Source organism: Pseudomonas sp. HP_08 (genome assembly GCF_055284095.1).
The window spans coordinates 1-114,178 of the sequence record NZ_JBTOQC010000016.1; the positions used below are offsets into that span (position 1 = coordinate 1).

A 114,178-nucleotide genomic window follows, 5' to 3' on the forward strand; every position below is an offset into this window, starting at 1 on the left:
TGGACCATACCGCTGACCTCGGCCTGGTACTCCTTGCCGGCCATCAACTGCAGGATTTCCAGGGTGTCTTTGGGGTCCATGATCTTGCCGGTGATGCGGGTACCCATGTTGGCAATCAAGGTCCAGACCTTGTCGCCGGCGGCGGATTTAAGCCGCTGGGCCTCCTGGCCGGCGAGGAACAGACAAATGCCCAAAGAACGGACTTGAGTAGCCAGCTCACCGAGCTTTTCGGTGTAGATCGCCCCGACCTCATCAAGAAACCACATGAATGGAAACCGATCTTTGTACTTGCGGATGACCATGATGTCTTCAGGTCTGCCTTCAAGCTTTTCGCCCAGATCCTGGCTCAGGATCATGGCTGTCTGTGAAACGTAAAGCCGTCCCAGGGTCGTGGCTTCGCTGGATGACAGCTCCAAGGCCGGAATTAACACCATCAGGATACGATCGTTATGCACGACATCCTTTAGGTCGATATCGCCGGCGTCACGGGCAAACACATGCCCGTAAGTGTCGTTGAACAAGGCCAGCATGCGGGTGAACTGGCCGGTCAGGTAGGCATGCTGATTCCATGCTTCTGCGCCCCATTGATCAGGTGTATCCACCTTGTCCAGATCGAAGCCGGCCAGGTTGCTGAGGTAGTTCTCCAGTGGCAGGCGTACTTCTTCATGCCACTCCTCTTCCACAGTCTGGATATAGAGCTTGGCCATCGCGCGCAGCGGTAGGTGCGACTGGATGGTGCGCTGGGACATGACCTTGCCTTCGCGCCGGGTTTTGTACACCAGGGTGGGTATCAGGGCCAGGATCATGCCCCGGGCTTTTTCCTGCCAACCACCGTCGTTGCCGACAGCCGGTAACATAGAGTCCATCAGGTTGATGATGTAGGTTTCTTCGGCAATGCCGAAGGCATTGATGGTGTTGGTCTGCGGACGGGTCTTGTTGTCCTCGAGCAGTTCCTGAGCGCGGGAACGGCCACCGGTAATGAAGTTCATGTGCCGGATGTCGTCCTCACGCCCATAGAAGCGCGCCAGGGAAGCAATGGCCGAGGCCACATCGTTCTGCGCTTTCGCGTCGGAATAAATCAGGCCCTTGCCGAAACTCAGCTGGCCCAGCACGTAACCCAGCAGGGCCTCGGTCTTACCCGCACCGGTGGTGCCGAACATGATGATATGCCGGGTCATGTCATCCATCGACATCCACAATTCGCGACCTGCATCCTTGCCGCGCAGGTAGCCCATGTACAAGATGCCGGCGGCCTTATCCATGGCAATGCGCATGACGGCAATGGGCAAAAATCCCCAGAGTTTGCCGGGCACCTGGCGTTGCGTGGATGGATCGAGCACGCCCATGTCCATGGGCATACGCATGGGCATCTGCCAGGTGTTCCACAACAACGATGGTGCCCAGATCGCTACAAGGGGCAGGCTGAGCCAGAGTGATATTGGGTAAATCCACCCGCCCAACATTGCAAACGCGAGGCCCAAAGCCAGGCTGCCTGGCCCCATAAACCAGTCGGTCAACAATGAATGGTTTACGCGCCGATTCACCCGCGCGCGGTCGACCGCATGACTATTGGCGCGCATCGATCACCTCCGCGCTCTGCATGAAGGTGTGCAGCAGTGCTGGATCCTGCAGCACGGACTGGGGCACGTAGCTGCCATCGTCGGCAATGACCCAGGGCGTACCGGGAATGCGGTAGGTCTGGTAAGCCACTTCGTTGACGCCCAGGGCCTGGCGGGCCACTTCGCAGTCGTCGGGTTTTTCATCTTGCTTCGCAGCGTCCTTGGCGACAGGCTTTGCCTTGCCCAGGTTCATGACGTCGCCGGTCTTGTCGAACAGTGCATCCCAGGCAGCTTTACGTCGCTCAGGAGGCAGGCACAGCACAGGCGCAACCGAAGCAATGGACTTTTCCTTACCGATCACGGCCACCGGGAACACCACGACGTTGTACTCGCCGGCAGCGGCATTCAATGCCGGTTCCAGGCGTTGGCAGTTCGGGCACTCGGGATCGGCGAACACGTACAAGGTGCGAGCGTGGCCACTGGAATACTGCACGGTGAACAATTGCCGATCGGCAGCCTGACGAAGTTTGTCAGGCAGGCCTGCGCGGATCGATGCCGGCAATGGCCAGCCATCCAGTGCGGCTTGAGGTTGAGCCTCAGCAGCCACTGGAACAGGTGGGACAGTTGGAGCGATAGGGTCCGCTAGTGGCTGCGCCTCGATCGGAGCAACCGGTAATTGGGTCTGCCGTTTTGATGCAGGTGAAAAACTCAGTGCCGGTGCAGCAATTGGCTGCTGTGTGGAGTGGCCCGGAGCGCTGAAAAAGACGCCCAAGAAGGCCAGGCTCATACCGGCTAAGACCATGAGAGCGTGTGTTGCCAGAGTTGTCTGGCGTCTAACAGACTTGAGTCGCTGGTCTTCAGCCAGAGCCGCCGAAATATGGGTCAGCAGTTGTCCAGGGTCCGTGCCATCTGGCGCACGGATGATCATTTCAGAGCCATAGCCGCGGCTGTAGTTGACGCAATGCCCCTGCAGTAGCAGCGAATAGGGCTTCTGGGTGCGGGCCACGCAAAGCGTACGGCAGATGCCGTCAGCAACGTGGGTAACGGTCAGCACATTGTCTTGAACAAGCGCAGTAAAAGGCGATGGGGAGGTCATGAGAGTCCTTATGCGCGACACGCGCGCACGGCTTCGCCGCAACCGGGTTAGCAGTCGCGCCTTAAATGGAGAAAGGATTTACTGTTCGGCAGGCAGCGGCTCAGCGCTGTAAATAGCGTCCATCACCCGCATACGAGGACGTGCTACGTCAGCAGTTTCGGCAGGGGTTGCTTCATGTGCGTGAACCAGGCCGATGCTTTCCAGCTCGGCTTGCAACCCGTCGACGGCTTTGTTGACCATCAGCACATCACACGGCAAACCCAGCTTGCGGGCATGGCTCTCGGCGCGTGCGTGAGCCAGAACGCCGGCACCTTCAACGAAGACTTTCTGGGTATCTGCCGAATGCAGCGCGTACCACAAGGTACGATCAACCCCCTTGAGCCAGCGAAAACGTGCTGAAGGCAGGCGCAGATCCTGGCCGTAGAGCCCGGCAAGCGCGGTACGTTTGGTTTGATGCGTGGTGAGCAGTTCCTTGAAACCCGGAGCCGCCGTTACACGGGCGAATCCCTTGTCGGCCAGCGAGTACAGCGGCAGAAAACCCGGATTGCTACGTAGCAAGCCTTTGACGGCACAGGAGCGGTTCAAATCATCGAGCAGCTTGGTCGCAGCCTTGCGATCGTTGAGAAATACCTGCAGGCCGAAGACTGTCAGCAAGGCTTTTTCATGCGATGACCAGCTATCTTTATAGCTATGCGCTGAGCCGATCTGGGCTTCGAAGGCCGCTTGTGCCGCCTGGCGATTGAGGACCTTGCGTGTGATCAGGCCGTGCTGTTCGGCAAATTCCTCCGGTTTTACAGCCCAGGCATTGAGGGCCGATGTGTCGTCCTTCAGACCATTGGCGCCGTAGGCCGCAACGATATGAATCACCGAAGGCGCAAAGCTACTCACCAGCTTGGGCAAGGTTTTGGCATTGACCAGGCGCTTGCTGCGAAACGGTAGCATCGGGTGCTGGGCGAGGCTGAACAGGCTCATCAGCACGATCGGGCCGAGAAACAGAAACAGGATGCCTGAGGTTTGATTCATGACGCTTAGCCAGATGTCGAAGGTCGCGGTTTCAGCGGTCTGAGACAGTTTGACCAGCAGATTGGCCTTGCTCGCAACCCAGGGGTGCAGGGGGCCAAAGTCGATCATGATCCAGAGCCAGTACAGGATCCAGCTGGTCCAGAACACGAAGATATCGAAGAACAGCACACACAGGATCAGAATGCCGGCCAGGGCCAGCAGCAATTGCGCCTGATCGCCGTCCATGGAGCCGGCAGGTTGTCGATTTTGCATAGGAGTTTTCCACACAAAAGCACACCGGCTTAGAGGGCCGGTGTGCGGGGGATTGAATCAGCGGAGGTCAGCGCTGGCCGGGGGTGGCCAGTGAGGGCTCAATCCGGGACGGATCAAGCCAGCTTGGAGATATGAACCTTGTTATCGCGCTCGAGCTGCTCGACACGATTTTTAACGTAATCCGAGAAACGCTGTGAATGCTCGTAGCGCTTGTACTCCATAGCCCCCAGCGTGTCGTACCAACGTTGAGCCCAAGGCGTACCGAACTCAATGCGAGGCAGTTCAGGAAATTTCGTGTACAGCCGCAGAATATTTCCTTCCAGCTCGCGCTGTGTCCAATCCCCCAGGTTCATGCCAATGACGTCCATCTGACCCGGACGAATTCGATGAATGTAGAGGACTGTGCCGTTTTTGATATCGATGCCTAGGTATTTGCAATCACCTTCGTGGTACATCTCGTGAGTGCTCTCAGGCGAGAAATATTCAGGCGACCGTAAGCTGTTCACCACCCGTTTAAGGAATCTCGATTTCTTGAATACTCTAAAGAAAAATATTCCAACGGGGATTATGACGCATAACCAGATTATAACTGTACCCTCGAATACACCATCATCTTGACGATATTCTGCCGGAGGCATTGAAAGCACCATTAACGTGCCCACTATAAGCAAGAAAGGTAGCGCTAACAGAATATAAGCCAATTGCAACAAGAAGAAAAACTGCTCTTTGCCGGTTCTAATCCTTCGGAAACTCATGACAACCCCCTGTTGGCGACCAATACCATTTGACCCCGCTATCAGGGATCGCTCAGATTCTATATTAATACACACCTCCAGAAGTCATCAATGCCGCTTATCGTTTATTTGATAACTATTTAACTCCATCACCTTCGGAACCTGCCTTGGAAGTTGAGTTTAATTTTACACCTGGAGCCCGGCCTGCCCCAGTTCCAGCAGCGCCGAACATATTTTGTACATTATCAACCATTCCGCCCATAAGGTTAGCTCCATCACGACCGCCCAGGAACGATATGACGTAATCGGCCAGTGTGGCTTGCAGACCGAAAATACGAGTCACACAGAAGGTTGCGATTCGAGCGTAGATCATCAGCCAACCAATCATCTTGAACAGGCCAACGATCGAGTCAGCGTTGGCACTCGCCAAGGCTGAAGCGAAAAGAATATTCAGCAGCGTACCGCCTGCGATTACGGACACTGAAGCAAAGAAGAACCCCAGCACCATGAGCGATGGCCTGAGCATCATGTCGATCATGAAAATATACCCGTAGGCACTACGACTGCCTTTATCCTCTTCAGCCCCCAAGTGAGTAGCCCCCCACATTGATCCCGCCGCAGTACTCACAAGCACACTCACAATCCAGTTAAAAACTCCAATCATGGAGGTCAGAAATGGAACTGCTGGCAGATAAACAGCTAGTGTGAATCCAATGGCCATAAGAGCAAACATGACAAAGTAGAAAAGCGGGGCAATAGCACTCATCACGTCCTTGACCACTGCCCCTGTATCCATAAAGAATATTTTTGAAGCCCATCCTACGGGTGAATTACTAGCTGCCGAGGCGACACCCCATGTACCAGCATAAGCCGTCATCGCAAGTTCTGTTGCTACTAAGGTATAGTCTCCTACCTCCTGCATCTTAATCAATGGGTTTACTTGATTATTGAAGCTTGAAGTAGAACCTAGATTCCAGGTGGCAATACGATTAGTTAATGCCTCCATTGGCGCTCTAAAAAACTTTAGTACGGATGCCTTGAGGTCTGAAACTGATGCGGCCTCAGCGTCATCCTTCGCAGTCTGCGTCCCTAATGGTGGAGTATAAGTACTGTTCTGGAGCTGTGAGCGATAGGCTGCAAATACCTGATTATAAAGGTCACCTGTTCCGGTCTCACCGAGTTGGGTTTTGCCCGAAACCACTGGGGTTGCCTTGGCTACCGCATCCGTCTTGCTATTAGCCGTCGCAAACGTGTGGTACCAGCTGCCTAGAGCGACCCAGCCATAGCTCTTGATCTGGGTCGAAAGGTCACTTTGCAACGTGCTTTTGTAGTTGAGCTGATTGATCGCCTGATTGACCGTCTGCTCATAGGCTGCAGCGGCATTCTGAATCTGTGTTTCAACATCCTGGAAAGTACCAGTGTCCTTATCTCGCTTGGTCAGAAAGGTATCGACAAACTGGCTGGCTGCCCGGTCAAGTGTGGTTTGCATCGTGTCCAGGGACCGTCGTTGAGCGCTGACAACGCTGGCCGTGTTCACCTTGCTGTCAAAAATCGGTATCCACGTGCTGATGCGTGGTGTTTCCGGAATCTTGGCAGACCCACATATCGCGCTGCCGTTGCTGGTGACGTATTGGCCGTTACTGCCGCGCGTTTGCATCAAAGCTGTCCGGGCCACTCCATCGACGTACAGAGAGCGCAGCTCTGAATTGGTGGCGTATTTGCACAGGTTCATTTCAAAGATGCCCTGCGCGGCAGAGCGGGTCGAGGGCGCTGTGGGCTGGACCACCATGGTGTAGCCGCTGTTCATCATGTCGACTGCCTGGTTGGTCAGCAGGTTGGCACTGCCGATTCCCATGATCGAGGTGGCCCACAGCATTATCAGCTGGGACATGGACCAGCCCGAAGCTGTCGGCACAATCATCATGAAGCCAAAAAAGGTCATGATCGGGTGCATGAATGTACGCCCAGGGCCAAAGACCTGTCCCTCGTGGCCTGCTTTAACAAAGCTCTTGACGGTGATGGTCAGGAACCAGGCTACTGCCACGGTGGCCAGGATGCCGTTAAGGATGGCAAACAGCGAACCGATCAAGGTCCTCTGTGACGGCTTGAACGGATTGAGCACCACGTCGCCGAAGATCATCACCAGCGCCTGGCGAGAAAGGTCGGTGTTCTTTTGGGCAGCGGCACTGATGGTTTGATAGTTGACGGTGTTAGCCAGCGTTGGCAGAGAAAAAATCATCAGCAACAGGCCAACCCACCAAAAGCGTTTGATGAATTTCATTGCGGTCATCCAGATGAGGGGTGTAGGCAGGTTTTGAAGAGAGGTAGAACCGAGCAAAAATTTTAGAATGGTGACTTTATCGTCACCACTTGTAACCATAATCTGTTCTCTGCTTTGTAGTGGGCGAACGTACCCCCTTCATCAACGCTGACGCGCTGATTGATGAGCTGCCACAACCTGTAGTTGGTCTTGAGAACCTTGATCAGACTGACGGAGCAAACCGTGATGAGAACAAACAGTGTGACGATCGCGCGGTGCATAGGCGTTTGCGGTAAGTCGAACCCTGCCACTGCCAGCAATCCAACTAACGTCAACGAAAGCCCCCCAGTCAGCATCATGACCGACCAACTTAGATACCGGCTGCGCCGATAGCCCTGTACGAGCTGCACGACGGATTGGCCAGAACATTCAACCGCCTGCGCCCAGGTCAGTGACTCCTGTGTTTTCTTAGACTTGCGCAAACGCTCACGCAGATCACTCAGTCGGCCCAAGGTAGGTTTAACGCCGCCATAGAGCACCTTCAGGTCTGAGAGAGGATTGAAGAAGTCCAGACCGACTCGGCCTGCCCGTTGCAACGGTGTAGCCCGGCTTGGGACAACGACTTCTTGTGGTGTATCTGTTTTCGATTCAGTGGTCATTGCGCACTCACCCCCGCACTCATTTTCCCGGACAGCTCCTGCAGCTGCGGCACGTACTTGCTGTCAGCGGCCAGGGCCAGCGCCTGGCCCGCGATGACGTTGGCCTGGCGCTGCTCGTTCTTGATGCTCAGTTGCAGCCAGTTGCCCAGGCTCTGCACGCGCACCACCTCGCGCAGCAGGTTGTCGCCGCTCATCTGCTGCAGATCGGTCTCGTACGCGGTATTGGCATAGCGGCGTCCGACTTCGAAGGACTCGAACTCACGCTCACTCATCTGCCCGGTACGCTGCGCTTCGCGGCTGGCCGTCGCACTGAAGTACTGCGAGGCTGAAGGACTGCGCAGGGTTTCGGTCAGGGCCGCTTGCGTGGCCGGGTTAGCCTGGCTTGCCGCGATCATGTCCAGTTGCGGTTGGCTGGCCGCACTCTGGATGCCTTTGTACTGGGTCATCAGGCCTTGGTACTCACGGCCCGTGGCACTCTGAATCTCGCCCTTGCCGGGCACACGTCCGCCGTCATGCCGCGCCGTGTTCTTCATGTAGGCCATGGCGGCATCGACCTGGTCCTGGTTGAACGTCAGGTCAGGCGCCTTGCCGACGGCACCGGCACCGTCGATCAGCGAGCGCATTTCGATGTCGCCGCCGGGCAGGCTGGAGACCGAAGGACACAGATCGGTACCGCCATACTGTTTGGCTTCTTCGGCTGTGCAGTAGGCTGCGTGCATGGCCGCGCTGCGGTAGCCACCTTGACGCGGGGCAACGGGCTGCGAAGCCACTGTGGCCCTGACCACGGTATTGCTGACGCCTTGGCCGCCCGAGAGGCGCGAGGCACCGGCGCGACTGGTCTTGGCCACAGCGGTGGCCACCCCGGAGGCTGATTCGCTGCAAATGCTGTCCGGCACCGTGTAAGTGTCCCGTGCCCGCTCCAGACGCTCGGTCTGCCGTCCAAAAATATCGGCTTCGCGTTGTGCCCGCCCAATCTCATTGGCGGCGGTCACCTGCTTGTCGCTGGCTTGCACGATCGCCGTGCCGATCTGCATTTCGGTACTCAGGATCTCGGCCAGCGTGGCTTGCATCCGGGTCATTGCCGGCACCACCGAGACGGTAATGGGCAGGCTGGACATCACGGCGACCGGCATGACAGATGACAGGGCGCATGGGCTCGCTAACGCGATGGCCACGGCCACCGCGATTCGATGTTGATTCATGAGTTCTTCCTTAAATGTTGTAGCCGCGCTGAGCGATCAGCTCATTGGCCAGCGTGCGGGTGACGTTGGAGGCGTTGGTTTCCTGGGCCTGTCGCTGCCGCAGTTCGATCAGTTTCTCGGCAGTGCCTTGAGGGAACTTGCTGGCCAGCATGGCCCGCGCCGTTCTGCCTCCCACTTCGTCATACAAGATGCGTCGCAGCGCACTGTTCATCGCCGTTGAGTTCAGGGACCACAGTTCAAGCGGCCCCATCGCATTTTTGAGTACGCGAGCGAGTACGCCGTCGCCCTTGACTCGGAAGACCCCGAGAAAAGGCACACCACTGCCGTCCTGAGCAGGTCCTGAGCCCTTGCTCTGAAAGGTGCGGATCGTCACTTTCGGCACTTTGAAGTGTTCAATCAGCAGCTTTTCATCCTGCGGATCGACCTCCATCATGAACAGCGAGTTGGCCGAGCGCAGAATGGCTTCGGGAAAATCGCGTACGTACTGCGAGGACAACACGGTACGGACACCGAACTTGCGTTGTTCGCGATCCTGGGTTTCCAGCATTGGAAAAATGAACGGCACCTTGGCGGCGTTGTGCAGCTCGTCGTAGACCTTGGTTTTCACCTCCTGGTCCAGCTGCTCGAGGCGCTCATGATGCAGCGGGTGATACAGCGTCGATACGGCCTGAAACAGCTCGTCGCGGTATTGCGGCAACACAAAATCGCCTCCAGCCACATGGCCGGCAAACATGAACATGATCCCGGTCTTGAGGTGTCCGGCGTTACTGTCGTCGCCCATGACGTTGTTCAGGTCGATGGCAATCACGCGCGTGTTCGGGCTGATCACAAACCGGGTACGCCCGGCGAGCATGCGGTACTCGGAGCAGGCATCGGTCATGCAGCGGTGCAGATAGCCCAGTAGCGAATCGCTACTTCCATCACGCTGCACGTCGCCAAACGTCGACTGGATATTTGGGTGGTTCAGGAAACTGGTCATGTCGGCCAGCTCCGGCACCGCCTGGAACTGGGCTTGCTGGGCTTCACGCACATACCCTTCGGCAAACAGCAGGTCGCGCACTTCGTACCAGGTAGCATTGGTCCACCAGTGCGCCGGATAGCGCTCACGCAGGCCGCTGCTGGCCAATGCTCGATCTGCCTCCGCTACCAAGCCTTCCACGTAGGCGCGCGGGCTGGTCTCAGCGTTCGCAGTAAAAGCCATGGTGATGGCCCGGTCCAGGATCTGCCGGGTGTCCTTGGCGTTTGGCGGGTTCCCCGTGGTCGGGTCGATGCACATCGCGGTGAGGGTACTCATGATCCAGTTGCGCTCGGGCGCAATGGGGTACTGGGCGCCTAACTGGATATCGAACAGGTTGCGACAGTGCGAGCTATCGTTCTGCAGCACGATGCCGATCGCTTCATCTTTACGGTGTTCGGGTAACGAGTCGCGCAGCAAGGCAATCTGGCCCTGCATCGAAAAGCCTTTATCGACACCGGCAATGAATGGCAGCTTCTGCTGGGCACTGGTGATCTGCACATTGCCCAGCTTGTTAAGCAACACCGACTTGCCCAGACCTGGCGAGCCACAAATGATGTTGGTCAGCTTGTTCTGCTTGGTGGTGGCCAGGCCCACCGGGTACAGCTTGCCGTCCAGGGTCGGGAACAGCGCGTTGCCGTCCTCCTGCCAGGCCGAGGCCGGGCGGGTCAGCGGCAACAGGTTTAACGCGGCGGACAACGGTGGATACAACAGGTGCAGGCCGCTGCCCTTGCTGGAGGCCACCAGCGTGGCTGCCCAGGCCCGTACCGGATCACCAAAGGTCTGGGTCACCCCGCAAATTCCCCAGGCCTCGAAAGCCTGTTTGATCAGCGTCAGGTTACGCGTGACAGCCTCCGGCGTCGTACCCCAGGTGGAGGCCATGATCGTCATCACGCACACCGGCTCTTCTTTCTCCACCAGGGTCAGGGCCTCGATCGAGGACCAGACCGGACGCAGCGGCGGTACGAAGGCCATAAAATCGAGAATGTTCTTCTTGGTACTCAACGCACGCATGCCACCCGGCATCACATCCATGCGCACCCGCCAGGGCACGCTGCGCGGGATCAGCTCCTTGAGTCTGGCAAACGTGGCCGGGGCCTGGGGGCCCAGTTCGACAGAGAGCGAGCCATGCCACATACCGTTGATGCACAGCTTGTTGCCCTGGGTCTGCACATCCTGGTTGAGCAACTGAAAGTTGAGCCAGGGAGCCAGAAATGGTGTGTGATCCTCGCCCTTGCGCACGCCATGCGGGATGATCGGATCGTCCGGTAGCAGCGGCTGCCAGGTCGCAGGGGTTCCTAACCGGTCAACTTGCTCACGCAGGGCACGGCCTGCCGCATGGGCATCGAGGCGTTCAAGCATGACGCCCTGACCGTTATCGCCCATGGCGTCCTGCACCAGGGACAGAAAGCTGTCGTGACGTATTTTTAGACCGGCCATCTCAGCCAGCACCGGGTTTTGCCCAAAACGCGCATCCGGGCTCTTGGCAACCAGGTCGTTGAGACGCTTGTTCTCGTCGACCAGCTCGCTTGCGGACAGAGCATTGCGACCGGTGTAGCACACCAGGTAACAGCGCTCTCGCGATACCCAGGGCGCCAATTTGGCACGCGTCTCGTCCAGAATCTCCTTCATGTCGATGCCGGTGCGCTCAATCGAGCGATACTGCGGGGCGAGCAGGGCATCGACCTCTTCAATGCCGCGATCCGGATCCGACTCGAAGACCAGGCTGACCTTGTGGCCATGCCGGCGATACGTGGCCGTCAGCTGATTGGTCATCCGTTCAAGCCGGCCCTGCCAGCTATAGGGCTGGTCCTTGGCAGCCTGCTCGTCGGTGTCGCAGAAACTGCCCGCCACGGCGTAGACGGTGCAGTAGTCACCGGCGTCGGTGACCATGATGTACGGTGCCGTCAGGTGCGGATGACGGACCCGGTCATCTTCGGTCAGGCGGATTACGGTCTGCAGGTCGCAGTAGTCGGGTAGATCGCGGGACACGGCGAAACGCGACGCGGTGGTGATCAGGTTTTCAATCCAGCGTACAAGGCTCGACATGGATTTCACTCCAGGTATGGACCGGCTTTGTTATGGGCGGTCAGCGGGAAGATCGTCAGCGACTTGCTCAGTCATAGGCTCGACGTACAAATCACTGCGGGTGTAAGTGGCCCAGCTGTAAGAGGCCAGCGCGGACTCGACGGTTTTTCCTGCAGGCAGCAACAAGGCAAGGTCGGTAAACATGTCCGCCGGCAACATCAGCACGCAGCCCGCCAGGCGCTGCTGCAACTGGCTGCGCTTGACAGGCGGCAGGCGTTTCAAGGCCTGGGCAAACTCGCCGGCACGCGCGGTGCCCCAGTTCACTTCCACCTCGCGGGCATGCCGATCCATCCAGTTCCAGATGCGTTCGCCTTCTGCCTTTTGTTCTTCGGTACCGCCCAGGATGGCCAGCAAGGCACGGCGCTGCAGGTGGATGGCGTTTTCCAGAGCCAGGCCGGGCAGATAGGCCAACTGGCCATGCGCTGCGGTTGGACTGTCCAGATGGCCGGTGAGGTAGCACAGGGTGCAAACCGCATGGGGTTCATCCATCCCGGTACGCGCGCCCTGCCACAGCTTGGTGGTGTGCAGGCCGCAGCAGGCACATTCGTTTCCAGACACCGAAATGGGAACCGGCGAGTCGGTTTCCCCGCTGATATCCAGAGCCAGAGGTGTTAGCGGCGCCTGGTCAGGACGGGCCTTCATTTTCCGCACAGCCACCATGGCCATTTCGATATTTTCTACGTTTTGCAGCAGTGCACTGGCTGGTTGAGGTGCGCCCTGATAGTGAATGCCATCCGCTGATTCGGCATTGGGTGGCTCATCGGCGTAAAAGCCTTGGGTTTCTTCGTCTTCGTACGACGACAAGGCCTGAGCATCATCCTGGTAGGAATAAGCCGCGAAGCCTTCGAACTCATATTGCTCGTCATAAGCTCTGTCGTGTTCATGTTCGTTTTCGCGCTCAAGCACGATTGCATCTCTTTCCATCTTCAAACCCTCCCAGCCAGGGGGTGACCTGGGCCACCCCTGGCCGTCCTGGTTAACCGACGTTAATAGGGGTCAGGCCGATCTGCGCTTGCGAGCGTTTGATGATCTCCGGTACCGCAATCAGCATGACGCCGAACGCGATCGCACCGGCGATGTGGCTAACCTTGATCTGCGGGTTGTCTTTCTTGTTTTTGGCGGCGATGAGGCCGCCGATGACAAACACCACCCCGACGAACTGGGCGATGGTCAGGAACGATTTCAGCCCCGACTTACTGCCCACGGCAGCGGCGTTGGCCATGCCGGCGATGTCGACGCCGGCCAAGGCGGTGACCGGCGACACCGCCGCCATGACGGTGAGGCTCTTGAGGCAGCGAGCCGCCAGTTTTTCTTTGAGCAGGGTGACGCGCACGCAAGCGGACAGCAGCATGTTGTTTGGCATGGCCAGATTTCCTTGATTTACGATTTGAGTTGAGAGGTACAGCAAGTGAGGGGTGCAGCAGAAACAGAGGGCCGCACTGAGGCGCCGGGCTCAGAGGCCCAGGGTTTTCTTCAATGCATCGAGCAGGTACGGGTTACAGACACACACCACACCGAGGATGAACTTGATCGTGCCTTTTGAAACATCTTCACCGGCTGAGAGACCGGTGTGGCCGTCCTTGAGCGAGCGTCTCCAGCTGAGCAGGCCTTGCAAGGCAAACATCACCCCCAGCATGCGCACCAGGGTCAACATGGCGTTGGCCGCATCGGCCGCCACGCCAAAGGTACCCACGTCCACATAGCTGATGGCATTGAACGTCGCACCTTTCCAGCCCAGTTGCCGGGCACCGGCCTGAATCATCTGATCCAGGCCGGCCAGGCCACCGCACAGCAGCAGCCAGGCAATCACCTTGCCGCTGCCTTGGTCCTGGCCAGGGGCCTTTTTCATACTGGCGTGTTGCGACAGGTAGATCACCGCTCCCACCACGGCAAACAGCGCGCCCAGGGAAAACATCAGCTGGACGAACGCGCCCAACAATCCGTTGGCTAGGGAGACCAGAATCTGAATCGCGTCTTTTGAGCCATTCATCGATCACCTCATTCAGATATGCAGACACTCATTCGAGTGATCCGGCACTGGTACGCACCCGTCGGGCCTTGGCATCGATGCCGGTCACGGTGACCGGCCCCAGGGTGTCTCCCACCTGCACCGCCCAGGTCTTGTCCTGCCAGGTGACCCAGGCCATGCCGTTCTGGATGGCACTGACCCGCATACCGGCCAACGGTGAAGGGGTATCTGCAGCTTTGCCGGGGCGGGATTGGGCTATCCGGTTAGCCGGTCGCGCGGCAGGTCGAGCCGATTGCAGCGCGTTGTGCGCCTGAAGTTCGCTGATCTGCTGCTTGAGTGCGGCCTGCGATTCCGTCAGCGATTTCACCGTGGCAGCCAGCTTGGTAATGGCGTCCCGGTTGGCCTCGGCATAGGTGCGAACACCAGTGACCATCGTGACCACCTGATCCTGGATCTGCGTTGCATGGGGATCGGATCGAGGCATCGACATCACCGGCTGATCGGCCACCATGTCCTGCTCGGCAAAGGCCAGCCGATTCGTCGACGGCGAGCTTTCCGGCGCAAACAGATACCAGCCAACGCCGATCAGAACCACCGCGTACAAGGCCAGCCAGGGCGCTGATTGCCCCAGCAAAAGCGGCTTGGTCAGCCATTCGCTGGCCGGGCTGGATGATCGGCGAGAGGCCGGAGGGACGATCGGTTCAGACTCTGCCTGGGGGCTGAATTCACTCATTGATTGCGCTCCAGAAGCTGTTGTTGGGCCTGAATCTGTGAGCGGGCCGTGGCCCGCCATTGTTCAGCGGTTGTTGGGTTAGCAGGGGCATTCGTTGAGCTGATAGCGCTGGTCGAGGCTTGAAGGGGAATGGAGGCCTTGACGGTGCCATTACCCTCACCCGGTGCGATGGCATCGCCCGAATACACCCCGCGCATGAACTGGATAGCGACGACCTGGCCCTTGGTCACCGTGACCTGGGTCGCCGGCACACGCGCGGCGTCTTCGGTCAGGACCTTGGCTGCCTGGCTGGCCGCTCCACCGGCCATGGATCCCAGCACCGCCGTGCCGTCCGGAAGTCCGGGCCGTACGACCTCCGTGGTGAATCCATTGCTGATCACCTCGGTATTGGCCTGCGAGTACAGCTCACCGACGTTACCGATCCCGTTCAGCAGGGCAGGCAGCACGATGCGCGACATGTAGCGGTGGTTCACATCGCTCGCCACGTTGGCCAGCAGGGTGTCCTCCTGCAGGGCGTAGGCATCGACCCGGTAGTTGACGCCCTTGTAGGCCATCTCGGTGAAGTGGATAACGACCCCCTCGCCGGTCAACTTCGCGCCGTCTGCGGCCTTGAGCACCATGCCGGCGTGCTTACCGGTGTTGATCCGGGCCAGCACCGGCGTGCTGCTGTTGTCCGAATCAATGCCGATATCGATCTCGCCCGGTCCTCGCCAGTACGGCGCGATGACCTCCACAGGCACGACCGATTTGTCAGTAACGGACCCATCGATGCCTGATGCGTTGCCAGCGTTATTTGCTGCCGTTGTCGCGTTAAGCTGACCACCGTTTAGGCTTTCACTCCAGGCCTGGTAACTATCCCCCGACTCACCCAGCAAACGAGCTGTCTGCAAACCCGTAGCCTCCAGAGCGCGCTGGTCTTCCAGGCGCTTGAGAAAATTGCCCAGGGCCTCCAGCTTGCGCTCATCCAGTGGCGTGCCATTGCTGGCCTGAGTCTGTTTTCGCGCTTCCTGCTCAGGATCCGGCACAGGGGGTGGCTCCTGACGGGGCTGGATAACGATGGGCTCCTGAGCCATCGGCATACTGGCGATGAAGCTTGCGTTCTGCTCCTGGGCCTGTTGCACGCCATTGCGGTTGTACTGCTCCAAAAGCCCCCGATACGCCGGAGTTTCTTCGGTACCCGACTCAAGTGTCCCGGCCACCCGCTCCAGACTGATATTGGACTCGGCAGCCGGAGGTTGTACGTACCAACCCCAGAGCGCATAGCCACCAATGACTACACCGGCCACCAGGGCTACACCGATCCACAGCGTGAGTTTGGTAGCCCGGCCTGCATCTTCTTCAATCGCCATAGTTACTCCAGTGCCACAGTGAGGGCCGAAGTGCGTCCCATGACCGAGAAAGAGACATAAGGCGTGACCGGCAGCTTCCACAGGTGAGTGCCATCGGCGGACGACAGGGTGGCTTCGAACTCATCACGAATGTCGGCACGCGAACGGATATACAGGTCATCGCCCAGTTGCCAAACGGTGGTATCCGGCACGGCGCCCGAGGTCTTGAGCCGCCGCGCCTCTTTAGGCGGGATACCGTCCAAAAATGCCTGCAGCGTGCTGTCATGCAGGCCAATGCGCGACTGCGGTGCCGCCCCGGCAATAGCCTGCGGGCCACGTCGCGGCACCCGCAGATCCAGGCGACTGTCCACCGCCCAGGTCTTGGCGGTGCTGTCCGGCTCGCCGCTGGTGACGTTGAGCACGAGCGGCACCGACAGGCCTTCGAGGTACACCGTGACATTGCCACTTACGTAGGGCCGCGAAGCATGCACGACCATCACCGGGCTATTGGGCAACCAATAGGCCGTGAAGGAAGCGTTGCCCACGACCGGTGCAGCCCCCAGCTTCCAGGGGGCTCCGGTGCTGTCGATGAAGCTGATCGAACTGGGGTAGTTCACCGCCGTACGAACCAGCGGCAAGCTGGCACCGGGGGCCAGGTCCACGGTCAGGGCGGAGATTTTCGGTACCACCGCGACCTGCGGCGCGATCATGGCCTGATCGATCTCGGTCATTCTGCCGCGTAGCTGCCGCACTTCCTCGGGAGTCAGTGGGGAGACGCTGTCCTGGGCCGCGTTGTAAAGGTCAGAGGACGGCGGCGGCAGGGGATCGTTACCCGAAGGTGGCGGCAACGATTGGGCAGAGTTGCCTTGTGTCGTGCTCCCCTGACCTGCAGCTTGACCTGCAGAGCCTGAAGCACCTGATGCCGGCGGTGTTGTGGAGGCACCTGTCGGTGCTGCCGGCGCCGCTGTCGACAGCCAGCTCAGTGGGCCTTGCTCAGACGCCGGTGCGCTGTCAGGCGTGTCTGCCGCCCAGGCATAGCTACCCGTCACAAGCCATGCGGCCAGTGCGATTGAGGTTTTCATATGGGTGATCCTTTGATGTGCGATAGACCGCAGGCCTGCGGTTCAAGCCTTAGTTGGCATTGCTGCTGATCACTTGCGTGACTTCCAGACCCTTGCTCTTGACCTGAACGTCGGTGCGCTGAATACGCAGGGTGAAGATGAAGTTTTGTGCGGGGCTACCGGTCTGCTGGCCATCGAGCCTCAGCGTCACCGGATACTGGTATTCCCAGGTGAACACATCACCCAGTAGGCCCTTGCTGCGAATGACGCCGGGGCCGATCTCGCTCGACAGGTTCATGCGTCGGTCTGTTACAGAGGCCAATACGTTGGAGGTGGTCAGCGCCTTGTAATAGTCCTGATAGCCCACATCCGAGTAGCGCTCGCTCAGCCGCGTGGTCTGGTCTTTGTAATGCACAAAGTCCAGCGTGAAGCTCTCGCGGATGGTGTCGGCCCCGAACGCCGAAACATCGCGATCACTGAACGCTGGCTTGTCGGTGGCCTGAATAGGCACGACCCGCCCGTTTTCTGTCGCGAAGTATTTGATCGGGGGGAAAGCGACCTGCCAGCCCAAAAAGCCGATTAGCACCAAGGCCAGCACCAGTGCCGTCGCCACCCAGATCAGCGCTTTGAGGCAGCGATGAGCAAACTCGGCGCCCAGTTCACGCTGTCGTTGTGCGGTGATCGCGTGCACATAGGCACGATCGAGTTGCTCAATGGATTGATCAGCTGTGTTTATGTCTTCTTTTGGGATCTCCATCGTTCATCCCCTCAAGGAAACTGAGCCTGTTGCCAGGGATCCATGCTGCTGGGGATATGGCTGTTGATCTTGTCCACGGCGGCCTGACAGATCTTTTCCGACACCTGCGTCATGATGCTTTGCAGGCTCGGAAAGGACGGCAGGCTGATGCTGGTGGTCTGGATACGCGACAGGCAGCCTTGCAGCTGATCGGAGACAGTGCGCTCGCGCTCAGCCCAGGCTTCATCGGCGCGCTTGGCCTGGTCGTAGCCGGCCTGACTGCCCGCCTGGGCAGCCTGACCGGCACGGCAGGTGGCCGCGTTGGCAATGGCCGGCAGGCAGCAGGTCACCGTCAGCAACGCAATACACGTGCTTTTCTTCAACATAGGATTTTCCTCGTGTCAGACTCTACGCAGGGCGCATTTCGTTGGGTTTGGCCGACGGTGCCGCTGCCGGCGCCGGTGACTTTGGGAGTGCGTTGTCATCCTTGTAGCGCTCGTTGAAGCCCAGGCGGTTGTGCAAGGCCGGTGGCAATTGCGCGGGGAAGTCCAGTTTGGCAATACGTGTGGCTGCATCACCCTCGAGCTTGAAGGCCACATGGTCGCGCTGGACCGGTTGCCCGCCGGAGCGGTTAATGCCGTTGCCGGTACCAATAGGGATCAGACCGTGCTCAGTGACCGTGTTGAACACCATCGCCGGTGATCCCTGCTGCGCGGGCAGACTGACCAGCACATGCTGGTAACGATCTTCCTGACGCACGACACCCTGCAAATACGGGCCGTCCCCGCGAAACAGCGCCATGTCCAGATGCCCGTCCTGCGACCAACTGCTCATGACCAGCTTGCCGGCGTTTTCGGCGTCGACCTGCGGACGCGGCGCTGAGAGTTCGTCACCCGTCTTGGCACTGCCCTGGCCATTTGGCGTCATCCAGAACAGTCCGTCCCTGGGCAAGACAGGCGCCTCGATCGGCACCTGGAGCTGAGCCATCACCGAGTTCTGGATCATGGCAAAGCGCGAAGCATCGTAAGCGCCCAGCTTGACGCCTTCGTCCGTGCCTGTGCGAACGGTGGGGCCGTTAACCAATGCCAGCGACCATTGATTGCGATGAGCCGTTTTTTCTTCGAAGCGAACCGTGATCCCATTTTCTTTTACAGGAGCATTCACCACGACCGATTGTTGTCCCAGCCACTGCAGGGTGCACATCTTGCCTGGCTGAATGCGTGTTTCACGGATCAATCCGGCCAGCTCCCTCCCCCAGAACGTTTGCGTGCCGGCCTTGGTCCGCAGCTTGATATGGATGCTTTCAGCATTGTCGGCCTGGAAACGGAACGGTGCCGGACCGCAACTGATGACCTTGCCGGTGATGCCCTCTTTGGCCGCCTGGTACGACTGGTGGACGGCCGGGTCGAGCAACGGTGCAGGCCTGGCAGGTTGTGCCTGCGGTGCGGTCGGAGCAGGTGCATCTGGGTTTTTTCGCTCCGTCGAAGCTGCAGGTTGAGCGGCCACCGATTGCGTTGCCTGCGCCTGAGCAACGGGCGCCAGTGACTCGTTGGTCCGACTTGCTTTCTCGATCGGCACCGTGCTAGCTACCGGCTTGGGTTCGTATGGCGGCGGTGTGACGCCATGCACCGCCTCTGGCACTGCAGGTTTAACATCCAGACGTTCGCGGGCTTGGTCCAGCATCATCTGTTGCACCGGGTTTTTCATGGTGACGTTGATCTGGTGTCGCGCAATCAGATCGATGGCTTTGGCCTTGAACGCATCGCTGCCGGTCAGCTCGATCTGCCCCCGATAGAACTGGGCAGCCGTGAGCAACGCGGCCATGACCTTTTCGTCACTCTGGCCAGCACCGGGCACCATCTCCAGGCGTGATCCACGGTCATGAAACGCCGGTTCCGCATCGAGCTTGTACAGGACCGTGTCGCCTTGTGGCTCGCGGGTAATGCGGGCCAGCAGTGCATCCTTGTCGATATCGCCGGTTGGCTTTGCGACATCCGGCGTGTCCTTGCCGATGGGTGCGCCGACATGGATCGTGTCAGCGACAGCCTGTGCCGGCACTTCGTTTTCCTGGGCTGAACGGCGCGGCAATTCCGGCAGTTCAGGCACTTCTGCCGAAAAATCCCTGGCTACAGGTGTCGTGGGCTTAGGCACAGACGGCGCAACCATGACTTCAGCCGGCTCGACAGTGGCTTCAGGAACGTCACGCAACGGTACGGTAACTGTCGGCCCGGTAGCTGTAGCTTCCGGTGTTTTCTCAGGCACAACCTGCACATCAGGCAGCGCGGGTGTCACAACGGTGTCAGGAAATGGCGGTGGTACATCTGCCCCTAATGGCAGCGGTGCACCTGGCGAACCGGGCAGTGGTGGTTGAGGACTTGTCGCCGCATCAGGATACGGCGGTGGTACGTCCGACCCCAGAGACGGCTGCGCACCAGGTGAGCCTGGCAGCGGCGGTTGCAGACTGACCTGCGCATTAGGCATCGGCGGTGGCACATCCGGGCCCAGAGACGGCTGCGCACCAGGTGAGCCTGGCAGCGGTGATTGCAGACTGACCTGCGCAGTGGGCATCGGCGGTGGCACATCTGGCCCCAGAGACGGCTGCGCACCGGGTGAGCCTGGTAGCGGTGCCTGACTGGTTGTCTGCTGCGGAGCCACAATACCCAACGCTTCAGCCAGTTTCGCATCGCCGTTGCGCATGTCGTCTGTGTGCAGGCCACGACTCAGCAGGTTTTGCTGGATGGCCTGGATCTGTGCCGGCTCTGCCCCGGCGATGGCTTGCAGCACATCCGCTTGCGAAACCTGGCCAAGCTTGGGCGACTGGTAGAACGGCTCCTGTTTATCAAAGATCGATGCCGCCATGCCACGGCTGGAGACACCATTGTCATCGCGCAGCACGTAGGGCTCGCTCGCCAGTTCAGCCAGGATCTCGTGCTTGCGCATGACCTGGTGCAGCTCGCTGTTAATCAGCTGCCCAGCGAATGCAGCAATGGCTGGATTTTTACTCTGGGTGATATCGGACAGGCCTTCGGTGCGTGACACACGGAAATAGGTGTTCAGCTTGTCGCCATCGGTGGAGTCGTGCCGGCCCACAACAATCGCGGCCTTTTCGGCTTCCGAGACAGGCAGTGCGTTCTTGAACGTTTCCAGCGCTGCAAATGAGGCCCAGCCATCGAAACCGATCTTGCTCCCATGGCGCACGCCCATGGCTTTGTTGATGGTCGGTGCATTTAGGCTGTTCAGCGCGAGTGTTTTGGACACTTCGGCGCCGGCGGCCGCGCCGTTTTCAGCGCCTCGAAGATAAGTGAGGGTTTCCAGGGCACCCAGCCCTGGATTGTTCATTTCCGTGCCGGTCAGCAGTTGCTCAGCCTGGGAGCGGTTCTGCTCGGTGATAGCCGTTGCCACCAGCCAGCCACCGTCGACGGGCCGGGCAAACTCGTTTTCATTGAGCTTGCCTGCCAGGTCGAGCTGGACCACGACGGCATCGGGCAGAGTCACGGGCTTATCCGGCGCAAAAAATGCGGTGTCGGACGTCAGCAGCGATTCAGGCGCGCCATTTGCCTCGACGGCACTGTTAAGGCGTCCATAGATTGTGAATTCACGGCCTTCGAATTTACCGTAGGCATGGTCGCTCACCGGGTCCTGCAAGGTGAAATGCACCGATGCACGGGTCGTAACGTCTTGCGGCTTGCGGCCTTCAACCTGTGAGTAATCAGGCTTCTGATCAAAGCCGCCGGCATTGTGAAAGGCGCTGTTGATATCGACACTGCCGTCAGCATTGACGGTGGGCATCCGCGGTGTTGCGTGTACAAGAACCAGTTCGGAATAGTTGACGCCGGCGAGGTGGATCTCTGCCGGTGCACTCTGCGGTACCGCGTTGGCAGAATCGGCAATTGCCACAGGTGACGCAGCGGGAGTCGGCTCAGACGGTTTATCCCAGTCACGACGTGCATCTGTATCGATCTGCTGTAGCTTCGCTACAAACGCCTGTGATTGCTGTTGTGAGTCAAAGTCGGCAACCCAGGCAAAGCGTGCGTCGTGATCTTGAGCATAAACAGAAAAAATCTCAGGCTTTCGGTCGCCTGCAGGCTCCAACACCCCTTCCTGGACAACGTAGTGTCTTGTTTCTGTTTGTCCCGTCCACAGAACAGGCACCTCGAACTGAGGTTTGGCACCTTCAGTGCCGTCCACCAAGGGTCCCAGCCCTTCGGAAAGCAACCGCCTCAACTCCTGCTGTGCCTGGGGCAAGAGCTCAGGCTCAAAACCTGCAGCTCGGGCGGTCCTCAGTACGTGTGCAGCGGCAGACTCAGGAGTGATTGGCGACTGAACGTTATAGGGCTCTACCTCTGGAGCCGGCCCTGCCGGTACATCACCCTTGTACGGCTCAACCTCTGGAGCCGGTTCTGCCGGTACATCGCCCTTGTACGGTTCAACCTCTGGAGCCGGTCCTTTCGGAGCGTCGTCCTTGAACGGCTCAAACTGCGCCGTGGTCACCGGCACTACCTGGCCTGCCTGGTCGGTCACCCGGTTCTGATCGGCGCTGAGGGCTGCGTCTGGGGTTTCGCGCGTAGTGTTGTCTTGCATGGAAGGCACCTCGTCATGCCGATAAATCAGCGACGCGGTCTGTTCGCGCACGGCGTCCAGGCCTCGGGACTGATGAAGGTCGTTGAAGTCGGTAAAGCCGCGAGCGATCTCGTCGGCGTTGAAAGCGGGGTAAAGGACGTGCCCGCCAACTTGCTTGGCGGCCTGGGTGGCCATGACCAACCCTTTGTTTTCTTGCTTGGCGTGGTCGAAATCGGCCATGAACAGGTGCCGACTGCCGGGGTAGTGCTCGTTCAGCACCTTGGCCACAGCAACCATGTTTCCGGCATCGATGGTCATCACCACCGGCAGGTCGGTGGCCAGGTTCAGGCTGCGCGCGGTGGCATAGCCTTCGGCGTACAAGATCGGTTGCGCGGGGTTGAGCGGCCCTCCCACCACGAGGAAGTGCTCGTGTTTGGGGGCATCCTTGAACAGGTACTTGTCGCCGGTTTCGGGGATGTACTGCAGGGTTTTGAACAATCCCTGGGCATTAAAAAACGGCACCACCAGGGCGCCGTTTCGTGTTTGACGAAGGTCGTGCGTAGGGGGGATTCCCTTACGCACCAGGTAGGGATGCGCGGGGTCGGCTCCGGGTAATTTGTCGTACAGCCGTTTGGCCGCTTGCGTGTTCTGCTCATGCAAAGCGGCACGCTCACGAGCCGAGTCTTCCTGGGATTGCCTGGCTCCGGCACGGATGTGCAATGAGTTCAGCGGATCGGAATCACCGCCTGTGGCCACCCACTTGATGACGTCCCTGGCCGAATTGGCCCGGTGGTAATTGATCATCCAGCCCGCAGCGCGACCATCCAGAAAGCCACAGTACGCACCGCTTTTATTGCCAGGCTTGCCATCGACCGTCGACACCCGCTGCTTGGTGCCGTCCATGATCGGCATGCCCTTGATAACAAGGCCTGCCTCGGTCAGGGCATCAAGGAACTGGCCGTGCGGATCGCCTCCGCCTGCCCGGCGGCTGCGGTCAGGAAACCACTCAGTGACGCGATTGAGGTCGCAGCCAGGCTGCGCAAACCACAGCCTGGCCTCCTGATCGTAAGCAACAGCAGGGCGACCATCAGGTAGTGATCCAGCGCTCTGGCGCACTTTTTCGCGATCTTCGTGCGGCACAGCCAGCCAGACCGGGAATTGTGAGGTTTTCGGGGGGTTATCCTGCTTGAACTGTGCAGAATCAGAAGCGGGGAAGGTGTGTTGCCAACGTGTACGGTCGTGCAGCCCCTCGGCCACCATGGCCGTGACGTTGGCCAGATCCTGGGCCGTCATTGGCCGTGTGCGTGAAAGGCAAGCTTCATCAAAGGAGCGAATCCCGTGGCTGATGATTGCCCTGTTCTTCGGCTCAATGGCTTCACAGGCAAACGCAAAGACTTCTTCAGCTTTACGCAGATCGGTGAGTGCAGGATAAAGCCGATCCACATCTGCCCATAAAGGCGCTAGCGTAGGTTCGGCGTGGGAGGTGATGAGTGCTTCTAGGACCGCGAGTTTTTCTCGTGGGTTGAACGTATTAATTCCAAAGTGCCCGAGGACTTCGTGTCTAAGAGTTCTTCTAAACTCTTCGTCCGTTTCGCAATTGGCAATGGCAAAATCGGCCCGCCCGGATTGCGCACGATACGAACCGTAAATTCTTCCTTCTCGTTCAACTGTGGCTTGTCTTCCATAAATCTCTTCCTGGGTTTCGTAAAGGTTGAAATTGATCGTAGAAGCTTGCGGATAGGTCCGGCAAAACTCGACGATCAGTTCTTCGGCTCTATCAAATGACAATGCCATGTTTTAGTCCTTCTCGGTGAAGCGTCGGTACCACCACGGACGACCGGACAGCTTGTTGCCCCGCACCAGGTACACCAGGCGGGCCATCAGGACCTTGAGCGTCCAGCCAAAATGCGAAAGCACGCGAAACGCGATGATCACGGCGGTCACCACGTACACGGTGTTGAAGGCGGGAAATCGAAACCAGAGCATGTACAGCAGGAACAGCGGCGCCGGGACGCCGTAGATGTGCAGCAGTCGTGACGCGTTGCGCCAGTAGCCGGCCTCAAGGTCGGCCTTCTTTATCGTGTCCATGCGAAACACTCACTGAAAAGTCGCCAGGCACAGCCATACCGTCGCCTTGGGGCAACAGTCGGTGTCAGCGCAGTTTTCGGAAAAGGTAGGGGGTCAGGCGTGGTTACAGAGTTGCGGGAAATGCCTGGAGAACGAGGTATTGCCTTGGCCGATCATCAACCGGACAGCGCTTTCAATGTCCCTTTGCACAAAGCATGAAGCACAGCAGTACATGTCCCAGACCTGATCAGCCGTGCTGCTACTGACCAGCTCCACAATGTCCAGAAAAGCCTTTTGATCGAGCTTGCTGCAATTTCGGTAGGTAGCGTACACGGGTATTCCTCCTTGGAATCGAGTGAGCCTAGCGGTCTATGGGTGCTCAAACTCATGCACCTGATGGCTGGTCATGGCCTCTTTCAGCTCTTTTCGTTCAATCTTTCCATGCTGATAAAGCGCCCAGGCCTGGTCGGCAATACGCCGTTTCTCGATGCGAATGATGCCGTCGATATGCTGACCCCATTGGGTGTACGGCATGTCGCCCAGCTTGGCGCGCAGAGGATCATCAAAGACGATGTACTCACGTACTGCCTGGCGTTTGCCGTCGGCGGTGCGCAGCAGCTTCTGCACCACGATGTACTGCAGCACGCCCAGAAGATCGCGGGCCGTGGCCTCGCGCATCTCTGAAGGCACCATGGTCAGGCAACGCGGAATCGCTTCACCCGGTGAGTGGATGTGCATAGTGGTCAGGTTGAAGTGGCCCAACTGGCCGGCCAGCACACCGGCCTGGAAAGTCTCAAAATCGCGCATCTCACCGATGCCGATGATGGACGGTGCACGACGCAGGTCAGCGCGGATGCCCTCGGCGTACCCTCCCACATCACGTCCGATTTGCAGTTGGGTTGGGGGCAGGATGTCGTCGGGCTGGCCCAGCACATACTCGATCGGATCTTCCAGCGTGGTGATCTTGCGGTCCGGATCGGTGTTGAGGCAGTAGCGGTAGGCTGCAGCGGCCAGGGTGCTTTTGCCGGAGCCGGTGATACCACCCAAGATGCCCAAGCCATTGGGCGGTAACAGCGCATCGAACAGATCCGCCTCAATGCCCATCTGCATCAGGTCAGGAATCAACGACGGGATGATCCGCATCGTCAGGGCCAGGGTGGTGTCCATGCGTCCCGCTGTGGCCTGCACGAAGTTGCAGCGAAAGCGCAACCGCTCGCCACGCTCCAGCCCATAGCGTCGATACATGTCGCCATCCAGCTGCAAGGCACGGTCGACCGGGCGACCACCCCGTACGGTGGCCCGGATCTCCGGGTTGAAGATCTCGTCGATCACCTTGGACAGCGTGTCGTCGGCCAGGGCGAAGCCGCTGGCCCGGCGCTTACGCCCGTAGTGGTCGACCACCAGGTGGTTGCCGCCCTGGACATGAATGTCGCTGATGTTTTGCCGCGCACACCAGACGAAAAAGTCGCGCATTGAGTTGGCAGTGACACCACCCTCAAAGGGATACGGGGTGAACGTTGCCGCTTCGCTTTTTGCTTCCAATTCACTCATGGCTTGTCCTTCCTGATCACAGGTTTCCATTGGGTCTTGTCCGGCACAAAGCCTGCGTTTTCCTTGATCGTGCGCACCCGATCCCCGGTCATCAGCTTCTGCCGGTCGCCGGTGACCGTCTGTTGCTGATCGCTGACCACTGGCAACGTGATGAAGCCCTGTCTCAGCAGCTGCGAGTACAGCAACATGCCCCGGTAGTCGCGGTTCAGGCGGTTGAAGTTGGCTTCCAGGATATGGTCGGCACTCTCGCGGCCCTCGGCCCAGCCTTTCTTGATCGAGGCTTGCCATAACGCTTTCTGCACACTGTTTTCCGGCATCACCGATGACTCGGGTCCATCGGGCCTGGTCGTCGACAGTCCGGCCAGCAACCAGGTGCGCCAGGAGGGTGGGTTACTGACGAAGCGTTCCGGCACCACGATTTCGTACACCTGGTGTGAGGTGCGAATCTGGTTGGGTGTGATATGAGCCACGTCGATGGCCTCATCGATCACCGGCGGCAACCAGCCCTGCTTGCTGATCAGGGTCTTGAAGTCATAGAGGATCTCCAGCCGCCCAAAGCGTGCATCGAGCGTCTGCCGCAGTTCCCAGGCCCGTTCGGCCTTGCCGCCGCGAAAGCCCAGGGTATGGCCGGCTTCCTCGAGCAACTGGCGACGGGTGTCGGACACTTGCGAAGCATCCGGCTTGTCAGGGTTGAGGTAACTGTCCATGCCCGCCGGCGCATCCGGTGTGCGGTTTGTCTGCATCTGGGCACAGCCCATCAGGCCCTGCAGCAGGGCCAGAATCAGCAGCGATCGTTTCATGGTCGCTCCGGTAGCTGCGCCGGCATGAAAGCCAGCATCAACTGGCTGGGCATCTGCTGCAGGTCAGCCCGCCAGGCGATCTGCATGCGGATCATCTGCAACAGGTTCTGGTAGGTAACACCGCGCACATGGATGTTGACCGGCAGTGGCAAACGCACACCGGTCCAGTTGAAACGGGCTCCGCGCTGCACGGCCAGGTGTGACAGCAGCTCCACGGCATCGCCGGACCAGTTGACCGACACCTGGTCGGTGTTGGCCTGGATCAGGTCTGCCGGCAAGGGCGAGACGGTGTTGAGTGCGCCCTCCTGCCATAGCACCTGTTGCTGAGCAACCAGGCGCACGAGAACAGGATCAGGGGTCGCCGGTTTCTGCGCCTGACAGCCAGCCAGCAGCAAAGCCACCGCAGGGGCAGTGAAAAGAAGATGTTTCATTGGAAAGTCTCCCTACATCCCTGTCAGGACGCAGTCGTTAGCGGATGGCCAGGTTGGCTGGGGGTGGGCTTTGAGTCTTGAGCCGGTTGTACAAGGCACGAACACTTTGGGCGTACCGTAAGCGCTTGGCTTCCTGCGCTGCCGAGGGTTTGAAGCCGGCGTTGTAGGAGCCCAGGCAGCGCCAGGTGTTGCCGCATACCCGTAAGTGTTGGGCCAGTACCCAGGCACCGGCCTGAACGTTGAAACAGGCGTTCTTGAGCAAATCGTCGGGTTGGTTGATCAGCCCCATCCTGACCAGGCGATTGGCATTGACGGTGTTGATCTGCATGACGCCGTAATCGGTGCTGAGCAGCTTGCCTTGGCGGTCATAATTCTTGTTTGTCGCACCTTGGCGCAGTCCGCTTTCCTGAATGCCGATGGCTTGCAGCAGGAGCGGGTCGACCTTATAGCGTTGTCCAGCTTCTTTGAAGCAAAAGGCTTGAGCTGAAAGCGGCATTAACAGGAGCAGGTAGAGCCATAGCATTCTCATGGTTATCTCCCTGACTCATGGCGCGGCACGCGCTTGTTTCAGCACACGATCGACATAGCCGTTGCGTACCCCGCGTTGAAAATCGCCCGTGTTATAGGCCGACAGAGCAGCCGTTAGCGCACCTTGCTCGCTGTAGTAGGTCTTGCGTGCCTGGACGTAATTACGCGTGAGCACGATGCCGCCGGCATACACATTGGTGCAGGGATCGAAGACCTGTTCGACGGTGAGGCCCAGGCGCACCATGGTTTTGGAGTTGATCTGCATCAGCCCCATGTCGATGCTGGCCCCGGCCTCGATCAGGCGGCGTGCTTCGCTAACCGCTGCCTGGTAGCTGTCGGCCTTTTTGAAACGGTGGTTGCCGTTAACGCCAATCGCCCAGGGGTTGCCGCCAGACTCATGTTTCATGATCGCCATCATGGTGTTGCCGGAAACAAACGGTGCACACACAAGGACCAGCGACAAAAGGTCCATCAGCGTGGCTCCGGCACAATTACAAACCGGTCGGTCGCCATATTGGTCAGCCGGCAGAACTCGGTCAGGTCATCAGCGGAAATGGCACACGACAGCAAGTAGCCCTGCCAGGCATCGCAGCCCAGTGCTTGCAGGCTGTTCATCTGCTCATGGGTTTCCACGCCTTCAGCCAGAGTGCTCAGGTTGAACTCACGCGCGATGCCCAGGATGGCCCGCACAATCCGGCCATCGAATTCGCTGGCCGTGGTGCCGATGAACGATCGGTCAATCTTCAGCGTGTCGACCGGGAAGTTCTTCAGATAATTGAGCGACGACCAGCCGGTGCCGAAGTCATCCAGGGCCACCCGCACGCCCAGGTCGCGCAACGCATGCAGAATGCGCGCGGCCTTGTCGGTATCCGACACTAGGAAGCTTTCGGTCAGTTCCAGCTCCAGCAGCGAGGCTGGAAAGTCGTACTGGGCAAGTACTTCGTTGACCCGTTCGGGCAGCGCATCGACGAATTGGCGACCGGACAGATTCACTGCGACCCGAAGGTCCAGGCCCATGTCCTTCCAGCGCCGGCCTTGCTGCACCGCTTCGCGCAATACCCAGTCGCCGATGGGGGTAATCAGATTGGTTTCTTCGGCCACCTGAATGAACGACGACGGCGGTACCAAGCCTTTGGACGGGTGTTCCCAGCGGATCAACGCTTCAACGGCGACGATGCGATTGGAGCGAGCACAAAACTGTGGCTGATAGTGCAGGACGAAGTGACCTTCGTTCAGGGCCACCTTCAACTCGGCTTCCAACTGGGCACGCGCTTCAGCCTTGGCGTTCATCTGCGCATCGAAGAACCGCAACGTGTTGCGGCCATCGCCCTTGCTGCTGTACATGGCCATATCGGCGTTGTGCAGCAGCTCGTCAACCGTAGTGCCGTCTGTGGGCCAGGCCGCGACACCGACGCTGGCACTGATCTGGAAGATGCTTTCACCCACCATGATGGGCCGGGCACAAGCGTCCAAAATCCGCTCGGCCACGATCACCGTTTCCTGGGCGTCACGCAGGTTGCAGACCAGTACGACAAATTCGTCGCCGCCCAGGCGGGCCACCGTGTCGCTCTCGCGTACACAGCTGCGCAGGCGCTGGGCAATCTCGACCAGTACGGCATCGCCGGTAGCATGACCGAAGGTGTCATTGATGCGCTTGAACCGGTCCAGATCGATGAACAGCACGCCCAGGTAGGCTTGATCGAGACGACTGACTGTGTGAATAGCCTGGTGCATGCGATCGCGCAGCAGTTCGCGATTGGGCAGATCGGTCAGCGGATCGAACAAGGCCACATGCCAGGGACCGGGAACGCCATTGAGCGCATCGTCCAGTCCCTGGATCAGGTAGGCAATGCCATCGGTGATCAGGGACCGTCGAACCAGCGCACGCTTGTGTGCCTGTTCGCGGGTTTTGAAGGCAAATTCATCGGTACCGTCTTGCGCGGCGCCGGCGGTATTGAAGGTCTTGAACCGCAGCCGCTGTTCTTCATCGGCCAAAAGATCCTGGACGCTAAGGTCGCTCCAATCGGTCAGGGAAAAGAAGTCCGCTGCAGCGAGGTTGGCATAAGTGATGTTGGCCTGATCAGACTGCACAAACAGCACGGCAGCCGGAAGCTTGGAGAGTAACTCTCGGTACATGGAAGACCTCGATAAGGAAGGAGAGCGGCTGGCAACGGTCAATGACCAAAGGAGGGCTTAGCGGGAACAGGCGATATCAAGAATGGTGTCGAGCCGCGAGTAATAAGGGTGTTCCTTGTTGTACCCAAGGCCATATTCATTGATCAAGCCGAACTGGTAGCCATAAACCCGTGTGCAGTAGCGCACCGCACAGGTCACCTGGTAGGTGAACGTGTCGTACTGCGGAGGACTGGCCGGGTCACCGACAACACACTCGCGATTGACGGCGCCGATCGTTGTCTTGTCGAAACGGTACGTGCGCAGCCGAGCCCAGCGTCGGCTCTGGCAAGTCAATGCCAGACCACCGCTATCCAGAGCCATGGTCCGTGGATCGCAAGAAGCGCCTTCAATCGCAACGCCATCAAGCTGCAAGAATTCACCCGATTTCAGCCGATCCTTCGAGGTGACGGTTTCTCCGGATACTGCACTTGAGGCAGTCATGTTCACGGCATCGACGTCGTTGGCATTGGCGATGTTGTGCCTGGCACCTGAGGTGTCCTGCATGTTGAGCGTGCCGGTCATGGGCAAGCTGCCGTCGCGGCGCAGAAATTCGAAGAAGCCCTGGCTGTCGTAGCCATCGGTCATGGCCACCAGACCCGCCACACCGCTGGGGTTGGTGGTCAACACCGTGCCGCCATTGGCCACAAACACATTAGGGTTGCCGCCCATGGCGGATGGCAGCGCGACGCCGGCATTACCTGGACTGGCGGCATTGGCCGCGATTGTGGCCCGTCGCACGTCAGGGGTGGTGCTGTCGGGAACCCGTAACGGCGCTGAGGTGATGACACTGAAAAGCAGACTGCAGCTGGGCACGCTGCAACCGCTTTGTGTGTTGACCTGCATGACCACGCTGTAATCGATCGACTGCCCGTTGTAGATCACCGGGTTGGTCGCGCTCGTAGCCAAAAAACCCAAGCCATTGAGGTCGATCAAGGTGGGACTGAGTGCACGTTGCGCAGCCAGCGTATAGCCGTTGCGCGATATGGGTTGGTTGAGCTGGATCTGGGTGAAAAAGGTCGTGGCATAGGTCTTCACCGCATCGCTGACCTTGGCCAGTCGCTCCCCGACCATTTTGGCCTTGTCGTCGCGGTTCTGATCGAGCGTGGTTCGCCAGTAGTGGTTACCGGCGTAGGCCATGGCCAGCGATCCGATGATGACGGCCACGGCCAGTTGAGGGAGTAGAAAACCTTTTTGCACGCGTTTGGGTGGCAAACGCGCGCAGAGCAATGGTTGCGTCATAGAGCAATCCTGGAAATTGAAAGAGAGGCAAAGCGAAGGATCAAGAAGCGATCAGGCAGGCTTGTAGAGCGGGTCAGCACCGATGAAAACGTCTTCAGGCGCGTCCGGCCACTCGCGGCGGATCGCATCGAAATCACCTTCGTTCCAAAGTTGCAGGAACTGCAGGCCATCCTCATCGTTAAGGGCGAACTGGATAGCCGCCACAGCCGCATCAGGACTCGACTCGTCAGCGGCGACCATCCTCCAGGGCTTGTCCAACCGCGAGAGCACATAGGCCACTGCCTCACAGGGCGTACCGCCAAAGGCATTCACTCGATCTTCTTGCAAGCGGTCGAATGCAAATGCATAGAAGTCAGCGCCGTGCCCCGGCGGTTCACCAGTTGGACTGACTGAAATTCGCTCGTTTGCCAGTGCCAAGTGCAGCTCAGCTGGTAAAAAGTAGGGTTTCGGTGATGTATTCATACGTATTTCTCTGGGTCGTGTTCGTAGGGATCACGCTTGTCACAGATGACTGAATTGGACCCGGTCCACATGCTGATTGAGCGCGGCGTACTCGCCTCGACCGATGTGCGCGATACATGTGTTTTCACGCGGCAGGGCCGACACGACCAGACGGCCATTGGCGTCGAATCGTTGATGAATGGCCAGTTGCAGGCTGGTGGCCAGCAACTCGTTGGCATTCGCCTCACCGGCGGCGCGGGCCAAGGCAGCCAGGCGTTCAAGCCCGGCTGGAATGGTCTTGGCATGCACGGTGGCCAGTACCAGGTGCCCGTCGCTGGCCAGGCGAAACAGCTGAGCCGCCGCGTGGCTGCTCAGCACTTCACCAAAGCCCAGCATCGAGGCGTCCTTGGCCGGGAAGCACCTCAAGGCGGCATGAATGGCCTGGTCGAAACCGCCCAGTTCAGCCACATCGAGCTGCTCGCAGTACCCACTGCCGTGTGCGCCTTCCAGTGGATCCTCGGGAGGATCCTCAAGGGTCAGCGCATAACCGCCGAACAGCCGCAGTCGCGCGGCCACGGTGGCTGAAAACGTCACGGTTTTACCGGCGCCGGTCAGACCGAAGATCAGAATCAATCCCCCGCTTTCGCGCATCCGGGCACCCAGCAACAACGCCTTGACCCACTGCGGTAAGCCCAGTGCATCCAGGTCCGGGCAGTGGTCGCGCAATTGACGCAAGGCATAGCGGCCCTCGCGCATGCGTTGCACACGCCAGGGACTGCCATCACTCAGCAGGAGCTTCTTATGCTGCGGCTGTTCCTTGATTGCGCTGACCAGCTGTTGCACCAGGTCCTGATGCTCGGGCTGGGCAGGCAATTGACCGGGAAACAGGATCGTGGGACCGCGACCATCGGTAGACAGGTGAACGTCGGTGATCAGGGGCATGCTCATGGCCGGCCCCTCTTCGTCAGGCACGTCCGAACGTGAAGGTGATGATGTTGGTCTGGGTACTGCTGCACTGGGTACCGACGGCGGTCAGGTCCATGAAGTTGACGCCCGATTTGACCGCCGTGCCGTTGACGGTGGCGGCCAGGTACTGGTCAGCGGTGAAGGTGTTGGCAATCTTGATGCACTCACGGGTCGGCACGTTGTTCAGGGTGCCGACGACGCGGGTGTTGGTGGCCGCGGTGGCAAAGGTCAGGGTGCCCCACTGGGTAATCAGGTTGCCGGTGGGTACGTTATTGGTCACCTCGGTAAAGCCGCTGCCCACCCAACCGTTTTGCGCAACCTGCGCGGTGGTCAGGCCCGTATAAGAGGTCTTGTTCTGATAGGCCGTCTGAATGGCCGGGATGGCCACGTTGAGTTCGTTGATGATCTTGTTGGCCCGGATACCGGCCAGGACGCCCGGCAGGATCAGAGCCGCCAACCCGGCCAGCAGGCTGGCCAGCAGGATCACGATGGCGAACTCCGACAATGAGAAGCCTCGCTGCTTGTTGTTTTTGGTCTTTTTGAAGCCCAGCAGTACGCCGCTCGAAGTAATGACTTGAGTGTTTTGCATGACAGTTTCCTTGAGGTACGACAAAGATCCGGCCAGATGGCCAGGGGATGGGTGTTGCGAGGGGTGATGCTTAATGGGTGGTATGTTCTGCCCTAAAGACATAGGTGCAGAACACACATGGGGAACGCCAGGAAGGCGTACAAGTCGTTCTGTAGAAGGATTAAGCGTGTGTTTTCAGGCAGCCAAGCCGCTCGAGAATCGGTATGACTTTCATCTTTTGAATGATGCTCAAACGTGAATTGTCTTGATAGCCGGTGAGCAACCGGACCAAAAACCGTATTTCCCAGCGACTCAAGCTACCGCGATGTTTGTTTAACGCTTCTGCCACAGCCAAGGCAATTTCAGGCTCTTTGATAAGCATATTTTTATCTCGAAACACGGTACCTGCCGATATAGATCATCGAGTCGCCAAGACGTTTAACGGATGTTTTGAATATACGTTTCCAGCGCTTGGCTGAATTCGAAGTTGGCCCAGACGATCAGGCCGATCATGGCAGCCACCAGGATCATGGCCATGAAGCCGCCGATCGCTGCACGGCGATTGGCGGCCTGAATCTGCTTGTCACCGTGGTCGAAGGCCAGGGTGCGCAGTGCTTTGGTGAAGTCGGTGCGCTCGGCGTAGTCCTCGATCCGGTCCATCAGTTGGATTGGAAACAGCCCCGTATCCAGGGCTCGCGCCGGCTGGTCTGGCGTTCGTCCCAACTGCCTGAGCATCAGGCTAAGATGCCAGCTCAGCCAGGGAGAGGCGAACTGGCGCATGCGCTCCAGTGCCTCTTTGGGACCGTGGTTGTTGGACTGCAGCAGGATGGCGAAGGCGACCAGAAATGTATTGGCCTCCCGCTCCCGATAACCGCTCCAGGGCAAGATTGGTACCTTATCGGCCCAGGCGCGAATCCTGCCGCGCCAGTGACTGCGGCTCCACATCACCAGCCATACGAAGATGCCCAAACCAACGCACAGCACGACTCCACCGTTAACCAGCAGGGTCGAGAAGGCATAGAGCTGCTGACTCACCACCGGCCACTTGTCCAGCGGCAGTGTTTGCAGGTTTTGCGGACCAATGACCAAGGCATAGGCCAGAAAAAAGCCCATCAGCGTGCTAAGCGCGATCACTGGCGAAATGAGCGACATGAAGTAGGCGCTCTTGACCTTGCTGGACAGGCGAATAGCCTGCCCCAGGTAGTCCATAGCCTCGCTCAGTCGCCCATCATCTTCCGCGGCTGTCAGCACCATGACCTCGTAGTCCGGCACCGTGTGCTGCAGTGCCCTGGCAAAGGTCATCCGGCGCATCTTGCGCAGCCAGTGCTCATACAGCGGCGCCCAGCCTGAGTTACGTTGCCGGGCCCGCGACGCCATCTTGTTCAGCCGGTCTGCGTCAGCAGCACCATCACGCAGTGCCGAGGCAAAATCCTCATAGAACTCCTGCCGGCTGGCATCGAAGGTGTTGAACAGCCATTTGTAGAACTTGAAACCCAGGTTCATTGCGAGCTCTCCACCAGTTCATAGCTTTCCAGGGGTTCAAACTCGCGTTCCAGGTCACGCGGATCGATCAAGCCTTGCGAGACCTTGTACAGGGCATGCTCGTAAGCGGTCTTGCCGGTCATATCGGGCTCGTCGTAACCAGCACGGCGGCTTTTACGCCAGTAATCCTCGGCCTTTTCATCCAGGCCTTCAGCGATGTACTGGCGAATCACCTTGTCCGGCGTGACGATCTCGGCCACCACCGTCGAGCCGATAACCCCTCGATGCCGGCAGTGAGAGCAACCGTCTTCGCTCGAACAACGCACCCTGTCGATATAGATAGCGAATTTGGCCTGCAACAGGCTCAGCTTGGGCTCAGGCAACACGTCTGTGGCCGGCACAGAGCAATGCGGACACACGATCGGCAGCAATCGCTGAAACGCAACGGCAGAGATGAACTGTCGATCGGCCAGGACATGTCGATCCAGGCCCAGGCGATTCAGACGCAGCAGCGCGCCAAAGGCTGATGAGGTGTGCAGCGTGGTGTAGAGCTTGTGCCCAGTGAGTACGAAGTCGCCGACGATGGAAGCAGTTGCCCGGTCGCGGGTTTCACCCACCAGGACTTCGTCCGGGTCAGCGCGCAAGATGTCGCGCAGCGTGCCGAGCAACGCACCGTTGCTGTCTTCTTCTTCCTCATGGTCACTGCGCTGAATGGAGATTTGCGACACCATGAAGATCTTGTATTCCACCGGGTCTTCGACCGAGTACCTCTTGCGATAGCGCCGGTTGGGGTCGAATTCCATGGCAGCCTTGACCGTAGTGGACTTGCCACTGCCAGTGGGGCCGGTGATCGCGATAAGGCCAATAGACCGTGCCGCACTCAGTTCCAGCTGCTGGATCTGAGAAGGGGCATAGCCCAGTTCTTCAAAAGTCTTGCTGGGCAGGCCTGCGGTTTCAACGACCAGCACCCGGATGATCACGTCCCAGCCATCGTTGAGCCGGATGTACTTGTAACGCAGCTTGTAGTGTGTGCCGTTAACGGTGGTGCGCACCATGCAGCTCAGCGATTTGCTCTCCAGGGAGAACGTCCCGAGGCTGCGGGTACGTGAGTCGGCCATCTGCGTATAGAGGTAGCCGGCGATCTGCTCGCAGGTGGCAACGTCATAGTTGCGATACGGATACATGCGGCTATGAATCCGAAACAGGGCCATGCCGCTGCCTTCACGGCAGCACAGATGGATATCGGTAGCCTGATCGTTCACCGCATCGCGTATCAGTTCTTCAACAACGGGCCGGGCATCGCTGGCCTTGGCATCGCCACCCTCGCGATTGATCGCCCGATTGATCTCAGCGATCAACCCGACATCGGCTAAACGCTCCAGAACCAGGGTGTAACCGGCATCGAGCACCCGGTTACGCAGCTCCACATGCAGCCGCTGGCCCAGGGCATTTTCCGAAACCAGCAACATGGCTTCACGGTTGCCCCGGTCGACCACGGCCACCAGTGACAGATCGTTGCCGGCCACGCCCTGGGCCTGACTCAGGATTGAGCGGAAGGACGGCAGATCTGCGCGGCTCTTGATGCGGCCCTCTCGACGAATCGAGGCCACCATTTTGGAGAGCTGCTGTGCAGCATCTTCCTGGGCAGGCGGCTTTCTCCAGCGGTTGAGGTTGAAGAAACTAGAATTCGAACGCGTATGTGTGGACATGGCAACTCCGGGGCTAACGCATCGATGCAGGACTCACTGCAGGGTTGATCGCAGGAGTGATCGGCATGATCGGTTGATTTGAAACCGGGGTTGGCAAGGCATTGGACGTCATCGCCTGTCCACCTTGGCTACCCTGCCCACCCATCCAATCGAGCATGATGGTTTTGCGCTGCACCACCTGACGGCCTTCAGTGCGAACCAACTGGATCTGGTATTGCTGGATGCTTTCCAGCTTCCAGCCGTCGACCTTTGAAATGAACGGCTCCTGCATCGATACCGGCACGCGCAGGCCTTTATAGTTGATCTCGGCCACTTCCTTGCCGGCCAGGCCCCAGATGGCCTCCACCACAGGCTCCTGCTCATTGATGTCCTGCTTCGAACCTGGCAACGGGTTGGCATTGACTGCAGTAGCCGCCGTGCCGTGGCTCTCGTTCTGGCGGATGCGCATGTCCATTTCCGAGTCCAGCAGCTGCGCCTGCTTGGCCAGCAGCCGGCCAAAGGTGTCGGTCGAATGGTCAATCGCGACAGGCGTATCCAGTTCAAGGCTCTCCTGGGCGACTGCAGCTAACGGAAACAACAGCAGCAGTAGCGCTACTTTAGGGATTTGCATACACAGCTCCTTGAAAAGAGATTTATGGGTTGGCATACACAGCCCCTTTCAATTCAAAAGTCAGGGGGTCATCGAGCTTGAAGGACACGCTGGACACGCCACTGGTGGCCGGCAGGCGCATTGCCAGGTTCTCGAGCAGCACGGCAGAACCGGTGGCATCAAAACTGCCAGTCATGGGGATCCAGTCTTCTTCGGGTAGCGGCATGGCGACGTTACCGGCTACCCGCGCCCAGGACGTGGGCAGCGTGATCGTCAGTCCGAGCATCTTTGAAACCTGGGCCAGATTGCCCAGCGTCTGACTGACCGTGTCGCGTGTCGCCAGTCCGTCCAACGTGCGTGGAGGACTTTCGGGCAGCGGTACTTCGATGGGTTGCGTGACCGTTTCGATATCGCTGCCAAACACCGGCGCCGGCCACTCTGCAGGCTTAGCCGCCAGGTACCCGGCCCAGGTCGCAAAAGCCTGCGCCTGATAGGTCAGCGTGCAGCCCGATCCTGCGCACTCAAGGCCAGTCAGCTTCCAGCCGGCCAGGGAACGCTTCAGGTCCTGCGTGGCGTCCAGGTAGGCCGGAATCGACAGCCGTGCCGGCACCGTGGCGTTGAGCGCCGTCTCTACGGCGGTGGCCAGCTCCTGTTTGCGCTGGGCCACCGCACGTTCGCGGATCAGTGACGCATCGCGCCGTGCTGTTTCTTCTACCCCCTGCTGGTACAGGTAGTAACCCGCGCCGCCGGCGATCAGCACGGTACAAAGCAGGATCGGCACTACCGGTACCGAGGTATGGCGACTGAATGCCGCCTTGGCCATGTCCCGCTTGGAGATCGAGTGACTGAGGATCTCCAGCGAAAAAGGCCGCATGTCTAATGGATGGGGGACTGCTGCCGTCAGCCGCTCCTGCTGATCGGTGTAGATCGGAAGTTTGGACGGATCCTGAAAAGCACTGAGCAGATCCTTAAGCAGCAGCATCACTTCACCGATGGAGCCCACCAGGTCAGCGCGCTTGATCGGCACATGGTCCTGAACCGCAAACAGCCAGAACCGGCCTTCGTCGACCTCGATCAAGGTCAGGTACAGGTCCTCGGCGATGGCCGCACGAATCAAGGCGGCTGCGGCCACCGGGCGTTTCTTGCTCTGACCGCGCGCAATGAACGCCACGCTGTCATCGGCCTGGCCGTTGCCTGCCCAAACAAACTGCCAGGCCGCATCCACGCCTCGACCCAGTTGCCGGATTTCCTCGCGCTTGCCGTCCATGCCCGGCAGGGTCAACCAGTCCAGGCCCATCACTGCAGTGCCAAGACCCGGAATCTGTACCTGATTGAGCATCAGTTCACTCCTTCCACAATCTGTGGGGTCAGCAGCACCAGAACTGCCCGGCGCGAAGTCGAGGTGGCGACACCGCCGCCCAGCAATGGGGTCAACTTGCCGTCGAACGACTTGTCGGTGGCCTGTTGCTGGGTGTTTTCCATGCCGGCCAAAACCGCCGTTTCACCGTTCACGATGGAGGTGTAGATCTGGTACTGGTTGGCCGTGGATTGCGGGTACTGCAGGGTCACGCCGTTGTTGTCGAACGTGCGTGTCTCCCCGCGCATCGAGGCATCCATCGAGAAATTGACGATGACCGAGCCATTGGGCTGGATCGACGAGCGCATGTTGAGGAACGTGCCGGTGGTGAGTTGCCCAGGCTCAACGCCTGGCACCACGGTGGAACCGCTGTTGTTATTGCTCGAAGCAGCCGAGGACCGGGCGGGATAGATGAAGTTTTCAGTGTTCGCTACCGACAGAGGCCGGTTATTCATCATCGAGTACGTTTCATCCTTGCGGATATTGACCTTGCCCACCGTGGCCAGCGCTTGCAGGAAAGTGCTGGTGGTCGAGGTGTCGCCGTTGCGAATAACGCCCAGCTGGCCAAATCCGGATGAGCCACCCGGCAAGCCTGCGGGAGAGAAGAACCGCACATTCCACTTGGCCGCAGCATCGTTGATCAGCCAGGACCAGTTCACGCCCATGTCGTTATTAGTCGTAGAGGTCAAGTCGACGATCTGCATGCGCATGCGCACCTGGCGACCGACCGACTTGTTTTCCGCGTTGATCAGTTCTTCTACCTGCTCCTGGACTTCGCGGGTGTCCGTGACGGTCACGACACCCGAGGCAGAAATGGACAGCTTGCCCACGCCGTTAGGGGTCAATGCGCCTTCAATGGCTGTTTTGAGGCTGGCCACCACATCGATCGATGCAGCCATCTTGGCCGACACATCTGCCGAGGACTCGACGCTGCCGGCCTGGGTGGTACCGCTACTGCTGCCCCCGCCGCCGCTCTCGCTACCGCCAGAGGATGAGGTCTTGGCAATGGTGCTGGTGACTTCGTTGGTGTCAGTGATCGTTGCAATCTGGTAGGTCCGGGTGACCAGCCGCGAAATCAGCACCACGCCATCTTTGTAGTCCCAACCCACGCCGTATTTGCCCGATATCTGATCGAGCAGCTCACTGAGCGTGCCGCCAAACGGGCTGGCCTGATCCAGGAAGAAAGTGCGGGGGGTGACGTAACCAGTGCTGGCATAACCCGTATTCATGCCATCCATGCCGGTCAGCGATGACAGGCTGGGCACTGACTCCCCGATCGGGCCACTCATGGGTACGTTCATGGCCATCGGTACAGCGCTTGGCATGGCAGAGCCGCCGCCGGAAGACCCCATGCGCTGGGCCGAAAACACATCAATGGGCACCAGGGCATCGGGGCTGACGCGCACTGTCAGGCTGGTGATCTTGCTGATCCGGTCAGCAATCACTGTCAGGGTCGGCTTGTCAGGGAAGCTGAAACGGATGGGGTGGCTGAATACCGCCGGCAGCTCGGCATCTCGCGAGACCTTGACTGTCTTGGCGCCTAGCCACACACCGTCAAACTCACGCACCGAAGCGCCGCGCAACTGATCCTCCAGGCGCAACTGGCTCAGGCTGTCCTGTACTTTCTTGTTGCCATCGACCGAGTCACTGCGAATACCGTCACGCTCGGTCACCGTGCCGCACCCGGCCAATGCCAGTGCAACGGCCACGACAATGCTTCGTTTCAAGTACGAAGTCATGGGGTTCACTCCAGGGGATAGGGGGGTGTTACTGGGCGCGGCGACCGGATTCGGTAACGCGCAGGACCTTGTTGCCGGCATAGAGCATGCCGTTGAGGTTGACGTCAGCCGCCGAGAGCGACTGGAACAGGCGTTTCACTGCGGTGCGGAAGTCGCCTTCGAAGCTTGCCGTAACATTGATCGGCACATCCACCGAAGCCTCCCACACCAGTTGCCAGCCGGCTTTGACCGCCCATTTGTTAAGGGCCCGGCGCAGCGTGGCATCGGAGGCGGCTATCACCCACTGCTCTGGGACTGGCTTGGGCGGCGGCGTCACCTTGGCGACGACAATTGGCGGCACCGGTGTCACCGGCATGGCTTTGCCTGGCTGCAGCGGCACGGCATTGGCGCCGAAAGCGGAGGCCGTTACCGCTGTCACCGGCTTACGCCTGGCGGCATTAGCCACGATCTTGGCAGCAGGCATGACCGATACGACTACCGGCTTGGCTTCAACAACCTTGGGCGCAGGGGTAGCTGCAGGTAAAGCGGCTGCGGTTGCAGGTACAGCAACAGCCGTTGGACCAGCACCAGGCACTTTTGCTGGTAGCGGCGCAACGGCTGTAGCGGGTGCAGCTGCCGGTGGTGTACTGGTTTGATGCAAGCGCAACTGAGCCTGGCTGAGCGTGGAGGCGCTGAACGCAATCTGCTCATCGATCCATAGGTCGGCAGGCACCTGCGCAGGGGGTGGGGCTGTTTTACAGCCTGAAATGAGTGCAATCGCTGCAGTAAGCAGCAGGGGATTTCGCATAGGTGCCTCTCAGCAATGCCGATATGAAAGTCATGAACAGGGAGTCAGGTAGAAAGCAGTTTTGGAAACGCACAACGGCGAGCCAGGCAGCTCAGCAACTCAAAAAGCACCAGAGGTTTCACTGCTCAGAATAAGGAGGTGAGTTTTCATTGATGCAGAAAGCAGCGCTCAGCAGTGGGTAGTGCTGGATAGAGGTAGAATGCCTGGCCAAATTCCTTGTGAGCACTCAATCGTTTCGAGCCGCACCCGCTACAGTCTGAACCCAGTTTTGACGTGCCAGTTCGCCATAGTGATCGACCAGGTGCTGGACAAATTGTGAGGGTGTTATCTGGACGCGTGTCTCGTTACTCACGTCGATTGCAAGCTGCATGATGTGGGTAAAGCGCTCTGCGTTGACGTAGACGCTTGTCGTAGTCTTTGGAGCGGGCTTGTTGTCGGATGCTTCCATCGGTTTCTCCTGAAAAATGCGCTATTTGGTTTGGTGTACATGTTGAGCCGCCGCTTTGTGTGGCGGTCTTCGGTTGATTTACTTATGCCGCCTCAAGGAAGCGGCATAAGTGAGCCGTCCGGTTTGTGTAACCTATGGGCTTGGCCGTGGTGAACCACTATGCGTAGTGTTGCGCTCATAAATCAGGTGTGGAGAGACTTGTCGATGGACAAGAAAAATCTTGAGGTGCTTCAGCAATTGAAGAACCAGATTCAGGAGAGAACCGAAAAGGAAGATGCCAAAGCCGCAGTCATTGGCCAGCGCAATCTGCTTCAAGGTACGACGGAGAGGGATTTGCAGGCCGGCGCCCAGTCGATAGCCAAAGGGACGCACGAAAAACATTTCGATCAGAACACTGCTCGAACTAGACCGAGTTCTCCTTGGCCTGCTGATGAGATTTTTCGAGGTGACGTAGAGAGCGGTCGGTCGGAAACGGTTTTGGAGCGAACTGATCCCTCGAGCGCTTTAACCAAGAGGACATCTGGAGCTAACGGCAGTAGGTGTATATTCCGGGGTGTTTCGGTGAGCGATGGCCAGTACGAAGCCCTGAAGGACTCCTTAGCACATCAGATATATAGCGACGATTTCGAAGGCCTGACCAAGAAATTCGGTGCGATCACCTTTTATCTTTCTCAAAGAAATGATGATTTTGAGGCTATCGACGTTTACAAAAAAATTGCCCAGATGCTGATCCTGGGCAAGTCAAACGGACATATGCCGGGACTCGAGGATGAACATAAGGTCGCAGAAATCAGGGCTGATGTCGCAAGAGTGACGAAAGCTGCACAACCAGTCCGAAAAGCGGCGGACAAAAACGTCCCAGCCTGGAGCAAGCGCTATTGCCAATGGTGCCATGCTGAATTTGTTATTCATCGAGACTGGGTCAAGCCACCGACAAGGTGTAAAAACTGCCGGGATAGCTTTCATCACACCAATGCTCCCAAAAAACACAAAAGCGGAAAAACGGTCTATAGCCAAAATGTGATCTACAGCGGCGGTTCACCGGGACTCGGCAAGCGGCCCTAGGAAGCGAATAAACTCGATGTGGACGCTTGTCACCTCACCACTTGGCCATTCGATAACAGCCGCAGGCCACATTAAAACGGTGCCATCTTCGATACAGCTGTCTGTCGAAAAGGCATGAAACGTGGCCTCGCCTCGATCGACCTTGGCCGGTTCGTCAGTTCCAGTATCTGCCCATCTCAACACCATGACCTTTCTCACATCCATATCTCCGCATGCTTTCCCAGGTTCAGTTTGCTTGAGCCGCGTCAGGTAAACACCCAGCCCCGCAACTGGCGGTAGGCTGGGTTTCTTGCATCAGCAATGTCAGTCGTAGCGCTACACCGTCGATGGCTTCACGCTTTGGCTTGTACGGCCTGGAGCTTCCCTGTTCGCGATACCTATCTCGACGTCGGCATGGCGGTCATGGGGTCGTATTGCTTATGCGATTACAAGCTACAGCTCAGACGGCCCATTGGTTTAGGCAGCTTGATCGCCAACACCGGCTTGTAGACCGGGCTTACCTCCCTCTCAAAAGAGCTTCCCTCAGCACCCTCTCAAAAAGTTGCTCAGGCGAAGCAGACGGTAGGCACTGGGCCGTACCGTCGCTTGAACTCCGACCGCGACCCTGTCCGCCAGAAAACTTGTTTGGGGCTTTACGCTGCGCACCCTGGGTCAGTTGCCAACCCTCTGAGTCATTAGGGCTGACTCATCGCTGCCATAACCACGGCCGGTGTCTATCCGGCAGTACCAGCAGCAGGGAAACGCATCATGGCTTACTGCCATATTTGCAACTGATGAACGACAAAATAAAGCCGGAGCAAAAAAAAGTAAACCACCTGTACAATTTTATTTCACATCTATGCCTTCCAGACGCTAGCAGCGACTGAAAAAATGTCGATTTAGGCATGACGGCATGGAAGATCTGCGCACCTTCATAGGGCAACGCATCCGTGAGGCGAGAAGGGCACTCGATATCACTCAGCTTGAGTTAGCAAACAAGCTAATGTGCGAGCCGCCATTAGTGAGTAGGTACGAGCGTGGTACTACAATGCCCACAATTGAACAACTGCTTAAAATATCAGCTGCTCTAGGTGTAATGCCTAGCGATTTAATACCTGCGCCTGAAAACCCTGAAACTATAAAAGCCAGATATTTTAGAGAAGTTATAAAATCAAAAATCTCAAGTATTTCCGACCCTAAATCCTTAGAGAACATAATATTATTTATTGACGAAAACTATAACCTGTAAAGGCTTACTTTAAAATTTTTTCTCATATCGCAAGAAAGATCGAATATTTTTTGCCCTATCTAAGCATATTTTATTAAATTCGGCAGCATTGAAGTCACCGTTCAAATCGCATCTGCTATGCGCGTATGCATACATCTCAATTATTTTTGTTAAATTCATCAACTCATCTAATAATTTTTGATGCTCGCTGGCTAAGCAAGGCTGAAGCTCTTCGTTCAGATCTTCCATACTCGTTCCATCCGTACCGACACGTGGATCTACTGTCAAAAGCTGCGATGACCTACCGGCAAAAGCACTGTACATAATCACAGCCCTGCGTTCAACCTGGCATTGGATCGCATTTGTAACGGTTGACGAATGGCAATGTGATGACGGCATCGTACGAACCAGTACGCCGGATGCGTAGTGCAATTCAGGTGCCAGTAGGGCCGCAGCAATGACAAGCCACAGCGACCGTCATGGTTTGAGATACCAGCCAAGCTGAACCGCGGCTTAGATCGAGCCAGATCCTTCATGGATCTGAGACAAGGGAATGCGCAAGGCTAACCGTCAAAAATGCCCAGGTAACCACGTTGAACCGGATGAGTTGGCTTTGAATAGCCATACGGATTGAGCTGAAAGGTCAACGACTATGAAACGGGTCCCGACTTGTAGCGGGTGAATCGTTCCGAAAGCTGGCTCGTGATCCAGCATTCTGTCCTGAGAGCACACCAAACGCTAAACCGGGTGGTGTTGGGATACCAGCTGCTCAACTGAAAAGCGTACTAAAAATCTGGCTCTTACGTACATCAGTAAACACGGTGACAGACGTGCACACGGGTACGCCACACTGTCAGGAAAACCTAATAGCAGTGGTCGTACCAGTGCATTCCACTTTTTAATCGACTCGAACGAAAACCTGCTTTGCCATCTCATTTCCGCCGACCGTCTCAAGGCGCTTGCCGCCATCAAGAACACGGACATTTATTAGCGCAGCGCCACTCTTGTCACGGGCAACGACGATATCATCCTTACGCTCCCATTCGTCGACCTTGATCTTGTTACCGTTGGCTTCGATGTAATCGCTGGAAAACTTCACTGTCTGCTTACCAGCTTCGAAGCCCATGACCTTAGTGCTGGCCTCGTAAGTTCCATCCAGCCCGTCGTTACCACAGCCTGCCAATACAAAAAAAGGCAGGGTGGCGAGGATCAGTTTGAGTTGACGCATGTGATTTTCCTTATCAGTTGAATGCGTTGAATAGCTGCATAATCTACGAGCTAACCAGCCAGATAGACAACCAATACCTCACCCCGCCTCATTTTTTCGATACTGCGTCATAAAATTGGGACTCTGCGGTTCAAAGCATGTATTTCCAGAATGACCTGGCAAGCCTCACCGACAGGCTCAAAATACAGCGCGCTGATGACGACTTGCCGCCTCAGCTACCCTCATCGACTCAATTGAGTAAACCGACTCGGGCACGAGTAACAAGCGCTGCAGCCCGATAGGCTCACCAGTTTCCTTGCAGTACCCATAGTCACCGAGGCGAATCAGCTCTATGGCATGCAATGCCTGGTTGAGTGTGACCTTGTCACGCTCGATCATTTGCAGTGCAAAGGAGCGCTGTTCCTCATCCGACGCAAAATCTGCCTCGTCTGCATGCCGCTCAACTTCACAACCTAACTGATTGCTGGTGAGACGATTTCGCAGATCCTCTACTTTGGTTTGCAGACGCGCTTTGAAGAAACCCAGCTGCGTAGCACACATGTAGTCGTCTTCGGACTGGGCTAGGAGATCGGCATCGGTGAGCATGTGTTGCACCTCATAAGGGTGGGTTGAGCTTTCAAGGACCAGACGCTTTCGGACTCAAAACTACTGCCATCAGTTCAACACCCATATAGGTTGGGCGTATCAGGGACGAGGAAACGAGTTCCGATTCGGAGCAGGCTGAACTATTCCAAGATCTGGCTCATGGGGCCGGGTTCTGTGAACCGATTCCTGGGCAGGCTGCAAACGCTCCATCTGCTGACGCTGCATGAAGTCAGTAGGTGCGTAGCGGTTGTTGACGTAGGTATCGTTGAACATATTGAGAGTAAGCATCGTATTTTTCGTGAACGCTTGGTCACCGCGTACCTCGATTCGGTCGTGACTTTTCAGTGACGCCAAGGCTACAGCCATATCGAAGTTTTTGCGGTTATCGTAGTCAGCATAATAGGGAGCTATGTGTACCCTTTCCCCTTCATCAATCACACCGACCACGCCGTCACGAATGTACTCAGCGACGCCACTGCGACGAAGCTGTGTGGTGTGCGTTGATCGGTCGAGAATGGGCGAGTCATCCGCCTTGCCACATAAGATGATGCGATCAGGTGCTTTGGCATCTGCACGCTTCTGTCGCTTTTCTCTGTAGGCAAAACCGCGCAGCTGACTGATGGCCGCAACATCACCACGCACGGCACAATACTCGACCCATTGACGATAAGGCAGCGGCCTGGCCAGTCCCTTGTCGACCAGCATTTGTCGCTCGGCTCGCACCCGGAGACGCAGCTCGGCCAAAGCCTTCATCTGATCAAACTCGGCTGCCCGATACATGAGCTTGCGCAGCAAAGGTTTCTTGTACCTCTTACGCACATCGGCTTTGACGGCGCGGTAATGATCCAGCAATTGGCGACGCCGGTTAGGCACATCCAGGTCCGGTTTTTTCCAGGCACCACGATACCGCTCATAGCGCTGCTTGAGCTCTAGACGCGCATCGGCCCTTTCTTGCCGGCGCTCAAACCGTACATCCTTGTCGCGCAGCTCAAAAGCCGGTTGATAGAACGAAGCAATGGTCATGGTCTCGTCGTCAAAGTCGATTGTTTGGAACGATGGCGGGCCTTGGTAACGACCTATGTATGGCTCAAGTCGAGCCTTGGTCAGTGTCGGGTGTACCGAAGATGCCTTGACCACAGGACCGTCAGGACGGATGAAGTCATAGATGACCAAACCCCCACCCTGCTCGCGCAAACCGAGACCACGATTGTGCAAGAGACGGTGCGCACTTTCCCACGACAGCTGCCCTTGTTGCATGGCGTTTGAGAGGCGATCCCGCACCTGCTCCACGGCGTAGTGGTAGAGACTTTCAGTGTTCGAATAAACCTGCAAAGGCACCGTGCCTTGCGGCGCACTCCCGAAGCGAAATGGTGCACGAACCAGTTGATCATTGGCGCCCCACTCCCAACTGCCATTGTCCTGGATGAAGCCATGTTTGCGCTCCAGGACTCGGCAGCTTTTCTGCAGCACGTCGTGATCTTTCCAGATTTCAGCAGCCCGGTAATCAATCGGACTGATACGGTTAACCGCTACGTGACAATGCGTGTTGTCGGTGTCCTGGTGGATGGCAGTCACGTACTGGTGATCCTGCATGCCAAGCTGTCGAATGCAGAAATTGGCGCAATCGAAAATCTGAGCATCGGTGGGAACTTCGTTCTCACGCCAGGACAAGATGAAGTGATAAACCGGGTCTTCGCAGCGTGTGTTTTGCGCAGCCACCATGTTCATTTCTGCCGCTGCAGTTTCCAGGGAAAAGCAGTTCGTTTCACAAGAGACACCTCCACTCAACACACGCTGACGACCATCTGCTGAGGTGTGCGTGACGACCACAATACGCTCGGAACCATCAGTACGATCAACGTAGTTAACCAGGCGTTCGAACTGTGCCTTCTTCGACTTGGAAGCGGCACGTCGTGGCTCGTCAGTCAAAACCTCATCATCTTTGGGCTTCTCTGCACGATCGCTGATGTAGCTCACCAGCCTCCCAAAGCTGGAGCCTTTATCGCCACGTTTTGGAGGAGTGATTGCGTTCATGGCTAAGCCGCTTTACTGCACATGCGATTGAGAAAGATCGATAGCGTTGACTGCTTTCTTGATGGCCACGAGGACATCAGAAAATTGCTGGCTAAGCTCGGTCGTCATGCCGTCCTGCATCTGATTAAACAGGTGTTTCTGCAGACCTCCAAGCTGCAAAAGCTCCCCCATCAGCTTCTTGTCTGTGGGTGTTTTGATCTTGCGATTCAGAGCCGTGCTGCGCATCAAATCTGACAGAGAAAGCTCGGCGGCCTTGGCTTTAGCTTGCAGGATCGATTTTTCATCGAGTGTGCAACGCACCTTGATCCACTGATCCCTCTGACGTGATTCGCTTTTCGACATAACTCAAACTCTCACTCAAACGATAACGCTACACGGGGTGTCGGGGCGTAGCCCTGATCCGGTGGATGGGGTCACTGCCCGCGTGCGGGCGGTGGCCACATCCTCTATCCGGTCAATTCTTTGATTCGGCTTTACAGGCTCTAAATAGCAGATTACTTTGAGGCTGGCAAGGACAGGTCATCAGGATGGGCGGATAATCGAAGGGGTTGATGCTAAATTGGCAGATGCCTGAGGCGAAAGGAGGCGTATTTCATGAGAAAAGGCAGGACCTGCAACCAGGAAGACGTGAGGAAGGCCATGGATCACATCGACAACCTTCCCAGCCAGAAGGCTGCAAGGTTCGATGCGGAAGGGGTTGATGCCAGCGACTCGGAATCGCCAAACCAGGCAATGCACGAGGATGAATTCACGCTGACCGAGATTAAGCGTTTCCTGGATTCGCACGGGTTTAACACGACGATTGACGAGTTGCGCCGGCTACGAAGGCTTACAGTTCACCTGGATGGAAATAGTGATCCAGAATCCTGATACCTCATCCATGTCGACACGATCCGCAAACCTGAATGCGTAAGTGAAAGACTAGGATAGGCGTCGGACAACACCGAAAAGGCCCACCAATGGGTAGCCGGACCTCCCGATCTGAGCGCTGGCAGAATGTCGACTTGCGCTGTGCTTGATGCGTTGGTAAAGCGAATGTGTGGCCTTGAGATCCGCACCACCACAGATCAGCGATGTTGCACAGGCGTACGATGCCGATAAAGTCGCGTTTACGTCATCAGCGACTTGATTTAGTGCCCTCATAACCGTTTAGATGGCCAGGCAACATCATTCTGAAACTCTACGGACCTGAATAATGGCCAAGCAAAAAATTTACACGCAAGCCGAACTAGACAGCGCCAAGCAAGTGTTGGCTGAATTGCCGGATCTGAGCCGCAACAAAATCGGCCAGGCTGAAGCCCTGGAACAGCTCAAGGATCAGATTATTGTCCTGTCCAGTCAGAAGGGCTACAGCGTGCCGGAGATTCGTGAGGCGCTGGATTCGGTCGGTGTAAAAACCACTGCCAAAACAATTTCCGATCTGCTGGCCGTGCGCAAGCGTACGCCGGCCAAGGCTAAAAGCACGTCGGAGTGAGGTGGGATTGGGCGCCGGTTCATGGCGCGAAAGCGGAGAGCCCCGTGCGAGGGGCTTTCCGTTTGTAATGCGAATGTTCAAGCATTCGGGCCGAGTATCAAGCCATGTTCCGGCTCGATTTCAGGGCCTGGGCCAGGACCCAAAGTGCACGATTCAATTTCACATCCTGGTCAATGCCATTGACGCCACGTGTGGTCGTGCGCCGGCCTTGTTTGTTGCGGCCGGCCAGACCGCCCTTGATGGTGTTTTCCTGAATGCGGTTGAACGTGGTCCACAGATCGCTGCTGCGATCTTCGTGGCGGCGCGGCATCAGCAACTGTGAGGCGCTGACCGGGGCCGGACCTTCTGCCGGATCGTAACGATAAGCCAGCGCGGCCATGGCGAAGGCTTCTTGCTCGTCGACGTGCAACGTCTGATGCTTCATGTCAGCGGTGGTATGGTCGATCTGCTCGAAATGCTTCAGCACTTCATAGGCACCTTCGATCACATCGTGAATCACATCGCCGCGTCCACTGTGGCGCACTTTCTGATCGGCGGCCAGGTCGCCCAGGACCAGACCGTTCGCGCACACGAAGCGGAATTTTCCGCCCATCATTTGATAGCTGCTGCTGCCGTCATGGCTATTGAGCAACACGACTTCGTTGGCTTCCTTGTCCAGGATCTGGCTCACATGGCGCAGGCGCAGCATGTGCTTGGTGTGCTCGCGCTTGTCTTCGTTGCGCACACGGGTCTGACACGCCATGAACGGCTCGAAACCCTCAGCGCGCAGCGCATCAATCACCTGCACCGTCGGAATGTACAGGTAGCGCTCTGAACGGCTGTCGTGCGCTTCTTCGGCAAAGATCGAAGGCACTACACGGGCGATCTGATCGTTGCTCAGTGCTACGTCACTACGGATCATGCAAGGGTTACGGAAGTTGCTGGAAAGGCGCATGGAAACTCTCCTGGTCATCGTGCCCGTTCAACGGGGCTGAACGGTTGGGTTAGCGTGAAGTGGTAGCGCTGAACTGGATCTCCAGGCGCTGCAAATACCAGGGAGAAAAATGGCCGTTGCAACCACCGCCTCTGACGCGCTTCTCTGGCTGTTGCTCTGCTTTTTGCTTCATCTCGTTTCACCTCAATGCTGGCTTGGCGGAGTGCCTTGCGCCGTGGCGCTGAGGTCGATCGGGCGCACAGGCGCCTGACAAGGGCGCGATGCGAGGCCGCAGCTAAGGGAGCGAAGCGAGTCTGAACGGGGGAGTGTCGCGGGCGTAGCCGTACCCTTGTCAGGTGCCGCGCTCGAGCTACCGTCAAGCGCAGGCGAAAGGCTCGCCGCCAAGCCTGAAGGTGACACGGGAAGTCGCAGCAGCGACGGCAAGCGGAGCGCGCAGGCCGAAGGCCGGAGGCGTTAAAGCCGGCTTGCCGGCGTGGATTGAAGCCCGAAGGGCCGAGACAAGTCGGCTTCATGACTTGGCTCGGTGCGAAGCACGAAAGCCTGGCCCGTAGCGCAGCGAAGGGAACGCCCGGTGGTGAAGTTCAGCCGATCATCGGCACCTGGTCGACATCGGGCACGTCGGCCCCTTCGCCCGCCTCATGCGCCGCTCTGAGCGTGGCTGCAAGGTCCACCACTTGTTTCGCGTGCGCCGGTGGTAACCATGCTTCAACCTTTACCCAACTGCCAGGCAAACCCTGCATGCGCGCACGTATACGCGCCATAAGCCTGTGCACAACCTGCCTGGCCAATCCAGTGTCAGCGGCAGCCTCGGCCACGCTGGCTCCCATGACCAGGACAAGCCTGGCGGCGTGGATTGAACGGTCTGAAAAGGCACGGCGCCGATGCTGGCTGGCCAGCATCACAATCACGAGCTCGAACTCGGCTGGGGTCATCAAGCCGCAACTGGGGACCGGACTGATCAGGCGAACCAGCTGTGCGACCTGGGCCGGCGTGTAGCGTTCGTTGATGTGTTTGGCGTGCGCGACCAAGTCGTCGCTGGGGAAAGTCATGGCGGAATCTCGGAGCGTTAAATCAGAGACTATCTAAATTGACACCAGTTGTAACCTATTAATCTGTCATTTTTGGATAGATCCCAGAATGACATCGGTACTTGGCACTGTATAATTATTACTGATAGTAAAACGCTAGTTATAGACCGATGCACCACTCCAGTCTGTTGCCGGCTCAGGCGACATCAAGCTCAAGAAGAAGTAACTCTCAATGAAGAATGTCCCAGAACGAACCGAGCTGTTGCAGCAGATCAACAAGCTGCTCATGGCAGTGGATTCGATGCAAACCTGCCTAGATGCACCCGAGGCCACGAACACCGATGGCAGCTTCGACATTGCCCGCACCAACTTGCGTATCGTGGCCAACGAGGCCGCACAGGTTGTCGAACGTCTGCAAAGCGCTCATGAGCAACGTCAACGGTCTCGCCAAAAGGTGACGCTGGCCACGTCGTTGCTGGCCGGCGCAGAAGCGTCGGAATGGCAGGCCAACAAATTCAAGGCGAATGGTGATGAGGCTGGAGCACGCAAGGCCAGCGAAAATGCCATTACTCTGCGCAAGATGGCATCAGAAGCGGCTGTTACTGAACGCCGGCAAAGCATCCACCTTGTACCGAGCATTAATTAAGCCGCGTCTCCGGTCTCCAAGGTATCGCTAGTGAACACCGTTATGACTTTAGGGCAGTCCAACGGAAAACATTCCGTCATGCTGCGTGGACAACGCGAGTAATCAACGGGATGTTGTCCTTGTGCTCGGCCTGCCACAGGTCATAGGCCGACTGGCGACCCAGCCACATACGGGCCTTGCCCAAGCCAGCAAGCTCCAAACGCACCGCCATGTCGGCACTGATCGGTGCCCGGCAATGAATCACATTGGAAAGCAGCACTCGCGAATAGCCCAGGTGCTTGGCCAGGGCCGTAACACTCATCTTGATTTCGGGCAGCACGTCTTCGCGCAACGCCTCACCAGGATGTGGAGGATTAAACATCGTCATTTGAACTCTCCTATCAGTGGTAGTCGAGGTAGTCGACCAGTTCAACATCATTCCCAATAAAGCGAAAAATCACTCGCCAGTTACCAGAGACGCTGACTGACCAAAACCCGGCCAGTTCGCCCTTGAGTGGATGCAGACGCATACCAGGCTCGTCCATGTCATCCGGCATGGCCGCTATGTCGAGAGCGGACAATACACGGCGTAGGCGGGCAACGTGATCAGCCCGAACGCCTTTAGCGTTGCCGGTCTGGTGCAGGGCTTTTAAGCCTTTATGTCGGAAGGTCTTGATCATAGAGCGATTGTAAAGCATCGCTTTACACAACACAAATGTTATATGCAAAGCGTTGCTTTACAATCGATCCGAGTAAGGAGCCGGGTAGAGGCTTACGCCACCCGCAAGCACGTCAAAGGCATAATTTTCGGCTATCGAAATAAATGCGAAAAAAACCGTGACTTTGGCGGGCTTGATAGCGCAGCTACTTTTCCTATCAGTTAGCGACGCTGGCTGTCCGCCCATTCGCTCACTAGTGTTGGGGCTGATGCCAAATTGACCCAGTTGCCGGTGCAATGCTGACCCAGCATCAATCGGTAAATATCTAGTGCTGATGATGGTTTACAAGATAGGGGCCTGGGTCAGTGCGATTCCGGTAACTGGGTCAATCCTGAGCCAGCGGCAACAGCCAGCTTTTACTATGCAAAGTGGTCCAGCTTATTTTTGAACCAGGCTTTAGCCTCCCCCAAATTGCCGCAGTCAACTGCAGCGATAACTTGAGCCAAGCCACCAACCGCCTTTCGAGGCGACAATTCACCAGCCGCGACTGCCGCGAGGACTTCTTTAAGCATTTCGTCCATGTCGCGGTGATCGGCGTTACTGAGCATTGGTTTACGTTCGGTGTTCATTTCTCGTCTCCTGGCAAATGAATCATGGGTTTCGCCAACTCTAGTTCCGTTTAACGGAACAGTCAACGTTTTCTGAACGCCCGCTTTCCGTAAGACCTCCCCCCAAGACTGGATACGGAAAACACCGCCGATTTTTACGACATCTACCCCGAACTCCTCACAAAGAGTCTGCGCATACTCGTCAATTTTGCTTTTGCTCAACCCCGTCAGTGCAGCCACCGACGTAGCCGTCGGTGTTTCGAGCTTGTCGATAGCTGCAAGTGTTATGAGCAGACGCCCTGCATGCCCTTTCGGGTACTGAGGCACCCCGTGCGCATTAACCTTAACGAGCTCATCATCAGCGCTCATCAAATGATTCTCCGAACAATGTCGCCAAGCCGGACAGGATCGCCCGCGCACAGCCGCTTCACCGCTTCCAAGCTTTCAATGCCAAGGATTTCGCTGATATGCCGTAGATCAATCCCTTGGCGCCTCAGTTTGACTGCCAGAGTGCGTCGGCCTGATTGCGCGCTGGCCCCCTCAATGCCGGCCTGGGTGAACAACCGCACGTACAGGCGGCTCAGCTGATTCGCACTGTAATAAATCTTGCCGTCGCGCTGCTTTGCGCTGATCTTCAATCCATCTCCGGTGCGGCCTGATACGAACAGCTGCGAGCCAGGATCAAGGCCACGGTAGGCCATGCGCCTTGTCGATACCCCATGGCCACGCTCCAGGCGCTCAGCCAAGTGCGCGTCTATGGCATTGGTAAGCTTCTTATTGACCCAGCACACTGGCCGTTCGCGGTGGTTGTAGGCCACCTCGGCGCGCACCAAGGAATCAACTCGAATGCAACCCGCCTCGTCTAGGTAGTCGCTCACACGCAGGCGGCAAATCTCCGTCACCGTCATGCCGGTGCCGAAGCAAGTCAGCAGCAGTGCCGCGTCTCGGATTCCATTCTCATGACTGCTGATCCTGGCGACCTTCACCGCGTGTTCCAGTTGCTGATCCTCGATCACAATCGCTTTGGGCATTGTTCATTCTACATAGTGATAAGCAATCAATCCCAACATATTACGTTATCAAAAAAGCCGGTGAAAGCCCGGCCTGCTTGCACTGTGCGATGTTCACGGAAAATTCCACAGGCAGTCGCATTGATTGCCACCAGCCGTAGCAGGTATGTCGAAAACTGGAGCCACCGGTTTAGGCCTTTACCAGCTTGAGGTGGCATTTATTTCGGAAAACGATCCTGCATCCGGTTACCCCCACTGCTATAAAATATGTGGGTCTATGTGTGGAGTGACCTACGCAACCAGAGCAAAAAGAGCCTACGTATCGGACGCTTGGTGATCCTGGAGCGCGGAGGTTTTGTCCGCGTACAAAATGTTGAAGGATGATGGGCTTACCCCGCGCAGAGAGCACCGGCTCTCATGTGCTGAACGGCTGCTATCGGCCGATTCTGTTGAAAAAGTAGCTCCCTTGGCTGGCCTGCGGCAAAATCTCTTCATTGGCCGGAGGGGGATCACGCAGCATGATGGGACAGTTATCGAGCGGGCAGGATCGGCTGTTTTACTCGTTCAACCTTGAAGATCACATTCCAGCCAATCACCTTCTGCGCAGCATTGATCGGTGTCTTGATCTGAGCGACCTGCGCCATTACCTCGCCGATTTCTATAGCCCAATCGGGCGTCCATCGATTGATCCCGAACTGATGATCCGCATGTTGATCGTCGGCTACTGCTATGGCATCCGCTCCGAGCGGCGGTTGTGCGAAGAGGCCCATTTGAACCTGGCGTATCGCTGGTTCTGCCGGTTGAGCCTTGAAGATGAAGTCCCCAACCACTCAACCTTTTCGAAAAATCGACACGGCCGTTTTCGAGACAGTGATCTGTTTCGCTGGTTGTTCAATGAAGTGCTGCGTCGTTGCATGGACGCTGGTCTGGTCAAGGGAGAAGGCTTTGCCGTGGATGCCAGCATCATCAAAGCGGATGCGAGTCGGCAGCGCGGCGTACCCGGTGATGAACAGGTCAACTGGAGCGATCCGGCTCTGAGCACTCGCGCCGTGCGTGAGTACCTTGAAGGCCTCGATGAAGAGGCTTTGGCCGAAACGCTACCGAAGCGTCTGTCGCTGACGGATCCTCAAGCCCGCTGGACCGCTGCGCCAGGCGGCCCAGCTTTCTACGCTTACTCCACGAATTATCTGATCGATACCGAGCACGGCGTGATCATGGATGTGGAACCCACACCGGCTTATCGAACCGCAGAAGTCGAGAGCGTCAAGACGATGATCGATCGGGTCGAAGCGCAGTTCGACATCAAGCCGGAGCGCCTCATTGGCGACACCGCTTACGGTACCGCGCCGATGCTGGCCTGGATGGTGGAGGAAAAAGACATCGAGCCGCATGTACCGGTGTGGGACAAAACCGAGCGTAAGAACGACAGTTTTTCGAGCAACGATTTCCACTGGAATGAAGAGGCTAAGGAGTACCGCTGCCCGGCTGGCAACCCATTGCGCAGCGAATGGCGAGCCTTCAAGAATGAGCGTTCACACGTCACCAAAGCCAACACTATCATCTTCCGATCCCGGCAGACCGACTGCGCTACGTGTCCGATGAAAGCCAAGTGCTGCCCGAACACTGCGTTCCGAAAGATCGCTCGCAGCGTCCATGAAGCTGCTCGGGATGTGGCTCGGAGCATTGCAGCAACGCCGGCATATCAGCGCTCTCGCCACGAACGTAAAAAGATCGAAATGTTGTTTGCCCACCTCAAGCGCATCCTGAAATTGGATCGCCTACGGCTCCGTGGCATGAGTGGCGCGATGGATGAATTCACACTGGCCGCTGCGGTGCAGAACCTGCGACGGCTTGCAAAAATTTCATCTCAAGGGCCACCAGTCACGGGATAGGTACGCCCGGAATCAGCAAAAAACCCCAAATCAACCCACTGACACAGCTGCAACGGTCAACGAAGTACCGAAAGGCCACTTAACAGTGGTGAGTAGGTTCTTTGATGAGGCCAAGCTCAGCATCACGTTTCCTGAAAAATCGACTTTTTCAACAGAATCGGCCAGAAGCAGACGTTCATGAGCAATTGCTTCCGGCTAAAAGCTGGCGCTTTGTGGCTTGCAAATTAGGGTGGCGCTCCATGACATTCGCCTCTGCGCGCGCCTATGTGTGCAAGCAAAACGTAAAATAGCTCAAAGGCAGGCTTGTGATAGGCTTAAGCAGCGGGGCATGCATTGTCCGAACGACGGAAGCGCTAAGATCATTATTTGTACATCCCATGGCATTTATGTGACGTAGGGTGGGATTGCGATACCGCATTAATCAGTATGAGGAATGGCATCATGTTACAACGCCTATACATTCACAATTTTCGATGCCTAGAAAACTTTGAATTCAAACCGGGTAGTGCATCCTCTGCACTACTGATCGGAAAAAACGGCAGCGGAAAAAGCACGCTGGCAAAAGTTTTTAGGCTGTTTCAGGCAATTGGCCGGGGAACGAATCGGGTTGGCCAGTTAGTTAGAGTCAAGGATTTCACCTTGGGTCGTACTGATGTGCCAATTCGCTTAGAAATGGAGGCCAAGCTTTCTGGTCGTTTGTATCGATATGTCCTTCTTTTAGACTTGCCTGAACGATTCCGAGAGCTTAGGGTATTAGAAGAAAAATTAATGCTCGATGATGAAGTTGTATACTCGCGCGAATTAGCTCAGGTAGTAATAAGGCGCCAGGGTGGCGCGCAGCCTGAGGCGAAGTTCAATATAGACTGGCATTTAATCGCGTTGCCGGTTATACAAGATCCATCCAGTAGTGATGCTTTAAGCGAGTTTCGCGAATGGATGGCTAGAATGATACTGCTTGCGCCTATTCCTAGTCACATGGGGGGGGAAGCAAGTGATGAAACGCTTGAGCCCGAAGAGGATGGTAAAAACTTCGCTGATTGGCTTTCGGGCATACTGGCTCAATATCCATCGGCTTATTCTACCCTAACTCGCCATTTACAGGAAATTATGCCGGATTTGGCGGACTTTCGATTCGAGCGAGCGGGTAAAGAATCCAAGTCCTTACTAGTCCGCTTTAAGTCGGAAACAGCAGAGCATGAGTTTGAATTCGACTCCTTGTCCGACGGCGAAAAATGCTTCTTTCTTTGCGCTGTAGTTTTGGCCGCGAATCAATGCTATGGGCCATTGTTTGCGTTCTGGGACGAGCCTGACAATTACTTGGCTCTTAATGAAGTTAGTCACTTCGTAATGGCTTTGAGGCAAGGTTTTCACAAAGGCGGTCAGATTGTTATGACTTCCCATAATGAGGAAGCTGTACGCCGATTCTCTAATGATAACACTTGGGTTTTGGGGCGTAGATCGCACCTCGAACCTACTATTATCCGACTCTTGGACGACATGCCTGCTCCTTCTGACCTTGTGCAGTCTCTTATATACGGAGATCTGGAACCGTGAGTGTTAATCGGCTGGCCCCACACTTACTGATACTTCCCGAGGATGATGCTAACCGCCAATTAGCGAACGGTTTTCTGAGAAATCCGTCATTGAACCTACGAGCGGTTGCAGCGTTGCCATATTCTGGAGGGTGGGCAAAAGTTTGTAATGATTTCGTTACGACTTATGTGCCCATTTTGAGAAAGTATCCGTTGGGACACATAGTATTGCTTATCGATTTTGATAATAAGGTAGAAGAAAGGCTCAGATATTTTAGAGAGCGGTTTCCAGAGGACTTAGCAGGACGTGTTTATCTGCTAGGAACGTTGGATGAGCCGGAGCCTTTGCGAGTTGATCGAGGAATTTCACTTGAAAAAATTGGAGCAGAGCTTTCGGATGCCTGTTTTGATGAAAGCTGGGAGCATTGGAGCCACGAATTCCTGCGGCATAACGAAAGTGAAGTCCTGCGCTTAGTCGAAAATGTAAGACCATTTCTGTTTCGTTAGCACGCAATCTCGATTTCCTGAGGCGTGAGGCCGGATACTGGTTGCATTAGGCGTGTCGTCTTCCATCGGATTTCTTCGGTGCGATTTCGTCCGACTAGCTATGAAGTCATTCAATGAGTGGCTATAAAGGTACGACGGCCAGCCGGATGGAGCCTGAGTCTATAGACCGCCGCAACCACTCGCGGACACTATCAAGAAATTTCGGGGGGCAAAGCAAAGACATATGCACAGATCGAGGAAAACTCTTAACAGTCATGTTTCGATGGACACTATGCCCTTGCCATAATATTATTCCTAGGATGGTACAGCGTCACGCGGCCAGTTTTATTCGTCGTAAGTAACACCAAGCAAGGAGTGAGCCTTGGCTATAGATTTTAAATGCTCTGTTGAAAGAGTTGAGCTATTTTATAAAGGGACTTATCTGATGGATAGTCCGCGAAATCGTAAGCTGCAGGTAAGTGGAAGCGATTTTTTGTTGAAGCTGAACGGTACAAGAGTCGAAAATATACCGTCTGATATTAGCTTTTACATAGGGGCGGTTCAAGAGTTTTACCCTTCCTTGTCAGCGCTCTCTCTCGATAACTCCGGAAAAGGGATGGATATTACAATGCAGACGAGCTATATGAATCTCGGTGCTTGGATTAAGCCTTTTTCTTTTGATGAATACCTTTTAAAAGTAGAGTCATTAGTTGATGGTATTCTCCCGCCAATAAAAAAATATTATAAGTATGACGATGCAACGTCAATTAATCATACCGTATTAGGGCTAAATTTTTTTGTTGGGAGCGGAGATTTATTAGCTATTATTTCGGGTCGATTGGAAGACTTCGCTCGCGCGCAGCGTGAAGCTGAGAGGGTGCTGTACAACCAGAACTTACCAAGTCATACCTATCTAACTCGAGAGTTTAAGCTTGTTGAGGGGGAAAAGTTTTGCTTGGAGGAAAACTTGACAGTAGAATTTAAGGAGGTTAAGGGTAATAATCCAGTAAAATCAATTAGTAACTTAGTTGATGAGTATGTTTTAGCTTTTTTCAATAGCCAGGGTGGAAGCGTTTTTTGGGGTGTTAATGATGATGGCTTAGTCAAAAGCCTAAAACTGACAACTAAAATGAAAGATGATATCAGAAGGGTTGTTAGCGATAAAATCAATGTAATCGAACCGCCTATAGATCCAACACAAATAGGGGTGTTTTTTCACGAGGTTTTAAATGCTGATAATGGCTACGTATTGGAGGTGAATATACCAAGATCTCAATCGGAGCTGCTTTACTTTAACTCATCTGGCGAAACTTGGGTTCGACTAAATGGGTCTAAGAAAAAGCTTCAGGGCTCTGCATTGCAGGATTATATTATCAAGCGAACTCGTAAAGAAAACTGATGGCGCTCTGCTAATATTTAAACAGCTGTTGCGGGCACTTTAGAGCTATCAAGCGGTTCACTAGTTTTTTATTTATAAAAATAAAATCAACTACGGGACAACAACAGAAATTGCTATGCTGAAACTTTATTTGCAATAGAGCATGGCAATTTTAGATTTTGGTGACTACTTGCAAAAAGGCATTTTCATCGATCAGTGCGCAGGCTGGTTGAAAGGATAGACTTTTTCAATACTGTCCACCGATAACCACAGAATGTAAACAGCAGCATTATGTCGCGAGCAGCATATCGTGATGACGACTGTTGGCCGGACGCGTCCGCTTGCGAACGTCCACTTATGGCCGTTTTCTGCCCATCGCGAGAGGCAGAAAACGACCCAAAGCTGACATCTGATTTCCCTCGTTTATCGCTATGATGAGCCAAGCTTCGCTACCGGAGTTAATGAGCTTTGGGCAACATACTGCAAGTGACCATGGCCTGATAACTCACATGGCATGAGGCCGGAACAGCAAGGTTTATGCTTTAGGTTGGCGACCAAAAAAATCAGCGCAATGCTTGGTTGATCGTCTCGAAAAGCTTCGAGAATCGCTGAATTACGTCTTTACTGATCTTCTTAGGCGGTACCGCCACATAAGCAGCAGCCACTGCAAAATGATTGTATCCAGGAGTTGGTCGAACGCTGACCTGACTGCCTATCAGCTGCTTCTCAATCCTTTGTACGATCCGATCTGCTTGCGGCAGATCCTCCAGTTTTAAGACTGTTCCAGCAAGAGCTTTGGAATAGACCTCGTTGAAATGTTCGAGATACGCTTTAGGGTCTAGGAGATCCTCGAGGTCGGTGGCAACAGCGTCCGCTTCGTCCGCTCCTAGGTTTTTGAATTGTGAGAAATTAAAGACTTGTTTTTGATTTAGCAATTTCTGCTGCACCATGGCGTCGAGCTTCTGATCACTCTTGCCGCTGTAGTCATGCAGAACAGCAAATGCTAACCCATTACCTCCCAGGAGTGACACGAAGGTCGCTACGTTGCTCAAGCCCCCCACGGGGACGATTGTGATTTGGGGATCAAGTCCTACTCCTCCAGTCTCTTCAACGGCCCTAGACATCGCTTGGAGTACAGTGAGTTCCGAAATGCCCTCGACCAGCAAGTTTCGCTCGGCGATGAATAGGTTTTGAGCAATATTCCAACCTAGGGCGGCCTGTAGTGGGAAAATTGTCTTGGAATCCGACCCGGAAAGGTTAGAAGAGATCACTGTCCCTTGGCGTGGCTTGTCTTCCACTACCCTCACTTGGTGCAGGCGATCTGAATTCACCATGAACGGTGAGTGAGTCGTGTAGATGACCTGGTGGGTCTCAGCAAGATCGTCGATGTAACGCAAAAAATCAGACTGAGCGAGGGCATGCAGAGCCAGGGCCGGTTCGTCCAGAAGCAGCACAAGATTGTTACTGGTTGTACTGCCGACCACGCCGAGTTGCTGCTGGACGCTGTCAAACCACACTAAAAAGCTAAAGAACCAGATGAAGCCTCGGCTGCGCTGATCGAATGGGGTGGTAACACCACGGTGTCTTTTGTTTTTGATCCGCAGGTAGAGGTTAGGCCCGTCGTTAAATGGGGCGGCATCTGACGCATCAGGCCGAATATCGATCTCAACTTCGAGGTCTTCGTTCTGCTTCCAGAATTCCAGAATCTGATCAGTTAGGTTGATCGATACCGATTCGATCTGTGCCTTCAGTTCTTCATAGGAGGTGCCATTCGAGAAGTCGTCCAGTTCAACTCCCGCCATGCGTAGTAGGGCGATCACTGCTTGATGCTTTGCCTCGATCTGCTTGTGGGCATTAGCCGGATCTTTGCTTGCGGCGGCTAAGCGATTCGCAAGATCTTTGAGATTGAGTTTTCCAGGCAGGAGGTCGTAGTCGCTGAAATAAAGAAAGCTAGGAATCTGCGGTGATAGCAACTGCCAAGCTTCGTAGTTACATACCGACGACCAGTCCGCATGTGCACCGCTCACACGAGTTTCGAGCCCTTGGACGAATTCTGTGTCAGCCTCGTTCGTCAGGCTGATGCCTTTCAGGCCTAATAGTGCTTCTCTCAGCGAAGTGGCTTTGCTGAGGACGGCTACTGCACCTTCGCTCAGCCCTACGGTAGTTGCGAGGTTTTTGAGTACTGGCGCTTCGGGAATACTCAACCCAATTGAACTAGCATTTTTGTAGTTACGTGACATTGTGAATCTGAATCCGGCCTTTATGTCACAACCGATTTTTGCGTTGATTTCAGATGCCTCAGCGTCGTCGATTACATAGGTTAGGGTGACGGCATTTTCAGGCGACTTCTCGTGGAGTCGCTTATATGTCAGCAGGTCTTTGCGTGGATAGTCTTCGGTGATGTCGAATTTCTCTTTGTCCAGCGCATCCTTGGCTTTATGCAAAGCTCTGAGAAAGACCGTCTTTCCGGCTTCATTCATCCCCACCAAGACAGTGACCTGGGGGTCGATCTCAGTTGTCTGCTGCTCATTGATTGAGCGGAAAGGGCCAACCTTTACAGATGTCAACAGCATGTCCATTTGTCCTTGTTGATCGAACGCGAATGGGCACGAAGGTAAGCGAAAAGCCATCACGTCGTCTACGTAGACGTGGCTACTCTTAACGGCAGTCCGCTTTTGGCCGCAAGCTGCCACTGTGAAATGACAACCTTGGCCCTCGAGCCATGGGCCGGCCCCGAAAACCGTCTTTTACCGAAAGGCGTGATAAAATAGGTTATCACCACTTTTGGCCGTTTATCGGGTTCGGTGACGATAGCTATCCATGGCGTAGCATTCGTGACGCAATAGATGCCAGGCGAGTGTGTACTAACCGACTGAGAGGTAAATATGCAGGAAGTGACCAAGGTTGGCCAAAATGATCAGCGCAGGCTCACCGCCGTCGAATTTCAGGATTTGGCCCGAGTGCCGGCCGCGGTCGAGTGGTTTGCCAACCTGGACAACCCTCGAACGCGACGCGCCTACCAAAATGACCTGGAAGACTTCTGCGCGTTTGTCGGCCTGGCCTCGGCGGATGAGTTTCGTGTAGTGACTCGATCGCATGTTCTGGCCTGGCGAGCCCAGCTCGAGCATCGCGGTTTGGCCGGGGCGACGATCCGGCGCAAATTAGCAGCACTGGCCAGCCTCTTTGATCACCTCCTGGAAAGCAATGCAGTCGCCGGCGGCAACCCGGTGCATGGCGTCAAACGTCCCAAGGTTGAAAGCAATGAAGGCAAGACCCCTGCCCTGGGCGATCACCAGGCCAAGGCGCTACTCGAGGCGCCGGACGAATCGACTCTTAAAGGGCTGCGCGATCGGGCGATATTGGCTGTTCTTCTGTATCACGGGCTGCGCCGTGAGGAAGCGGCGCAGCTGCAGGTGAGCGACATCCAGGAGCGGCGCGGAATTCAGCATTTGAAGGTACATGGCAAGGGCGGCAAGGTGCGGTACCTGCCGCTGCACCCGGTGGCGGCTGGTCGTATCCATCAGTATCTGGAGTGCTCCGGGCATCACCAGCCAGACAAGAAAGTACCGTTATTCAGGCCGCTGCGTGGCCGATCAACTGGCGTCGGCGTCTCAGGAAACGGCATCTATACCTTGGTCGAAGCTTACGCAAAAAAGGCGGGGATCGAGGTCGACGGCTTGGGGGTTCATGGACTCAGAGCAACCGCAGCCACAAACGCCCTTGAACATGAGGCCGACATCGCCAAAGTCCAGGCCTGGTTAGGACATGCCAATATCAGTACGACCAAAATTTACGATCGGCGGCAGAACCGGCCAGAGGATTCGCCGACTTACAAGGTGAAGTATTGATGGGATGAGAATAAAAAAGCTTTCGGCAAGTGGTCGGCGAAAGCCACGCTCTTATAACTCAAAAAGCCCAGTCGAGAGTCCTAACCTAGGACGTCTGCGCGATATCCTCTTCTAGTTCCCGCACAGCCTTGCTGGCTTTGATTTCAAATCTGCGCTCAACCTCTGCGTCACTCAGCCTCAACGCATCATCGCCTAGCCACATGGCGAGTTTCTCGCGCTTCTGATTGACCGTGAGAGCGTCAAGGTTTGGGATGTAGCCATTATCAGCCTTCATGCCTCTCTGCAGCTCGTAGAAGGTCTTGATCAGAGATTTCGGATGAATCTCACCGCTTGGGCAGAATCGGTCTGTGAGCTTTCTGATCGTGTGATTGATGGCACGCAACTGGGATGTCGTGGTGATCTGGCAGAAATAAGCAGCCCAGCCCAAGCGCTTGCCTTTGAATATGCAGCCAGTGATCCTCAGGTTGAGCTTCCATTGGCAGTAGGCTAGGGCCCGCTCCTTATCGGCAGGTCGTCGAGCTGCAGCCAGTTTATGCCGGTATGCCGTAAAGATTTTGGCGATCGAAGACTCGAACCTCAAGATGCTCTCATGGCGAATGAGCACCTGGCTGCCTTCAATCTGATATCCAAGGAAGCTGAAAGGATCGGTCAGGCTCTCTACCTTGGATTTCGATCCTAGTTCGAAGTCATGCGGGTTGAGCTTCAGGGCTTTCAATTCGGCGATGAGCTCATGAGCGGTAGCACGCGCGCGCCCTGCTGGGCCTAGGATCAGAATGTCGTCGACGTAACGTTTGTACCAGATTCCTTTCCGGGCCTCGAAAAGGCTGTCAATGCCCTGCAACGCAATCTCCGCGAGCACATTTGAAATTGCGAGGCCCTGTGGCACTCCCACGGAGGGACGATCGGCACCCTTACTACCTTTGGATTCAGGCACCGTGGGCGTTGTAAGCGCGGCGGTGATTAACTGCCTGAACTCAGATTTCCGAATTTTCTTCCGCGTCGCAGCTGCTACCAATTCATGAGGTATGGATGGGTAGAACTTTTGAAGATCAATCTTGGCATATTCGACATATACGCCAGAGTGGAGCGCCGATTTTAGAGAGTCGATGACTATCTGAGGGAGGGTGAGTTTGGCAGTGGGGAAAACATCCGATAGGCAATTACACAACGCGCGTAGAACGATTCTGTCTCTGGCCGTCGGAATGGATATCTGGCGAGGTTGCGACAATGCCCCCTTGAGGATCAGTTTTTCCTTGTAAGCAGTGAACCGGTACTCCCCACGGTGCACCTTGTCGACTATGTAATCGAGCTCTGCGGTCAATCGTTTATCTAGGTTAGCCGGGCGCATGCGATCGAGACCGATGGCACCAGAGTTTTTGATTCTGTCGGCGTAAATCTCCTGGAGGCGCTTTCGGGTGAAGACCTTTTTGAAGACTCCCGCTGCGCTCATGACTTGTTCCCGTAAGCATATAGGCCTGCCAGTACCGGTAAGGCATACAACAGCGTCGTAATCACAAACCGCATTGTCAGCCAAAATAATGCAGAAAAATACTCGAAGCCTGTGGGTGGTCGGGTAGTTGGCCCACCTGCAAAAACGCGGGCGATGCGATCATCGATCTCTCGATGATTTTCTGATTCAGCCAGCAGTTCGTCATACCTGTTGATTTGCTCTGAGGTCGGGGTAGGCGGAGGTGTATTGGGCAGGCCGTCAGGTATCCCGCGATGAAGCTTTTGTAAAGCTAGGTAGTTGGTGCGCATCAGCATGGCTCGGCCCCGGAAGTCGCGGTTGGCCACTGCAAGCGAAATACCGAGCAAGGCAACCGAAAGAATCGTCGCCATGATGTCAGTGTCGGAGCCAAGGATAGTGCTGTGCCTAATGGTCAGCACCCCCAACGCCGCGCTGAGGATTGCGTACCATACCAGCAAGAGTTGCGAGTGAAAGTCCAGCCACTCCAGGCGCTTGTGGGCCTGGATGCGTGCCTTATAAGTGAACCACACGCTGTCCTTTTTCACGCACATCTCTCCATAGAAATTGGTGAAGGGGCAGGGGGATTTGAGTACCGTTGAACATCCCGTAGGGATCAATGGGCCGAAACCCAACTGCCGAAGCTGTTAATTATCAGAACCGCCCTCGTTGTTACGAGAGGAAGAACCTGCCCCTTCACGGCTGATTTTACAGTGCCAGCATGAGGCACGGAAGGTGTTTCAGTCACTCTTTCGTTGAGTTTCGCTGTAGTCAGCGGCCAGGCTGGTTTTTCGTCTAGCTGCTAGGGCGAGTGGATAATTTGAAAGTGCTGCTGGTAGGTCTTGAGCAGCGGCCTGTTCCCAGATTCTTTGATCATACTGAGAAGCTCGGCCCCTTCTCGATAGGCAATTGAGTAGCGAGTTGTCTTGGCGTCCTCAGCCTCGATCAGTGCTTTAGACGTTGCACTGATGGTCGCATTCGTCCAGACCTCATAGGTCTGTCTCAAATGGCAAAGATCTTCACTATGTTTGGCAAAATGTCGCAGCACGGGTAGCCGCTTTTTCAGCCACTTCTCGACCTCAGAGTCATTAACCTGACCAGTAGACAGGTGGCTTTTACACTCGATGAACACAGTCCCGGTTCGAGCTTCCACAAGAATATCAATTTCGGCGCGGGCGCCATCTGAGGCGCGCACCAGTTTGTTGATGGTGATGTAGGGCTTCAGGTACTACTCATTCGCCAGTTCGGGGCACAGTTACTCGAACAAGCAGCCCCGTAGAGTGCCTTCCGCGCCCTCAATCTTGCTCAGCGCGCTGAACAATCCATCGATTTTTTCGGGATTTTCCAGGTTGAGGGCGGTGGCCTTGAGCACCGAAGACAATTCATGAAGGGCTTGCGCAACGTCGGTGCCAAGTAACGAGTAGAGCGTGGCAGCAATCGCACCATTGGCCCTGATAGCACGCACTGCCTCTTTATCATAAGACTCGGCCAAAGAGGTTGGTGAGCAGTAGTGTCACAAGCAATGCTTGGAGAAGATAGAATAGCGCTTCTCTGCTTATCAATTTTCTCCTTGCATGCAGCTAAGAATCGCTGATCACCCAGGAGGGCTGGATTCTCGCAATAGTACCTATCAAGAACTCTATATTGACTTCAAAGTGCCATCACCGGCATTGTGTCTTGGCGAGGGATCCACTTTAAACACACAAGGAAATGACCATGGCCGATTTTTATATCAATGCAGTCCGCCGCGATAAGCCAGGCGGCCACATCCAGCAAGTCAAAGTTATCAAGGCCGGAAAGGCCCTAACGATGACCACCGATCGTGCGTTTGTTGCAGATCTCATCACTTTAGGTAGGACAACGTTCCAGACGATCTTCTGGGAGAAAGGCGGGTGGCGTTATGGCGCTCATGTCCACGTGGTGGATGGTGAGTTCCTGGCGACTGATCGCAACGCTCGTAAAGAAGACAACCTCGAAAGCCTGCCTACTTTCTAATACCTGGAAAGCGCAGCTCATCCCTCGCGCCCGAATTAGCCATTAGCCTGCAAGTTCTCCATTTTGTCGCCCCAACTAGCGCGATCAGCTAAAAGTGCATGCTGATAGATCAGCTTCCCCGATTGAATGGGAGCACCACTCCACCATCTCCAGGTTTGACGGACGGATCGCCGCTGATCATGGACTTCAGCTTCGCCAAGTGGAACACGGAAGCTTTGCCGGACAGATAAAGCTCCGGTAGACCCGCCAGCTTTTCCACATCGTTTGCAGCCAAACCTATGTAGCTCGATACCGACTCAATCGGCATGACACCAGAAGACGACAATAACTCGATAGTGCGTTTCAGAAGCCGAGGTTGTTCAGGGGCGCGCGCGTCGTCGCCAGGCTCAGATTTAGCACCCCACCGTGCTGACCTACGTTTGAACAGAACCAGCTTTTCATCAGCATCGATAATCTTGAGTGCTTCAAGACGCATGATCATGGCGGCAACAGAGACGCCCCAGCGCTGTTTAAGCAATAGAAGGCTGTCAAGCGTTATCGGTGTTCGCACATCGGCTGCAAACGTTTCTGCTGGCAGCAAGAAAGCTCCAGCGAAACGATGAGCTTGCGATTCCATTAATTTGTAGCGCTCAGGATCGGTTGAGCGGTCAATGCCTTTGTGCAAAATAAGGTGACCGAGTTCATGAGCAAGGTCGAATCGACTGCGAAAGCCATTACCCTTGTCGGCGGACAGCAGAATCAGTGGCCGCTGCAGTTCGTGGCTCCAAGCAGAGAGCCCTTCGATCGGTGCGATGCCCGTTTCCTCTCGAACCACGATTACGCCTGCCCCTTCTACAGCCATTGCCAAATCGGGGATTGCCCGACGACCAAGACTCCAGAGGTCTCTGCACTCGCTGGCAGCTTCCTCGATGTCGAAATTGGCAATTTGCTGAGGGTCCGTAAATAACCTTACGGGCAGGTTTACGTCCGGAAAGTCGACGAACTCGCTCATCGCCAGGACGATATCTTGCGTCCATTCCAGTCGAGCTCCCAGCATGGCTCTTGCTGAGACATGCGCAGACGCATTGCTTCGGAAAAGAGGCAGCGATCCCTTCTTAGGAAGGGGGCGGGTAAACCATTCAGGACTAACGTTGATGACCTTGGAGAGGCTATCCAGCGCCTCTGCTTCGGGTGCCTGCTGCCCCGATTTCCACTTGCTGATTGTGGCCGGCGATACACCGACCATAGCAGCAAGTTGTACTTGGGAAAGGGCGCGAGCATCCAGTGCCTGACTCAATCGTCCTGGCTGGAAATCTGTAATGCCCCGGCTCATGTTTCTTTCTGTCCTCCGAGCTCGATGAAGCCCGCTTTGAGTTTTACTTTTGCATTGTCGGCCTGTTTCGGGGCTGCCTCATAGCGATCCAAGAACTGGCTTAAAGGTTCCCGAAACAGCCACCCATCTATTTTTGGATTGGGCACCGCGATATAGACCTGCAATGGCTTCTCAGGATGGTGATTCAGTGAACCGCTGAAACGTGCGACGAAGAAGAATGTCCCGGAGGTCACATCCTGAGGCCCGAAAAGAGATGGCTGTACCAGTTGACTCATGGCCTCATTAGCTTCGGCCAGTTCGCGTCGAGTGATGCTGCGGTTAGGGCGATTCCAATTTGTGGTGTTCATGTTCAAGCGTGCAAATTTGAACATCCCTGCCACGCCCACGATCACGCGGTTGCCCTGGGAAGACATCAATTCAGCCTTTGACGCTTCCAGTAGGTCGCTAAACCGCTCATTCATTTGAATGTGCCGCATGTACCCCAGTGCAGTTTTTCGCTGCTTCTTGCTGACTCCCTTCGTCAACCCAAAGGCCTGGAGCGCACCGGCTGTAAAGGCATCTTCGACACCCATCACAAGGTCACGCGAAACGTGGGTGATAAGCATAGCGGCAATTGCTTCTGGGTTTGGGGTCATGTAGTGGCTCTCAGGTTTCGAATAACGCGATTATATGCCTGAAAAATTTCGCGTAAAGAGGTAGTTTCGGTTTAATTTGAGTTTTGAAGCGGAATGTAGGAAGCTTCCAGAACGGCGATCGGGCAGGCGGTGATAGCCTTGCTGAAGTGTTAAACGGTGCTTGATGTGCGCCAAGCTGCTGAAGAAAGAGAGTTCTAGCTCATGCGCTTTTGTGGATTGAACAGGCAGGTAGACGAGTTGGTCTCGTTGCAGCAATCTAGAAACCTAGGTTTTGTACGAAAAGTCGGTGCGGGTAGAATTGCCGCCATGATTGGCTGGAGACCCGCATGGCAAAGCGTTACGAACTCTCCGACGCATCGTGGGAATTGATCAAGGATCTGGTTTCTCCAGAGCAGAAAATGGGTCGCCCACGCACTGATGATCGTCTGGTACTGCATGGAATCCTGTGGATCCTGTGCTCGGGCGCTGCCTGGCGTGACCTGCCGGAACGCTTTGGGCCTTGGTCAACGGTGTATCAGCGTTTTCGTGACTGGCGCGATGACGGTACGTTTGATCGAGTACTCGAGCGCTTACACATTCGGCTGAACCGGGAAGGACTGATCGACCTGGACACCTGGATGATCGACTCTACGGCGATACGTGCAACCCAAGCCTCTTCAGGCGCCGGAAAAAAGGGGGGTCTGAAGAACCGCTAGACCATGCTCTTGGGCGTAGCCGAGGCGGCCTGACAACCAAGATTCACATGGTTTGCGACGCCAATGGCGTGCCATTGCGCTTTGTGCTTTCACCGGGACAAGCCAGCGATATCGCCCACGCCCAGCCGTTGCTGGATCAGGTAAGAATTCCCGGCAAGCCCGGGCGACCGCGCAAACGCAGCCGCTGGTTACTGGCTGACAAAGGCTATGACGCAGAACACCTGCGTCACTACTGCGACCGTTACCGAATGCAGCCAGTGATTCCGCTGCGTGCCATGCCACGCAAACCCCGGCCTGGGTTGCCCCGACTCTTTGATCGTCCAAAGTATCGGCAGCGGAACATCATTGAGCGGATGTTTGGCTGGCTAAAGGAGAACCGCAGAATAGGAACTCGCTACGACAAGCTGGCCAAGAGCTTTGCAGCCATGGTCACGCTGGCCTGCAGCCTACGTTGCATGCGGCAATACTTTTCGTACAAAACCTAGAGCCACGCTAAACCCGCACGGCGTCGGCGCCTGGAGCAACGCGTACATAACTGCACACCTCCATGCCCTGTCGCTGCGACTACCTTGACTCCAACTATCTGGCACTAAAGCAGCGCCTGGTGATAGGGGGCTAATCCAGCCGTTGCGTCGGGTCACCACGGGCACGCTTTGTCCCGATTCAAGGCTGTCGCGAACCTTGGCCAGCTTCTGGTCGAAGCTCCAGCGGCGTCGGCGTTGCTGGCCGAGCAGCTCGCCACCTTTATCATTGCTGTTGGTCATAAACATACCCGTTTGCCTATCCCTTATCTCAAGGGGGAAACGGTGTCCTGTCTTTCATGGGGCTCTTCAGGCAAAAAAAGGCCCCTGCACCATCACCAGGTACAGGGGCCTCATTGAACGTAATGTCCCGTTCTGCGTAATGCCGGTCAGCCCCTATCAGTACCGCCTTCGCTTCGTCCGACAAAGTGCTTGACTCCATCATGGCAACATCCCACTGGATTACTGCCTGGGCGATTGCCATCACTTTCTCCGGAGTAATATCGCCAGGCATCTCGAAAGTGTTTGAGCTGGCCGCGGTGACGACAACACCCGTGTTCATTCGGACGGGGGCGATTCTGTGTATGGCGAGCCCGCTCGAGTTTTCAAAGCCCATTCCAGGCTTGTGCGCCGTGATGTAATACATCACACTAAACGCCATGATCATTAGCTTTCAGCACAAAGGCCTGCGCCTCTACTACGAAACGGGGTCGACCAAAGGCATTCGTGCGGATCACGCAAAACGCCTGGCCCGCCTGCTGACATTCATGGATCGCGCCGCTACCCCAGGTGATCTTGACCTCCCTGGTTGGCGGCTTCATTCCTTGAAGGGCGACCTGGCTGGATTTTGGTCGCTCACCGTCAGCGGCAACTGGCGGGTGATATTCCGCTTCACAGGAAGCGATATCGAACTGGTCGACTACCTGGACTACCACTGAGGAGGATGCAGACATGGTGATGTTCAACCCACCACACCCAGGCGAAACGCTCATCGAGGACGTGCTCCCCGAATTGAACCTCAGCATCGCCGAACTGGCTCGCCGACTTGGCTTTGCTAGAGAAACCCTGTCGCGCGTCCTGCACGGCCATGCCCCTATCAGCGCGGATCTGGCAGTACGTTTGGAGCTGGCAGGCATCGGCAAGGCACGCACTTGGCTTGGCGTACAAGCTGACTACGACATCTGGCAGGCACAGCATCGCCATCAGCCGCCTATTGAGCGCTTCGCCGCTTATGCGTAGAAGTGAAAAAATCCGCCAAAGAGTGATTGACGACCGTACAGTTTCCACTGCCAAGTGGCCGCGATTGTCGACCACTTTCTTCACTGTATCTGTTATAGCCGATTCACTTTGAGGCCTCGTATGTCGACGCTGACGCAGAACTGAGCCGCCTGCTGATGCAAGACTGCCCCAACCTAAAATCTAGCAACCCACTCACATATAACGTTGTTCTTGGTGTCCGACGGGTCAGTGATATTTCGGTAGCTGGGTCAGTTCGGCGTCAGCGTCAACAGGATCTGGTCATCAAGGCGTTGGACATGGCTTATGAACAGCGTGGAAGGCCTCAAGGGCTTTTGTTTCACTCGGATCAGGGCTCGCAATATGGTAGCCGCCAGTTCCGTCAACGGCTCTGGCGTTACCGCATGCGCCAAAGCATGAGCCGTCGTGGAAACTGCTGGGATAACGCGCCGATGGAGCGTGTGTTTCGCAGCTTGAAAACTGAATGGATACCGACCGTGGGCTACATGACTGCTCAAGAGGCACACCGCGACATCAGTTATTACCTGATGCATCGATATAACTGGATTCGACCGCACCAATTTAATGGTGGGCTGCCACCGGCTCAGGCCGAGAAAAAACTTAACGTCGTGTCCGGGATCAGTTGACCACTACAGACACCCTAAACGGTATACCTTTACGTCCCAGGCCCCGGTTTCAGGCCGGGGCTTGTTGGTGTAGCTGGTGCGGTTTCCTAGAGTGATTCGTTCCATTTCGTCACGGGAGCGGTGCAATCAAAGCTATAACTGCCCATGGTGCCGCTCTGCTCACCAATGGAATTCTTGGATAGAGCCTGCTGGAACCCGTTATCGTCTGTACTGCTCAGCTTGAGCTCAAACAAAGCTTGCTCAAGTAGTTTTTCAAGCGCTTAAGGAGAGTCAGCTTAGGCCTGGATCGTAACCTTTCCTAGTGTCTTTTCTTTCACAGGATTTTCCTTACTCAATCAGCACTTGAATGCGGGCCAGTACATCGTCCATTACCACCTCGGGGACCGCCTCTACGCGCTTGCCCCCACGGGCCTCAAGATCAACGGTGCGGAGTTGATTGCACAACACCACGCCTTGCGTCTCGGTGCCGGCACCGCTCAGTGGCACTGCAAAACCAGCATATCGGGCAAAGTCCCCGCCTTGGGTGATAGGAGCGATTAGGACCAAGCCCGACACGTTGAAGGCCGCAGGCGAAATGATCAGCGCAGGACGAAAATCACCTTGCTGCTCACGGCCAGCGGTGGGGTTCAGGTTAAGGCGCGCAATATCGCCACGATTGAATTTGGCCCGCTTCACGCTTCACGCCCAACGGCTGACATGGCATTCCACGCTGCCATGTCGGCAGGCTCCGGCGCGCTCAAGTCACACTGCGCCATCAGCTCGGCCAGCGCATAATGCGGCTTGGCCTTCGCAGGCTTGAGGGTAATAACCTCAGAGGACACATCGAGTTTCAGCACATCGCCACTGACCAAATTCATCAGCTTGAGCACGGCTGCTGGCAGGCGAATCGCCGCGCTATTGCCCCACTGCTGCACTTTGACTTCCATAACAACCTCCTAAAAAGGATACACATTGTAGACACCAGGTATGTCACCCACAAGCCTTTTGTATAAACATAGTATCTACAATGCCAGCTCAAAAGCGCGCCGTATAGTGGCTTGATCCACTGACAGGTACGGCTTCGAATGGTCGATATCGGAATGGCCAAGAATCATTTGCACCGTCTCAACGTCACCAGTCGCGGCCAGCACCTTTGCTGCAATTGAGCGCCTTCCGCTATGGGATGACCCCTGTTTGATACCGGCTTGCCGGTAAAGCCTGCTGATTGTCTGTTGCAACGCGTCACACGCTCGGTACACCTTCAGACCGCTGTGTAACTGCCGATGTTTGAACGCGAGTTCAAAGGCTTGCCCTTTGTGCGTCATCACCAGCTTTGAACCTGGGCGAAACCCTCGGTATTCATCCGCGCCGGAAAGCCACCAGCAGCGCCGATGACGTATCGCAAACCACGCATCGAGCGCGGCGAGACATTTGGAGTGGGTCAGGTAGATGTTTCGTGGCCTACAACCCTTCGTGATATCCGCTCGCAAGTACACCTCGGGCTTAACAACACCACTGGGGTAAAGCACGTCAGCGACCTCCAGCAAGGCCAGCTCGGTAACGCGAATACCGGTGGTATGAGTGAGCCACAACAAAGCCACATCGCGCTCTGGCAGACGTCCAGTGACGGATGCAACGCGAATCAAGTGCTTGAATTGCCCAGAGCGAAGCGAGGCAGCGCGGTGCGGAGTCATACGGTCTCCCTGTCAGGATTGCACGGGAATCGTGCTGGATCTGGAGAGAGTCAGGCCGAGGCCTCCTGACAAGGGTATCAGCAGGACTCACCTGGTGTTCACGGAAAATGGCACTCGGCCTACTCCCCTCCCCTTCTACCGCTTTACTGGTCAAGCCCAAGACTCAGCAATCACCCTCCCACCAGTCGCGGAACTTCTGCCACGCCCTGTGCCGGTGCAACACATAGAACACCACCAGCACACTTCACACTGGCCAGCCAGGCGGCCGGCTGGCTGGCTGTTGCGCGAAGGGCTATCACCCGTGACGGCTAAGCCGGTAGTACAGCGGCTTAAACATCAGGTGGACGAAGGACTGGAAAGCGTAGCCAGGAAAATACTTGAAACCCAATCACCTAACACTGGCAGGCATTGTGATCAGCATTTTCCTTTCAGCACTACCGGCGCTGTCAGCACCGACACTGATCCCCCTCGTCGGCTTCCATACTGATCCATGCTAGCTGCTGACCAGACTAGCCATGCGTCACACATGAAAACCCTCCGCCAAGCTCTCGCATAGCAGCGTTCGGTAGTACTCAGCGAGCTACAGCAACCTTAAATAAAGGCTACCAAAGGAGAATTCACTAAGAATTCCTTTAGGATATCAAAATGAATTCCATACGAATGCAAAATGAATTCATTGAGAAACTCAATAGAATTCATTAAGGAACCCAAAAAGATATCTTGAAGAATTCTCAAAAGTTATCTAAGATGGATCCTAACTGAATCTAAAAGGATATCCTCTAAGGATTCCTAGTAGAATTCATATGATACCCTTTTAGATATCTAGAGAATTCTTTTATGCCAACCATAGTTTTCGTATCACCGAAAGGCGGCGCAGGTAAAACGACCTCGGCACTGGCATTAGCTACACAGATAGCTCAGAGGGTAAATGTAACCGTCATTGATGCCGACCCGAATCATCCGATCAAGTCTTGGTCTGAAGGGGGAGAAACACCATCAAACATGACAATTATTTCTGATGTCACGGACAAAACGATTGGCGATACGATCGCTGAGGCAGCGGCGAAAACCCCATTCGTCATCGTTGATCTAGAAGGTACCGCTGCAGCTATTGTTGCGTATGCGATTGCCGAGGCGGATTTTGTTGTAATCCCCACCCAAGGTTCTCAATTGGATGCAGAGCAAGCCAGCAGGGCATTTGGGCTGATCCGAGCGCATGAACGAGGAATCCAAAAACACAAACCTGAATACCGTTTACCTTACGCGGTCCTGTTCACCCGGACCTCTGCCGCGATTCAAAGCCGCGATACGAGGCATATCCGAAATAGTTTTCAAGCTGGAGGCATCCCTTTTTTCGAAACTGAACTGAATGAACGGGCAGCATTTAAGGCGATGTTTTCGTATCGGCAGCCGTTGGAGGCATTACCTCAAGATGAGGTTTCGAACGTAGCCAAAGCGATTGAGAATGCAGAAATGTTCACACGCGAGCTGATTCAAAAGATCAGTTTAGGTGTAGATAAGCAGGATGGAGCACAGTAATGAGCCGTGTAGATCCGTTGGAAAACCTTAAGAAATTCGAGCCAAAAGCTTCTGTAGAGCGTAAGCCTGACCAGAAAGACAGTGAGATTGAAGATATTGCTACGCAACATGGATTTCTAAGCAGGCAGGCAGTAGAGCCACCACCTAAGCAGGTAAGGCCTCAACGCCGCCACAAAACCGGACGTAATGTCCAGATCAACATCAAAGGCGATCAGAACACACAGGATGAGCTTTACAGGCTCGCAGACAAGATCGAGCAACCACTTGGGGAAACACTGAAACGAGCTCTGGCTGCGCTTGAGCGCGAATTATTGAATCAGAAATGACTGTAGTTTAGCCCGAGAGTCATTCCTGATCCTGGCCGACTCTAATTTGCTTTTACTGTCCATAACTGGTCCATCCGCGTGGTGAAGCTGCCACTTAGCAGCTCCCGGCGCATGGCCCATTCTGGCTCTGCTGGCACACTGGCCGCACGCAACGTCCCCCTTCCCCAACGGCCATTGATCTCATCGAGCACGCTCATCACCTTTTCAGACGTGGCCGGCTGTACGATCGAGAACAGGTCATCTGTGAACTCACCAGGTTGCCGCAGATCCATCAGCAGCACCTCCGCCTTGCTGTACCTGTACCCCTCACGAAAGATCCGGCCTACAGCCTCGACCGCCGCTTGGGTCATCAAGCGTGTGTCATTGGTAGGGTAGGGCAGCTCGATCATAGCTCCCTGGGCAAATTTGGCTTCTTCAGGGCTAAACATCCCGGTACGAATACTCACTCTGACTTTCTTGCAAAGCGAGTTCTGTGCCCGAAGCTTCTCTGCAGCGCGTTGCATGTAAGTCGCCACAGCTGCCTTGATCGGCCCGATCTCTGTTAGTCGTTTGCCAAACATCCTGCTACTGCAAATCTCCTGTTTAGGCGGGTCAGGCTCGGCCAGATCCAGGCATGAAAAGCCGGACAGCTCACGGGCTGTCTTCTCGATCACCACGCTGAATTTGCGTCCCAGCATCGTCGGGTCAGCCTGGGCCAGATCCATCGCTTTCTTGATACCCATCGCTTCCAAATGCGCTTTCATTCGTCGACCAACTCCCCATACTTCACCAACGTCGACACGCTCGAGCACCCAGTCGCGCTTGTAGTCGTCGCAGATGTCAACCACACCGCCCGTTCGCGACTGCAGTACCTTGGCAGTGTGGTTGGCCAGCTTGGCCAAGGTCTTGGTGTGTGCGATACCGACGCCAATCGGAATGCCGGTGTCCATCAGCACCTTGGCTCTCATTTTTCGACCGAACTGCGTCAGGTCACCCGGCATTCCGGTCAAATCAACAAATTTTTCGTCGATCGAGTAGGTTTCCGATTCAGGAACCATCGACTCGATCACCGTCATGACACGTTCTGAGATATCACCGTACAAAGCGTAATTGCTGCTAAAGGCCACGATGCCATGCCGACGCAGCTGGTCCTTGATCTGGTAGTAGGGTGCGCCCATTTTGACGTACGGTTTTGCGTCGTAGCTGCGGGCAATGACGCAGCCATCGTTGTTGCTGAGGACCACGATCGGCACCTTGGCCAGGTCAGGCCTGAACACACGCTCACAGCTCGCATAAAACGAATTACAGTCACAAAGCCCAAAGACCTTCTTAGGCGTGGTCATGATCGCGCACGCTGTAACGCACTACACCCCAGATCTGCAGCTCGTCCTGCTCGAGCACGTAGCGCGACGGGTACGACTTGTTTTCGGACAGCAGGATGATTTCTCGGCCCTGGCGATGCAGCCGCTTGCATATCGGGTCACCGTTCAGCGCTGCAATCACGATTTCACCGTGCACCGCTTCCTGGCTCCGATCGACGATGACCAGGTCACCGTCATAAATGCCGGCGCCCTGCATACTGTCGCCCTGAATTTTCGCCAGGTAAATGTGCGGGGCACGTACGTTGAACAGCTCATCCAGGGACAGGTGCTTTTCGATGTGATCAGCGGCAGGAGAGGGGAAACCTGCAGGAATCTTGAAGCTGTAAAGGGGCATTTTGATGCCCTGGATTGTGTGCTCAAGCTTGCCGAGTATGGTGACGCTCATGATGCGGCCCTCCTTTTTGTTGGGAGTTGAAAAACCCGCACAAGGCGGGCAATGGTTTGTTTCTTGTGTCAATCGTCCTTCGGGACGGTCCAGAAGACCTGGATACCGCCGTCATCGCGGTACGCTACGGTGACGTTGTCAGTGTCGCTCAGCTCTTCAATGATCTGATCCCAGTCGCTCGCCTGATCATCTGGCAAACGCACTAGAAGCGCGTTCTTACGCTTTTGGGCACCAGGATCGTTGATTGCTTTTTGCAGGCGCATGCCCAGCAGTTCATAAGAATTGAACACGCGAGGCTTAGGAGCGGACTTGGTAGCGGACTTGGCAGCAGATTTAGCCATGACAAATATCTCCATACTGTACGCACATACAGTACATTGATATTTTAACCTGGGCGATAATTTTTAAACCACTGCCGACCTATGGTCTTGGGTATTGCTAGCAATCGCACAGTACCCATGGTCTGACCAGGGCTGGATGGTAAGAAGGGAAACAATCTGCACACGATGCAAGAGCACCCAGACGCAGATCTTCGAAACTTTCAACGCCTCGTAGCATGAGCGTGTCGCCTACGTGCTTGTTAGGGCAAGCTGCAACGCACTTTTCGAACTGGCTCTCATCCATTGATTCAGGAAGGCGTCCAAACGGGCAGGTCCCTGTGTCATTGCAAGGCACACAGTTCTTAAGGCGAGTAGCGATCAACAGCACTTCATTTAGGCCGTTATCCCACTGAGTGAAGTGTATTAAGACGTTGAGTGTGCTGACTGCGGCTTTCCAGCTACCGGCTTCCCTGTGCTCAGTCATTGGAATCATCAACGGCGATGCCTCCATCGGCCATTCTCCCGGTCTTGAACTGCGTATCTGAATAGATGGCGTCGACATTTGAGCTTAGAACAAACCTGAAGGCTCAGCCTTAAGATCCCAGCTGAAAATCAGCACTTCCCTGGCGTCTGTGCCTGCACCTCCACCCACGGTGTACTTGATGTCAGTCGTCTCAATATGAAAACCCGCAAAGGCCTCACGGATCTGAGGATGGTCGTTGAGGCTGACGATTGCTTTGCCCTTGAGCTGCCTGAGCATCGCGGCCATCTGCTCGTATTGCTCAAAGCCGAATGGCACGCCGTAGCCTTCGGTTTTCCAGTACGGGGGATCGCAATAGAACAGGGTGTGTTCCCGGTCGTATTTCTTGATCACCTCCTGCCAGGTCAGGTGCTCGATGTAAGTGCCGCTCAAGCGTAAATGCGCGGCAGAGAGAGTTTCCTCCAGGCGCAGTAGGTTCAGTCCTGGTGCTGTGGTGGTCGCCGTACCGTAACTTTGCCCCTCGACGCGCCCTCCAAAGGCCGACTGCTGCAGGTAATAAAACCGCGCGGCACGCTGGATATCTGTCAGCGTTTCGGGCTGGGTCATCTGCAGCCACTTGAATACCTGGCGGCTGCTCAGGGCCCACTTGAACTGCCTGACGAATTCCTCCAGGTGGTTCTGCACCACTCGGTACAGGTTCACCAGGTCGCCATTCACATCGTTCAACACCTCAACCTCTGCCGGCACAGGCCGCAAGAAGAACAGCGCAGCGCCGCCGGCGAATGGCTCGACGTAGCAGCTGTGGTGTGGAAACAGCGAAAAGATGCGGTCAGCGAGCCGACGTTTTCCGCCGATCCAGGGAACGATGGGTTGCGGGTACATGATGAACCTCGATGCAGGATGGCCGAACCCGATAGTACTGTTTGTATATACAGTTTAGCCACTGCAATCTCATATTCAGCACAGCATCGATGCCCATAGCGAAAATCTCAAAATACATGCCTTCACCGAAGGCACTCAGCGATCTATTTGTCTCCGATGTTTAGAATGCCCCGCGCGCAAGCGCGCCCGGTTGAGCCGGCGGATAGCGAAGCTATTCGGGGGCGATTTATCCGGGTCTTGGCGCCCGAAGGGTGGCGAAGCCAGGACAGGGCAGTTTCATCGCCCTGGCCCGCCTAGACGGGGCTTTGCACTGATCTTCAGGTCACTCGTTCCGCGCCGTGCCGTAGGCACGAAGTGCGCGGGCATTTATGCCCTATGAGGTGGTTTCCACCTCGTAAATCCTTGTTTTACCCGGAGGGGAATACTGACTCGGGTATAAAATTTCACTTATTTCAACACCCACAGGCTGAGCTGTGCCGTCGAGGCGGTTGGGCTTAGATTTAGGCTTAAAATCAGTCGCCGGCACGGCTCAGCCAGGCCTCGGCTCGACACCTTGAAAATGAGGTCAAATCGCAGGCGAGCGAAGGCCTCCGCGTGAGCGGATGCAATTAAAGAATCCCTACAAAGGGATTACTTGGATTTTTGCGCGACCTTGGCCAGCAACGCACCCAGCGAGCTGGAGACGTCGGCGCCGGTCTTGGTCCTGGAAACTGCGGGCGGTAGGCTGGCCACAGGCGCTGCTGCGCGCGCTTCCTTGGCCTGCCAGCGCTGCCGGGAAACGTCACGGCGCAGCTGCTCTTTCGAATGCCGCTCCATTTCGCCCAGACGCGCCTGGCCGATCTCGCGCAGTTGCTCGTCGCGACGCTTCTTCGCCGCTTTTTGCACCCGCTCGAAGACGTACCCCAGGCCCAGGTCGTGCCAGAACAGTTTGGTGAAGCGGATCAACACGCGCGTACGCACCAGATGCAGACCGTTGTCGTCTTTTTCTTCCAGGCGTACACGCTCGATCCGCCGGTACACGTAACCGACATCATCCAGGGTCTTGAACAACCGACACAGTGAAGGCGCAGAGATACCGGCATCCTTGGCGATATTGCACTGTGTATTGAGCACATAGCGGCCATTGGCCGGGTCGATGTAACCAAGCACGCTGGTGGCCAGGTCCAGGCGAACCAGCAGTTGCTCTTCAACGAGCTGCAGTGCCTCGAATTTCTCCCGGCGTGTACGGCGGTCACCATGCACCCGGTCAAGGCGGCGCAAGTACTTGCCACGGTTATCGAGCATGTTGCCAAGGCGGTGATGCGCCTGGCGAATCAGGGGATTTTTGAGCTGTTGCTCAGAGAGGTAGCGGGGTGCCGCATATTGATCGGGCAAAGCCCGTGCCGATCGGCGCAAGGCCGAGTGAGGATCAGAGGGGGCGAGCCGTACGGCTTTGAGCCGGCTCATGGCTGGACATCCTGGCCAAAATGGCCACCGAATTCAGCCCGGCATGAAGCAAAGGGGGTTGAGGAAATCATTTCCATAGTCCGCGTCTTAGCGGTGAACTGACCGGCTTCACATTTTGCGGCTTGCAAGAAGCCGCAGTGAACGCCATAATCAGCTCACGTTGATGTGTGTTGAACAGGTTTCCGCCTCGTTAAACGGCCTGTTCAAGATTTTCCAAAAAGCCCCGCCGGCAAGCGGGGCTTTTTGGTTTCTGCATAATTGATTGACTCTCTAAGCCTATCCTCTTCTGATTTTGCCGCTGGCTGCGTTTCGTTGAACTCAAGCTCCGCTGGCAAAGTGCGTGAACACTATCACCATAATTTTTTTACTGCAAACCTTAAAAATAGCTGGCAGTCCCCTATTTAAAAGGGTTTTATAGGTAAAAATTGCATAACTTACGTAAGTTAAATCACTTACGTAAGTCACTATTCCTCATCATCTGGCTCAATTTCGGCAAGGGGTTCCGCCTTGGATGCCACCTCCAGCAACGCCACAATCTCGGCTCTGCTCAAGTGACGTAAGGCCGTAACAGCAGCACGGATCACGTCTGAGCGAGAAGCTTTGAAATCTCTTGGCATCATTGAAATTCTATCAATACGCAGATTGAGGTCCTTAGTTAAGGAAAATGTCGTTCGCACAAATTTGGGAGATTTTTTTCGCTTTCGCTTGGGTTTTGGAGCCGCATGTACTGGTGCACCGGCAATAAAGGCCAACGCAGCTTCTTCATTTTCTTCTGTAGAGGGTAGAGAGTGGTCGGGTTTGCGAATCAAATCACTTAAAGCCATGACCTGTTCCCCCAAAGCTCGTTGGCCAAAGTCTCGATCTCTTCCTTTGCGCGTAGGTCGTTTGAGCTTTCCAAGACTGAACACCCATTTTCATCTGCATCGTCATACACGTTGCGTGCGGTAGTAATGGCATCCAGAGGCTGAATGCCATAGGAGCGGCAGGCCTCCTTGGCGTCAAGGATTCGTTGTGCCTGGCTTGGCAAGGCCGGACATTGGGTAATGACACTGCGCACAGTCAAGGATGGGTTCACCGCTGTGGCCAAACGCGAGAGGGTGTCTACCTTAGGTAGGGTCTTAAGATCTCGACGTTTAGGCCTAAAGGGAATCAGCATATGAGTAGCTACGGTCATTGCAGATCGTAGTGCTTCAGAATCAGACCCCCCAGCATCAATTACGATTTGTCTGTACCTGCCTCGTAGGTCAGCCAGGGTGTCTCTTATATTGCCGTGCGCTTGAACCACAGGAATAGACGGCAAATCTGGTTGAGCAGATCGTTCAGCGGCCCAGTCTGCTGTAGTACCTTGAGGATCAGCGTCAAGAAGCAGGACATCTCCACCTCGAGCCTGTAACCAAACGGCCAGGTTCTGAGCTAAACAGCTTTTGCCGCTCCCGCCTTTCTCACCACCTAACAGCAAAATCATGGGGGGTGTTTCCGAATAGAAGAAAAAGTGATGTAACTTACATAACTTATTTGCACATTGCTATCAGCTGTTGATCGGTGCCGCGTGCCTACCAGGCTACGTTTGCACCTAGCTTATGCATCGCAAACGCTACAAGGCTCTCAACCAGTCGGCACAAGCAGGTGCTTACGAAGTGACACAGGATGATGTCGGGAAGTTCTTCAGCACAGCATCAACAACCATGCCCCTTGAACGAGCCCCATGAAAGACAGGACACCGTTCCCCCCTTAAGATAAGGGATAGGCAAACGGGTATGTTTATGACTAACAGCAATAATAAGGTGGCGAATTGCTCGGCCAGGAGCGCCGGCGTCGCTGGAGCACCGACCAGAAACTGGCAATGGTTCGCGAGAGCCTTGAACCGGGACAAAGCGTGTCCGTGGTGGCCCGACGCAACGGCATTAACGCCAACCAGCTGTTCCTGTGGCGCAAGCTGTACCAGGACGGAAGCTTGTCGGCGGTCAGTGCTGGCGAAGCCGTTGTACCGGCGTCGGAACTGACCGATGCGCTCAAGCAGATCCGCGAATTGCAGCGGATGCTGGGCAAGAAGACGATGGAGGCCGAAGTCCTCAAAGAGGCCGTGGAGATTGCCCGGTCGCGAAAATGGATTGCGCACTCACCCTTGTTGCCGGGGGACGACCAGTGAAGCTGGTCAGCAAATGTCTCGGTGTGGCGCGCTCGCAATTAACGGTTCGGATCAAGCAATCGCTATCGCCCAGAGTACGGCGAAGCAGGCCTGTGAATGACGCTGAGTTGGTAGTCGAAATTCAGCAACAGGTCAGCGAGCTGCCCAGCTATGGCTACCGTCGCGTCTGGGGATTACTGCGCCGTGCACGAGAAAAGCAACGACTCCCTGCGATCAATGTAAAGCGGGTTTACCGGGTCATGCGTGATCACAACCTGCTGCTTGAGCGCCGGATCAAACAGCCCGGCGTGCCGCGTCGGCACGAAGGCCGTATCGCCGTGAAAACCAGCGATACGCGTTGGTGCTCGGACGGCTTTGAGTTCCGCTGCGAGGACGGCGCCAAACTGAGCGTAACCTTCGCCCTGGATTGCTGTGACCGTGAAGCCATCGGCTGGGTCGCGAGCCCGACCGGATACAGCGGCGATGATATCCGCGATTTGATGCTGGAAAGCGTGGAGAGGCGTTTTGGTGATCAACTGCCCACCACGCCAGTTCTATGGCTAAGCGACAATGGTTCGGCGTACACCGCTGAACAGACGCGCGCATTTGCCCGGCAGATCGGTTTGGAACCGGTGACAACACCGGTGCGTAGCCCGCAAAGCAACGGCATGGCCGAGAGCTTCGTAAAGACCCTCAAGCGTGACTACGTGGCGCATATGCCCAAACCAGATCGAGAAACGGCGCTGCGTAACCTGGCAATTGCCTTCGAGCATTACAACGAGCAGCATCCACACAGCGCCTTGAAATATCGCTCACCGAGGGAGTTCAGGCGCTTGGCGGCAGCATCAATTTAACGGGGAGTTGGTGTCCGGTTTTGTAGGGGCTAATCCACCCCTTTGACACCAGGCACTGTGGAGGCAAAAATTCGTGTGTCATCTTTCCGCTATTTAGCATGGTTTCTAAGGAGCTAAACGAGGAGCGATCTCTGAGTTCAGAGCATCACTGAGGCACGGAATCAGCGGTGGGTTCATAAAATCTGATGTTGATCCGGATCAGGAACCGTAGGGTCTTTCACAAACAGTCACTCATCTGACAACTGTCACGACAGTATGGACTGACACTACACTCGCACGCCTTCACATACCCTGACCTGGTAGCTCACCTTCACCTTCTATCAGCGGATAATCAGTCTCTGTAAACTGAAGTCACATGCAAATCATCGAGCCATGGAATATCCGCATGCCCGCAGGTCGTTCAAATATCATCGCAGCACACGGACCAATGGCTGAGCTAGTACGTGATTACCCATGGGAGCAGACCTCGCTGGGTGCACTATCAACCTGGGGCACCGCTCAGTGTGTGGCCGTGAACCTAGTACTCACCTCATCTTTTCCGGCCTGCCTCGCATTAGGTCCTGAACTGATCATGATCTATAACGATGCTTTCGTGCCGATTCTTGGTCGAAAAGACCGACCACTAGGCCATTCGTTCTCTCATACCTGGCGAGAAGCCTGGCAGAGCATCGGGCCCATTGCCGAAAAAGCTATGCGCGGCGAGTCGACATTTATCGAGGACTACGCTCTAGAAATTCAGCGCTATGGGCTGGAAGAAACCGCGTACTTCACCTTCTGCTATAGCCCGGTCTACGATGAAAAAGGCATGGTCATTGGCCTGCTAGACACCGTGGTTGAAACCACTGCAAAGGTGCTGGCAGAGCTAAAGCTTCGGGATTTCGCAGCTGCATTGAGTACAGAAGTACGCGAGCGTACGGCCGACCGCGACAGAATGTGGCTGCTGTCTGTGGATTGCATGATCGTCACTGATGCTCGCTCCATGATCCTATCGGTCAACCCTGCGTTTCTTCAACTGTTTGAATGGCTTGAGTCCGATCTGATCGGCCAGCCGCTTAATGATCTGATTCATACGGATGACCTGAATTCATTCATCGTTCACTGGCTTGAGACGATTCAAACAGGGCTTCCGTTTCGCTACCAGGTTCGTATACGCAGCAAGGGAGGCCAGTTCTCTTCAATCGAACTCAGCGGCAGTCACCAAAGTGGAACCACTCTACTGATTGGTCGAGATATCACAGCTGAAAAGGCAGCCCAAGCGCAGTTGAAAAAAACTGAAATGGCACTTCATCAAGCTCAGAAGATGGAGTCACTCGGTCGATTGACCGGCGGTGTTGCTCATGACTTCAATAACCTGCTGCAAGTCATTTCAGGGAGCCTGCAACTTTTAGATCCTTATGTTCGAGAGAATGAACGAGCAGCACGTTGGGTAAGCATCGCACTGGAAAGCGTTGCCAAAGGAGCTAGGCTTTCTGGTTCGTTACTGGCATTTGGGCGTAAACAAACGCTCGAACCCAAAGTCGTAAATATTGGCAAAACGCTGGCATCGATGACCGAAATCATGCGACGCACCTTGGGAGAAGGCTTGGACGTAGAGGTGATCATCAAGCCTGGCCTCTGGAATATTTTCATCGACGTGGCACAGATTGAGAATGTCCTGCTCAATCTCGGAATCAATGCGCGCGATGCAATGGATGGAAATGGCCGGCTAACCATTGAGGTTGAGAATGCGGTGTTGGGACAGGCCTATGTGAACGACTATGATGAGGTAACTGCAGGGGAATACGTCATGTTGGCGGTCAGTGACACAGGCTGCGGAATGTCTGCTCAAGTGCTCAAACAAGCGTTTGAGCCTTTCTTCACCACCAAAGCCGTAGGAAAAGGAACAGGGCTTGGTCTTTCCATGGCCTTTGGCTTCGTCAAGCAATCCGGCGGACACATAAAAATCTACAGTGAATTGGGTGAAGGCACGACCATAAAGCTCTATCTGCCCCGATCTTTAGATGCAGAAGAGCAGCAAGAGAGCTTCGATATCCAGCCTGTTGTGGGTGGCACAGAATCGATACTTGTCGTTGAAGATGATAAAAGTGTACAGGCAACGACGGTCGAGACGCTCAAACAGTTGGGCTATCGGGTACTCAAGGCTAACGATGCCAGCGCTGCACTCTCCATTATCGAGAGCGGTATGCATATTGACCTGTTGTTTACAGACGTCATCATGCCGGGTCCCTTAAAAAGCCCTGAGTTGGTCCGCAGAGCCACCAAGCTTTTTCCCGGACTAGCCGTGCTGTACACCTCCGGCTATACCGAAAATGCCATCGTGCACGGAGGGCGCCTAGATAGAGGCGTTGAGCTATTGGGCAAGCCGTACTCTCGAGAGGCACTTGCGAGGCGCATTCGTCATGTATTGGCCAATCAAAAACAACGCATGACGACACCGATAGACCATGATCCGGCATTGTCGGATACAGCCACACTTACACGAGCGCTACGGGTGCTATACGTTGAAGATGATGAGCTGATTCAAAGCATGGTGCTGGAAATGCTTGAAAAAGCAGGGTTTGCTGTTACGTCCTCAAAAACGGCCAACCAAGCTTTGGGTTATGAGGCTTCAAATTTCGATATTCTGGTGACCGATGTTGGTCTGGAGGGCATGTCGGGCGAGGCGTTGGCAACCAGAATAAGGGGAACTCATCCAGGTATTGCCGTGGTCTTTGCATCCGGTGCAGATCACCAATCTTCAATTGAAAACGCAGTCGTCATCCAAAAACCATTTGGTCTGGATGTGCTTCGAGCTGCAATTGATCGGGCGCGTGATGCTAGCTAGGTGTTAAAAATGAGCGTCTAGCGGTTGTCACATATGCATACGTAAGATCCAAGCCAAGAAAACAGGCATTTCTTTGGCTTGGATCCACTCGGATTTCACACCAAAAGTCTTACTGAGCCGTCCAGCTTTCAACCTCAGATGCACCGAACTCTGCTTTCCACTCTTTCAAAACCTTATGGTTACCGCCTTTTGTTTCGACGACCTCACCGGAGTAAGGGTTTCTATAGACCTTTACCGAGCGGGGCTTGCGAATACGGGAATTGGATTCAGCAGGAGCCAGAGCGCGACGAGTATGAGCCTGTGGATCAAGAAGTGCGATCACATTGCGCAGGCTGTAGCCATACTCAGCCAGCAGCTCTCGGAGTTTTTGCTCAAACTCGATTTCGCGCTTCAGACCATCATCGTTTTTCAGGTTTTCCAGCTCAGCCAGTTGAGCGGCCAGCTTCTGTTCAAGTGCACGAAACTCTGCTAGACGAGACATTTTCTTCCTCAGAACTGTTAGATCAGCTTATTTATAGCCATGTGCAAGGCCAGGGAGAATGAAAACATAGTATGACGATCGAAGCCACCATGTGAAGGGGATAGGCTAAAAATGAGGTCATACATAATTATCTCAAAGCCATTACTGCAAAGGAGTTCTTGCTTTCATACGCTTGTGTAAAAAGTTTTAGCCTAGGCATCAGCATACGTTCAAAGCGAGATATTTTTTGCTGAGAAGCCAAGAATTTTGAAGCCCACTGACTGTGAGCGCATGCCGTATACATTTCGCTCCTTTCGTTCGTAGAATTTTCAGATCTGGTGCATCGAGTAACAATTATTTGAACTGCGTAGATATAAACAGCGAGGTAAAATCAGGCTAAACTGACCCCGAGCATGTCCAGCACCTTCACAGAGTCTACGCCAGGTGTGATAGGAATCAGTAAGTCGCAGATATGGAGGTCACTGTGTCGCTAGAGCCAGATGAATTGTTGGAAATCTTGATCGTGGACGATCAGGCAGAGGTCCTGGAGGAAATGCTAGAGCTTCTTGAGGATCTGAACAGTCCCATATGCGTAGCAACGTCCGGAGCTGAAGCACTTGTATTCATAAACCAAGGGAATGTTGGCTTGGTACTGATGGATGTGGAAATGCCGCGTATGAATGGCTTTGAGACTGCCAGACGCATGCGTGCCGAACCTCAGACCCGATTCACACCGATTATTTTCATCTCTGGTATACAACAAACCGATGCTGTACTCGATGAGGGTTATACCTCAGGTGCAGTAGATTTCATGACAAAGCCCATCCAGCCCAACATATTGCTGCACAAGGCCAGAGTACTGCTGGAGCATGAGCAGTACCGGCGCAGCTTGTTACGTCTGACAAAACAACTTGAAGCAGAGCGTGTATTCAACGCATCGATTCTGGACAATACCGCCGAAGGCATTTTGGTAGTCAGCAATGAGGGGGTGGTCAATTATGCCAATCCAGCGATGGCTCGAATGCTTGGCTGCAGAAGTAGTGATTTGCAGGGCAGCAAGCTATTATCGTGGATCGCAACACCCCACGAGGACGTCTGGAAAACCTCAATTTTTCATAGCTCACAGCAACGAGGTGAAAACCTGCGCCTGCATGACGCTAATCTGCGCAGTCTCAGCGGCAGTAATATTCCGGTCACAGTGTCCTGTTCTCCTCTTCCTGGCGAACAACAGAGCATGACAGTGTTGGCAATCGACATGTCGGTCATCCGTGATCTGCATCGTCAACTAGAAATCCAGGCAGTTACTGATGCACTGACAGGACTTCTTAATCGACGTGGCTTTACGCAAGCGTTGCAACGAGCGATTTCCCGTACGCAACGCACAGGCTCTTTGAGCGCTCTACTCTATCTTGATCTGGACGGATTCAAGCTGATTAACGATACGTTGAGCCATGATAAGGGGGATGAAGTCCTATGCTGGGTAAGTGAGCAGATGAAGGCCTGTATACGGCCCTATGACAGCCTGGCGCGCATTGGAGGTGATGAGTTTGCCGTTATTGTGGACAGCATGAATACCCCAACAGACGCTGCATACATAGCTCAAAAACTGATTGACCAAGTGACAGTAGATAACGGTAGCTTCCTTTTGGGTGCGAGCGTCGGTATCGCTTTTATTCCCAAGAGCGGGAACAGTGTCGAAAGCATCCTGCAAGCGGCCGACTCTGCGATGTATGCAGCCAAGCGCGGCGGCAAAGGACAGTACCAGTTTCACAATACGGTATAACCGAATAAAGCCGGCACAAGACATCTACAGTTGGTCCGATTGTAGGGGGGCAGCAAATTCAAGAAAAGCGCTACTGAGCATCTACCAGGAAAAGCGTCCCATAACTCCCCTTGAGCACTCTGTGGGATTTTCCGGCCGGTACGACATAAAAATCGCCCGAGTGCATCACCATCACCTCCCCATCGATTTCAAGGCTCATCTGTCCATCAATGACCAGAAGCGCCTCATCAAACTCATTGTGTGTTTCAAAAGGAATTCCATGGATATCCATCCGGATTACTTTAAGATTAGCCATTCCCGTGGTGCCAAGAGTGCGTGATCGCCATGCGTCTGGCAGCAAAGCTGCTTCCTCAACTAGATTCTTTACCATGCTTTGCCAAATACCTAATAGTCCTCGTGAGGTGATTTATAGGCCCATATGGAGCCTTTACACCCAAGACAGCCAGTCTAGAGCAAGCGTGTGAAAAAAGCATAAGACCTATAAGGCATAACCATAGGATGGGCGCGGTTCTAGGTAATTTAACCGGCTGATTACGTGTGCAGTGCACAGCGTACTTAAAAGTTGGCTCTTTATCCGCTCGTGATTTAAAATGAAGCCCCATTTTATGGGGCTAGTCGTCCGCTAATAGAAACGGCGGCTTAGGGTTTAGGCTCCAGATTCTTCAGAACGGTTTCACATGCGGCAAGCCAAGGCAAAGAAGCACCCTGCTTGTTCAACACGTCACGTCCTAAAGCAGTAAATGTACCTGGGGTTGCTATGCCAAGCCCAATTTCTTCCAATTTCATGCTTGGATAATGTTTTGCGCTGGAAAGACAGTCTTGTATATTGCCGAGCACAAGTTGTCTGGCATGGTTTTCTGCCATTCCATTGTCGACAAACCATTGCTGAAGATCCTGTAGCCAAAAATAGAACCAGCCATTCATGCAAGCAGCGACCGTAGCGAGTTTGAATGAGTCCTCATCCTCAAGCGATACTGGAGCGCCCAGTGGGGCGAGGAGCTGTTGGACTTCAAGGTTGGGTGGGAAAGTCACGATGGTCGTGCTATTGATCTCTGCCGCATAAGAGAGCATGGCACGGACGATTTTTGCTGTAGGAAAGCGTTGAGCAAGAACACTCATACTGAACCCGGCCACCAGAGAGATCAATATCTTGTTGGAGTCAATATTAATGTCCTTTGATAGCTCATTGACGGCGTCTGGACGTACACCAAGAATGAGAACCTCTGATAGATCTGCCACCTCCTGATTGCTGATCATCACCTCACAGCCACATTCCTCACGCAACGCTATAGCGCGAGCCTTATTACGAGGAGAAAGCCTGATCGCGCCGGCGTAGCCGCTATGACGTAGGCCTCGAACGACTTTTTCAGTAAGCTCACCTACCCCCAAAATACCTAGGTTCTGCATACGTTCCTCGTCGGCTTAGGTGAAATACTTTGGATGAATCAGGTATACCCAACGATTGATGCTTGGCCAAGTGGTTGTTTCTTTTTTGACCTCAGCCTCTGCCTTTCGTTTGGTCAAGGCTTTGCCAGCCTGCTCGGGCAATATCTGCCATTGGGCAGTAAGCGGCTGGTGAACACGTCTTCCATTTTGATGAGGGCATCGCGTGGTCTGACCGTTATCTCGCATTGGCCGACGCGAAATCCTTGATTACACTGAAAAAGGTTTCAAGAGAGCGGGAGATAAACTTGTCTCTGTGATAAATCGCGTGCAACTGCCGTTTGTGCTCAGGAATCATGTGGTTCAACGAGATCAGGCTCCCCTCGGCGATGAGATCTCCAACCACCCAATAGGAAAGGCAACTGATTCCGACGCCAGCCGAGACCATCCGCTTGATAGCTTCTGAACTGCCAATCTGCCGGGCATTGCGCCAGGCACCCAGGTGTGGAAAAAGCCAGCGCTGAACCTCTTCAGCCGTACCCGATCCCTCTTCGCGTACCAGCCAGCGCGCTTCTTGCAGGTCACTAAGCGAAAGCCGCCCCTTGTGTGCCAGAGGGTCATCTGCGCCGCTGCGACAATGATCAACTCGTCCTCACACCAGGGCTGCACGGCCAGAGTGGGCTGATGGCTCGGCCCCTCGTCCAGGCCCACGTCAATTGACAATTGTGCCGCCTGCCGGGCGATCTCTGCGCTGTTGCCCAGGATGACATCGATCTGTGTCCCGCCGGCACGCTCGGCCATGTGTTGCATCAGCAGCGGCATGATGTAGTTGCCAATCGTCGTGCTGCAACCTACCCGCAGCCGCGCGACCACGTCAGTCCGAAAACCACCCTCGATCTCCAGTGCAGCCTCCAGCAGTCGGATAGCCTTGGGCAATAGTGCCTGGCCGTTTTCGTTGAGCACCAGGCGTTTGCCGACGCGGTCGAAGAGTCGAATATCCAATGCGCCTTCGAGTTCTTGGAGTGCTGCGCTGGTGGCTGACTGCGAAAGAGCGAGGGTTGCGCTGGCTTGGGTGGTTGAACCCAGCTGGGCGATAGCGCGGAAGATGTGGAGTTGCCGAAGTGTGAGCTTCACTTTCTTACCTTGAAAATAGGTATGCCATATTCAAAATATCCGTTTTTCCAGATAGATGCATGCCGCTATTCTGAACCTGTTGCCGCATCGCAATCATTCGGAGGTTTTATGCGCGAGATCACCCTTATCAAGGTCATGCAGGGCGGCCAGCCGCTCTCGGCGCTTTCCAATCCCAAGGAAGCGATTCGACAGTTCACGCCTAACTGGTTTGCCGCAACGATGGGCACCGGCATTCTGGCCTTGGCCCTGGGGCAGTTGCCGGGTCACAGTGTGCTGCTTACAGGTATTGGGGAGGCCCTTTGGCTGTTCAATATCCTGCTGTTTACCGTCTTTACCCTGATGTACGCCGCCCGCTGGGTGTTCTTCTTCGATGAGGCCAAACAGATCTTTGGGCATTCCACGGTTTCGATGTTTTTCGGCACGATACCGATGGGCCTGGCAACGATCATCAACGGCTTGGTTCAGTACGGCCTGCCGAACTGGGGAGACGGTGTGATCCCCTTGGCCCATGCGCTCTGGTGGCTGGACGTCGCCATGGCACTGGCGTGTGGGGTGCTGATCCCGTTCATGATGTTTACCCGGCAGGAGCACAGCATCGATCAGATGACTGCTGTATGGCTGCTTCCTGTGGTAGCGGCGGAAGTGGCAGCGGCGAGCGGCGGTACCATCGCACCGCATCTGGCTGATACCAGTGCTCAGTTCACGATGCTGATCACCAGCTACGTCTTGTGGGCCTACTCGGTTCCAGTTGCCTTAAGCATACTGGTTATTCTGGTACTGCGTCTGGCACTTCATAAATTGCCCCATGAGAGCATGGCGGCGTCGTCTTGGTTATCGCTGGGGCCAATTGGCACGGGCGCTCTGGGCATGTTGGTCATTGGTAACGATGCACCGGCAATCTTCGCTGCCCACGGCATGTCAGGCGTCGGCGTGGTGGCCGGGGGTATCGGGGTAGTATCGGGTGTCCTGTTCTGGGGCTTGGGCTTGTGGTGGATGCTGTTGGCGCTGTTGATCACCGCGCGTTATGCCAAGGGCGGCATACCCTTCAATCTTGGCTGGTGGGGCTTCACATTCCCGCTAGGGGTATATGCGGTGACCACGCTGAAGCTCGGCGCGACGCTGAACTTGGCCTTTTTTGATGTGCTGGGCATTATCCTGGTGATGATGTTGGCCATCATGTGGCTGGTGGTTGCGACCAAAACCGCTGCCGGTGCATACCGTGGCAATCTATTTGTATCGCCTTGTATCGCGTCGCTGAACGCCAAACGCGCCAGTCGCTAACGATCAGACACTCGCCACGTTCGCCGCCCGGGCCAGCGTGGCGACAATGTCTTTAGCGACATCAGGATGCTGACACACCGAAAGCGGGCTTGGGTGCGGCATGGCGAACAGCCTGACCTCGGGGCGATGATGCTCGATTTCGGGTGCAGCTCTTTGAGCCACGCGTCCAGCCAAGACCACGACGCGCAGGCACGGGAGCAGATCCATTACCTCTTTCAGCACTGTGACGCCCTCTGTGATTTTCGAGCGGGTGATCGCTTCGGCAGGACTGTCCAGCTCCGGCAGCCACGGATAGATATTCCACAAAATGGTCTGCTCACGCGCGAGGCACGCCTGTTCAAGGAAGCGCTTCAGGTTGCGCTGGGAGGGCCCTGTGTTGTCGCGGGAAACGAAGCGTGGCCACGAGCAATCCCTGGCCGGAGATTCCAGCAATATCAGAACAGGCGCATCGACCCCACCATCCAGCGGATCAAAGTACGGCAGTCGTCTAGCTCCCAGGCTCCGGGCGTCTACCCACTTGTTCAGAATACCAGCAGGCTGGGAGTACAGACGATGTCTGCGGGTATCTGGAATATTCATCTAGTCTCTAGGCGTCGAGGGGAAACCGTGCTCGCGTCAACGATTGCAAAGCACTATTTACGTGACAATCGCGCGAGTGATATGTTGCTTCCAAGGAGATGGCATTCCTCCTCACAACCGCCCCGTGCTGATGATGCCTACGTGAACCCTGGACAGGGTGCGTAGGTGTGCCCCCTGTCCGCGAATCTAGGACAGGAAATTGACTCAAAATTCCGTATTAACTCTCTATCGCAATCTGCGGTTATCAGCACCTCCTCGGCCCTACCAGCTTCGAGGAGATTTGCAGTCATGCTGAAATCACTCTTTGTCATCGCCATCGGCGCATCACTTGGTGCCTGGTTGCGCTGGCTCTTGGGTATGAAGCTCAACGCTCTGTTCCCGACTATTCCCCCAGGCACTGTAGTGGCGAACATGGTCGGGGGATACATCATTGGCCTAGCCATCGCGCTCTTGGCCGCATCTCCCTCCTTAAGTCCAGAATGGCGCTTGCTGATGATCACGGGCTTTTGTGGGGGACTTACCACCTTTTCCACCTTTTCAGCCGAAACAGTTGCCCTCATCCAAGAAGGAAGATTGCTGTGGGCGCTCGGCTCAATTTCATTGCACGTCGTAGGTTCCTTAGCGATGACCGCTGCCGGACTACTTTCCTACCAAATGATTGGTACTCGCTGAGGAAATTGAAATGAAAGGCTATATGGTCGTTTTCTTCACCCAACAAAACCGTCGTTATCAAGGAAAGATGCTCGGCGAATGGATCGTCGACATAGCTAAGGAAATGGGGCTGCGCGGTGCCACGCTATGCACCGGAATCGAAGGTTTTGGACACACTGGAAAACTTCACTCATCGCACTTTTTTGAGCTGGCTGATCAACCTACCGAGATTCGCTTGGCAATGACGGAGGAGGAGTCAGAGCTATTATTCAATCGACTGGACTGTGAGGAAATTTCGGTGTTTTTCACAAAAACGCCAATCGAGATGGGCACACTTGGAAAAGCGCCTTCCAGCGCAGCCCCGTCTACAACTTCGGAGCTATGAACATGAGCTATACGGACATTTCAGCTGGTAAAGCGATTCCCGATGACTTCTTCACGTAAGCGTGTGACGAAGTCACCTTGCATGGTTCAGGTCTGCGTATGTCCCCTCACATCTGATTTTTTTGGTTGCTGGCCGGCATCATATGGCGGTAGCGAATGGCAGGCCTCATACTCAACCAGGCGCGCTTTAGCCCTCACTACTCGACAGTTACTCCAGAGGTTCAAATGGTTCAACCACGCCCTATCGTCTCGACTGGAAATGTCGGGTTTGACTCAGTCCTGAAAGGTGGGCTACCCAGCAATCGTCTTTATTTGCTCGAGGGTACGCCGGGTTCGGGAAAGACAACGCTAGGGTTACAGTTTCTGCTGGATGGGGTTGCCGCTGGCGAGCAAGTGCTATACATCACTCTTTCTGAAACCAGCGAGGAGCTTGAGAGTGTTGCCCACTCTCACGGCTGGTCGCTGGACGGTATTGATTTGTTTGAGTTCTCTTCCACTGAGGAGGTCTTGGGCGAAGACTACCAGCAATCAATCCTGCACCCCTGGGAGGCAGAGCTTGGGGACACCATCAAGCTCATTCAACAACGGGTTGATAAGCTCGAACCAAAGCGTTTGGTTTTCGACAGCCTTTCTGAAATGCGCCTTCTGGCTCAAGACCCTCTTCGTTATCGCAGGCAGGTGTTAGCGCTCAAGCAATATTTTGCGGGGCGAGATATTACAGTGCTGTTGGTGGATGACCTGACGGCATCCAACGGCGAGCGAGATAACCACTTGCACAGCCTCTGTCACGGAGTGATCACCCTAGAGCGACTGACGCTTGATTTCGGAGCTGCTAGAAGGCGTCTTCAGGTGCAAAAGCTGCGTGGTGTAGATTTCATCGCAGGGTTTCATGATTTCACGATCCGTAAAGGTGGCCTTGAGGTGTACCCACGCCTGATTGCATCCACCCACCATCTAGACTTTAAAGCGGAAACTGTTGCAAGCGGAGTGAGTGAGTTAGATGAGCTGTTGGCCGGAGGGCCGCTGAGGGGTACCAGCACGCTCGTCACCGGCCCTGCTGGCTCAGGTAAGACGACTATTTCGCTGGCGTACCTGAGCGCTGCATGCCGACGGGGTGAGAAATGCACCATCTACGAGTTTGACGAGCGGATTGGCACGCTGATCTCTCGTGCAGACGGCATGGGCATGGATTTGAGCCGCTACGTTTCAAGCGGTCAGTTGGTTATTCAACAAATAAACCCAGCAGAAATCTCCCCCGGTGAGTTTGCTTGGCGTGTCCGAGCCGAGGTCGAGCAGCGTGGTAGCTCCATGATTGTCGTTGATAGCCTCAATGGCTACATGGCGGCGATGCCACAGGAACAACAACTGATTTTGCAGATTCATGAGCTGCTTTCCTACCTTAGCCAGCTCGGGGTCGTGACCTTCCTGATCAATCCTCAGCATGGGTTGGTCGGCTCTATGTCCACTAATCTCAATGTGTCCTATGTGGCGGATGCCGTCATCTTGATTCGTTTCTTCGAAGCTCAGGGCCGCCTGCGCAAAGCGATATCCGTGCTCAAACACCGAGGTGGCGCACATGAGGACGCTATTCGAGAGCTTCGGATTGACTCGAGAGGAGTGCGCGTTGGCGAACCCTTGTCCAATTTCCGAGGGGTTCTGACCGGGACACCCGAATACTTTGGCACTGACGTTCCGCTGATGGAAGGCCGAAAGCGTGTTGAATAACCCGGTCGCTGATGACAAGAGATTGCTGGTTGTGGCTCCTTTCAAAGGAGACGCACTGAGTCTGGGAAAGCTGTTTGGTGATAGATATCCAATAGACGTCCATCAGGACTTGCTCTCTCTTTCGTTAGCACTGGGCGAGGGAACCGGGCTGGTGATACTCACAGAGGAGTGCCTCTATGGCGATGTGGCAAGTCTTGCTGGCGCGCTAAATAATCAGCCAGGCTGGTCTGAGATACCTATCATATTGCTTGCATCAAGCAATGGGCGCTCTGGAAGGGATACAGAGATGGCAAGGCGCCGTCTGCCTAAATCAGCAGGTCACGTGATCGTTTTAGAGCGCCCTCTTAGCTCAACGTCACTCTTGAGCGCTGTCGCTGCCGCGTGGAGCTCTCGTGAGCGTCAATTTGAAATGCGCGAAAGCCTGAATCAACTGGCAAAAGAGCGAAGCCGTCTCGGCATTTTGCTCGAAAATATTCCCATAGGAGTCTGTTTTATGGATACGGAGGGGGCTTCGGTGATCAGCAACCCTCTATACCGTAAATATGTCCCGGAAGATGTGATTCCCTCCAGGCAGCCAGATGGCGCGGCCCGATGGGTCGCGCTGGATGATGAGGGAAGAAGACTTGATCCTCACATGTATCCGGGTGCGAGAGCACTGAGAGGCGAACCTGCGACGGGAGTGGATTTCTATCACACGCTCGACGGTAAGCAGGAATCGTGGATGAGGGTCAGTGCAGTGCCGCTCTATGATGACACCCGCCAGATCATCGGTGCGGCATCGGTCATTGTCGACATTAACGAAGAAAAGCAGGCAGAGCTAAGTCTTCGTCGGTTCAATGAAGAGCTTGAAGTTCAGGTCAAGTTGCGCACTCAAGAATTGAGTCAAGCGGTTGAGCGGCTGAAAGCGGAAAGTGAAGAAAGAGCCCGAGCCGAGGATCAGCTGCGACAGTCATTGAAAATGGAGGCAGTTGGTCAGCTGACTGGTGGCATTGCACATGACTTCAACAACATGCTCACTGGCGTCATCAGTGCGCTCGACTTGATAAAAGTACGCATGGCGAAGGGAAGAGTCGACGGTGTTGAGCGATTCATGGATGCGGCGCTGACCTCTGCGAACCGAGCAGCATCGTTGACACATCGATTGCTGGCGTTTTCCCGACGCCAATCCCTGGATGCCAAGGCCGTTTCCGTCAATCACCTCATCGGATCACTTGAAGACCTGCTTCGACGAACAGTGACAGAGCAGATTTTGCTCAAGCTAGACCTTTGTGCCGAAGAGCCTTGGGTGTTGGTCGATACGAACCAATTAGAGAATGCCATTCTGAACTTGGTCATTAATGCCAGGGACGCCATGCCCAATGGCGGAACGATATCCATCGTTACCCAGGTTGAGCCAGCCCTTGAGGCAAGCACCAATACCATGGTGAGAATGCAGGTCAGAGACACTGGGTGTGGTATCGCACCCTCCCTTCTAGAAAAGGTGATGGAGCCATTTTTTACCACCAAGCCCATCGGACGAGGTACGGGCTTGGGATTATCTATGGTGTATGGGTTTGCCAATCAGAGCAATGGCAGCCTGTCCATCGACAGTGTAATGGGTGTGGGTACGACCGTTTCAATCTGCTTGCCAGAAAACACTAAAGCTGAGTTTGAACAATCGAAGCATTCTGAAATTGCCGCCATGGGCCAAGGCCAGTGCATCCTCTTGGTCGAAGACGATGATTCTGTGCGATTAATCAACCAGGAGGTTCTTGAAGAGCTTGGTTATCGGGTTTATGTAGCGCGGGATGGGGAAGAGGCACTGAGAGTCTTCAATGGTCTGGCAGATATAGATATTCTTCTCACAGACGTAGGCCTGCCTGGTATGAATGGCCGTCAGTTGGCTGAGGTTATGCAGCAACTGAAACCGCGTTTGCCAGTACTATTTTTGACAGGGTACGCAGAGGGCGCCATGGCTCGGGCGGACTTCCTTGGCCCGAGCATGCAGTTGATGACCAAACCCTATACCTTGGAAATACTCGCCAGTCGAGTAGCAAGCATGCTGGCGGAGGATCAGCTCATCTCTGATGACTTAGCTCGTTCGGAGTCGACTACGGGCTTCTATTGAAGTTTGGAAGCACGATGCGCATGCTTTATGAGGATGTCGCCATGCAAGAAAGGCCTAGCGCAGCTAGGCAGATGTCCACTTGTGCGGTAGTAACTCCATAATCTCACTCGCCCGCTGCGTCGGTAGGCGCGTGAGAACATCCTTAAGATACACATACGGATCGTGGCCATTGAGCCGCGCAGACTGGATCAAACTCATGATCGCCGCTGCCCGTTTTCCGCTGCGTAGCGACCCTGCAAAGAGCCAGTTCTTGCGTCCAAGAGCCCATGGCCAAATCTGGTTTTCCGCCCAATTATTATCAATGGGTACGGCCCCGTCGTCGAGGTAGCGCGACAGCGCTGCCCAGCGTTTCAGGCTGTAATCGAGTGCTCTGCTGATAGCCGAACCTTCGGGCACGAGATCGCGCTGGGCGATCATCCAAGCATGCAGCATGTCCATCACTGGTACGGCCTTTTCTTGCCGTATTCGACGACGTAAATCCGGTTCCAGGTCGCGGACTTCGCTCTCGATTTCGTAAAGCAACTGGATGTAGCGCAAAGCCTGCTCGGCGAGCTGGCTCTTGTTGGTGGCGTGCAACTCGAAGAACTTGCGCCTCGCATGGGCCATGCAGCCGATTTCGGTAACGCCAAGTTCGAAGCTTGCCTTGTAACCGCCAAAATCATCACAGACTAACTTGCCCTTCCAGTCTTTCAGGAAGTTGCGAGCATGTTCTCCGGCACGGCTAGGGCTGAAGTCGTAAACCACCGCTGCCAAGTCCGAGAACTGGCTGGTAGCGTAGGCCCACACATAAGAACGGTGGGTTTTCTTCGAGCCCGGAGCGAGCATCTGTACCGGTGTTTCATCGGCGTGAACGACCTGCTGCCTGAGTACCACGTTGCGCAGCGCATCGACCAGAGGCTGCAATTGGACGCCAGTAACACCAACCCATTGAGCCAATGTTGAACGTGGAATCGCCAAGCCAGCTCGACCGAAGATTGATTCCTGACGGTAAAGAGGCAGATGGTCAGCGAATTTCGCGATCATGACGTGGGCAAGCAGCCCAGCGGTCGGGATGCCCTTGTCGATGACCTGTGCCGGTACCGGAGCTTGGATCAATGTTTCGCAGTCATCGCAGACCCATTTGCCACGGACATGGCGCTCAACAGTAAACACGCCAGGCGCGTAATCAAGCTTCTCGCTAACATCCTCACCGATGCGCTTGAGTACGCAGCCGCACTGGCAGTGAGTATTGTCCGGTTCGTGATGGATCAATGTGCGTGGAAACTCTGCCGGCAATGCCGTGCGCTTGGGCTTTTGCTTTTTATCGGTCGCCGTCGGTGCTGTTTGCAGGGCTTGAAGCTCTGCTTCAATTGCCGCGATATCGGTATCGATCAGGTCATCTAGCAGACTGGCCTGCTCAGGATTCATCTGCTCGCTGCGCTTGGCAAACTTCAATCGCTTGAGCTGCGCGATCTCGTGAGTCAGTCTCTCTATGACCGTTTGATCACGGTTGATTTTGTTGCCCATGGCCTCGACTTGCGACAGCAACTGCGCTGCCAAAGCACGCAGTTGGTCGGGGGACATTTGGTCGAGATTGGGCGAAGAAGTCATGTCCCGGATTTTGCCAGAGCAGGCGTTTCGCGGCGATAGATCGATAGGCTAATGGCAGCCGTTAAAGCAGTGTGATCGCGCCACCGGAGCCCGCGCGTTGCCAGGGCAGCCCTACTACCAAGGCTTGGAGTTGCTCGGAATCCAACTGCATTTCAGAGCCATGGCGAATACCTGGCCAGTGGAACTTCCCCTGGTTCAGCCGACGAGCAGCCAGCCAGATCCCGAAGCCGTCATGCACCAGCACTTTCATGCGATTGGCGCGGCGGTTGGCAAATAGATAGGCACAGTGCGGCTTAGCCGCACCGAACACCGCGATCACTCTGGCCAAAGCAGTCTCGGTACCTGCTCGCATGTCCATCGGTTCGGTGGCGAGCCAGATGGAGTCGATGCGAATCATCGCAGAAGGTCTCGAAGAAAGGTCACGCAAGCGGCAGCATTTTCCGTTGGCCAGTTCACTTTGACGGTGCCGCGCGGGTGCTGGATCTCAACGCAGATATTCGGCGATGCGGATTGCGAAATTGCTCCAGCCAGCTGCATGGGCAACGGAATGAAAGCAGGTTGCAGCGCCGTATTTTGCTGCGTGTGTAACCGAATCCATTTATGGACGAGGTTTGCGTTGAGGCTATGGCTGAGCGCGATGCTGGCAATCGAAGCGCCTGGCTGGGCACACTCTTGAATGACCTGGGCTTTGAAGGACTTGGAATAGGAACGGCGTGTTGTCTGCATGAAATACCCACTTAAAAGGCTATAACTGGTGCCCACTTAAATTTAAGTGCACACCATGTCTTGGCTTTGCAGGGTTGGGTAGGTGACTTGGCCGGACGGATACATTGGGCATCATCAATGATTTCGCAATCCAGTAAGGCGAGGCAATACCCGGTGGCATGAGCATAAAGATTTTCAGCATTACTGACGCTTATGGCTGCCTGAATCTCCAAAATACTGGCATTCGCTCGTACAACAGCTGTCATGGAATTGATCGGCATGAAGTTACTCTCTGTAGCTCGACATGAAAATCTCTCAATTTCAGGCGCTCAGGTACTAGGTAATGGTCGATATGCGGGTCTTGGTGTGCATGGGGTCCCGACATGATCGAACGGATGCCACCTGAAAGAATTGCCACTCAAGCGAATAGCCAGCCTCCATTTTCCTCCAGTTGGCTCACCAGCGCCTTGCGCACCACTCCACAGTTCAGCAAGACAAGAAGTGAGTCCCCACGGTTAAGTCAACTCTCTGATCCTGCTCGTAAAATCAGAGACCTGCTCAGGAGAAAGACAGTTCAAATTAGAGAAACGCTCGAGGTGAAAGATGAGCGCTTCTCGGCTGCCATGCTGGCCGGCGATGATACGACGGCACGTTCTCTCTAGGATCAATCGCGCCATTTCTGGGTTGTCGATTTTTGAAGCATCGAAAGCCAGGGCAATGGAGACGGCTAATTCACCCAATTTTGGATGGGTAATTTGGAGAGTATGAAGAGCAATCACTTGCCGGTCCGTAATGGGTAAGGGCACAGGGCTTCCATCAGGTGTGTGCAAACGGAAAATAGTAGCACGACACAACAGATAGTGAGGTTCTGGCGCGCATCGATTGGAAAAAAATCACTTGGCTGGCTTGCCTATGAAAGCAGATTGAAAGCAGCACTCAAGTTATTGTTCAAAGGGGACTGAATCTGTGTGTAGGTTATGACTGCCGACAAGGGGTTACCTAGATACTGGTGCAGAATTTGCCCACAGTAGATCTGCAAAATTTATCTCCGAATAAACTCAGCTGTACATGCTGTAAAATTGCCAAAGATAAATAGCTGGTTAAATTACTCTTTGGTAGCGAAGGAATGACAGAGTGTTAGGGCTAATCGAATAGACGAAAACTCAGTGCTCATGCTAACAATAGGCTGCTGTGATTTGTGTGTAAAACAATTCGGGAATGGGCAGCCGAAAGCGCTTAAGATTACAAGAGCATCCCTTACTATTTTTGAGGCCTATGTAAGAACCCTTACAGATTGCCATCACTGTAATTGAACCCTAAAATCTTTCAAATTGAATTGCTCTAGGTATTTTCCTACAGCAGATAAATTTGTCCAGGTACGAACTATTTGACGTCGTGAACTTATGGGTATCCAGGTAGCTGCATTACCACTCAAGCGAATAGAAACCCGCCATTTCTCATCCTGCCGGCTTACAACAACCTCTCGTACGCCATCAACAGAAGACAAAACGTGTAATGTTTCTTCCCGAAGCCCGTAAGGCATATTTGTGCAAGACCTTTGATTTTTTAGGTAAACTCTGAGACATCATCAGATAATGATCAGTTCAAAAAAAAAATGAAATTTATAATCTGCTAAACTAAGGCCTCGTGCATGTCTGCACACCCTTCAGCAAGGGAAAAATGTACACCTCTCAAAATCAAACCTCAAACTTTTTATTTATTTAAGATGATGCAAATACCTAATTAAATACTGTAGCTAGGTTAACAAATTTTGTGAAATGTAACGCAGATGATTCAATGCTGTCACTTAGGGTTCAGGCACGGGTAAACGTGCAAGCCTGTGCTAACTCCAGTTCATGCCAGAGCGTCGTGATGACTTCTACTGAGAAACTTTTAAAAAAACTATTAAAAATCATACAGTTAACCATAAAAATACTATCATCGAGGTAACCGCACCCACCTTTTCCAAGGTGTGTTAATGTGAATTTCTTAGTACGATTTTCTCGCATCTATCAGGTTTTCGCATCACACCGTTGAGCTTATATTCTAATTATGAGATAAGGCACCTTGAGGAGTACAAAATCTATAACTCACACTCATACCAAATTTATAGATATCGTGCTTAAAATAGCACATGGATAATTGAACGAATAAAACTCACAGCTAATTCAAAAAATTACCCACACATAAATTTTGAAAAATGAACTTTAATTCTTGGTAAAATCAATGAGCTCTACAACATCGAAAATCCATTCATTGCTTTCACTCGAAGAGCGCTCCGCCATTGCGGAAATCGAAGCAACTACAGATATTTTAAGACTGGTTACAAAACTTACTAGAATGCGGTTCGCTGCAATTGCAAAATTTGCCGACAAGCAATGGGTCACATGCTCCGTATATGATCCTCTCAACTTAGGAATCGAGGAGGGTCACGCATACGATCTGGAAACTACAATTTGTAGTGACTTTTGCATAAATCCAGAAGCTTTATTCATTCCTCAAATAAGCAAAGAGCCTCGTTATTCCATAAGACCAATCGTTAAGCGTTTTGATTTAGAAAGTTACGCAGGCGTTCCCATCTTACTCCCAGATGGCCATTTATTTGGAGCTCTTTGCGTCCTAGATTCTGACTTTGTCAATTTTGAAGATGCTGATTTGCGTGAAGTTTTGGGGATTTTTGCTAAGCTCATAGGCTGTATTTTCTTTGCAAACTCTTCATCTGCTGCTGATGAAAATTAAAAACATGTGCCATACAGAACACTTTAAATTATAAGGATTGAAGGATTGCCACTTAAAAAATGCATTTTTTATATTAGCCTTGTAAGCTTTATAGATAGCATGGCACATCCAGCTAATTTTTTGATGCATTGCTCAATCCTCTCCTTTTAATCAGTGAATTCGTCACAGGCCGGCTTGCAAACACATGAGCCGTGGAAAAAGTGCCTGCGCCATTTTTTGCCCCATGCTATACCGCTTGTACCCGCTCGACTCAAGCATCTTCAGACGATGCCGATAGTATCGTCATACCGACCACAATCCGCTGGTAAATGCCTAAATTTTTGGCATTTTTTCGGTTGACTTGACAGGACTCCTGTATGACATGGCTTCGAGATGCAAAGCTATCCACCAAGCTCATTAGTACCTTCAGCTTGTGTGCGTTTATCACCTTGGGAGTCGGATTACTAGGCGGCAATGGGGTTAGTCAACTTTCAGATAGCTTGAGGCTTGTTTTTTCAAACAATCTTGTATCGGTCGCTAAGACTGCCGAGGCTAAAAGCAAAACGATAGCTCAACTCAAGGATCTTTATGCGCTGATAGCCGCCTATGCTGAGAATGATTCTCAGGTCGCCAAAGATACGATCCGCACAAGCATGATGACCAACCTTGCAGAAAGCGAGAAAGCGTTCTCGATCTATCGTCAAACACCATTGGCCGACGACGAACGTGCTGCCGCCGACAGGATGGAAATAGATTGGCCGATTTATCAGGCAAAGGTTCAGCAGGTGCTTTCCGTACTAGACTCTGGAGACATTGCGTCTGCACGCAGACTTATGTCTGGGGATATCCAGCAGAGCTACCGAGAGATACTCAGCGAACTGACTGTCATGGTCGAGTCGAATAATCGTCAGATCCAGGAAGGCGCAAAGGCTGCTGATGAGCAAGAGGAAGCGGTGTTAGCGACTTTGTATGCAGGAATCGCCTTTGCATTTATTACGGCATTAGCGCTTGGGTTTTTCATGAGTCGATTGATTAGCCGTCCTATTGGCATAGCTATGGCTAACGCCAGGTTGATTGCCAAAGGTGATCTGACTCACAGCATCAGCAGTTCAGCACAAGATGAGACAGGGCAGTTACTCACGGCTTTAGGGGAAATGCAGGAGGGCCTCAAAACAACCATCCATCAGATCGCAGATGCATCGAACCAGCTCGCCTCGGCAGCGGAAGAGTTGAATGCCGTCACCGAAGATGGAAGCCGCGGACTGTTGCGTCAAAATGATGAGATTCAGCAGGCCGCAACGGCCGTAACCGAAATGACCTCTGCTGTTGAAGAGGTTGCGCGCAATGCCATTTCCACTTCGGAAGCGTCGAAGGCAGCCAGTCATCAGGCAACTGATGGTCTTACGCAAGCTCGCAATGCTGTCAGTGCGGCCAATAACGCAACCTCTGAAATCCAGTCATCGACCACGATTGTAGAGGACTTGGCAGTAAAAATTCGTGACATTGGAAAAGTGCTAGACGTCATCCGCGGTATCGCTGAGCAGACGAACCTCTTAGCACTTAACGCAGCCATTGAGGCTGCTCGTGCAGGTGAGCAGGGCCGTGGCTTTGCTGTGGTCGCGGATGAAGTCAGAGCCCTGGCAGCTCGGACCCAGTCCTCCACCGGTGAGATCGAAGGCATGATCGGTGCGGTACGCTCTCAAGCAGATCAGGCGGTAGCGGCCATGGGGAAAAGCCAAGGGTTGGTGGCCGATACGCAGGTACTGACAAAGGCTACAGGAGATGCACTTCAATTGATCGCTAACGGCATTGCACAGATTAACGATCGAAACCTGGTCATTGCCAGTGCCTGCGAAGAACAGACTCATGTTGCACGTGAGGTAGACCGGAACCTGCTTAACATCCAGGATCTTTCAACGCAGACGGCCGCAGGAGCCCATCAAACCAGCGCATCGACTCAAGACCTCTCTCGCCTGGCAGTTTCATTCAATGACTTGGTGAGTCGCTTTAGGCTTTGAAAATCTCATCTGTCTATCGCTCGCATCGGCTAGCTCAAAGTGCTCGAAAACCATGTTTAGTCATAACCCGCTTTGAAAATGGTCTCAAAGCACTCAGGGTCGGAGTGTCGCCTCTCTAAAAAGTCTTTTAGTCACCACCACTGGCTTCCATTGCGAATAAAGTAAGTTTTTGCAAGAATTGAGAATTATTTACATTAGTGATTCTCGCAATGGCAGCCCATTCTGGTATCGCCTGCTCCAAACTAACTGCCCGGCATAACCTGCTGCATCAGCTGTTCGGCGACCACCATGGGTGGTTGTATCAGCGCCTGCGGGCAAGATTGGGCTGTCCGAGCGATGCAGCCGACATGGCCTCGGAAACCTTTGCCCGAGTGGTGGCACTGGATGACCCTCATTCGATTCGCGAGCCGCGAGCGCTGTTGACGACCATCGCCAAACGGTTGATGTATGCCAGTTGGCGACGGCATGAACTGGAACGCGCCTATGTGGAAGCGTTGGCTTGCGAGCCTGAACAGTTTGCCCCTTCAGCAGAACAACAAGCGTTGGCCATCGAAACGCTGGTCGAAATCGATCGTTTGCTTGAAGGCTTGTCTTCCCGTGCCCGTGCAGCCTTTTTATACAGTCAACTCGATAACCTGACATATGCCGAGATTGCCCAAGAACTGGGCGTGTCTGCACCACGGGTTCATCAGTATATCGTCCAGGGGTTACGTGCCTGTTTGAAGGTGCACTCATGAAGGATGATTTACCTGCTGCCCTGGAGGAGGCCATTGACTGGATGGCGTGTCAGCGTTCCGGCTGTTTCGATGCGCAACAGCAACAGTCTTTCGAGCAGTGGCTCACGGCAGACCGGCAGCATCAGGAGGCTTGGCAACAGTTGCAACAGCACTTGCAGGCAACTTTTGCCGGTGTCGATGGCTTATCGGGCCGGATGTTGGTCAAGGACCGAGCGATACGTCGTCGTGTCTTCCTGAATGGAGCGTTGGGGTTGACCGGGTTGGCTGCCGGCGGTTATTGCCTGACCCGCCCGGGCTGGCAACTGGCGCAGCTACGCTCTGACATGAGTACCGGCACCGCCCAGCGTGAGCGCATCGTTTTACTAGATGGTTCCTCTCTGCTTCTCAACGCGCAAAGCGCGGTGAAGCTGCATTTCGAGGGGCGCAAGCGCGACGTTGAATTGCTCGACGGAGGTGTTATCGCCGATGTCCGCGCCAGTGAGCGGGAGGCCCTGCGCCTGCGTTCTCCTCAAGGCGTCACGAGCATGGCCGAGGGGCGCTGCATGATGATGCTGCTCGCAGATGAAACCCATATCTGGGCGTTGCACAAAAATCTTTGGGTGACCTACCAAAATGGCTTGGGCCTGACGCTTAAGCAAGGACAAGGCGTTCGCCTGACCGCTAATAGCGTTGAGCCGCTCGGGACGTCCGCGAGCAGTTCGTCAGCCTGGTCGCAGGGCATGCTGGAGGCACATAACCAGACGCTTAAGACAGTTGTAGACGCACTGCGACCCTATCACCGAGGCGTGCTAACGATCAGCCCCGAAGCTGCACGTTTGAAGATCTCCGGTGTGTTCAGTCTTGATCAAAGTGACGAGGCGCTGGCTGCAATGGCCGATGTTCTGCCCTTGCGTATTGAGCATTTCCTGGGACTCTGGACTCGCATAGACGTCGGCTGAGATCGTTCAGAAAATATTCTAGCTCCGGCTCTTAATATTTCGTTGGCTCATCGCTCAAGGAAGACAGTGCTGTGCTATTTGCAGCTGTTATGTCCTGACACCGGAGAGTCATTCATGCGTCCCCAGCTTTTTTGCCCGTTGGCCATTGCCGTCAGCGTTGTTGTTATGCCTGTAAACATTACCTTCGCTGCAGACTCGGCTAGCACCCTTGCGCGGCAAATGTATGCATTGCCAGCAGGTCCCCTGGAAACAACGTTGATTACGATCGGTCAGCGCAGCGGCCATCGGGTGGTGATGCTGCCCGATGACGTCAAAGGACGGCAGGCCCACGCGGTATCTGGCGAGTTAACGGCGGAGCAGGCTGTCGAGCAAGCATTGCAGGGCACCGGCCTATCGTTAATGATCAGTGGCAGCGGTGCTTTGAGCGTACAGCCTGAGACAGGAACGCTGACCCTGGGGGTGTCGACAATTAACGCAGTGTCCGACCAGGAATCGGCTTACGGCCCAGTCTATAACTATGTAGCCAAACGCGCGGCCAGTGCCACCAAGACTGACACTCCCCTGATCGAAACGCCACAGTCGATATCCGTGGTTACCCGCGCTGAAATGGATGATCGTAAGAGTGACACTCTGGCCGACGCTCTGGGTTATACCCCAGGATTTGTCAGCCAACCCAATGGCTTCAGCCGGGTGGCGGACGATTACACTTTGCGTGGTTTCAACGTCGGTTCCGGGACTGGCGGTATTCTGCTAGACGGCATGAAACTGCAGTCCAGCGTCTATGATGGTGGCATCGAGCCCTTCGGGCTGGAGCGCGCCGAAGTACTCAAGGGTGCGTCCTCGGTCCTGTATGGCCAACTGTCGCCGGGTGGCTTGATCAACGCCGTGAGCAAACGCCCCACTGATACCCCGTTGCACCGAGTGAGTGCCGAGTACGGTAGCCATGATCGCAAGCAGTACACCTTCGACCTGAGCGGCCCGCTTGACGAGCAGGGCGAGTTCTCCTATCGACTCGATGGCTTGTGGCGAGACGCCGACACTCAGGTGGACCACATCCGCGATGACAAACGCTACATCGCCCCTTCGTTCACCTGGAAACCGAATGACGACACCTCGCTGACCTTGCTTGCTAGCCATACAGAGGCGTTAACCGGCCTGACGCCACCACTCACGTATGCCATGACCACTTACAGTCCGATCCCGGGTCGCAAAATCGGCCGTGAGGATTTCGTCGGCGAGCCAGGTTACGATCACTTCAACAGCCGCATCGACACCCTGGGTTATATTTTCGAGCATCGCTTCAGTGACGCTCTGAAAGTCCGCCATGCCCTGCGCTATTACCAGTCCAACGTGTCATGGAATTATCTGCTGCCGTTCAGCATTTCGGGCAACACGCTGAACCGTCGCTACAGCGAACGTGAAGAGCGCTCCACCGGCTGGACCAGCGACAACAACGTCGAGTGGACGATCGACTCAGGCCGCTGGCACCACACGCTGTTGGCGGGTGCGGACTACTACCATAAGACTTACGACACTCATCGTCATATCAGCGCGACGGTTGCTCAACTGGCGCCCAGTCTGGACCTGTCCACCTTTGCCTATACCGGGGTGGGGGCTAATACGGCACCAGAGTCGGGCTGGGATATTCACAGCCGTCAGGCAGGCGTTTATCTGCAAGACCAGATCACCTTTGACGACCGTTGGGTGTTCTTGCTGGGTAGCCGCCAAGACTGGGCGGAAAGCCGCAATTACTCCTTCGTCAATGGCAACCGTACGCCGCGAAGTGATCAGAAACCCACGGGGCGCATAGCGTTGCTGTACCTGTTCGATAACGGCGTGGCGCCCTATGTCAGCTACAGCCAGTCATTCCAGCCTGCCGATGTAGCCAACCCAGGCGTGGCGGAGACGTTCGATCCGATCGAAGGCGAGCAGTACGAGGTAGGTATTCGCTATCAGCCGCCGGGCAGTAATACGATGCTTAGTGCGGCAGTCTACGAGCTGACCCAGACCAACGCGATCACCTATGACGCCTTATCCGCACACTATGAGCAATACGGCAAGAGTCGTTCCAAGGGACTCGAACTCGAAGCCAAGACCGAGCTGAACGAGAACCTCGGCATCACGGCGGGTTACACCTACACGGACGCTCACGTACTGGAAGACAACGTCGTCACCAACGTCGGCAAACGCCTTGAAGGGGTGCCGTACCACAACGCTTCGCTATGGACGGATTATCGTCTGGCGACGTTCGGGCTGCCAAAGATCAAGGTCGGCCTGGGTGCGCTATACACCGGCACTACCCGGACCACACCGACCATTACTGATCGCAAGATTCCAGCTTATACGCGCTTCGATGCACGGATCAGTTACGACATCGACGAAAATTGGCAGTTGGCCGCGAAAGCACAGAACCTGACCAATGAGTCCTACCTGTCGTGCACCACATCGTGCCGTTACGGCGATCAACGCAGTGTCATTGGTTCTGTGAGCTACCAGTGGTAGGTCGCAGCAAAGCCTCACTGTCCGGTCGTTACAGGGTTGCAGTGCTCTCACGAGTCTTGGCGGCAGTGATTGGCGGATATTTACTCGTCACTCTATTTACTGCCTGCCTGACGCTTTTTTTACCTCTTATCGTGTCACAGCCTCGCGGCGAGACTGTTCTGGCCGCAACGCTGCCGGCATTCCTGATTCTATGCGTTGCCGTGGTTTGGGCGTTCGCGGCGCGCTCGGCATGGCGTGCCTGGCTGGGGCTGTCTGTGACGTGTCTGCTATTGGCTCTAGGCTACGTATCGCTCTCAGAAACATGGCTGTGGAGCGTTGCGCGATGAAGCAGGGCTTCAGACAAAGCATGGCCTGGCTACATACCTGGTCAGGACTGATCGTTGGCTGGTTGTTACTGGCGATTTTCCTGACAGGTACCGCTAGCTACTACCGCAGTGAAATCACCGTGTGGATGCATCCGGAAATTCGTACATCCGAGCCGCTCAGTGAATCTGTTGCGCTTAAGCAGGCAATGGACTGGCTGGCTCAGAACGCTCCAGATGCCACGTCATGGTTGATCGATCTGCCAGCGGAGCGGCTGCCCGTGACGCAAATAATGTGGCAAGACGCAGGTCAACGACGCTACGACACTCAATGGCTTGATCCAGCTTCGGGACAGCCTTTCACCACGCACAAAACATTCGGAGGAGATTTCTTCTACGGCTTTCATTTCCAGCTGAGCCTGCCGTCACAAATCGGTCGCTGGATCGTTGGTGTGGCCAGCATGGCGATGCTCATTGCCATTGTCAGCGGGGTCATTATCCATCGGCGTATCTTCAAGGATTTCTTCACCTTTCGCCCCGGGAAAGGCCAACGCTCCTGGCTGGACGCGCACAATACCCTGAGCGTGTTGGCACTGCCGTTCCATACCCTGATCACTTACACCGGGCTGGTCACCCTGATGTTCATGTATATCCCGTGGGGCGTCGAATTGCTGTATGGACCTGACCGTGCAGCGTTCTTGAGTGACGTTCGCGACTTCAGCCCGCCTTTGGCGCGAGCCCCGCAAAGGGATGCTCTGCCTTCGTCCGCCATCCTCGTCGAACACGCCTGGCTACATTGGGGACAGGGCCATATCTCGCGAGTATCGATTAGCGCGCCGGGGGCCATCAATATGCGAATCGAATTATTCAGGGATACACAGGATCAGATTTCGTCGCAGCCTCAACGGCTGTTACTTGATGGGGCTCAAGGTCAGTGGGTGCAGACAGGCGTGACAGGGCCGGTCAAGGCGTTCTATGGCGTGATGTACGGACTGCACCTGGCACACTTCGCCGAACCATTGCTGCGAGCGCTGTTATTTCTTAGCGGGCTGGGCGGCAGTGCGATGATCGCCACCGGCTTGCAGCTGTGGGTGGTCAAGCGCAGAGGGACTTCTACACGTAGGGTCTATAGGCAAATCGAGGGACTGAATATCGCGACGATTCTCGGTCTACCGATGGCCATGGTGGCATTTCTCTGGGCGAACAGGCTGCTGCCCGACAAAATGCCCGCCCGTGACATTGGCGAGATACAGGTATTCTTCGGCGTCTGGCTGCTCACGCTGGTGTACGCTCAACTGCGCTCGCCTCGAAACGCCTGGCGTGAGCAGGCGCTGCTGTGCGCGCTGACGTGTGCTGGATTGCCTGTGCTCGATGCTCTCACCGGTCCGGACTCGATGAATGGGCTAAACCTGGTTTGCGGTCTGCTGGCCACCGCCTTCGCATACGTATCCTGGCGGCTTTATCGAGATGAGAAAACGCATAAACCGGCAGATCGGTTGCCTGCCGCAGCACCGCGTCAGCGTGGACCCTACTCATGAGCGCAGTCATATGGAGCGCTTTGCTGTACGCGGCCCTGGTATCTCTATCACTGTCGTTTGACAGACACCGTCGTGACGTTTTCAAGGACCGACAGACACGCCCGGGTAAACGCCTATCGCGGTGGCTAGGGTTCGTGGGCATTGCGGGATCTCTGATCATTTGTTTGATGAGCGCACCCGGCGGCGAGTCATGGGTATTGTGGTTCTGCATGTTCGCTATTATGAGCTGTATAAGCACTATCGCGCTGTCGTACGTGCCGCGCCTGGTCGCGATGTCGGCAAAAATCGCGCTGACGGTATTTTTTGCCGCTGGAGCCTTTAGATTTTTCTTTTGATCCATCAGAGGCAAGGGACGTCTGCTTTTGACCAACTGCGGCGACTAAAGCGGCTATCGACTCAATAAACAGACAGAGGTCGGCGATTCGGTCCATATCTGGAGATTTCAGTGAATAGGATCGGCTGCCTACCAGATCTGCGCGCTACCCTGAAATCTGAACTCAACTGTAGTGGTAGCGAATTGTCGGCATACTCGAGTGTGGGTGTGATTCTTCTATGTTTGTAAATAGATAGAGCGGGATCTCGGCTCGCGCATCAATCACAATATGCTCATCGCAGCACCGGTCGGATCGGTCTACCACAGATCCTGGAACACGAACCGTTCCAGCGCGCTCCAATGGCTCGTCGGCTTCCGCCATTTCGTACAGGTCCTGTCATTCGTAGACATAGGCGCACTTTGTCGTAATACATCCCGCAAAGGGTTCGACATAGCAGCTGTGCTGAAGGAATAGCGAAAAGATGCGATCAGCCAGCCGACGTTTACCGCCGAGCCACGGGACGATGGGTACGGGTACATGACGAACCTCGATGCAGGGGAGCCGAGCTTGATATTACTGTTTATAAATACAGTTTAGCCACCGCAATTTCATATTCAGCAAAGTCCTGGCAGACAAGACAAATATCTCAAAATGCATGCCTCCACCGAAGGCACTGGGCGATCGATTAAGCGCAGATACATTCGAAGCCCCGCGCGCACGCGCGCCCGGTTGAGCCGGCAGGTGGCGCAGCCGCCTGGGGGCGATTTATCCGGGTCTTGGCGCCCGTTAGGGTGGCGAAGCCAGGACAGGGCAGCTTCATCGCCCTGGCCCGCCTAGACGGGGTTGTACCGCGATTTCAAGCACACACGTTCCGCGCCGTACCGAAGGTACGAAGTGCGCGGGCATTTATGCTCTACGAGGGGTTCTACACCTCGTAAATCCTTGTTTTTACCCGAAGGGGAATACTGACTCGGGTATAAAATTTCATTTATTTCAACACCCACGGCCGCTGCTGTACCAGCAAGGTCATTTGGCGGTGATTTAGGCTCAAAATCTGCCGTCGGCGTGGTTCTGTCATACCTCACCCTGGTGCCGTGAAAAATCAGTCAAATCGCAGGCGAGCGAAAGCCTCCGCGTGAGCGGATGCAATTAAAAATTCCCTACAAAGGGATTACCTGGTTTTTTGCGCGACCTTGGCCAGCAACGCATCCAGCGAGCTGGAGACGTCCGCGCCGGTCTTGGTCCTGAAGGCTATAGGCTGTGGGCTGGCCACAGCCGGCAGCCCTGCGGCCTTGGCCACTGGAGCAGCCTCCAGCGCTTCCTTGGCTTGCCAGCGTTTTCTGGACACGTCACGGCGCAGCTGCTCTTTCGAGTGCCGCTCCATTTCGCTCAGACGCGCCTGGCCGATCTCGCGCAGTTGCTCGTCGCGACGTTTCTTCGCTGCCTTCTGCACGCGCTCGAAGACATAGCCCAGGCCCAGGTCGTTCCAGAACAGTTTGGTAAACCGGATCAACACGCGAGTACGCACCAGGTGCAGACCGTTGTCGTCGGTTTCATCCAGGCGCACGCGCTCGATCCGGCGGTACACGTAGCCGGCAGCGTCCAGGGTCTTGAACAGCCGGCACAACGCCGGCGCCGACAGGCCGGCATCCTTGGCGATATTGCACTGGGTATTGAGCACGTAGCGCCCATTGGCCGGATCGATGTAGCCCAGCACGCTGGTCGCCAGGTCCAGGCGAACCAGCAACTGCTCGGACACCTGCTGCAGGGCTGCAAATTTTTCCCGGCGCGTACGGCGGTCACCGTGTACCCGGTCCAGGCGGCGCAGGTACTTGCCACGATTGTCCAGCATATGGCCCAGACGATCATGCGCCTGGCGAATCAGGGGGTTTTTGAGCTGTTGCTCAGAGAGGTAACGAGGTGCGGCATATTGATCGGGCAGAGCCCGTGCCGATCGGCGCAAGGCCGAGTGAGGATCTGAGGGGGCGAGCCGTACGGCTTTGAGCCGGCTCATGGCTGAACATCCTGGCCAGGGCGGCCACCGATTTCAGCCCAGCATGAAGCAAAGGGGGTTGAGGAAATCATTTCCATAGTCCGCGTCTTAGCGGTGAACTGATGGCTTCACATTTTGCGGCTTGCAAGAAGCCACTGTGAACGCCATAATCAGCTCACGTTGATGTGTGTTGAGCAGGTATCCGGTTCGCAAACGGCCTGTTCAAGATTTTCCAAAAAGCCCCGCCTGCAAGCGGGGCTTTTTGGTTTCTGCATTTCATGAATCTACATCGTGTTTTTCTCGTGGATAAAGCTTCGCCGGATAGTATCACGCCAAAGTTCCCCTTAGGTCTTTAAAATCCACTGTATACATATACAGCAAGGCAAGCCCCGCAACAAAATGCTGCAGGGCTTATCAAGGACTTACACCAATTGCCAGGTGAAGCGATAAGGGTCCATGAACGGGATGTCATCGTCGAAACTGTCGAAATCGGCGGCAGGCTGAGCGGTCTGTTGCGATGCAGGACGTGACTCACGCTGAGGTTGTTGCTGAGGTGCAGACGCCGGTCGCGCTTGCTGTGGACGCGGTGCCGACTGGGCGTATTGCCCACCCTGATTCTGGTTCTCGTTCTGAGGTCTTCCGCCCAGCAGCTGCAGGGTGCCCTGCATGTCGACGACAATTTCTGTCGTATAGCGCTTGATCCCGTCCTTTTCCCATTCGCGCGTGTGCAGCTTGCCCTCGATGTAGGCCTGCGAGCCTTTGCGCAGGTATTCGCCGGCGATTTCAGCGACCTTGCCGAACAGCACTACACGGTGCCATTCGGTCTTCTCTACTTTCTGACCGCTCTGCTTGTCGGTCCACTGCTCACTGGTGGCCAGGCTGAGGGTGGTCACGGCATTGCCGTTGGGCATGTACCGGACCTCTGGATCCTGACCGCAAGAGCCGACTAGGATGACTTTGTTTACGCCGCGTGCCATAGGGATCTCTCCGAAGTGCTTTAAATGAGGCAGGGAATTACGCGCAGACAGGTAAATACCCGCCGCGCTGGGCCTGCTGGTGATGTGTGGTTTGGCTGAACGTTGTTATTGGCCCCAGGCAGGGCCAAATCTGTCGTCTGGTACAGGGGGCTGCGCGGGTGTGTATCGGTCCGATTTTCCAGAGCCTGGCTTTTCTTCGGGCGCCTTTACATGCTGCGCGGCATAGTCCTCCAGACGCTGCCGGCCTACCGCCAGTTCGTGCGCCTGGCTGACCTGAACGGTGTAGCCCTTGCCTTTGACAGGAATTGAATTCAACGCTGTGTGCCAGAGCAAGGTGCTGCGCACGGCAGCACCGGGTTGCCGGCACCAGACCTGCTGCCATTCCTGCTGCAGGTCGATCAACGTGGCCAGAGCCGGATCGATCAGTACCAGGTTGCTCAGCTCGGCATGGCCAGGCTTCATTTTCAGGGTGCGCAGGATCTTCTGGATACGATCGGCCCGAGGGTAACTGCGCTGAACATTCGGCGGTGCAGCGGCCAGCAGTTCCTCCAGCTCGGGCGGATTTACCTCGATGAACCGGTTGATACGGATGGCTTCCTTGGAAAGCTTATCCACGTCAGCGATGTACATCGAACTGCCGCGTATGACCTCACCTTTGAACAGCGTGATGTTTTCACCCTCTTGGAGTTGCTGGACTTCCTCGACGGTGACTTTTTGCTGCTCGCGCAGGTTCAGGGAGCCGGATTCCTCCCAGCTGCCTCCCAGCAGACCACCTTCGTGGACCATACCGCTGACCTCGGCCTGGTACTCCTTGCCGGCCATCAACTGCAGGATTTCCAGGGTGTCTTTGGGGTCCATGATCTTGCCGGTGATGCGGGTACCCATGTTG

At 55.2% G+C, this 114,178-nt stretch carries 111 protein-coding genes, 4 pseudogenes and 1 riboswitch; of the genes and pseudogenes, 34 read left to right on the top strand and 81 right to left on the bottom strand.

The window, feature by feature from the left end; genetic code table 11:
- The 37 genes from trbC to ACYAS9_RS16080 all read right to left on the bottom strand — a co-directional run.
- Positions 1-1,580 (bottom strand): F-type conjugative transfer protein TrbC (gene trbC, locus ACYAS9_RS15900; protein WP_463569233.1); only part of this gene is annotated, 1,580 nt, incomplete at its 3' end.
- Positions 1,567-2,655 (bottom strand): DsbC family protein, encoded by a 1,089-nt coding sequence (locus ACYAS9_RS15905; RefSeq protein WP_463569234.1) that lies wholly within the window; start codon positions 2,653-2,655, stop codon positions 1,567-1,569. The genes ACYAS9_RS15905 and trbC, both read right to left, overlap by 14 nt.
- A gap of 78 nt (positions 2,656-2,733) precedes the next feature.
- Positions 2,734-3,930, bottom strand: coding sequence for a secretion/conjugation apparatus DotM-related subunit (locus tag ACYAS9_RS15910; protein ID WP_463569235.1), 1,197 nt, complete (start codon positions 3,928-3,930; stop codon positions 2,734-2,736).
- A 113-nt stretch (positions 3,931-4,043) separates the two neighbouring features.
- Positions 4,044-4,685, bottom strand: a complete 642-nt coding sequence (gene excA, locus ACYAS9_RS15915; RefSeq protein ID WP_463569236.1) for a plasmid IncI1-type surface exclusion protein ExcA — start codon at positions 4,683-4,685, stop codon at positions 4,044-4,046.
- Positions 4,686-4,800: 115 nt separating this feature from the next.
- Positions 4,801-6,945 carry a DotA/TraY family protein gene (locus ACYAS9_RS15920; protein ID WP_463569237.1) on the bottom strand — a complete coding sequence of 715 codons (2,145 nt, stop codon included), beginning with the start codon at positions 6,943-6,945 and terminating at the stop codon, positions 4,801-4,803.
- A 62-nt stretch (positions 6,946-7,007) separates the two neighbouring features.
- Positions 7,008-7,583, bottom strand: a complete 576-nt coding sequence (gene traX, locus ACYAS9_RS15925; RefSeq protein WP_463569238.1) for a conjugal transfer protein TraX — start codon at positions 7,581-7,583, stop codon at positions 7,008-7,010.
- Entirely contained in the window at positions 7,580-8,785 is a 1,206-nt protein-coding gene (gene traW, locus ACYAS9_RS15930; RefSeq protein ID WP_463569239.1) for a conjugal transfer protein TraW, read from the bottom strand. The genes traX and traW overlap by 4 nt, the downstream gene beginning before the upstream one ends.
- A 10-nt stretch (positions 8,786-8,795) precedes the next feature.
- The gene (locus tag ACYAS9_RS15935; RefSeq protein WP_463569240.1) at positions 8,796-11,849 is read right to left on the bottom strand and encodes an ATP-binding protein; all 3,054 of its coding nucleotides are present in this window, start codon (positions 11,847-11,849) and stop codon (positions 8,796-8,798) included.
- A 30-nt stretch (positions 11,850-11,879) separates the two neighbouring features.
- On the bottom strand, positions 11,880-12,812 hold the full coding sequence (locus ACYAS9_RS15940; protein ID WP_463569241.1) for a hypothetical protein: 933 nt from the start codon (positions 12,810-12,812) through the stop codon (positions 11,880-11,882).
- Between the two features lie 52 nt (positions 12,813-12,864).
- Positions 12,865-13,251 (bottom strand): DUF6750 family protein, encoded by a 387-nt coding sequence (locus ACYAS9_RS15945; protein ID WP_463569242.1) that lies wholly within the window; start codon positions 13,249-13,251, stop codon positions 12,865-12,867.
- A 90-nt stretch (positions 13,252-13,341) separates the two neighbouring features.
- Positions 13,342-13,878: a conjugal transfer protein TraQ gene (gene traQ, locus ACYAS9_RS15950; protein ID WP_463569243.1), complete on the bottom strand. Its 537-nt coding sequence runs from the start codon at positions 13,876-13,878 to the stop codon at positions 13,342-13,344.
- Between the two features lie 28 nt (positions 13,879-13,906).
- Entirely contained in the window at positions 13,907-14,590 is a 684-nt protein-coding gene (gene traP / locus ACYAS9_RS15955; RefSeq protein ID WP_463569244.1) for a conjugal transfer protein TraP, read from the bottom strand.
- Positions 14,587-15,939 (bottom strand): conjugal transfer protein TraO, encoded by a 1,353-nt coding sequence (gene traO, locus ACYAS9_RS15960; protein ID WP_463569245.1) that lies wholly within the window; start codon positions 15,937-15,939, stop codon positions 14,587-14,589. Before traO ends, traP begins: the two co-directional genes overlap by 4 nt.
- Before the next feature lie 2 nt (positions 15,940-15,941).
- Positions 15,942-17,000: a DotH/IcmK family type IV secretion protein gene (locus ACYAS9_RS15965; RefSeq protein ID WP_463569246.1), complete on the bottom strand. Its 1,059-nt coding sequence runs from the start codon at positions 16,998-17,000 to the stop codon at positions 15,942-15,944.
- 49 nt (positions 17,001-17,049) lie between these two features.
- The gene (locus tag ACYAS9_RS15970) at positions 17,050-17,736 is read right to left on the bottom strand and encodes a DotI/IcmL/TraM family protein (protein WP_463569247.1); all 687 of its coding nucleotides are present in this window, start codon (positions 17,734-17,736) and stop codon (positions 17,050-17,052) included.
- Between the two features lie 11 nt (positions 17,737-17,747).
- Positions 17,748-18,101: a conjugal transfer protein gene (locus ACYAS9_RS15975; RefSeq protein WP_463569248.1), complete on the bottom strand. Its 354-nt coding sequence runs from the start codon at positions 18,099-18,101 to the stop codon at positions 17,748-17,750.
- Positions 18,102-18,123: 22 nt separating this feature from the next.
- Positions 18,124-24,069: an LPD7 domain-containing protein gene (locus ACYAS9_RS15980; protein ID WP_463569249.1), complete on the bottom strand. Its 5,946-nt coding sequence runs from the start codon at positions 24,067-24,069 to the stop codon at positions 18,124-18,126.
- Positions 24,070-24,072: 3 nt separating this feature from the next.
- A complete protein-coding gene (icmT, locus tag ACYAS9_RS15985; RefSeq protein ID WP_463569250.1) occupies positions 24,073-24,363 on the bottom strand; it encodes an IcmT/TraK family protein in 291 nt (96 codons plus the stop codon).
- 93 nt (positions 24,364-24,456) lie between these two features.
- Positions 24,457-24,675, bottom strand: coding sequence for a hypothetical protein (locus ACYAS9_RS15990; RefSeq protein WP_463569251.1), 219 nt, complete (start codon positions 24,673-24,675; stop codon positions 24,457-24,459).
- A gap of 36 nt (positions 24,676-24,711) precedes the next feature.
- Positions 24,712-25,893 carry a plasmid transfer ATPase TraJ gene (traJ, locus tag ACYAS9_RS15995; protein WP_463569252.1) on the bottom strand — a complete coding sequence of 394 codons (1,182 nt, stop codon included), beginning with the start codon at positions 25,891-25,893 and terminating at the stop codon, positions 24,712-24,714.
- The gene (locus ACYAS9_RS16000) at positions 25,890-26,693 is read right to left on the bottom strand and encodes a type IV secretion system DotC family protein (protein WP_463569253.1); all 804 of its coding nucleotides are present in this window, start codon (positions 26,691-26,693) and stop codon (positions 25,890-25,892) included. Before ACYAS9_RS16000 ends, traJ begins: the two co-directional genes overlap by 4 nt.
- Positions 26,690-27,124: a DotD/TraH family lipoprotein gene (locus ACYAS9_RS16005; protein ID WP_463569254.1), complete on the bottom strand. Its 435-nt coding sequence runs from the start codon at positions 27,122-27,124 to the stop codon at positions 26,690-26,692. Before ACYAS9_RS16005 ends, ACYAS9_RS16000 begins: the two co-directional genes overlap by 4 nt.
- Before the next feature lie 37 nt (positions 27,125-27,161).
- Positions 27,162-27,653 (bottom strand): lytic transglycosylase domain-containing protein, encoded by a 492-nt coding sequence (locus ACYAS9_RS16010; RefSeq protein ID WP_463569255.1) that lies wholly within the window; start codon positions 27,651-27,653, stop codon positions 27,162-27,164.
- A 15-nt stretch (positions 27,654-27,668) separates the two neighbouring features.
- Positions 27,669-28,124, bottom strand: coding sequence for a lytic transglycosylase domain-containing protein (locus tag ACYAS9_RS16015; RefSeq protein WP_463569256.1), 456 nt, complete (start codon positions 28,122-28,124; stop codon positions 27,669-27,671).
- Positions 28,124-29,788 carry a putative bifunctional diguanylate cyclase/phosphodiesterase gene (locus ACYAS9_RS16020; RefSeq protein ID WP_463569257.1) on the bottom strand — a complete coding sequence of 555 codons (1,665 nt, stop codon included), beginning with the start codon at positions 29,786-29,788 and terminating at the stop codon, positions 28,124-28,126. The genes ACYAS9_RS16015 and ACYAS9_RS16020 overlap by 1 nt, the downstream gene beginning before the upstream one ends.
- A 57-nt stretch (positions 29,789-29,845) precedes the next feature.
- Complete coding sequence (locus tag ACYAS9_RS16025) at positions 29,846-31,066, bottom strand: hypothetical protein (RefSeq protein ID WP_463569258.1); 1,221 nt, start codon at positions 31,064-31,066, stop codon at positions 29,846-29,848.
- A gap of 51 nt (positions 31,067-31,117) precedes the next feature.
- Positions 31,118-31,528: a hypothetical protein gene (locus ACYAS9_RS16030; RefSeq protein WP_463569259.1), complete on the bottom strand. Its 411-nt coding sequence runs from the start codon at positions 31,526-31,528 to the stop codon at positions 31,118-31,120.
- Positions 31,529-31,567: 39 nt separating this feature from the next.
- On the bottom strand, positions 31,568-32,455 hold the full coding sequence (locus tag ACYAS9_RS16035; protein ID WP_463569260.1) for an ATPase, T2SS/T4P/T4SS family: 888 nt from the start codon (positions 32,453-32,455) through the stop codon (positions 31,568-31,570).
- Positions 32,456-32,471: 16 nt separating this feature from the next.
- Positions 32,472-33,062: a type 4 pilus major pilin gene (locus tag ACYAS9_RS16040; protein ID WP_463569261.1), complete on the bottom strand. Its 591-nt coding sequence runs from the start codon at positions 33,060-33,062 to the stop codon at positions 32,472-32,474.
- A 160-nt stretch (positions 33,063-33,222) separates the two neighbouring features.
- Positions 33,223-33,423, bottom strand: coding sequence for a hypothetical protein (locus ACYAS9_RS16045; RefSeq protein ID WP_463569262.1), 201 nt, complete (start codon positions 33,421-33,423; stop codon positions 33,223-33,225).
- A gap of 56 nt (positions 33,424-33,479) precedes the next feature.
- Positions 33,480-34,544, bottom strand: a complete 1,065-nt coding sequence (locus ACYAS9_RS16050) for a type II secretion system F family protein (protein ID WP_463569263.1) — start codon at positions 34,542-34,544, stop codon at positions 33,480-33,482.
- Entirely contained in the window at positions 34,541-36,232 is a 1,692-nt protein-coding gene (locus ACYAS9_RS16055; protein ID WP_463569264.1) for a GspE/PulE family protein, read from the bottom strand. Before ACYAS9_RS16055 ends, ACYAS9_RS16050 begins: the two co-directional genes overlap by 4 nt.
- 13 nt (positions 36,233-36,245) lie before the next feature.
- Entirely contained in the window at positions 36,246-36,842 is a 597-nt protein-coding gene (locus ACYAS9_RS16060; RefSeq protein WP_463569265.1) for a hypothetical protein, read from the bottom strand.
- 22 nt (positions 36,843-36,864) lie between these two features.
- The gene (gene pilO2 / locus ACYAS9_RS16065; protein ID WP_463569266.1) at positions 36,865-38,160 is read right to left on the bottom strand and encodes a type 4b pilus protein PilO2; all 1,296 of its coding nucleotides are present in this window, start codon (positions 38,158-38,160) and stop codon (positions 36,865-36,867) included.
- Positions 38,160-39,917: a hypothetical protein gene (locus ACYAS9_RS16070; RefSeq protein WP_463569267.1), complete on the bottom strand. Its 1,758-nt coding sequence runs from the start codon at positions 39,915-39,917 to the stop codon at positions 38,160-38,162. Before ACYAS9_RS16070 ends, pilO2 begins: the two co-directional genes overlap by 1 nt.
- Before the next feature lie 28 nt (positions 39,918-39,945).
- Positions 39,946-40,380 (bottom strand): toxin co-regulated pilus biosynthesis Q family protein, encoded by a 435-nt coding sequence (locus tag ACYAS9_RS16075; protein WP_463569268.1) that lies wholly within the window; start codon positions 40,378-40,380, stop codon positions 39,946-39,948.
- A gap of 550 nt (positions 40,381-40,930) precedes the next feature.
- Positions 40,931-41,152: a hypothetical protein gene (locus ACYAS9_RS16080; RefSeq protein ID WP_463569269.1), complete on the bottom strand. Its 222-nt coding sequence runs from the start codon at positions 41,150-41,152 to the stop codon at positions 40,931-40,933.
- Between the two features lie 204 nt (positions 41,153-41,356).
- Here ACYAS9_RS16080 and ACYAS9_RS16085 point away from each other — a divergent pair, with 204 nt between their 5' ends.
- Together ACYAS9_RS16085 and ACYAS9_RS16090 are read left to right on the top strand one after the other, a co-directional pair.
- Positions 41,357-42,217, top strand: a complete 861-nt coding sequence (locus tag ACYAS9_RS16085; protein ID WP_463569270.1) for a hypothetical protein — start codon at positions 41,357-41,359, stop codon at positions 42,215-42,217.
- An 892-nt stretch (positions 42,218-43,109) separates the two neighbouring features.
- Positions 43,110-43,445 carry a helix-turn-helix domain-containing protein gene (locus ACYAS9_RS16090; RefSeq protein WP_463569271.1) on the top strand — a complete coding sequence of 112 codons (336 nt, stop codon included), beginning with the start codon at positions 43,110-43,112 and terminating at the stop codon, positions 43,443-43,445.
- A 9-nt stretch (positions 43,446-43,454) separates the two neighbouring features.
- On the opposite strand, the gene ACYAS9_RS16095 is transcribed toward ACYAS9_RS16090, so the two are convergent.
- The 5 genes from ACYAS9_RS16095 to mobA form a co-directional block, all read right to left on the bottom strand.
- Positions 43,455-43,673: a hypothetical protein gene (locus tag ACYAS9_RS16095; RefSeq protein ID WP_463569272.1), complete on the bottom strand. Its 219-nt coding sequence runs from the start codon at positions 43,671-43,673 to the stop codon at positions 43,455-43,457.
- 649 nt (positions 43,674-44,322) lie between these two features.
- Entirely contained in the window at positions 44,323-44,652 is a 330-nt protein-coding gene (locus ACYAS9_RS16100; RefSeq protein WP_463569273.1) for a hypothetical protein, read from the bottom strand.
- A 177-nt stretch (positions 44,653-44,829) separates the two neighbouring features.
- Complete coding sequence (locus ACYAS9_RS16105) at positions 44,830-45,237, bottom strand: TraR/DksA family transcriptional regulator (protein ID WP_463569274.1); 408 nt, start codon at positions 45,235-45,237, stop codon at positions 44,830-44,832.
- Positions 45,238-45,336: 99 nt separating this feature from the next.
- A complete protein-coding gene (traI, locus tag ACYAS9_RS16110) occupies positions 45,337-47,271 on the bottom strand; it encodes a TraI/MobA(P) family conjugative relaxase (protein WP_463569275.1) in 1,935 nt (644 codons plus the stop codon).
- Positions 47,272-47,283: 12 nt separating this feature from the next.
- Positions 47,284-47,613: a plasmid mobilization protein MobA gene (mobA, locus tag ACYAS9_RS16115; RefSeq protein ID WP_463569276.1), complete on the bottom strand. Its 330-nt coding sequence runs from the start codon at positions 47,611-47,613 to the stop codon at positions 47,284-47,286.
- A gap of 297 nt (positions 47,614-47,910) precedes the next feature.
- On the opposite strand from mobA, the gene ACYAS9_RS16120 reads away from it, so the two are divergent.
- Both ACYAS9_RS16120 and ACYAS9_RS16125 read left to right on the top strand, forming a co-directional pair.
- Positions 47,911-48,141, top strand: a complete 231-nt coding sequence (locus ACYAS9_RS16120) for a hypothetical protein (RefSeq protein WP_463569277.1) — start codon at positions 47,911-47,913, stop codon at positions 48,139-48,141.
- 325 nt (positions 48,142-48,466) lie between these two features.
- Positions 48,467-48,745 carry a mobilization protein gene (locus ACYAS9_RS16125; protein WP_463569278.1) on the top strand — a complete coding sequence of 93 codons (279 nt, stop codon included), beginning with the start codon at positions 48,467-48,469 and terminating at the stop codon, positions 48,743-48,745.
- Positions 48,746-48,842: 97 nt separating this feature from the next.
- Here the strand turns inward: ACYAS9_RS16125 and ACYAS9_RS16130 are convergent, their stop codons facing one another.
- Together ACYAS9_RS16130 and ACYAS9_RS16135 are read right to left on the bottom strand one after the other, a co-directional pair.
- Positions 48,843-49,679, bottom strand: coding sequence for a DUF932 domain-containing protein (locus ACYAS9_RS16130; protein WP_463569279.1), 837 nt, complete (start codon positions 49,677-49,679; stop codon positions 48,843-48,845).
- A 581-nt stretch (positions 49,680-50,260) separates the two neighbouring features.
- On the bottom strand, positions 50,261-50,728 hold the full coding sequence (locus tag ACYAS9_RS16135; protein WP_463569280.1) for a TrfB-related DNA-binding protein: 468 nt from the start codon (positions 50,726-50,728) through the stop codon (positions 50,261-50,263).
- A 211-nt stretch (positions 50,729-50,939) separates the two neighbouring features.
- Between ACYAS9_RS16135 and ACYAS9_RS16140 the strand changes: the two genes are divergently transcribed.
- A complete protein-coding gene (locus ACYAS9_RS16140; protein WP_463569281.1) occupies positions 50,940-51,353 on the top strand; it encodes a hypothetical protein in 414 nt (137 codons plus the stop codon).
- Positions 51,354-51,429: 76 nt separating this feature from the next.
- On the opposite strand, the gene ACYAS9_RS16145 is transcribed toward ACYAS9_RS16140, so the two are convergent.
- The 4 genes from ACYAS9_RS16145 to ACYAS9_RS16160 form a co-directional block, all read right to left on the bottom strand.
- On the bottom strand, positions 51,430-51,720 hold the full coding sequence (locus tag ACYAS9_RS16145; protein ID WP_192033103.1) for a HigA family addiction module antitoxin: 291 nt from the start codon (positions 51,718-51,720) through the stop codon (positions 51,430-51,432).
- A 13-nt stretch (positions 51,721-51,733) separates the two neighbouring features.
- The gene (locus tag ACYAS9_RS16150) at positions 51,734-52,012 is read right to left on the bottom strand and encodes a type II toxin-antitoxin system RelE/ParE family toxin (protein ID WP_463569282.1); all 279 of its coding nucleotides are present in this window, start codon (positions 52,010-52,012) and stop codon (positions 51,734-51,736) included.
- A gap of 398 nt (positions 52,013-52,410) precedes the next feature.
- On the bottom strand, positions 52,411-52,968 hold the full coding sequence (locus ACYAS9_RS16155; RefSeq protein ID WP_463569283.1) for a hypothetical protein: 558 nt from the start codon (positions 52,966-52,968) through the stop codon (positions 52,411-52,413).
- Positions 52,968-53,630: a tyrosine-type recombinase/integrase gene (locus tag ACYAS9_RS16160; protein ID WP_463569284.1), complete on the bottom strand. Its 663-nt coding sequence runs from the start codon at positions 53,628-53,630 to the stop codon at positions 52,968-52,970. Before ACYAS9_RS16160 ends, ACYAS9_RS16155 begins: the two co-directional genes overlap by 1 nt.
- 497 nt (positions 53,631-54,127) lie before the next feature.
- On the opposite strand from ACYAS9_RS16160, the gene ACYAS9_RS16165 reads away from it, so the two are divergent.
- The 4 genes from ACYAS9_RS16165 to ACYAS9_RS16180 all read left to right on the top strand — a co-directional run bounded on the left by ACYAS9_RS16165 (position 54,128) and on the right by ACYAS9_RS16180 (position 58,918).
- Positions 54,128-55,501, top strand: a complete 1,374-nt coding sequence (locus ACYAS9_RS16165; RefSeq protein WP_463569285.1) for a transposase — start codon at positions 54,128-54,130, stop codon at positions 55,499-55,501.
- A 441-nt stretch (positions 55,502-55,942) separates the two neighbouring features.
- The gene (locus ACYAS9_RS16170; protein ID WP_177046436.1) at positions 55,943-57,055 is read left to right on the top strand and encodes an AAA family ATPase; all 1,113 of its coding nucleotides are present in this window, start codon (positions 55,943-55,945) and stop codon (positions 57,053-57,055) included.
- A complete protein-coding gene (locus ACYAS9_RS16175) occupies positions 57,052-57,540 on the top strand; it encodes a hypothetical protein (RefSeq protein ID WP_218172315.1) in 489 nt (162 codons plus the stop codon). Before ACYAS9_RS16170 ends, ACYAS9_RS16175 begins: the two co-directional genes overlap by 4 nt.
- A 361-nt stretch (positions 57,541-57,901) precedes the next feature.
- Positions 57,902-58,918: an AlbA family DNA-binding domain-containing protein gene (locus ACYAS9_RS16180; protein WP_463569286.1), complete on the top strand. Its 1,017-nt coding sequence runs from the start codon at positions 57,902-57,904 to the stop codon at positions 58,916-58,918.
- Between the two features lie 542 nt (positions 58,919-59,460).
- Here the strand turns inward: ACYAS9_RS16180 and ACYAS9_RS16185 are convergent.
- Complete coding sequence (locus tag ACYAS9_RS16185) at positions 59,461-61,470, bottom strand: AAA family ATPase (protein ID WP_463569287.1); 2,010 nt, start codon at positions 61,468-61,470, stop codon at positions 59,461-59,463.
- A gap of 312 nt (positions 61,471-61,782) precedes the next feature.
- Here ACYAS9_RS16185 and ACYAS9_RS16190 point away from each other — a divergent pair, with 312 nt between their 5' ends.
- Positions 61,783-62,745 carry a tyrosine-type recombinase/integrase gene (locus ACYAS9_RS16190; RefSeq protein ID WP_463569288.1) on the top strand — a complete coding sequence of 321 codons (963 nt, stop codon included), beginning with the start codon at positions 61,783-61,785 and terminating at the stop codon, positions 62,743-62,745.
- 85 nt (positions 62,746-62,830) lie between these two features.
- Here the strand turns inward: ACYAS9_RS16190 and ACYAS9_RS16195 are convergent, their stop codons facing one another.
- The 4 genes from ACYAS9_RS16195 to ACYAS9_RS16210 form a co-directional block, all read right to left on the bottom strand.
- On the bottom strand, positions 62,831-64,195 hold the full coding sequence (locus tag ACYAS9_RS16195) for a reverse transcriptase domain-containing protein (RefSeq protein ID WP_463569289.1): 1,365 nt from the start codon (positions 64,193-64,195) through the stop codon (positions 62,831-62,833).
- On the bottom strand, positions 64,192-64,758 hold the full coding sequence (locus ACYAS9_RS16200) for an SLATT domain-containing protein (protein ID WP_463569290.1): 567 nt from the start codon (positions 64,756-64,758) through the stop codon (positions 64,192-64,194). Before ACYAS9_RS16200 ends, ACYAS9_RS16195 begins: the two co-directional genes overlap by 4 nt.
- 254 nt (positions 64,759-65,012) lie before the next feature.
- Complete coding sequence (locus ACYAS9_RS16205) at positions 65,013-65,405, bottom strand: hypothetical protein (RefSeq protein WP_463569291.1); 393 nt, start codon at positions 65,403-65,405, stop codon at positions 65,013-65,015.
- Between the two features lie 60 nt (positions 65,406-65,465).
- Positions 65,466-65,675 carry a hypothetical protein gene (locus ACYAS9_RS16210; protein ID WP_463569292.1) on the bottom strand — a complete coding sequence of 70 codons (210 nt, stop codon included), beginning with the start codon at positions 65,673-65,675 and terminating at the stop codon, positions 65,466-65,468.
- Positions 65,676-65,926: 251 nt separating this feature from the next.
- Between ACYAS9_RS16210 and ACYAS9_RS16215 the strand changes: the two genes are divergently transcribed.
- Positions 65,927-66,205 (top strand): hypothetical protein, encoded by a 279-nt coding sequence (locus tag ACYAS9_RS16215; RefSeq protein ID WP_463569293.1) that lies wholly within the window; start codon positions 65,927-65,929, stop codon positions 66,203-66,205.
- A 109-nt stretch (positions 66,206-66,314) separates the two neighbouring features.
- Here ACYAS9_RS16215 and ACYAS9_RS16220 read toward each other — a convergent pair whose 3' ends face one another.
- Together ACYAS9_RS16220 and ACYAS9_RS16225 are read right to left on the bottom strand one after the other, a co-directional pair.
- Positions 66,315-67,517: an XRE family transcriptional regulator gene (locus ACYAS9_RS16220; RefSeq protein WP_463569294.1), complete on the bottom strand. Its 1,203-nt coding sequence runs from the start codon at positions 67,515-67,517 to the stop codon at positions 66,315-66,317.
- Positions 67,514-68,152, bottom strand: coding sequence for a hypothetical protein (locus tag ACYAS9_RS16225; protein WP_463569295.1), 639 nt, complete (start codon positions 68,150-68,152; stop codon positions 67,514-67,516). The genes ACYAS9_RS16220 and ACYAS9_RS16225 overlap by 4 nt, the downstream gene beginning before the upstream one ends.
- Positions 68,153-68,478: 326 nt before the next feature.
- Between ACYAS9_RS16225 and ACYAS9_RS16230 the strand changes: the two genes are divergently transcribed.
- Positions 68,479-69,332, top strand: a protein-coding gene (locus ACYAS9_RS16230; RefSeq protein WP_463569296.1) for an IS5 family transposase whose coding sequence is annotated in 2 segments (ribosomal slippage) — positions 68,479-68,833 and positions 68,833-69,332 — 855 coding nt in all. Because the reading frame shifts where the segments join, the coding sequence is not laid out codon by codon here.
- Positions 69,333-69,639: 307 nt separating this feature from the next.
- Here ACYAS9_RS16230 and ACYAS9_RS16235 read toward each other — a convergent pair.
- A complete protein-coding gene (locus ACYAS9_RS16235) occupies positions 69,640-70,014 on the bottom strand; it encodes a hypothetical protein (protein ID WP_463569297.1) in 375 nt (124 codons plus the stop codon).
- A gap of 13 nt (positions 70,015-70,027) precedes the next feature.
- On the opposite strand from ACYAS9_RS16235, the gene ACYAS9_RS16240 reads away from it, so the two are divergent.
- From ACYAS9_RS16240 to ACYAS9_RS16250, 3 genes are all read left to right on the top strand, one after another.
- Positions 70,028-70,306 (top strand): type II toxin-antitoxin system RelE/ParE family toxin, encoded by a 279-nt coding sequence (locus tag ACYAS9_RS16240; RefSeq protein ID WP_463569298.1) that lies wholly within the window; start codon positions 70,028-70,030, stop codon positions 70,304-70,306.
- 13 nt (positions 70,307-70,319) lie between these two features.
- Complete coding sequence (locus tag ACYAS9_RS16245) at positions 70,320-70,607, top strand: HigA family addiction module antitoxin (RefSeq protein ID WP_463569299.1); 288 nt, start codon at positions 70,320-70,322, stop codon at positions 70,605-70,607.
- A gap of 155 nt (positions 70,608-70,762) precedes the next feature.
- Positions 70,763-71,251 carry a DDE-type integrase/transposase/recombinase gene (locus ACYAS9_RS16250; protein WP_463569300.1) on the top strand — a complete coding sequence of 163 codons (489 nt, stop codon included), beginning with the start codon at positions 70,763-70,765 and terminating at the stop codon, positions 71,249-71,251.
- 327 nt (positions 71,252-71,578) lie between these two features.
- Here the strand turns inward: ACYAS9_RS16250 and ACYAS9_RS16255 are convergent, their stop codons facing one another.
- From ACYAS9_RS16255 to ACYAS9_RS16265, 3 genes are all read right to left on the bottom strand, one after another.
- Complete coding sequence (locus tag ACYAS9_RS16255) at positions 71,579-71,926, bottom strand: type II toxin-antitoxin system ChpB family toxin (RefSeq protein ID WP_463569301.1); 348 nt, start codon at positions 71,924-71,926, stop codon at positions 71,579-71,581.
- The gene (locus ACYAS9_RS16260) at positions 71,923-72,177 is read right to left on the bottom strand and encodes an AbrB/MazE/SpoVT family DNA-binding domain-containing protein (RefSeq protein ID WP_463569302.1); all 255 of its coding nucleotides are present in this window, start codon (positions 72,175-72,177) and stop codon (positions 71,923-71,925) included. Before ACYAS9_RS16260 ends, ACYAS9_RS16255 begins: the two co-directional genes overlap by 4 nt.
- Before the next feature lie 75 nt (positions 72,178-72,252).
- Positions 72,253-72,924, bottom strand: a complete 672-nt coding sequence (locus tag ACYAS9_RS16265; RefSeq protein WP_463569303.1) for a tyrosine-type recombinase/integrase — start codon at positions 72,922-72,924, stop codon at positions 72,253-72,255.
- 837 nt (positions 72,925-73,761) lie between these two features.
- Between ACYAS9_RS16265 and ACYAS9_RS16270 the strand changes: the two genes are divergently transcribed.
- Together ACYAS9_RS16270 and ACYAS9_RS16275 are read left to right on the top strand one after the other, a co-directional pair.
- Positions 73,762-74,463: a nucleotide-binding protein gene (locus ACYAS9_RS16270; RefSeq protein ID WP_463569304.1), complete on the top strand. Its 702-nt coding sequence runs from the start codon at positions 73,762-73,764 to the stop codon at positions 74,461-74,463.
- On the top strand, positions 74,463-74,789 hold the full coding sequence (locus ACYAS9_RS16275; RefSeq protein ID WP_463569305.1) for a stability/partitioning determinant: 327 nt from the start codon (positions 74,463-74,465) through the stop codon (positions 74,787-74,789). Before ACYAS9_RS16270 ends, ACYAS9_RS16275 begins: the two co-directional genes overlap by 1 nt.
- Positions 74,790-74,830: 41 nt before the next feature.
- Here ACYAS9_RS16275 and umuC read toward each other — a convergent pair whose 3' ends face one another.
- The 7 genes from umuC to ACYAS9_RS16310 all read right to left on the bottom strand — a co-directional run bounded on the left by umuC (position 74,831) and on the right by ACYAS9_RS16310 (position 81,129).
- On the bottom strand, positions 74,831-76,111 hold the full coding sequence (gene umuC / locus ACYAS9_RS16280) for a translesion error-prone DNA polymerase V subunit UmuC (RefSeq protein WP_463569306.1): 1,281 nt from the start codon (positions 76,109-76,111) through the stop codon (positions 74,831-74,833).
- Positions 76,098-76,535: a LexA family protein gene (locus ACYAS9_RS16285; protein ID WP_463569307.1), complete on the bottom strand. Its 438-nt coding sequence runs from the start codon at positions 76,533-76,535 to the stop codon at positions 76,098-76,100. The genes umuC and ACYAS9_RS16285 overlap by 14 nt, the downstream gene beginning before the upstream one ends.
- A gap of 68 nt (positions 76,536-76,603) precedes the next feature.
- Complete coding sequence (locus ACYAS9_RS16290) at positions 76,604-76,876, bottom strand: DUF1654 domain-containing protein (RefSeq protein ID WP_463569308.1); 273 nt, start codon at positions 76,874-76,876, stop codon at positions 76,604-76,606.
- 547 nt (positions 76,877-77,423) lie between these two features.
- Positions 77,424-78,218, bottom strand: coding sequence for a DNA adenine methylase (locus ACYAS9_RS16295; RefSeq protein ID WP_463569309.1), 795 nt, complete (start codon positions 78,216-78,218; stop codon positions 77,424-77,426).
- Positions 78,219-78,848: 630 nt separating this feature from the next.
- Positions 78,849-79,592 (bottom strand): hypothetical protein, encoded by a 744-nt coding sequence (locus tag ACYAS9_RS16300; protein ID WP_463569335.1) that lies wholly within the window; start codon positions 79,590-79,592, stop codon positions 78,849-78,851.
- Between the two features lie 536 nt (positions 79,593-80,128).
- The gene (locus ACYAS9_RS16305) at positions 80,129-80,488 is read right to left on the bottom strand and encodes a hypothetical protein (protein ID WP_463569310.1); all 360 of its coding nucleotides are present in this window, start codon (positions 80,486-80,488) and stop codon (positions 80,129-80,131) included.
- Entirely contained in the window at positions 80,479-81,129 is a 651-nt protein-coding gene (locus ACYAS9_RS16310) for an AAA family ATPase (RefSeq protein WP_463569311.1), read from the bottom strand. The genes ACYAS9_RS16305 and ACYAS9_RS16310 overlap by 10 nt, the downstream gene beginning before the upstream one ends.
- Positions 81,130-81,507: 378 nt before the next feature.
- On the opposite strand from ACYAS9_RS16310, the gene ACYAS9_RS16315 reads away from it, so the two are divergent.
- Together ACYAS9_RS16315 and ACYAS9_RS16320 are read left to right on the top strand one after the other, a co-directional pair.
- A protein-coding gene (locus tag ACYAS9_RS16315; protein ID WP_463569336.1) for an IS3 family transposase occupies positions 81,508-82,646 on the top strand; the annotation gives its coding sequence in 2 pieces (ribosomal slippage) (positions 81,508-81,772 and positions 81,772-82,646; 1,140 coding nt in all).
- Positions 82,647-83,001: 355 nt separating this feature from the next.
- Positions 83,002-85,470, top strand: a complete 2,469-nt coding sequence (locus ACYAS9_RS16320; RefSeq protein WP_463569312.1) for a hybrid sensor histidine kinase/response regulator — start codon at positions 83,002-83,004, stop codon at positions 85,468-85,470.
- 109 nt (positions 85,471-85,579) lie between these two features.
- Here the strand turns inward: ACYAS9_RS16320 and ACYAS9_RS16325 are convergent, their stop codons facing one another.
- Complete coding sequence (locus ACYAS9_RS16325; protein ID WP_463569313.1) at positions 85,580-85,951, bottom strand: histone-like nucleoid-structuring protein, MvaT/MvaU family; 372 nt, start codon at positions 85,949-85,951, stop codon at positions 85,580-85,582.
- Positions 85,952-86,414: 463 nt separating this feature from the next.
- On the opposite strand from ACYAS9_RS16325, the gene ACYAS9_RS16330 reads away from it, so the two are divergent.
- Positions 86,415-87,713, top strand: coding sequence for a two-component system response regulator (locus ACYAS9_RS16330; protein WP_463569314.1), 1,299 nt, complete (start codon positions 86,415-86,417; stop codon positions 87,711-87,713).
- A 70-nt stretch (positions 87,714-87,783) separates the two neighbouring features.
- Here the strand turns inward: ACYAS9_RS16330 and ACYAS9_RS16335 are convergent, their stop codons facing one another.
- The 4 genes and pseudogenes from ACYAS9_RS16335 to ACYAS9_RS16350 all read right to left on the bottom strand — a co-directional run.
- Positions 87,784-88,083 carry a cupin domain-containing protein gene (locus ACYAS9_RS16335; RefSeq protein WP_463569315.1) on the bottom strand — a complete coding sequence of 100 codons (300 nt, stop codon included), beginning with the start codon at positions 88,081-88,083 and terminating at the stop codon, positions 87,784-87,786.
- A gap of 269 nt (positions 88,084-88,352) precedes the next feature.
- Positions 88,353-89,120, bottom strand: coding sequence for an NAD(P)-binding domain-containing protein (locus tag ACYAS9_RS16340; RefSeq protein ID WP_463569316.1), 768 nt, complete (start codon positions 89,118-89,120; stop codon positions 88,353-88,355).
- Between the two features lie 214 nt (positions 89,121-89,334).
- Complete coding sequence (locus ACYAS9_RS16345; protein WP_463569337.1) at positions 89,335-89,709, bottom strand: LysR substrate-binding domain-containing protein; 375 nt, start codon at positions 89,707-89,709, stop codon at positions 89,335-89,337.
- 59 nt (positions 89,710-89,768) lie between these two features.
- Positions 89,769-90,230: pseudogene (locus tag ACYAS9_RS16350) on the bottom strand (LysR family transcriptional regulator); the annotation flags it as partial.
- Between the two features lie 108 nt (positions 90,231-90,338).
- Between ACYAS9_RS16350 and ACYAS9_RS16355 the strand changes: the two are divergent.
- Positions 90,339-91,511 carry a TDT family transporter gene (locus tag ACYAS9_RS16355; RefSeq protein WP_463569317.1) on the top strand — a complete coding sequence of 391 codons (1,173 nt, stop codon included), beginning with the start codon at positions 90,339-90,341 and terminating at the stop codon, positions 91,509-91,511.
- Between the two features lie 3 nt (positions 91,512-91,514).
- Here ACYAS9_RS16355 and ACYAS9_RS16360 read toward each other — a convergent pair whose 3' ends face one another.
- Positions 91,515-92,090, bottom strand: a complete 576-nt coding sequence (locus tag ACYAS9_RS16360; protein WP_463569318.1) for a uracil-DNA glycosylase — start codon at positions 92,088-92,090, stop codon at positions 91,515-91,517.
- 85 nt (positions 92,091-92,175) lie between these two features.
- Positions 92,176-92,237: riboswitch (Fluoride riboswitch) on the top strand.
- Positions 92,238-92,378: 141 nt separating this feature from the next.
- Between ACYAS9_RS16360 and crcB the strand changes: the two genes are divergently transcribed.
- The 4 genes from crcB to ACYAS9_RS16380 all read left to right on the top strand — a co-directional run bounded on the left by crcB (position 92,379) and on the right by ACYAS9_RS16380 (position 96,957).
- Positions 92,379-92,762, top strand: coding sequence for a fluoride efflux transporter CrcB (crcB, locus tag ACYAS9_RS16365; protein ID WP_463569319.1), 384 nt, complete (start codon positions 92,379-92,381; stop codon positions 92,760-92,762).
- 10 nt (positions 92,763-92,772) lie between these two features.
- A complete protein-coding gene (locus tag ACYAS9_RS16370; protein ID WP_463569320.1) occupies positions 92,773-93,126 on the top strand; it encodes a DUF190 domain-containing protein in 354 nt (117 codons plus the stop codon).
- A gap of 224 nt (positions 93,127-93,350) precedes the next feature.
- Entirely contained in the window at positions 93,351-94,850 is a 1,500-nt protein-coding gene (locus tag ACYAS9_RS16375; RefSeq protein WP_463569321.1) for an ATPase domain-containing protein, read from the top strand.
- A complete protein-coding gene (locus ACYAS9_RS16380; protein WP_463569322.1) occupies positions 94,840-96,957 on the top strand; it encodes an ATP-binding protein in 2,118 nt (705 codons plus the stop codon). Before ACYAS9_RS16375 ends, ACYAS9_RS16380 begins: the two co-directional genes overlap by 11 nt.
- Before the next feature lie 63 nt (positions 96,958-97,020).
- Here the strand turns inward: ACYAS9_RS16380 and tnpC are convergent, their stop codons facing one another.
- The 5 genes from tnpC to ACYAS9_RS16405 form a co-directional block, all read right to left on the bottom strand.
- Complete coding sequence (gene tnpC / locus ACYAS9_RS16385) at positions 97,021-98,547, bottom strand: IS66 family transposase (protein ID WP_463569323.1); 1,527 nt, start codon at positions 98,545-98,547, stop codon at positions 97,021-97,023.
- Positions 98,548-98,608: 61 nt separating this feature from the next.
- Entirely contained in the window at positions 98,609-98,944 is a 336-nt protein-coding gene (gene tnpB / locus ACYAS9_RS16390) for an IS66 family insertion sequence element accessory protein TnpB (RefSeq protein ID WP_463569324.1), read from the bottom strand.
- Entirely contained in the window at positions 98,941-99,273 is a 333-nt protein-coding gene (gene tnpA / locus ACYAS9_RS16395; RefSeq protein ID WP_463569325.1) for an IS66-like element accessory protein TnpA, read from the bottom strand. The genes tnpB and tnpA overlap by 4 nt, the downstream gene beginning before the upstream one ends.
- 11 nt (positions 99,274-99,284) lie before the next feature.
- Positions 99,285-99,533 (bottom strand): hypothetical protein, encoded by a 249-nt coding sequence (locus tag ACYAS9_RS16400; protein ID WP_463569326.1) that lies wholly within the window; start codon positions 99,531-99,533, stop codon positions 99,285-99,287.
- Between the two features lie 234 nt (positions 99,534-99,767).
- Positions 99,768-100,058, bottom strand: coding sequence for a hypothetical protein (locus ACYAS9_RS16405; RefSeq protein ID WP_463569327.1), 291 nt, complete (start codon positions 100,056-100,058; stop codon positions 99,768-99,770).
- 1,420 nt (positions 100,059-101,478) lie between these two features.
- Between ACYAS9_RS16405 and ACYAS9_RS16410 the strand changes: the two genes are divergently transcribed.
- From ACYAS9_RS16410 to ACYAS9_RS16450, 9 genes and pseudogenes are all read left to right on the top strand, one after another.
- A complete protein-coding gene (locus ACYAS9_RS16410; protein WP_463569328.1) occupies positions 101,479-101,991 on the top strand; it encodes a GAF domain-containing protein in 513 nt (170 codons plus the stop codon).
- A gap of 356 nt (positions 101,992-102,347) precedes the next feature.
- Positions 102,348-103,130, top strand: a pseudogene (locus ACYAS9_RS16415) (MCP four helix bundle domain-containing protein); the annotation flags it as partial.
- Complete coding sequence (locus ACYAS9_RS16420) at positions 103,125-103,988, top strand: methyl-accepting chemotaxis protein (RefSeq protein ID WP_463569338.1); 864 nt, start codon at positions 103,125-103,127, stop codon at positions 103,986-103,988. The pseudogene ACYAS9_RS16415 and the gene ACYAS9_RS16420, both read left to right, overlap by 6 nt.
- Before the next feature lie 209 nt (positions 103,989-104,197).
- Positions 104,198-104,725: a sigma-70 family RNA polymerase sigma factor gene (locus tag ACYAS9_RS16425; RefSeq protein WP_463569329.1), complete on the top strand. Its 528-nt coding sequence runs from the start codon at positions 104,198-104,200 to the stop codon at positions 104,723-104,725.
- Entirely contained in the window at positions 104,722-105,663 is a 942-nt protein-coding gene (locus ACYAS9_RS16430; protein ID WP_463569330.1) for a DUF4880 domain-containing protein, read from the top strand. The genes ACYAS9_RS16425 and ACYAS9_RS16430 overlap by 4 nt, the downstream gene beginning before the upstream one ends.
- Positions 105,664-105,777: 114 nt before the next feature.
- A complete protein-coding gene (locus ACYAS9_RS16435) occupies positions 105,778-108,165 on the top strand; it encodes a TonB-dependent siderophore receptor (protein ID WP_463569331.1) in 2,388 nt (795 codons plus the stop codon).
- A 200-nt stretch (positions 108,166-108,365) separates the two neighbouring features.
- Positions 108,366-108,491, top strand: coding sequence for a DUF3649 domain-containing protein (locus ACYAS9_RS16440; RefSeq protein ID WP_463569339.1), 126 nt, complete (start codon positions 108,366-108,368; stop codon positions 108,489-108,491).
- On the top strand, positions 108,488-110,005 hold the full coding sequence (locus ACYAS9_RS16445; RefSeq protein ID WP_463569332.1) for a PepSY-associated TM helix domain-containing protein: 1,518 nt from the start codon (positions 108,488-108,490) through the stop codon (positions 110,003-110,005). Before ACYAS9_RS16440 ends, ACYAS9_RS16445 begins: the two co-directional genes overlap by 4 nt.
- Complete coding sequence (locus ACYAS9_RS16450) at positions 110,002-110,340, top strand: DUF3325 domain-containing protein (RefSeq protein ID WP_463569333.1); 339 nt, start codon at positions 110,002-110,004, stop codon at positions 110,338-110,340. Before ACYAS9_RS16445 ends, ACYAS9_RS16450 begins: the two co-directional genes overlap by 4 nt.
- A 411-nt stretch (positions 110,341-110,751) precedes the next feature.
- Here the strand turns inward: ACYAS9_RS16450 and ACYAS9_RS16455 are convergent.
- From ACYAS9_RS16455 to ACYAS9_RS16470, 4 genes and pseudogenes are all read right to left on the bottom strand, one after another.
- Positions 110,752-110,871: pseudogene (locus ACYAS9_RS16455) on the bottom strand (DNA adenine methylase); the annotation flags it as partial.
- Between the two features lie 619 nt (positions 110,872-111,490).
- Positions 111,491-112,261, bottom strand: a complete 771-nt coding sequence (locus tag ACYAS9_RS16460; RefSeq protein WP_463569340.1) for a hypothetical protein — start codon at positions 112,259-112,261, stop codon at positions 111,491-111,493.
- 473 nt (positions 112,262-112,734) lie between these two features.
- The gene (locus tag ACYAS9_RS16465) at positions 112,735-113,289 is read right to left on the bottom strand and encodes a single-stranded DNA-binding protein (protein ID WP_463569334.1); all 555 of its coding nucleotides are present in this window, start codon (positions 113,287-113,289) and stop codon (positions 112,735-112,737) included.
- A 105-nt stretch (positions 113,290-113,394) separates the two neighbouring features.
- Positions 113,395-114,178: pseudogene (locus ACYAS9_RS16470) on the bottom strand (hypothetical protein); the annotation flags it as partial.

Bases quoted from the DNA above. Each gene is read 5' to 3' on its own strand.
- traX (WP_463569238.1), bottom strand. From the start codon at position 7,583: ATGACCACTGAATCGAAAACAGATACACCACAAGAAGTCGTTGTCCCA.
- ACYAS9_RS16080 (WP_463569269.1), bottom strand. From the start codon at position 41,152: ATGGAAGCATCCGACAACAAGCCCGCTCCAAAGACTACGACAAGCGTC.
- ACYAS9_RS16270 (WP_463569304.1), top strand. From the start codon at position 73,762: ATGCCAACCATAGTTTTCGTATCACCGAAAGGCGGCGCAGGTAAAACG.
- ACYAS9_RS16250 (WP_463569300.1), top strand. From the start codon at position 70,763: ATGCAAGACTGCCCCAACCTAAAATCTAGCAACCCACTCACATATAAC.
- ACYAS9_RS16035 (WP_463569260.1), bottom strand. From the start codon at position 32,455: ATGAGCATGCCCCTGATCACCGACGTTCACCTGTCTACCGATGGTCGC.
- ACYAS9_RS16170 (WP_177046436.1), top strand. From the start codon at position 55,943: ATGTTACAACGCCTATACATTCACAATTTTCGATGCCTAGAAAACTTT.
- ACYAS9_RS16130 (WP_463569279.1), bottom strand. From the start codon at position 49,679: ATGCGCCTTTCCAGCAACTTCCGTAACCCTTGCATGATCCGTAGTGAC.
- ACYAS9_RS15910 (WP_463569235.1), bottom strand. From the start codon at position 3,930: ATGCAAAATCGACAACCTGCCGGCTCCATGGACGGCGATCAGGCGCAA.
- tnpA (WP_463569325.1), bottom strand. From the start codon at position 99,273: ATGCAGACAACACGCCGTTCCTATTCCAAGTCCTTCAAAGCCCAGGTC.
- ACYAS9_RS16220 (WP_463569294.1), bottom strand. From the start codon at position 67,517: ATGAGCCGGGGCATTACAGATTTCCAGCCAGGACGATTGAGTCAGGCA.
- ACYAS9_RS16425 (WP_463569329.1), top strand. From the start codon at position 104,198: ATGGCAGCCCATTCTGGTATCGCCTGCTCCAAACTAACTGCCCGGCAT.
- ACYAS9_RS16235 (WP_463569297.1), bottom strand. From the start codon at position 70,014: ATGTATTACATCACGGCGCACAAGCCTGGAATGGGCTTTGAAAACTCG.
- ACYAS9_RS16435 (WP_463569331.1), top strand. From the start codon at position 105,778: ATGCGTCCCCAGCTTTTTTGCCCGTTGGCCATTGCCGTCAGCGTTGTT.
- ACYAS9_RS16465 (WP_463569334.1), bottom strand. From the start codon at position 113,289: ATGGCACGCGGCGTAAACAAAGTCATCCTAGTCGGCTCTTGCGGTCAG.
- ACYAS9_RS16285 (WP_463569307.1), bottom strand. From the start codon at position 76,535: ATGAGCGTCACCATACTCGGCAAGCTTGAGCACACAATCCAGGGCATC.
- ACYAS9_RS15980 (WP_463569249.1), bottom strand. From the start codon at position 24,069: ATGGCATTGTCATTTGATAGAGCCGAAGAACTGATCGTCGAGTTTTGC.
- ACYAS9_RS16100 (WP_463569273.1), bottom strand. From the start codon at position 44,652: ATGCGTCAACTCAAACTGATCCTCGCCACCCTGCCTTTTTTTGTATTG.
- ACYAS9_RS16240 (WP_463569298.1), top strand. From the start codon at position 70,028: ATGATCATTAGCTTTCAGCACAAAGGCCTGCGCCTCTACTACGAAACG.
- tnpC (WP_463569323.1), bottom strand. From the start codon at position 98,547: ATGACTTCTTCGCCCAATCTCGACCAAATGTCCCCCGACCAACTGCGT.
- ACYAS9_RS16190 (WP_463569288.1), top strand. From the start codon at position 61,783: ATGCAGGAAGTGACCAAGGTTGGCCAAAATGATCAGCGCAGGCTCACC.
- ACYAS9_RS16155 (WP_463569283.1), bottom strand. From the start codon at position 52,968: ATGAGCGCTGATGATGAGCTCGTTAAGGTTAATGCGCACGGGGTGCCT.
- ACYAS9_RS16145 (WP_192033103.1), bottom strand. From the start codon at position 51,720: ATGACGATGTTTAATCCTCCACATCCTGGTGAGGCGTTGCGCGAAGAC.
- tnpB (WP_463569324.1), bottom strand. From the start codon at position 98,944: ATGATTCGCATCGACTCCATCTGGCTCGCCACCGAACCGATGGACATG.
- ACYAS9_RS16335 (WP_463569315.1), bottom strand. From the start codon at position 88,083: ATGGTAAAGAATCTAGTTGAGGAAGCAGCTTTGCTGCCAGACGCATGG.
- traQ (WP_463569243.1), bottom strand. From the start codon at position 13,878: ATGAATGGCTCAAAAGACGCGATTCAGATTCTGGTCTCCCTAGCCAAC.
- ACYAS9_RS16420 (WP_463569338.1), top strand. From the start codon at position 103,125: ATGCAGGAGGGCCTCAAAACAACCATCCATCAGATCGCAGATGCATCG.
- ACYAS9_RS16445 (WP_463569332.1), top strand. From the start codon at position 108,488: ATGAAGCAGGGCTTCAGACAAAGCATGGCCTGGCTACATACCTGGTCA.
- ACYAS9_RS16045 (WP_463569262.1), bottom strand. From the start codon at position 33,423: ATGCTTATCAAAGAGCCTGAAATTGCCTTGGCTGTGGCAGAAGCGTTA.
- ACYAS9_RS16060 (WP_463569265.1), bottom strand. From the start codon at position 36,842: ATGCAAATCCCTAAAGTAGCGCTACTGCTGCTGTTGTTTCCGTTAGCT.
- traP (WP_463569244.1), bottom strand. From the start codon at position 14,590: ATGAGTGAATTCAGCCCCCAGGCAGAGTCTGAACCGATCGTCCCTCCG.
- ACYAS9_RS16410 (WP_463569328.1), top strand. From the start codon at position 101,479: ATGAGCTCTACAACATCGAAAATCCATTCATTGCTTTCACTCGAAGAG.
- ACYAS9_RS16075 (WP_463569268.1), bottom strand. From the start codon at position 40,380: ATGCCTGCTGCCAAGATCGTGGCTAATGCCGCCAGGCGTAAGCCGGTG.
- ACYAS9_RS16305 (WP_463569310.1), bottom strand. From the start codon at position 80,488: ATGGCTTTAAGTGATTTGATTCGCAAACCCGACCACTCTCTACCCTCT.
- ACYAS9_RS16430 (WP_463569330.1), top strand. From the start codon at position 104,722: ATGAAGGATGATTTACCTGCTGCCCTGGAGGAGGCCATTGACTGGATG.
- ACYAS9_RS16020 (WP_463569257.1), bottom strand. From the start codon at position 29,788: ATGTACCGAGAGTTACTCTCCAAGCTTCCGGCTGCCGTGCTGTTTGTG.
- ACYAS9_RS15965 (WP_463569246.1), bottom strand. From the start codon at position 17,000: ATGAAAACCTCAATCGCACTGGCCGCATGGCTTGTGACGGGTAGCTAT.
- ACYAS9_RS16215 (WP_463569293.1), top strand. From the start codon at position 65,927: ATGGCCGATTTTTATATCAATGCAGTCCGCCGCGATAAGCCAGGCGGC.
- traI (WP_463569275.1), bottom strand. From the start codon at position 47,271: ATGAACGCAATCACTCCTCCAAAACGTGGCGATAAAGGCTCCAGCTTT.
- ACYAS9_RS16090 (WP_463569271.1), top strand. From the start codon at position 43,110: ATGGAAGATCTGCGCACCTTCATAGGGCAACGCATCCGTGAGGCGAGA.
- crcB (WP_463569319.1), top strand. From the start codon at position 92,379: ATGCTGAAATCACTCTTTGTCATCGCCATCGGCGCATCACTTGGTGCC.
- ACYAS9_RS15940 (WP_463569241.1), bottom strand. From the start codon at position 12,812: ATGGAAAGAGATGCAATCGTGCTTGAGCGCGAAAACGAACATGAACAC.
- ACYAS9_RS16310 (WP_463569311.1), bottom strand. From the start codon at position 81,129: ATGATTTTGCTGTTAGGTGGTGAGAAAGGCGGGAGCGGCAAAAGCTGT.
- ACYAS9_RS16125 (WP_463569278.1), top strand. From the start codon at position 48,467: ATGGCCAAGCAAAAAATTTACACGCAAGCCGAACTAGACAGCGCCAAG.
- ACYAS9_RS16005 (WP_463569254.1), bottom strand. From the start codon at position 27,124: ATGAAACATCTTCTTTTCACTGCCCCTGCGGTGGCTTTGCTGCTGGCT.
- ACYAS9_RS15975 (WP_463569248.1), bottom strand. From the start codon at position 18,101: ATGTTGAAGAAAAGCACGTGTATTGCGTTGCTGACGGTGACCTGCTGC.
- ACYAS9_RS16015 (WP_463569256.1), bottom strand. From the start codon at position 28,124: ATGGACCTTTTGTCGCTGGTCCTTGTGTGTGCACCGTTTGTTTCCGGC.
- ACYAS9_RS16050 (WP_463569263.1), bottom strand. From the start codon at position 34,544: ATGAACCTGGGTTTCAAGTTCTACAAATGGCTGTTCAACACCTTCGAT.
- ACYAS9_RS16225 (WP_463569295.1), bottom strand. From the start codon at position 68,152: ATGACCCCAAACCCAGAAGCAATTGCCGCTATGCTTATCACCCACGTT.
- ACYAS9_RS16135 (WP_463569280.1), bottom strand. From the start codon at position 50,728: ATGACTTTCCCCAGCGACGACTTGGTCGCGCACGCCAAACACATCAAC.
- ACYAS9_RS15905 (WP_463569234.1), bottom strand. From the start codon at position 2,655: ATGACCTCCCCATCGCCTTTTACTGCGCTTGTTCAAGACAATGTGCTG.
- ACYAS9_RS16185 (WP_463569287.1), bottom strand. From the start codon at position 61,470: ATGCTGTTGACATCTGTAAAGGTTGGCCCTTTCCGCTCAATCAATGAG.
- ACYAS9_RS16360 (WP_463569318.1), bottom strand. From the start codon at position 92,090: ATGAATATTCCAGATACCCGCAGACATCGTCTGTACTCCCAGCCTGCT.
- traW (WP_463569239.1), bottom strand. From the start codon at position 8,785: ATGAATCAACATCGAATCGCGGTGGCCGTGGCCATCGCGTTAGCGAGC.
- umuC (WP_463569306.1), bottom strand. From the start codon at position 76,111: ATGACCACGCCTAAGAAGGTCTTTGGGCTTTGTGACTGTAATTCGTTT.
- mobA (WP_463569276.1), bottom strand. From the start codon at position 47,613: ATGTCGAAAAGCGAATCACGTCAGAGGGATCAGTGGATCAAGGTGCGT.
- ACYAS9_RS15935 (WP_463569240.1), bottom strand. From the start codon at position 11,849: ATGTCGAGCCTTGTACGCTGGATTGAAAACCTGATCACCACCGCGTCG.
- ACYAS9_RS16140 (WP_463569281.1), top strand. From the start codon at position 50,940: ATGAAGAATGTCCCAGAACGAACCGAGCTGTTGCAGCAGATCAACAAG.
- ACYAS9_RS16245 (WP_463569299.1), top strand. From the start codon at position 70,320: ATGGTGATGTTCAACCCACCACACCCAGGCGAAACGCTCATCGAGGAC.
- ACYAS9_RS15970 (WP_463569247.1), bottom strand. From the start codon at position 17,736: ATGGAGATCCCAAAAGAAGACATAAACACAGCTGATCAATCCATTGAG.
- ACYAS9_RS16030 (WP_463569259.1), bottom strand. From the start codon at position 31,528: ATGAATACATCACCGAAACCCTACTTTTTACCAGCTGAGCTGCACTTG.
- ACYAS9_RS16010 (WP_463569255.1), bottom strand. From the start codon at position 27,653: ATGAGAATGCTATGGCTCTACCTGCTCCTGTTAATGCCGCTTTCAGCT.
- ACYAS9_RS16150 (WP_463569282.1), bottom strand. From the start codon at position 52,012: ATGATCAAGACCTTCCGACATAAAGGCTTAAAAGCCCTGCACCAGACC.
- ACYAS9_RS16340 (WP_463569316.1), bottom strand. From the start codon at position 89,120: ATGCAGAACCTAGGTATTTTGGGGGTAGGTGAGCTTACTGAAAAAGTC.
- ACYAS9_RS16195 (WP_463569289.1), bottom strand. From the start codon at position 64,195: ATGAGCGCAGCGGGAGTCTTCAAAAAGGTCTTCACCCGAAAGCGCCTC.
- ACYAS9_RS16325 (WP_463569313.1), bottom strand. From the start codon at position 85,951: ATGTCTCGTCTAGCAGAGTTTCGTGCACTTGAACAGAAGCTGGCCGCT.
- icmT (WP_463569250.1), bottom strand. From the start codon at position 24,363: ATGGACACGATAAAGAAGGCCGACCTTGAGGCCGGCTACTGGCGCAAC.
- traO (WP_463569245.1), bottom strand. From the start codon at position 15,939: ATGGCGATTGAAGAAGATGCAGGCCGGGCTACCAAACTCACGCTGTGG.
- ACYAS9_RS16055 (WP_463569264.1), bottom strand. From the start codon at position 36,232: ATGTCCACACATACGCGTTCGAATTCTAGTTTCTTCAACCTCAACCGC.
- ACYAS9_RS15945 (WP_463569242.1), bottom strand. From the start codon at position 13,251: ATGCCAAACAACATGCTGCTGTCCGCTTGCGTGCGCGTCACCCTGCTC.
- ACYAS9_RS16040 (WP_463569261.1), bottom strand. From the start codon at position 33,062: ATGCAAAACACTCAAGTCATTACTTCGAGCGGCGTACTGCTGGGCTTC.
- ACYAS9_RS16320 (WP_463569312.1), top strand. From the start codon at position 83,002: ATGCAAATCATCGAGCCATGGAATATCCGCATGCCCGCAGGTCGTTCA.
- pilO2 (WP_463569266.1), bottom strand. From the start codon at position 38,160: ATGCTCAATCAGGTACAGATTCCGGGTCTTGGCACTGCAGTGATGGGC.
- ACYAS9_RS16290 (WP_463569308.1), bottom strand. From the start codon at position 76,876: ATGGCTAAATCTGCTGCCAAGTCCGCTACCAAGTCCGCTCCTAAGCCT.
- excA (WP_463569236.1), bottom strand. From the start codon at position 4,685: ATGAGTTTCCGAAGGATTAGAACCGGCAAAGAGCAGTTTTTCTTCTTG.
- ACYAS9_RS16370 (WP_463569320.1), top strand. From the start codon at position 92,773: ATGAAAGGCTATATGGTCGTTTTCTTCACCCAACAAAACCGTCGTTAT.
- ACYAS9_RS16450 (WP_463569333.1), top strand. From the start codon at position 110,002: ATGAGCGCAGTCATATGGAGCGCTTTGCTGTACGCGGCCCTGGTATCT.
- ACYAS9_RS16070 (WP_463569267.1), bottom strand. From the start codon at position 39,917: ATGACTTCGTACTTGAAACGAAGCATTGTCGTGGCCGTTGCACTGGCA.
- ACYAS9_RS16260 (WP_463569302.1), bottom strand. From the start codon at position 72,177: ATGGAAGTCAAAGTGCAGCAGTGGGGCAATAGCGCGGCGATTCGCCTG.
- ACYAS9_RS16095 (WP_463569272.1), bottom strand. From the start codon at position 43,673: ATGGAAGATCTGAACGAAGAGCTTCAGCCTTGCTTAGCCAGCGAGCAT.
- ACYAS9_RS16275 (WP_463569305.1), top strand. From the start codon at position 74,463: ATGAGCCGTGTAGATCCGTTGGAAAACCTTAAGAAATTCGAGCCAAAA.
- ACYAS9_RS16120 (WP_463569277.1), top strand. From the start codon at position 47,911: ATGGATCACATCGACAACCTTCCCAGCCAGAAGGCTGCAAGGTTCGAT.
- ACYAS9_RS16160 (WP_463569284.1), bottom strand. From the start codon at position 53,630: ATGCCCAAAGCGATTGTGATCGAGGATCAGCAACTGGAACACGCGGTG.
- ACYAS9_RS16355 (WP_463569317.1), top strand. From the start codon at position 90,339: ATGCGCGAGATCACCCTTATCAAGGTCATGCAGGGCGGCCAGCCGCTC.
- ACYAS9_RS16025 (WP_463569258.1), bottom strand. From the start codon at position 31,066: ATGACGCAACCATTGCTCTGCGCGCGTTTGCCACCCAAACGCGTGCAA.
- ACYAS9_RS16105 (WP_463569274.1), bottom strand. From the start codon at position 45,237: ATGCTCACCGATGCCGATCTCCTAGCCCAGTCCGAAGACGACTACATG.
- ACYAS9_RS16295 (WP_463569309.1), bottom strand. From the start codon at position 78,218: ATGTACCCGCAACCCATCGTTCCCTGGATCGGCGGAAAACGTCGGCTC.
- ACYAS9_RS16400 (WP_463569326.1), bottom strand. From the start codon at position 99,533: ATGCCGATCAATTCCATGACAGCTGTTGTACGAGCGAATGCCAGTATT.
- ACYAS9_RS16265 (WP_463569303.1), bottom strand. From the start codon at position 72,924: ATGACTCCGCACCGCGCTGCCTCGCTTCGCTCTGGGCAATTCAAGCAC.
- ACYAS9_RS15920 (WP_463569237.1), bottom strand. From the start codon at position 6,945: ATGAAATTCATCAAACGCTTTTGGTGGGTTGGCCTGTTGCTGATGATT.
- ACYAS9_RS16000 (WP_463569253.1), bottom strand. From the start codon at position 26,693: ATGAAACGATCGCTGCTGATTCTGGCCCTGCTGCAGGGCCTGATGGGC.
- ACYAS9_RS16165 (WP_463569285.1), top strand. From the start codon at position 54,128: ATGATGGGACAGTTATCGAGCGGGCAGGATCGGCTGTTTTACTCGTTC.
- traJ (WP_463569252.1), bottom strand. From the start codon at position 25,893: ATGAGTGAATTGGAAGCAAAAAGCGAAGCGGCAACGTTCACCCCGTAT.
- ACYAS9_RS16375 (WP_463569321.1), top strand. From the start codon at position 93,351: ATGGTTCAACCACGCCCTATCGTCTCGACTGGAAATGTCGGGTTTGAC.
- ACYAS9_RS16085 (WP_463569270.1), top strand. From the start codon at position 41,357: ATGGACAAGAAAAATCTTGAGGTGCTTCAGCAATTGAAGAACCAGATT.